The 110,844-nt window shown below is 72.5% G+C and carries 111 protein-coding genes, 3 tRNA genes and 2 pseudogenes (1 of these 116 only partly in view); 46 read left to right on the forward strand and 70 right to left on the reverse strand.

The genetic code is table 11. From position 1 onward, the window contains the following. The first annotated feature begins 618 nt into the window (after positions 1-618). Entirely contained in the window at positions 619-843 is a 225-nt protein-coding gene (locus ACWD5O_RS08880) for a hypothetical protein (protein WP_354964000.1), read from the forward strand. Between the two features lie 4 nt (positions 844-847). Here the strand turns inward: ACWD5O_RS08880 and ACWD5O_RS08885 are convergent, their stop codons facing one another. Next, positions 848-1,645 carry a carbon-nitrogen hydrolase family protein gene (locus ACWD5O_RS08885; protein WP_354963999.1) on the reverse strand — a complete coding sequence of 266 codons (798 nt, stop codon included), beginning with the start codon at positions 1,643-1,645 and terminating at the stop codon, positions 848-850. 38 nt (positions 1,646-1,683) lie between these two features. Next, positions 1,684-2,517 (reverse strand): EamA family transporter, encoded by an 834-nt coding sequence (locus ACWD5O_RS08890; protein ID WP_450084962.1) that lies wholly within the window; start codon positions 2,515-2,517, stop codon positions 1,684-1,686. 41 nt (positions 2,518-2,558) lie between these two features. Between ACWD5O_RS08890 and ACWD5O_RS08895 the strand changes: the two genes are divergently transcribed. Beyond that, positions 2,559-3,185: a helix-turn-helix domain-containing protein gene (locus tag ACWD5O_RS08895; RefSeq protein WP_354963997.1), complete on the forward strand. Its 627-nt coding sequence runs from the start codon at positions 2,559-2,561 to the stop codon at positions 3,183-3,185. A gap of 24 nt (positions 3,186-3,209) precedes the next feature. On the opposite strand, the gene clpX is transcribed toward ACWD5O_RS08895, so the two are convergent. The 5 genes from clpX to ACWD5O_RS08920 all read right to left on the reverse strand — a co-directional run bounded on the left by clpX (position 3,210) and on the right by ACWD5O_RS08920 (position 7,790). Continuing rightward, positions 3,210-4,505, reverse strand: a complete 1,296-nt coding sequence (gene clpX / locus ACWD5O_RS08900) for an ATP-dependent Clp protease ATP-binding subunit ClpX (RefSeq protein ID WP_450084963.1) — start codon at positions 4,503-4,505, stop codon at positions 3,210-3,212. Between the two features lie 210 nt (positions 4,506-4,715). Next, a complete protein-coding gene (locus ACWD5O_RS08905) occupies positions 4,716-5,378 on the reverse strand; it encodes an ATP-dependent Clp protease proteolytic subunit (RefSeq protein WP_121652300.1) in 663 nt (220 codons plus the stop codon). 10 nt (positions 5,379-5,388) lie between these two features. Next, complete coding sequence (locus ACWD5O_RS08910; protein ID WP_007464111.1) at positions 5,389-6,030, reverse strand: ATP-dependent Clp protease proteolytic subunit; 642 nt, start codon at positions 6,028-6,030, stop codon at positions 5,389-5,391. Positions 6,031-6,224: 194 nt separating this feature from the next. After that, entirely contained in the window at positions 6,225-7,571 is a 1,347-nt protein-coding gene (gene tig / locus ACWD5O_RS08915) for a trigger factor (RefSeq protein WP_450084964.1), read from the reverse strand. A 145-nt stretch (positions 7,572-7,716) separates the two neighbouring features. Continuing rightward, positions 7,717-7,790: transfer RNA gene (locus tag ACWD5O_RS08920), tRNA-Pro, on the reverse strand. 259 nt (positions 7,791-8,049) lie between these two features. Here ACWD5O_RS08920 and ACWD5O_RS08925 point away from each other — a divergent pair. Beyond that, positions 8,050-8,123: transfer RNA gene (locus ACWD5O_RS08925), tRNA-Gly, on the forward strand. A 72-nt stretch (positions 8,124-8,195) separates the two neighbouring features. On the opposite strand, the gene ACWD5O_RS08930 is transcribed toward ACWD5O_RS08925, so the two are convergent. Both ACWD5O_RS08930 and ACWD5O_RS08935 read right to left on the reverse strand, forming a co-directional pair. Further along, on the reverse strand, positions 8,196-9,038 hold the full coding sequence (locus ACWD5O_RS08930) for a hypothetical protein (RefSeq protein ID WP_450084965.1): 843 nt from the start codon (positions 9,036-9,038) through the stop codon (positions 8,196-8,198). Next, on the reverse strand, positions 9,035-9,544 hold the full coding sequence (locus tag ACWD5O_RS08935) for a SigE family RNA polymerase sigma factor (protein ID WP_450084966.1): 510 nt from the start codon (positions 9,542-9,544) through the stop codon (positions 9,035-9,037). Before ACWD5O_RS08935 ends, ACWD5O_RS08930 begins: the two co-directional genes overlap by 4 nt. A 203-nt stretch (positions 9,545-9,747) precedes the next feature. On the opposite strand from ACWD5O_RS08935, the gene ACWD5O_RS08940 reads away from it, so the two are divergent. Next, positions 9,748-11,895: a M14 family zinc carboxypeptidase gene (locus ACWD5O_RS08940; protein WP_450084967.1), complete on the forward strand. Its 2,148-nt coding sequence runs from the start codon at positions 9,748-9,750 to the stop codon at positions 11,893-11,895. A gap of 240 nt (positions 11,896-12,135) precedes the next feature. Here the strand turns inward: ACWD5O_RS08940 and ACWD5O_RS08945 are convergent, their stop codons facing one another. Beyond that, positions 12,136-12,681: a hypothetical protein gene (locus ACWD5O_RS08945; RefSeq protein ID WP_450084968.1), complete on the reverse strand. Its 546-nt coding sequence runs from the start codon at positions 12,679-12,681 to the stop codon at positions 12,136-12,138. A gap of 138 nt (positions 12,682-12,819) precedes the next feature. On the opposite strand from ACWD5O_RS08945, the gene ACWD5O_RS08950 reads away from it, so the two are divergent. Then, entirely contained in the window at positions 12,820-13,161 is a 342-nt protein-coding gene (locus ACWD5O_RS08950; protein ID WP_450084969.1) for a hypothetical protein, read from the forward strand. Positions 13,162-13,175: 14 nt separating this feature from the next. Here ACWD5O_RS08950 and ACWD5O_RS08955 read toward each other — a convergent pair whose 3' ends face one another. The 4 genes from ACWD5O_RS08955 to ACWD5O_RS08970 all read right to left on the reverse strand — a co-directional run bounded on the left by ACWD5O_RS08955 (position 13,176) and on the right by ACWD5O_RS08970 (position 16,428). Beyond that, complete coding sequence (locus ACWD5O_RS08955) at positions 13,176-13,643, reverse strand: ribose-5-phosphate isomerase (RefSeq protein WP_450084970.1); 468 nt, start codon at positions 13,641-13,643, stop codon at positions 13,176-13,178. 88 nt (positions 13,644-13,731) lie between these two features. Beyond that, positions 13,732-14,931 (reverse strand): DUF1015 family protein, encoded by a 1,200-nt coding sequence (locus tag ACWD5O_RS08960; RefSeq protein ID WP_354963988.1) that lies wholly within the window; start codon positions 14,929-14,931, stop codon positions 13,732-13,734. A gap of 89 nt (positions 14,932-15,020) precedes the next feature. Beyond that, positions 15,021-15,611 carry a hypothetical protein gene (locus ACWD5O_RS08965; RefSeq protein ID WP_450084971.1) on the reverse strand — a complete coding sequence of 197 codons (591 nt, stop codon included), beginning with the start codon at positions 15,609-15,611 and terminating at the stop codon, positions 15,021-15,023. Between the two features lie 193 nt (positions 15,612-15,804). Beyond that, positions 15,805-16,428 carry a mycothiol-dependent nitroreductase Rv2466c family protein gene (locus ACWD5O_RS08970; protein WP_450084972.1) on the reverse strand — a complete coding sequence of 208 codons (624 nt, stop codon included), beginning with the start codon at positions 16,426-16,428 and terminating at the stop codon, positions 15,805-15,807. A gap of 221 nt (positions 16,429-16,649) precedes the next feature. Between ACWD5O_RS08970 and pepN the strand changes: the two genes are divergently transcribed. Next, positions 16,650-19,199, forward strand: coding sequence for an aminopeptidase N (gene pepN, locus ACWD5O_RS08975; protein WP_450084973.1), 2,550 nt, complete (start codon positions 16,650-16,652; stop codon positions 19,197-19,199). A gap of 129 nt (positions 19,200-19,328) precedes the next feature. Here the strand turns inward: pepN and ACWD5O_RS08980 are convergent, their stop codons facing one another. The 14 genes from ACWD5O_RS08980 to ACWD5O_RS09045 all read right to left on the reverse strand — a co-directional run bounded on the left by ACWD5O_RS08980 (position 19,329) and on the right by ACWD5O_RS09045 (position 32,513). Beyond that, positions 19,329-19,736, reverse strand: a complete 408-nt coding sequence (locus tag ACWD5O_RS08980) for a DUF5130 family protein (protein WP_354963984.1) — start codon at positions 19,734-19,736, stop codon at positions 19,329-19,331. Further along, a complete protein-coding gene (gene ctaJ / locus ACWD5O_RS08985; protein WP_450084974.1) occupies positions 19,723-20,043 on the reverse strand; it encodes an aa3-type cytochrome oxidase subunit CtaJ in 321 nt (106 codons plus the stop codon). Before ctaJ ends, ACWD5O_RS08980 begins: the two co-directional genes overlap by 14 nt. Before the next feature lie 48 nt (positions 20,044-20,091). Next, positions 20,092-21,555 (reverse strand): amidase, encoded by a 1,464-nt coding sequence (locus ACWD5O_RS08990; RefSeq protein WP_450084975.1) that lies wholly within the window; start codon positions 21,553-21,555, stop codon positions 20,092-20,094. A 352-nt stretch (positions 21,556-21,907) separates the two neighbouring features. Further along, a complete protein-coding gene (locus tag ACWD5O_RS08995) occupies positions 21,908-22,909 on the reverse strand; it encodes an amidohydrolase family protein (RefSeq protein ID WP_450084976.1) in 1,002 nt (333 codons plus the stop codon). After that, positions 22,909-23,433: a 3-hydroxyanthranilate 3,4-dioxygenase gene (locus ACWD5O_RS09000; protein WP_354963982.1), complete on the reverse strand. Its 525-nt coding sequence runs from the start codon at positions 23,431-23,433 to the stop codon at positions 22,909-22,911. Before ACWD5O_RS09000 ends, ACWD5O_RS08995 begins: the two co-directional genes overlap by 1 nt. Further along, positions 23,430-23,858 carry a RidA family protein gene (locus tag ACWD5O_RS09005; RefSeq protein ID WP_354963981.1) on the reverse strand — a complete coding sequence of 143 codons (429 nt, stop codon included), beginning with the start codon at positions 23,856-23,858 and terminating at the stop codon, positions 23,430-23,432. The genes ACWD5O_RS09000 and ACWD5O_RS09005 overlap by 4 nt, the downstream gene beginning before the upstream one ends. Continuing rightward, on the reverse strand, positions 23,855-24,628 hold the full coding sequence (locus ACWD5O_RS09010; protein ID WP_354963980.1) for a 2-keto-4-pentenoate hydratase: 774 nt from the start codon (positions 24,626-24,628) through the stop codon (positions 23,855-23,857). Before ACWD5O_RS09010 ends, ACWD5O_RS09005 begins: the two co-directional genes overlap by 4 nt. Further along, positions 24,625-25,698, reverse strand: coding sequence for a 4-hydroxy-2-oxovalerate aldolase (gene dmpG / locus ACWD5O_RS09015; RefSeq protein ID WP_354963979.1), 1,074 nt, complete (start codon positions 25,696-25,698; stop codon positions 24,625-24,627). The genes ACWD5O_RS09010 and dmpG overlap by 4 nt, the downstream gene beginning before the upstream one ends. Next, complete coding sequence (locus ACWD5O_RS09020; RefSeq protein ID WP_450084977.1) at positions 25,695-26,624, reverse strand: acetaldehyde dehydrogenase (acetylating); 930 nt, start codon at positions 26,622-26,624, stop codon at positions 25,695-25,697. The genes dmpG and ACWD5O_RS09020 overlap by 4 nt, the downstream gene beginning before the upstream one ends. Further along, complete coding sequence (locus ACWD5O_RS09025) at positions 26,621-27,418, reverse strand: 2-keto-4-pentenoate hydratase (protein ID WP_354963977.1); 798 nt, start codon at positions 27,416-27,418, stop codon at positions 26,621-26,623. Before ACWD5O_RS09025 ends, ACWD5O_RS09020 begins: the two co-directional genes overlap by 4 nt. Before the next feature lie 22 nt (positions 27,419-27,440). Beyond that, positions 27,441-28,922 carry a 2-hydroxymuconic semialdehyde dehydrogenase gene (locus tag ACWD5O_RS09030; RefSeq protein WP_450085055.1) on the reverse strand — a complete coding sequence of 494 codons (1,482 nt, stop codon included), beginning with the start codon at positions 28,920-28,922 and terminating at the stop codon, positions 27,441-27,443. 23 nt (positions 28,923-28,945) lie between these two features. Next, the gene (locus ACWD5O_RS09035) at positions 28,946-30,283 is read right to left on the reverse strand and encodes an FAD-dependent oxidoreductase (RefSeq protein WP_354963976.1); all 1,338 of its coding nucleotides are present in this window, start codon (positions 30,281-30,283) and stop codon (positions 28,946-28,948) included. Next, on the reverse strand, positions 30,280-31,590 hold the full coding sequence (gene kynU / locus ACWD5O_RS09040) for a kynureninase (protein ID WP_354963975.1): 1,311 nt from the start codon (positions 31,588-31,590) through the stop codon (positions 30,280-30,282). Before kynU ends, ACWD5O_RS09035 begins: the two co-directional genes overlap by 4 nt. Before the next feature lie 20 nt (positions 31,591-31,610). Beyond that, positions 31,611-32,513 (reverse strand): tryptophan 2,3-dioxygenase, encoded by a 903-nt coding sequence (locus ACWD5O_RS09045; protein WP_354963974.1) that lies wholly within the window; start codon positions 32,511-32,513, stop codon positions 31,611-31,613. Between the two features lie 146 nt (positions 32,514-32,659). On the opposite strand from ACWD5O_RS09045, the gene ACWD5O_RS09050 reads away from it, so the two are divergent. The 3 genes from ACWD5O_RS09050 to ACWD5O_RS09060 all read left to right on the forward strand — a co-directional run bounded on the left by ACWD5O_RS09050 (position 32,660) and on the right by ACWD5O_RS09060 (position 34,603). After that, a complete protein-coding gene (locus ACWD5O_RS09050; RefSeq protein ID WP_354963973.1) occupies positions 32,660-33,124 on the forward strand; it encodes an Lrp/AsnC family transcriptional regulator in 465 nt (154 codons plus the stop codon). A 153-nt stretch (positions 33,125-33,277) separates the two neighbouring features. Continuing rightward, positions 33,278-33,751 carry a hypothetical protein gene (locus ACWD5O_RS09055; protein WP_387326240.1) on the forward strand — a complete coding sequence of 158 codons (474 nt, stop codon included), beginning with the start codon at positions 33,278-33,280 and terminating at the stop codon, positions 33,749-33,751. 12 nt (positions 33,752-33,763) lie between these two features. Next, on the forward strand, positions 33,764-34,603 hold the full coding sequence (locus ACWD5O_RS09060) for a class F sortase (RefSeq protein ID WP_450084978.1): 840 nt from the start codon (positions 33,764-33,766) through the stop codon (positions 34,601-34,603). A 185-nt stretch (positions 34,604-34,788) separates the two neighbouring features. Here ACWD5O_RS09060 and ACWD5O_RS09065 read toward each other — a convergent pair whose 3' ends face one another. Continuing rightward, entirely contained in the window at positions 34,789-35,325 is a 537-nt protein-coding gene (locus tag ACWD5O_RS09065; protein ID WP_074313833.1) for an HNH endonuclease, read from the reverse strand. Positions 35,326-35,674: 349 nt separating this feature from the next. Between ACWD5O_RS09065 and ACWD5O_RS09070 the strand changes: the two genes are divergently transcribed. From ACWD5O_RS09070 to ACWD5O_RS09105, 8 genes are all read left to right on the forward strand, one after another. Beyond that, the gene (locus ACWD5O_RS09070) at positions 35,675-36,034 is read left to right on the forward strand and encodes an ArsR/SmtB family transcription factor (RefSeq protein WP_450085056.1); all 360 of its coding nucleotides are present in this window, start codon (positions 35,675-35,677) and stop codon (positions 36,032-36,034) included. Continuing rightward, complete coding sequence (locus ACWD5O_RS09075) at positions 36,031-36,729, forward strand: cation diffusion facilitator family transporter (protein WP_450084979.1); 699 nt, start codon at positions 36,031-36,033, stop codon at positions 36,727-36,729. Before ACWD5O_RS09070 ends, ACWD5O_RS09075 begins: the two co-directional genes overlap by 4 nt. 194 nt (positions 36,730-36,923) lie before the next feature. Further along, positions 36,924-38,006 (forward strand): substrate-binding periplasmic protein, encoded by a 1,083-nt coding sequence (locus tag ACWD5O_RS09080; protein ID WP_450084980.1) that lies wholly within the window; start codon positions 36,924-36,926, stop codon positions 38,004-38,006. Further along, on the forward strand, positions 38,003-39,430 hold the full coding sequence (locus ACWD5O_RS09085) for a hypothetical protein (protein WP_450084981.1): 1,428 nt from the start codon (positions 38,003-38,005) through the stop codon (positions 39,428-39,430). Before ACWD5O_RS09080 ends, ACWD5O_RS09085 begins: the two co-directional genes overlap by 4 nt. Then, positions 39,430-40,620 carry an MFS transporter gene (locus tag ACWD5O_RS09090; RefSeq protein ID WP_450084982.1) on the forward strand — a complete coding sequence of 397 codons (1,191 nt, stop codon included), beginning with the start codon at positions 39,430-39,432 and terminating at the stop codon, positions 40,618-40,620. Before ACWD5O_RS09085 ends, ACWD5O_RS09090 begins: the two co-directional genes overlap by 1 nt. A gap of 64 nt (positions 40,621-40,684) precedes the next feature. Further along, complete coding sequence (locus tag ACWD5O_RS09095; RefSeq protein ID WP_450084983.1) at positions 40,685-41,743, forward strand: mechanosensitive ion channel family protein; 1,059 nt, start codon at positions 40,685-40,687, stop codon at positions 41,741-41,743. A 234-nt stretch (positions 41,744-41,977) separates the two neighbouring features. Then, positions 41,978-43,357: an MFS transporter gene (locus ACWD5O_RS09100; RefSeq protein WP_354963967.1), complete on the forward strand. Its 1,380-nt coding sequence runs from the start codon at positions 41,978-41,980 to the stop codon at positions 43,355-43,357. A gap of 96 nt (positions 43,358-43,453) precedes the next feature. Next, entirely contained in the window at positions 43,454-43,882 is a 429-nt protein-coding gene (locus ACWD5O_RS09105; RefSeq protein ID WP_354963966.1) for a globin, read from the forward strand. 33 nt (positions 43,883-43,915) lie between these two features. On the opposite strand, the gene ACWD5O_RS09110 is transcribed toward ACWD5O_RS09105, so the two are convergent. The 4 genes from ACWD5O_RS09110 to ettA all read right to left on the reverse strand — a co-directional run bounded on the left by ACWD5O_RS09110 (position 43,916) and on the right by ettA (position 47,501). After that, positions 43,916-44,500 carry a type III secretion system chaperone family protein gene (locus tag ACWD5O_RS09110; protein WP_354963965.1) on the reverse strand — a complete coding sequence of 195 codons (585 nt, stop codon included), beginning with the start codon at positions 44,498-44,500 and terminating at the stop codon, positions 43,916-43,918. Positions 44,501-44,631: 131 nt separating this feature from the next. Beyond that, on the reverse strand, positions 44,632-45,369 hold the full coding sequence (locus tag ACWD5O_RS09115) for a hypothetical protein (RefSeq protein WP_450084984.1): 738 nt from the start codon (positions 45,367-45,369) through the stop codon (positions 44,632-44,634). Next, the gene (locus ACWD5O_RS09120; protein ID WP_354963963.1) at positions 45,366-45,812 is read right to left on the reverse strand and encodes an acyl-CoA thioesterase; all 447 of its coding nucleotides are present in this window, start codon (positions 45,810-45,812) and stop codon (positions 45,366-45,368) included. Before ACWD5O_RS09120 ends, ACWD5O_RS09115 begins: the two co-directional genes overlap by 4 nt. A 12-nt stretch (positions 45,813-45,824) precedes the next feature. Beyond that, positions 45,825-47,501 (reverse strand): energy-dependent translational throttle protein EttA, encoded by a 1,677-nt coding sequence (gene ettA / locus ACWD5O_RS09125; protein ID WP_354964023.1) that lies wholly within the window; start codon positions 47,499-47,501, stop codon positions 45,825-45,827. Between the two features lie 318 nt (positions 47,502-47,819). On the opposite strand from ettA, the gene ACWD5O_RS09130 reads away from it, so the two are divergent. Both ACWD5O_RS09130 and otsB read left to right on the forward strand, forming a co-directional pair. Then, positions 47,820-49,220 carry an alpha,alpha-trehalose-phosphate synthase (UDP-forming) gene (locus ACWD5O_RS09130; RefSeq protein ID WP_074313851.1) on the forward strand — a complete coding sequence of 467 codons (1,401 nt, stop codon included), beginning with the start codon at positions 47,820-47,822 and terminating at the stop codon, positions 49,218-49,220. Positions 49,221-49,261: 41 nt separating this feature from the next. After that, on the forward strand, positions 49,262-51,823 hold the full coding sequence (otsB, locus tag ACWD5O_RS09135; RefSeq protein WP_354964022.1) for a trehalose-phosphatase: 2,562 nt from the start codon (positions 49,262-49,264) through the stop codon (positions 51,821-51,823). A 465-nt stretch (positions 51,824-52,288) separates the two neighbouring features. On the opposite strand, the gene cobA is transcribed toward otsB, so the two are convergent. The 3 genes from cobA to cobC all read right to left on the reverse strand — a co-directional run bounded on the left by cobA (position 52,289) and on the right by cobC (position 55,792). Then, complete coding sequence (gene cobA / locus ACWD5O_RS09140) at positions 52,289-53,518, reverse strand: uroporphyrinogen-III C-methyltransferase (protein WP_354963962.1); 1,230 nt, start codon at positions 53,516-53,518, stop codon at positions 52,289-52,291. A gap of 76 nt (positions 53,519-53,594) precedes the next feature. Next, positions 53,595-54,689: a nicotinate-nucleotide--dimethylbenzimidazole phosphoribosyltransferase gene (gene cobT / locus ACWD5O_RS09145; protein ID WP_354963961.1), complete on the reverse strand. Its 1,095-nt coding sequence runs from the start codon at positions 54,687-54,689 to the stop codon at positions 53,595-53,597. Continuing rightward, positions 54,689-55,792: an Rv2231c family pyridoxal phosphate-dependent protein CobC gene (gene cobC / locus ACWD5O_RS09150; RefSeq protein ID WP_354963960.1), complete on the reverse strand. Its 1,104-nt coding sequence runs from the start codon at positions 55,790-55,792 to the stop codon at positions 54,689-54,691. The genes cobT and cobC overlap by 1 nt, the downstream gene beginning before the upstream one ends. Before the next feature lie 121 nt (positions 55,793-55,913). Here cobC and ACWD5O_RS09155 point away from each other — a divergent pair, with 121 nt between their 5' ends. After that, positions 55,914-58,046: a transglycosylase domain-containing protein gene (locus ACWD5O_RS09155; RefSeq protein WP_354963959.1), complete on the forward strand. Its 2,133-nt coding sequence runs from the start codon at positions 55,914-55,916 to the stop codon at positions 58,044-58,046. Between the two features lie 10 nt (positions 58,047-58,056). Here the strand turns inward: ACWD5O_RS09155 and ACWD5O_RS09160 are convergent, their stop codons facing one another. Further along, a complete protein-coding gene (locus tag ACWD5O_RS09160) occupies positions 58,057-58,626 on the reverse strand; it encodes a GNAT family N-acetyltransferase (protein WP_089019337.1) in 570 nt (189 codons plus the stop codon). Beyond that, the gene (locus ACWD5O_RS09165; RefSeq protein ID WP_354963958.1) at positions 58,623-60,026 is read right to left on the reverse strand and encodes a cobyrinate a,c-diamide synthase; all 1,404 of its coding nucleotides are present in this window, start codon (positions 60,024-60,026) and stop codon (positions 58,623-58,625) included. The genes ACWD5O_RS09160 and ACWD5O_RS09165 overlap by 4 nt, the downstream gene beginning before the upstream one ends. Before the next feature lie 172 nt (positions 60,027-60,198). On the opposite strand from ACWD5O_RS09165, the gene ACWD5O_RS09170 reads away from it, so the two are divergent. Beyond that, a complete protein-coding gene (locus ACWD5O_RS09170) occupies positions 60,199-61,020 on the forward strand; it encodes an SURF1 family cytochrome oxidase biogenesis protein (protein ID WP_354963957.1) in 822 nt (273 codons plus the stop codon). A gap of 27 nt (positions 61,021-61,047) precedes the next feature. Here the strand turns inward: ACWD5O_RS09170 and ACWD5O_RS09175 are convergent, their stop codons facing one another. The 5 genes from ACWD5O_RS09175 to ACWD5O_RS09195 all read right to left on the reverse strand — a co-directional run bounded on the left by ACWD5O_RS09175 (position 61,048) and on the right by ACWD5O_RS09195 (position 66,270). After that, positions 61,048-62,640: an ATP-dependent DNA ligase gene (locus tag ACWD5O_RS09175; RefSeq protein WP_387326170.1), complete on the reverse strand. Its 1,593-nt coding sequence runs from the start codon at positions 62,638-62,640 to the stop codon at positions 61,048-61,050. Between the two features lie 84 nt (positions 62,641-62,724). Then, on the reverse strand, positions 62,725-62,931 hold the full coding sequence (locus tag ACWD5O_RS09180; RefSeq protein WP_354963955.1) for a hypothetical protein: 207 nt from the start codon (positions 62,929-62,931) through the stop codon (positions 62,725-62,727). Positions 62,932-63,008: 77 nt separating this feature from the next. Then, positions 63,009-64,361 carry a dipeptidase gene (locus ACWD5O_RS09185; RefSeq protein ID WP_387326231.1) on the reverse strand — a complete coding sequence of 451 codons (1,353 nt, stop codon included), beginning with the start codon at positions 64,359-64,361 and terminating at the stop codon, positions 63,009-63,011. A gap of 36 nt (positions 64,362-64,397) precedes the next feature. Beyond that, a complete protein-coding gene (locus ACWD5O_RS09190) occupies positions 64,398-65,540 on the reverse strand; it encodes a M48 family metallopeptidase (protein ID WP_450084985.1) in 1,143 nt (380 codons plus the stop codon). A gap of 106 nt (positions 65,541-65,646) precedes the next feature. Next, complete coding sequence (locus ACWD5O_RS09195) at positions 65,647-66,270, reverse strand: uridine kinase family protein (protein ID WP_450085057.1); 624 nt, start codon at positions 66,268-66,270, stop codon at positions 65,647-65,649. Positions 66,271-66,558: 288 nt separating this feature from the next. Here ACWD5O_RS09195 and ACWD5O_RS09200 point away from each other — a divergent pair, with 288 nt between their 5' ends. Then, complete coding sequence (locus ACWD5O_RS09200) at positions 66,559-66,960, forward strand: rhodanese-like domain-containing protein (RefSeq protein ID WP_354964019.1); 402 nt, start codon at positions 66,559-66,561, stop codon at positions 66,958-66,960. 159 nt (positions 66,961-67,119) lie between these two features. On the opposite strand, the gene ACWD5O_RS09205 is transcribed toward ACWD5O_RS09200, so the two are convergent. The 3 genes from ACWD5O_RS09205 to ACWD5O_RS09215 form a co-directional block, all read right to left on the reverse strand. Continuing rightward, positions 67,120-68,661 carry a cobyric acid synthase gene (locus tag ACWD5O_RS09205; protein ID WP_354963953.1) on the reverse strand — a complete coding sequence of 514 codons (1,542 nt, stop codon included), beginning with the start codon at positions 68,659-68,661 and terminating at the stop codon, positions 67,120-67,122. After that, the gene (locus ACWD5O_RS09210) at positions 68,658-69,722 is read right to left on the reverse strand and encodes a cobalamin biosynthesis protein (protein WP_354963952.1); all 1,065 of its coding nucleotides are present in this window, start codon (positions 69,720-69,722) and stop codon (positions 68,658-68,660) included. The genes ACWD5O_RS09205 and ACWD5O_RS09210 overlap by 4 nt, the downstream gene beginning before the upstream one ends. A 364-nt stretch (positions 69,723-70,086) precedes the next feature. Beyond that, a complete protein-coding gene (locus ACWD5O_RS09215; RefSeq protein WP_354963951.1) occupies positions 70,087-70,875 on the reverse strand; it encodes a single-stranded DNA-binding protein in 789 nt (262 codons plus the stop codon). Between the two features lie 305 nt (positions 70,876-71,180). Between ACWD5O_RS09215 and ACWD5O_RS09220 the strand changes: the two genes are divergently transcribed. Next, positions 71,181-71,621: an HPF/RaiA family ribosome-associated protein gene (locus ACWD5O_RS09220; RefSeq protein WP_387326159.1), complete on the forward strand. Its 441-nt coding sequence runs from the start codon at positions 71,181-71,183 to the stop codon at positions 71,619-71,621. Positions 71,622-71,724: 103 nt separating this feature from the next. After that, entirely contained in the window at positions 71,725-72,777 is a 1,053-nt protein-coding gene (locus ACWD5O_RS09225; RefSeq protein ID WP_450084986.1) for an alpha/beta hydrolase, read from the forward strand. A 46-nt stretch (positions 72,778-72,823) separates the two neighbouring features. On the opposite strand, the gene ACWD5O_RS09230 is transcribed toward ACWD5O_RS09225, so the two are convergent. Beyond that, positions 72,824-73,528 (reverse strand): hypothetical protein, encoded by a 705-nt coding sequence (locus ACWD5O_RS09230; protein WP_387326156.1) that lies wholly within the window; start codon positions 73,526-73,528, stop codon positions 72,824-72,826. A gap of 158 nt (positions 73,529-73,686) precedes the next feature. On the opposite strand from ACWD5O_RS09230, the gene ACWD5O_RS09235 reads away from it, so the two are divergent. Together ACWD5O_RS09235 and ACWD5O_RS09240 are read left to right on the forward strand one after the other, a co-directional pair. Then, a tRNA-Arg gene (locus ACWD5O_RS09235) sits at positions 73,687-73,759 on the forward strand. 312 nt (positions 73,760-74,071) lie between these two features. Then, positions 74,072-74,707 carry a hypothetical protein gene (locus ACWD5O_RS09240; RefSeq protein WP_450084987.1) on the forward strand — a complete coding sequence of 212 codons (636 nt, stop codon included), beginning with the start codon at positions 74,072-74,074 and terminating at the stop codon, positions 74,705-74,707. Between the two features lie 254 nt (positions 74,708-74,961). Here ACWD5O_RS09240 and ACWD5O_RS09245 read toward each other — a convergent pair whose 3' ends face one another. The 3 genes from ACWD5O_RS09245 to ACWD5O_RS09255 form a co-directional block, all read right to left on the reverse strand. Beyond that, a complete protein-coding gene (locus tag ACWD5O_RS09245) occupies positions 74,962-75,993 on the reverse strand; it encodes a VOC family protein (RefSeq protein ID WP_450084988.1) in 1,032 nt (343 codons plus the stop codon). An 81-nt stretch (positions 75,994-76,074) separates the two neighbouring features. Continuing rightward, a complete protein-coding gene (locus tag ACWD5O_RS09250) occupies positions 76,075-76,926 on the reverse strand; it encodes an MBL fold metallo-hydrolase (RefSeq protein WP_354963945.1) in 852 nt (283 codons plus the stop codon). Positions 76,927-77,023: 97 nt separating this feature from the next. After that, positions 77,024-78,049 carry a hypothetical protein gene (locus ACWD5O_RS09255; RefSeq protein ID WP_354963944.1) on the reverse strand — a complete coding sequence of 342 codons (1,026 nt, stop codon included), beginning with the start codon at positions 78,047-78,049 and terminating at the stop codon, positions 77,024-77,026. A 140-nt stretch (positions 78,050-78,189) separates the two neighbouring features. Here ACWD5O_RS09255 and ACWD5O_RS09260 point away from each other — a divergent pair, with 140 nt between their 5' ends. The 5 genes and pseudogenes from ACWD5O_RS09260 (at position 78,190) to ACWD5O_RS09280 (ending at position 82,576) form a co-directional block, all read left to right on the forward strand. Beyond that, on the forward strand, positions 78,190-78,585 hold the full coding sequence (locus tag ACWD5O_RS09260) for a VOC family protein (protein ID WP_450084989.1): 396 nt from the start codon (positions 78,190-78,192) through the stop codon (positions 78,583-78,585). A 118-nt stretch (positions 78,586-78,703) separates the two neighbouring features. Further along, positions 78,704-79,884: pseudogene (locus ACWD5O_RS09265) on the forward strand (sensor histidine kinase). A gap of 68 nt (positions 79,885-79,952) precedes the next feature. Continuing rightward, positions 79,953-81,095: a hypothetical protein gene (locus ACWD5O_RS09270; protein WP_450084990.1), complete on the forward strand. Its 1,143-nt coding sequence runs from the start codon at positions 79,953-79,955 to the stop codon at positions 81,093-81,095. Beyond that, positions 81,068-81,780 (forward strand): annotated as a pseudogene (locus ACWD5O_RS09275) (response regulator). The gene ACWD5O_RS09270 and the pseudogene ACWD5O_RS09275 overlap by 28 nt, the downstream one beginning before the upstream one ends. 73 nt (positions 81,781-81,853) lie before the next feature. After that, complete coding sequence (locus tag ACWD5O_RS09280) at positions 81,854-82,576, forward strand: hypothetical protein (RefSeq protein ID WP_450084991.1); 723 nt, start codon at positions 81,854-81,856, stop codon at positions 82,574-82,576. On the opposite strand, the gene ACWD5O_RS09285 is transcribed toward ACWD5O_RS09280, so the two are convergent. From ACWD5O_RS09285 to ACWD5O_RS09295, 3 genes are all read right to left on the reverse strand, one after another. After that, positions 82,458-83,438, reverse strand: coding sequence for a GlxA family transcriptional regulator (locus ACWD5O_RS09285; RefSeq protein WP_354963939.1), 981 nt, complete (start codon positions 83,436-83,438; stop codon positions 82,458-82,460). The two genes, ACWD5O_RS09280 and ACWD5O_RS09285, sit on opposite strands and share 119 nt — an antisense overlap. A 4-nt stretch (positions 83,439-83,442) precedes the next feature. Then, positions 83,443-84,051, reverse strand: coding sequence for an isochorismatase family protein (locus tag ACWD5O_RS09290; protein ID WP_354963938.1), 609 nt, complete (start codon positions 84,049-84,051; stop codon positions 83,443-83,445). A gap of 84 nt (positions 84,052-84,135) precedes the next feature. After that, complete coding sequence (locus ACWD5O_RS09295) at positions 84,136-84,888, reverse strand: lysophospholipid acyltransferase family protein (protein WP_354963937.1); 753 nt, start codon at positions 84,886-84,888, stop codon at positions 84,136-84,138. Positions 84,889-85,011: 123 nt separating this feature from the next. On the opposite strand from ACWD5O_RS09295, the gene ACWD5O_RS09300 reads away from it, so the two are divergent. After that, on the forward strand, positions 85,012-85,653 hold the full coding sequence (locus ACWD5O_RS09300; protein WP_354963936.1) for an alpha/beta hydrolase: 642 nt from the start codon (positions 85,012-85,014) through the stop codon (positions 85,651-85,653). A 55-nt stretch (positions 85,654-85,708) separates the two neighbouring features. Here ACWD5O_RS09300 and ACWD5O_RS09305 read toward each other — a convergent pair whose 3' ends face one another. Both ACWD5O_RS09305 and ACWD5O_RS09310 read right to left on the reverse strand, forming a co-directional pair. Then, positions 85,709-87,769, reverse strand: coding sequence for an amylo-alpha-1,6-glucosidase (locus tag ACWD5O_RS09305; RefSeq protein WP_354963935.1), 2,061 nt, complete (start codon positions 87,767-87,769; stop codon positions 85,709-85,711). Continuing rightward, the gene (locus tag ACWD5O_RS09310) at positions 87,769-88,140 is read right to left on the reverse strand and encodes an SCP2 sterol-binding domain-containing protein (protein WP_354963934.1); all 372 of its coding nucleotides are present in this window, start codon (positions 88,138-88,140) and stop codon (positions 87,769-87,771) included. The genes ACWD5O_RS09305 and ACWD5O_RS09310 overlap by 1 nt, the downstream gene beginning before the upstream one ends. A 428-nt stretch (positions 88,141-88,568) precedes the next feature. Here ACWD5O_RS09310 and ACWD5O_RS09315 point away from each other — a divergent pair, with 428 nt between their 5' ends. Next, positions 88,569-89,465 carry a DNA glycosylase AlkZ-like family protein gene (locus ACWD5O_RS09315; protein WP_450084992.1) on the forward strand — a complete coding sequence of 299 codons (897 nt, stop codon included), beginning with the start codon at positions 88,569-88,571 and terminating at the stop codon, positions 89,463-89,465. 76 nt (positions 89,466-89,541) lie between these two features. On the opposite strand, the gene ACWD5O_RS09320 is transcribed toward ACWD5O_RS09315, so the two are convergent. Beyond that, positions 89,542-89,958 carry a CBS domain-containing protein gene (locus tag ACWD5O_RS09320; protein WP_074313909.1) on the reverse strand — a complete coding sequence of 139 codons (417 nt, stop codon included), beginning with the start codon at positions 89,956-89,958 and terminating at the stop codon, positions 89,542-89,544. Between the two features lie 576 nt (positions 89,959-90,534). Between ACWD5O_RS09320 and ACWD5O_RS09325 the strand changes: the two genes are divergently transcribed. Next, on the forward strand, positions 90,535-91,113 hold the full coding sequence (locus tag ACWD5O_RS09325; RefSeq protein WP_387326135.1) for a nucleotidyltransferase family protein: 579 nt from the start codon (positions 90,535-90,537) through the stop codon (positions 91,111-91,113). A gap of 19 nt (positions 91,114-91,132) precedes the next feature. Here the strand turns inward: ACWD5O_RS09325 and ACWD5O_RS09330 are convergent, their stop codons facing one another. The 5 genes from ACWD5O_RS09330 to ACWD5O_RS09350 all read right to left on the reverse strand — a co-directional run bounded on the left by ACWD5O_RS09330 (position 91,133) and on the right by ACWD5O_RS09350 (position 95,819). Further along, positions 91,133-91,573, reverse strand: a complete 441-nt coding sequence (locus ACWD5O_RS09330) for a PPOX class F420-dependent oxidoreductase (protein ID WP_354963931.1) — start codon at positions 91,571-91,573, stop codon at positions 91,133-91,135. Between the two features lie 134 nt (positions 91,574-91,707). Beyond that, a complete protein-coding gene (locus ACWD5O_RS09335; RefSeq protein WP_354963930.1) occupies positions 91,708-92,733 on the reverse strand; it encodes an aspartate-semialdehyde dehydrogenase in 1,026 nt (341 codons plus the stop codon). A gap of 98 nt (positions 92,734-92,831) precedes the next feature. After that, entirely contained in the window at positions 92,832-94,175 is a 1,344-nt protein-coding gene (locus tag ACWD5O_RS09340; protein ID WP_354963929.1) for a M16 family metallopeptidase, read from the reverse strand. Next, positions 94,172-95,464, reverse strand: a complete 1,293-nt coding sequence (locus tag ACWD5O_RS09345; protein ID WP_354963928.1) for a M16 family metallopeptidase — start codon at positions 95,462-95,464, stop codon at positions 94,172-94,174. The genes ACWD5O_RS09340 and ACWD5O_RS09345 overlap by 4 nt, the downstream gene beginning before the upstream one ends. 139 nt (positions 95,465-95,603) lie before the next feature. Beyond that, complete coding sequence (locus tag ACWD5O_RS09350) at positions 95,604-95,819, reverse strand: hypothetical protein (RefSeq protein ID WP_354963927.1); 216 nt, start codon at positions 95,817-95,819, stop codon at positions 95,604-95,606. Positions 95,820-96,082: 263 nt separating this feature from the next. On the opposite strand from ACWD5O_RS09350, the gene ACWD5O_RS09355 reads away from it, so the two are divergent. The 3 genes from ACWD5O_RS09355 (at position 96,083) to ACWD5O_RS09365 (ending at position 97,979) form a co-directional block, all read left to right on the forward strand. Next, a complete protein-coding gene (locus ACWD5O_RS09355) occupies positions 96,083-97,177 on the forward strand; it encodes a 3-deoxy-7-phosphoheptulonate synthase (protein WP_354963926.1) in 1,095 nt (364 codons plus the stop codon). 303 nt (positions 97,178-97,480) lie between these two features. Further along, positions 97,481-97,714 carry a hypothetical protein gene (locus ACWD5O_RS09360; RefSeq protein ID WP_387326225.1) on the forward strand — a complete coding sequence of 78 codons (234 nt, stop codon included), beginning with the start codon at positions 97,481-97,483 and terminating at the stop codon, positions 97,712-97,714. A gap of 70 nt (positions 97,715-97,784) precedes the next feature. Further along, positions 97,785-97,979 (forward strand): hypothetical protein, encoded by a 195-nt coding sequence (locus tag ACWD5O_RS09365; RefSeq protein ID WP_354963924.1) that lies wholly within the window; start codon positions 97,785-97,787, stop codon positions 97,977-97,979. A 55-nt stretch (positions 97,980-98,034) separates the two neighbouring features. Here the strand turns inward: ACWD5O_RS09365 and ACWD5O_RS09370 are convergent, their stop codons facing one another. Genes ACWD5O_RS09370 through ACWD5O_RS09380 form a run of 3 tightly spaced genes read right to left on the reverse strand, consistent with a single transcriptional unit; the run spans position 98,035 to position 99,314 of the window. Then, positions 98,035-98,574, reverse strand: coding sequence for a DUF1360 domain-containing protein (locus ACWD5O_RS09370; RefSeq protein WP_354963923.1), 540 nt, complete (start codon positions 98,572-98,574; stop codon positions 98,035-98,037). A 60-nt stretch (positions 98,575-98,634) separates the two neighbouring features. Next, complete coding sequence (locus ACWD5O_RS09375; RefSeq protein ID WP_354963922.1) at positions 98,635-98,970, reverse strand: hypothetical protein; 336 nt, start codon at positions 98,968-98,970, stop codon at positions 98,635-98,637. After that, complete coding sequence (locus ACWD5O_RS09380) at positions 98,970-99,314, reverse strand: DUF6158 family protein (protein ID WP_354963921.1); 345 nt, start codon at positions 99,312-99,314, stop codon at positions 98,970-98,972. Before ACWD5O_RS09380 ends, ACWD5O_RS09375 begins: the two co-directional genes overlap by 1 nt. A 131-nt stretch (positions 99,315-99,445) precedes the next feature. On the opposite strand from ACWD5O_RS09380, the gene ACWD5O_RS09385 reads away from it, so the two are divergent. Together ACWD5O_RS09385 and ACWD5O_RS09390 are read left to right on the forward strand one after the other, a co-directional pair. Then, positions 99,446-99,880, forward strand: coding sequence for a hypothetical protein (locus ACWD5O_RS09385; protein ID WP_354963920.1), 435 nt, complete (start codon positions 99,446-99,448; stop codon positions 99,878-99,880). Positions 99,881-99,906: 26 nt separating this feature from the next. Beyond that, positions 99,907-100,233, forward strand: a complete 327-nt coding sequence (locus ACWD5O_RS09390; protein WP_354963919.1) for a DUF3817 domain-containing protein — start codon at positions 99,907-99,909, stop codon at positions 100,231-100,233. Between the two features lie 51 nt (positions 100,234-100,284). Here ACWD5O_RS09390 and ACWD5O_RS09395 read toward each other — a convergent pair whose 3' ends face one another. Further along, the gene (locus ACWD5O_RS09395) at positions 100,285-100,806 is read right to left on the reverse strand and encodes a DUF6232 family protein (RefSeq protein WP_354963918.1); all 522 of its coding nucleotides are present in this window, start codon (positions 100,804-100,806) and stop codon (positions 100,285-100,287) included. A 502-nt stretch (positions 100,807-101,308) separates the two neighbouring features. Here ACWD5O_RS09395 and ACWD5O_RS09400 point away from each other — a divergent pair. After that, complete coding sequence (locus tag ACWD5O_RS09400) at positions 101,309-102,283, forward strand: NlpC/P60 family protein (RefSeq protein ID WP_450084993.1); 975 nt, start codon at positions 101,309-101,311, stop codon at positions 102,281-102,283. Positions 102,284-102,355: 72 nt separating this feature from the next. On the opposite strand, the gene ACWD5O_RS09405 is transcribed toward ACWD5O_RS09400, so the two are convergent. The 3 genes from ACWD5O_RS09405 to ACWD5O_RS09415 all read right to left on the reverse strand — a co-directional run bounded on the left by ACWD5O_RS09405 (position 102,356) and on the right by ACWD5O_RS09415 (position 105,625). After that, positions 102,356-103,345: a sigma-70 family RNA polymerase sigma factor gene (locus ACWD5O_RS09405; protein ID WP_354963916.1), complete on the reverse strand. Its 990-nt coding sequence runs from the start codon at positions 103,343-103,345 to the stop codon at positions 102,356-102,358. A gap of 412 nt (positions 103,346-103,757) precedes the next feature. Further along, positions 103,758-104,714: an N-acetylmuramic acid 6-phosphate etherase gene (gene murQ / locus ACWD5O_RS09410; protein ID WP_354963915.1), complete on the reverse strand. Its 957-nt coding sequence runs from the start codon at positions 104,712-104,714 to the stop codon at positions 103,758-103,760. Then, on the reverse strand, positions 104,711-105,625 hold the full coding sequence (locus ACWD5O_RS09415) for a MurR/RpiR family transcriptional regulator (RefSeq protein ID WP_354963914.1): 915 nt from the start codon (positions 105,623-105,625) through the stop codon (positions 104,711-104,713). Before ACWD5O_RS09415 ends, murQ begins: the two co-directional genes overlap by 4 nt. 320 nt (positions 105,626-105,945) lie before the next feature. Here ACWD5O_RS09415 and ACWD5O_RS09420 point away from each other — a divergent pair, with 320 nt between their 5' ends. Beyond that, complete coding sequence (locus tag ACWD5O_RS09420) at positions 105,946-106,638, forward strand: SDR family NAD(P)-dependent oxidoreductase (RefSeq protein WP_450084994.1); 693 nt, start codon at positions 105,946-105,948, stop codon at positions 106,636-106,638. On the opposite strand, the gene ACWD5O_RS09425 is transcribed toward ACWD5O_RS09420, so the two are convergent. Next, entirely contained in the window at positions 106,623-107,375 is a 753-nt protein-coding gene (locus tag ACWD5O_RS09425; RefSeq protein ID WP_354963912.1) for a dTMP kinase, read from the reverse strand. The two genes, ACWD5O_RS09420 and ACWD5O_RS09425, sit on opposite strands and share 16 nt — an antisense overlap. A gap of 99 nt (positions 107,376-107,474) precedes the next feature. Between ACWD5O_RS09425 and ACWD5O_RS09430 the strand changes: the two genes are divergently transcribed. From ACWD5O_RS09430 to ACWD5O_RS09450, 5 genes are all read left to right on the forward strand, one after another. After that, positions 107,475-108,122 (forward strand): nucleotidyltransferase family protein, encoded by a 648-nt coding sequence (locus ACWD5O_RS09430; RefSeq protein WP_354963911.1) that lies wholly within the window; start codon positions 107,475-107,477, stop codon positions 108,120-108,122. Continuing rightward, the gene (locus ACWD5O_RS09435; protein ID WP_354963910.1) at positions 108,119-108,394 is read left to right on the forward strand and encodes a BON domain-containing protein; all 276 of its coding nucleotides are present in this window, start codon (positions 108,119-108,121) and stop codon (positions 108,392-108,394) included. Before ACWD5O_RS09430 ends, ACWD5O_RS09435 begins: the two co-directional genes overlap by 4 nt. A 10-nt stretch (positions 108,395-108,404) precedes the next feature. After that, a complete protein-coding gene (locus ACWD5O_RS09440) occupies positions 108,405-109,181 on the forward strand; it encodes a metallophosphoesterase family protein (RefSeq protein ID WP_354963909.1) in 777 nt (258 codons plus the stop codon). Further along, a complete protein-coding gene (locus ACWD5O_RS09445) occupies positions 109,172-109,315 on the forward strand; it encodes a GPGG-motif small membrane protein (RefSeq protein WP_007464364.1) in 144 nt (47 codons plus the stop codon). The genes ACWD5O_RS09440 and ACWD5O_RS09445 overlap by 10 nt, the downstream gene beginning before the upstream one ends. A gap of 220 nt (positions 109,316-109,535) precedes the next feature. Then, positions 109,536-110,030: a TspO/MBR family protein gene (locus ACWD5O_RS09450; protein ID WP_354963908.1), complete on the forward strand. Its 495-nt coding sequence runs from the start codon at positions 109,536-109,538 to the stop codon at positions 110,028-110,030. Positions 110,031-110,082: 52 nt separating this feature from the next. Here the strand turns inward: ACWD5O_RS09450 and ACWD5O_RS09455 are convergent, their stop codons facing one another. Beyond that, positions 110,083-110,844, reverse strand: the 3' portion of a protein-coding gene (locus ACWD5O_RS09455; RefSeq protein ID WP_354963907.1) for a M23 family metallopeptidase. Its footprint extends 12 nt past the window's final position; 762 of the gene's 774 nt are visible here — the last part of the coding sequence; its start codon lies off the right edge, out of view — the gene reads right to left on this strand; the stop codon is at positions 110,083-110,085.

Genomic DNA, 110,844 nt, shown 5'->3' on the forward strand with positions numbered 1-110,844 from the left:
CATCCTGACAACAAACAAATGTTGCCAAAGGAATCCCAACCAGCAATCCAAAAGGACCACCAGTCCGGGGTATAAATCATAATTGGCACTGGCTTTTCAAGCACCCTGTTGAGTTCTCAAAGAACAACCACACACCGATCAAAAGCCCCACTCGCTGGGACCCCGTTTCGGGGCAACCGCTCAAACTTACTTGGTCGAACTTTCGTTGTCAACCTCGTGTCCGAGGTGATCAACTTTTTGGTCCTGATCCACGACGACGCACGCCGTACCCGGCGGTCGTTACTGTCGTGGGAAGCCGCAGACCGGCCGATCACCGCTTCGCGGCTCTCCGCCCGGCTCCTGCCGGCTTCAGCACTCTACCCGGTCGGCTTCGCGTCTGCAACCCCGTTTCCGGAGTGATCCGCACCGCCCGATTTCTCAGTCTCGCTCGGCGTTCCCGCCACGAGCCTGGCGCCCGCTCTCGGCCGGTTTGTCCGGCCTCCCCCGTGCAGAGAGAAAGTTACGCGGACGGCCCGGAGAAGGCAAATCAGGGTTCATCACTGGTTGGTCGAAGGGGGCCGGCGGCGGTCCCCGCGTAGCCCGCGACGCGGAGCGCATCGGCGTGCCAGAGTGTCAGGCATGGATGAGTCCGGGCTCGGCGTCACGGTGCACGCCGAGGAGGCGCTGCTCGGCCTCCTCCTGCCGTTCTGGCAGTTGGTGATCGGCGCGGTCGTCCTGGTCGTCCTGGTGCTCTCGGTGGGGCGACTGGCCCGGAGGGGCCGATCCCGGATGACCACCGCTCTGCTGGTGACCGCCGCGGTCATCGCGGGCTTCACGGTGCTCGGCGTGCTGCTGGAGGGCTGAGGGCTCAGAGCCGGCGGTTGGCCAGGCTCGGCAGCTCGGCCCGGATCTGGACGAGCCGGTCGAGGTCGAGGTCGACGACGGACACCCCCGGGCCGTCCGGCAACTGGGTGAGGATCGTCCCCCACGGGTCGACCACCATGCTGCGCCCGAAACAGGTGCGGCCGGGCTCGTGGTCGCCGGTCTGGCCGGCGGCCGCGACGAAGCACTGGTTCTCGATCGCCCGCGCCCGCAGCAGGACCTCCCAGTGGTCCCGTCCGGTGTGCAGCATGAACGCCGCCGGGACCACCAGCAGGTGGGCGCCACCCTCGGTGGCCAGGCGCCGATACAGCTCCGGGAAGCGCAGGTCGTAACAGATGGACAGGCCCACCCGGAGCCCCTCGACGTCGACCACCACCGGCCGGTCGCCAGCGGCGACGCTCGCCGACTCCAGGTAGGAGACCCGGCCGGGTATCTCCACGTCGTACAGGTGGATCTTGCGGTAGCTCGCGGCCAGGCTGCCGGACCGGTCGAAGACCAGCGACGTGTTCCAGGTGTGCTCCGGGTCGGGGCCGGCCTCGTGGAACGAGCCGGCCACCACCCAGATGCCGAGTCGCCGGGCGATGCCGGCGAAGAAGCTGCCCACCTCGCCGTCCACCGGCTCCGGCTCGGGCAACCCGGCGGCGGGGCCCAGGTAGTCGACGTACTCCGGCAGGACCGCGAGGTCCGCGCCACCGGCGGCGGCACGTTCCAGCAGGACCTCCGCGGCTGCCAGGTTGGCTTTGCGGTCATCCCGGGCGTTCAGCTGGCAGACGGCGACGCGCATGGGCCAAGGGTACGGCCGAACGGGCTGCATCGGCAGCCTCAGATGCTGGCCAGCACCAGAGCCCCGGCGGCGAAGCCGAGCCCGGCGACCTGGACCGGTCGCAACTTCTCCCGATCGACGGCGAGCGCGAGCAGCACCGTGCTGGCCGGGTAGAGCGCGGCGATCGCCGCGACGATGCTCAGGTGACCGCGGGCGGCGGCGGCGAGGAAGAGCGCGTTCGCGGCACTGTCGAGCAGGCCGGCGACCGCGGCCCACACCAGTACGCGCCGCCCGAGCCGGAGCCGCACGCCGGTGCCGGCGGCCAGGGCGAGGCCGAACGCGATCGAGCTGGCCCGTACGGCCGCCACCGGCCACATGCCGGCCCCCTCGCCGGCCTGGCCGAGCAGCGTGAAGAAGACGCCGAAGAGCGCCCCGGCGCCCAGCGCCAGCCTTACCAGCCGCGCTGGGACGGCCCGGCGGCTGCCGCCCTCGCCCAGGCTGACCAGTGCGATCGCCAGCACGGCGAGGCCGGCGCCGATGAGCGCGGGGGCGCCGGGGAACGTCGAGGTGAACAGGCCGGCGACGATCGGCACTATCGCGGCGGTGATCGCGGTGACCGGCGCCACGACGGCCATCATCCCGCCGGCGAGAGCCCGGTAGAGCAGCATGACCCCGGCCGCGCCGGCCACCCCGGCGATCAGCCCCCAGGCGATGTCGCCCACGGTGGGGGACCCGGGCACGACCAGCACCAGGACGACCAGCAGCGGGACGCTGAGCAGTTGGGAAACCACCGTGACGGCGATCGGGTCGGCCCGGCGGGACGCCTTCCCGCCGGAGAAGTCGGCCGTGCCGAACGCGACCGCGGACACCGCTGCCAGGACAATGGGGAGCATGCGACAGTCGTATCACAATAATGACCGCATAGGATAGTTCAATGACCGAGATCGGAGCGGGCCGTGTAGGCGCGGTGACCGCCGCGGTGGCCCGACAGGTACGCGAGCTACGTGCCACGCGCGGCTGGTCCTTCGAGGAGCTGGCCGGACGGTCGGGGGTGAGCAAGGGGATGCTCGTGCAGATCGAGAGCGCGCGCACCAACCCGAGCGTCGGCACGCTCTGCCGGGTCGCCGACGCGTTCGGGGTCAACATCGCCCGCCTGCTGGAGCCCGACGAGGAACGGACCGTGAAGATCACCCCGGTCGCCGACGCGCCCGTGCTCTGGCAGGGCGAACGAGGCGGCACGGCCCACCTGCTCAGCGGGCTGGGCGAACCGGACCTGGTCGAGCTCTGGGACTGGCGGCTGGAACCCGGCGAGGCACACCGCTCCCCCGACCACCCGCGCGGCACCCGGGAGGTCCTCCACGTGCTGACCGGCGCGGTCGTCGTCCGGGTCGACGGGCAGGACCACCCCGTCCGGGCCGGCGAGACGATCGAGTTCCACGCCGACCGGGAACACGGCTATCGCAACGACACCGACGAACCGGCCCGACTGATGATGGTGACCGTCACCCCGTCGGGCGAGTGGGATCGACGGACCCGCTCACGCCGGCCGCGTCAGGACTGAGCGGCCGGCGCGACGCGAGGACGATCAGGCCGACTTCTCCTCGCGGTCCCGCCGGGCCCGACGGCCGGTGAACTCGCGGGGCACGATGGTCGGGTTGACGTTCTCCAGGACCACCTCGCGGGTGATCAGCACTCGGGCGGCGTCGGGGTTGCTCGGCACCTCGTACATCGCGGAGAGCAGAACCTCCTCGATGATGGCCCGCAGGCCGCGGGCGCCGGTGCCCCGCAGCATGGCCTGGTCGGCGATCGCCTCGAGCGCCGGCTCGTCGAACTCCAGCTCGACCCCGTCCAGCTCGAAGAGGCGCTGATATTGCCGGACCAGGGCGTTGCGCGGCTCGGTGAGGATCCGCACCAGGGCGCTGCGGTCCAGGCTGCGCACGTTGGTGATCACCGGCAGTCGGCCCACGAACTCGGGGATCAGCCCGAACTTGAGCATGTCCTCCGGCATGACCTGGCTGAAGATGTCATCGGTCGACCGGTCGGACACCGACCGGAGCCGGGCACCGAAGCCGGTGCCACCCTGCCCGGTGCGGGACTCGATGATCTGATCCAGACCGGCGAACGCGCCACCGCAGATGAACAGCACGTTGGTGGTGTCGATCTGGATGAACTCCTGGTGCGGGTGCTTGCGCCCGCCCTGCGGCGGCACGTTGGCCACCGTGCCTTCCAGCATCTTGAGCAGGGCCTGCTGCACACCCTCGCCGGAGACGTCCCGGGTGATCGACGGATTCTCCGACTTGCGGGCGATCTTGTCGACCTCGTCGATGTAGATGATGCCGGTCTCGGCGCGCTTGATGTCGTAGTCGGCGGCCTGGATCAGCTTGAGGAGGATGTTCTCCACGTCCTCGCCGACGTAACCCGCCTCGGTCAGCGCGGTGGCGTCGGCGATCGCGAACGGGACGTTCAACATCCGGGCCAGCGTCTGCGCCAGGTGGGTCTTGCCGCACCCGGTCGGGCCGAGCAGCAGGATGTTGGACTTGGCCAGCTCGACGGCGTCGCTGCCGGAGCCCGGCGCGCCGGGCGCCTCGGCCTGGATCCGCTTGTAGTGGTTGTAGACCGCGACGGCGAGCGCCTTCTTGGCCTGATCCTGCCCGACCACGTAGTTGTCGAGGAACTGGCAGATCTCCATCGGCTTGGGAAGCTCTTCCCACTTCACCTCGCCGGACTCGGCCAGCTCCTCTTCGATGATCTCGTTGCAGAGATCGATGCACTCGTCGCAGATGTAGACCCCGGGGCCCGCGATGAGCTTCTTCACCTGCTTCTGCGACTTGCCGCAGAAGGAGCATTTCAGTAGGTCGCCGCCGTCACCGATCCGTGCCACCTACGTTCTCCCTGCACTCATCGGCCGGAGACCCGGCCCTGACCCTGCGGACGCTGCGCGCCGTCCGGCTCCGTTCACCCCACCGGCCCAACCGGCGAAGCGGTACGGACCCGACGTTACCCGCTGGCGGGGCATTCTCCGACCCCCAAAACGGGTGTGTCAGAGGTCGGCCGGGAACGACGCCCCGGCCAACCTCTGACCCGGTACTGCTCAGCTGGCGGCGTTGGCCGCCAGCAGACCCTTCTTGCGGCTGGTCAGGATCGTGTCGACCAGCCCGTACTCCTTGGACTCCTCGGCCGTCATGATCTTGTCCCGGTCGATGTCCTTGCGGACCTGCTCGATCGGGCGGTTGCAGTGGCGGGAGAGCATGTCCTCCAGCTGGGTCCGCATCCGCAGGATCTCCCGGGCCTGGATCTCGATGTCCGAGCCCTGCCCGTAGCCGCCCTCGGTGGCCGGCTGGTGGATGATGATCCGCGAGTTCGGAAGCGCCATCCGCTTGCCCGGGGTGCCGGCTGACAGCAGGACCGCCGCCGCGCTGGCCGCCTGACCCAGGCAGACGGTGGAGATGTCCGGACGGACGTACTGCATGGTGTCGTAGATCGCCGTCATCGCGGTGAACGAGCCACCCGGCGAGTTGATGTACATGATGATGTCGCGGTCCGGGTCGGTGCCCTCGAGCGTCAGCAGCTGGGCCATCACGTCGTTGGCCGACGCGTCGTCCACCTGGACGCCGAGGAAGATGATCCGGTCCTCGAAGAGCTTGTTGTACGGGTTCGACTCCTTGACCCCGTACGACGTGCGCTCGACGAACGACGGAAGCACGTAACGGTTGTGCACGGCCGCGAACTGGGGCGGCAAGCTCAGATCGGTCATCGTCAGCTCCTCAGCTCAGGGTCCCGGCGCCATCCGGAACCTGAGCGGCCCCGATGATCACCTTGTCGATGAAGCCGTAGTCCATGGCCTCCTGGGCGGTGAACCAACGGTCCCGGTCCGAGTCCGCCTCGATCTGCGACTGGCTCTGGCCGGTGTGGTGCGCGACCCGCTCCTGGAACATCCGCTTCGTGTAGAGCATCTGCTCCGCCTGGATGGCGATGTCGGACGCCGTACCGCCCAGACCACCGGACGGCTGGTGCATCATGATCCGGGCGTGGGGCAGGGCGTACCGCTTGCCCTTGGTGCCCGCGCAGAGCAGCAGCTGGCCCATCGAGGCAGCCATGCCCATCGCCACGGTCGACACATCGTTGTCGATGAACTGCATGGTGTCGTAGATCGCCATGCCGGAGTAGACCGAGCCACCCGGCGAGTTGATCCACAGGTTGATGTCGCGGTCCGGGTCCTCCGCGGCGAGCAGCAGCAGCTGCGCGCAGATGCGGTTGGCGACCTGGTCGGTCACCTCACTGCCCAGGAAGATGATGCGTTCCTTGAGCAACCGGTTGTAGACCGAGTCGTCGAGGTTGCCAATGGAGTCGCCACCGCGCGCGTCAATCGCCCGGAGCGACTTCTTGGGGATGTGCATGTCGGTCATGGCAGCCCTTCGCTCTCCGTACCGTCTTTCCCGACACTAACCGCTGTGCGGGGCGGCAGAGTCCCGGTCGGGGCACTGTTCGCTCTCAGCGCAGCTGCGTCGGGCGTACCCGCGGCGCGGGCTTCCGGGCGTACCCCGGAAAGGATTCGGCCGCCGTCCACCGCACAGCGGCGGACGGCGGCCGCACCCGACGATCAGTGCTCGTGGTTGTGCTCCGCCTCGTTGGCGGCGCGCAGCGCGTCGAGGGTGACCTCGTTGCCGGCCGAGTCCTTGATCGTGATCCGCTCCATGACGGCCGCGAGCGCCTTGCCCCGCCGCACGTCACCGAAGACCGCACCGGCCGCGCCCGAGCGCACCAGCTGGTCGTAGTACTGCTGCGGGGCCATCCCGGCCCGCTGGGCCCGGTGCACGATCTCGTGGCCGAACTCGTCGTCGGAGACCTGCACGTCCTCGGCGTCGGCCAGGGTGTCCAGCAGCAGCTGCACCTTCACGCCCTCGGTCGCCGCCTCGGTCAGCTCGGCGTCGATCTGCTCCTCGGTCTTCTCCTCGGCGGCGAGGTACTCCTCCATGGAGGCGCCGATCCGCTCCAGCTGGTCGGCCATCGCCTGCTTGCGGCTGGCCACCTCCTCGCGGACGACACCCTCCGGCGCCGGCACCTCGGCGGCCTCGACCAGCTGCGCCAGGGCCTTGTCCCGAGCCGCGTAGATCTGCTCGACCTGCTTGCCCTGGGTGACCCGCCCACGCAGGTCGCCGCGGAGCTCCTCGATCGTGTCGAACTCGCTCGCCATCTGGGCGAACTCGTCGTTCAGCTCCGGCAGTTCCTTCTCCTTGACCGTGCGCACGGTCACCGCCACCTCGGCGTCCCGGCCGGCGAAGTCGCCGCCGACCAGCTGGGTGGTGAAGGTGGTGTTCTCGCCGGCGGCGAGACCGACCACGGCCTCGTCGAGGCCCGGCAGGAGCTGCTTGCTGCCCACCTCGTGGGAGATGTTGCTCGCCTGGCCGCCCGGCACGTCCTCGCCGTCGACGGTCGCGTTCAGGTCGATCTGGACGTAGTCGCCCTCGGCGGCGGCCCGCTCGACGGTCTTGAGGGTGGCGAACCGCTCCCGCAGGTTCTTCACCTGCTCGTCGATCTCGCTCTCGTCGATCTGCAGCTCGTCGACCGTCACCTCGATGGTCGACGCGTCGGGCAGGGTGATCTCGGGGCGGACGTCCACCTCGGCGGTGAAGTTCAGCGAGTCACCGTCGTTGAACTCGGTGATCTCGACCTCGGGGCGCCCCAGCGTCTTCAGGTCGTGCTCGCGTACCGCGGCGAGGATGTTGTCCGGGATCGCGTCCTGGACCGCCTCGTTGAGGACGGTGCCCCGGCCCACCCGCTGGTCGATCACCGCGGTCGGCACCTTGCCCCGGCGGAAGCCGGGAACCTGGACCTGCGAACCGATCTCCCGGTACGCCTTCTTGAGGCTCGGCTCGAGCTCGACGAACGGCACCTCGATGGCGAGCCGCACGCGCGTCGGGCTCAGAGTCTCGACGGTGCTCTTCACAGGCGTACTCCTTGACGGATCTCAGTTGAGTCTGGGCGTGATTCAGCCCATCGAGTGTAGGTGAGCCGGCCTGACGCTCCGGCATCGCCCGGGGACCGCGCGGAAAACTCGGCGGCACCCGCGGCGGCCCGGCCGCGGACGACAGTCGGGGTGGCGGGATTTGAACCCACGGCCCCTCGCTCCCAAAGCGAGTGCGCTACCAAGCTGCGCCACACCCCGTGGCGACGTGCAGTCTATGCCGTCGGCGCACCGCGGACCTGCCGGGGCCACCTCCCACCCGGACACATTCCCGGAAAACCCCTATCGCGCCCGCGTCAGCGGCGGGCGCTCCTGCTCCCTCGATCCCCGGCCCTCCCGCACGGCAAGGGGTGAGACGCGACGCCGGGACTTCGCGAAGCCGCAAGGCGGTGGCGCGGCTGCGCGTCCGGCACGGACATTGGGTACGCTGTCCGCGCGCCCCGTTTCGGCGGGGCTGAGCGCGGGCGTAGCTCAATGGTAGAGCTTCAGTCTTCCAAACTGACGGTGCGGGTTCGATTCCCGTCGCCCGCTCCACAAGACGAAGGCCCAGGTGGCCCGCACGATCGCGGCACCTGGGCCCCCGCCCGGCTAAGCCGGATCAGCTCGTCACTTCAGGTGAAACCGTTCGTCGACCGCGAGGGCCGCCAACTGCGGTACGGAGAACGGAAGCGCCTTCAACTCCGGCTGACTCTCGTCCAGCTGCGCGCCCTGCGCCACGTAGACCACCACGCCGTCCGGATGCCGGTATGCCGACCACTGGTCGAGCCGGTCGTCGCCGGTTGGTCGGGTGACGACGCCCACCTGCGCCGCCCCGACGGTCTCGACCTGGCATTCGCCCTGCATGCCCCAGAACCGGCGGGCCAGCGCACACGGTTCGGTCGGTAGCTGGTTGCCGGCGTCGTGCACCTCGACGATGACGCGCCCGGTCCCGTTGCCCTTGGCGACGGCGACCGAGGCCATGTAGCTCCACAGGTCGACGCCGTTCACCTTGTCCTCGAACTGTGCTTGCTGAGTTCGCAGTGTCCTCTGCTCGACGGGCTGGTTCGCCGGGTCCTCGGGTGCGGTGTAACCGGCGGGCACGACCGAGACGACCTCGGCGAGCAGCCGTACACCCTGGTCGTACTTCGACCCCGCCCGCGCGGTCCGGTCCTCCTGTGGGCGACCGTCCGGCCCGGTCGGCCACGCCTCCTTGGTGTCCGTCGCCGACGGGGCCGGTACGGCAGGCACGCCGCCTGCCGGCTGGTAGACCTCGCCGCCCGGTGTGGCCACGGCCGCGAAGCCGGCGGCTGCCAGCACCACGGCCGCCGATCCGGCACACACCTGGACGGCACGGCGGCGACGGAAGGCCCGGCGACCGGCTCCGAGTGCCGCCGCCGTACTCAATGGTGGTGGCGGGGTGGCATCCGCCATCTCGCTGCGCAGCGCGTCGCGCAGGTCTTCTCCGTTCATCGCTCCCCCATCTCGATCCCGCTGTGTGTGGGTGCCAGGAGGCCGCGCAGCGTGTCCAGCCCGCGCGCCGCCTGGCTCTTCACCGTCCCCGGAGAGCACTGCAGCAGCGCCGCGACGTCCTCGACCGACAGGTCCTCCCAGTAGCGGAGAACCAGCACGGCCCGCTGGCGTGGCGCCACGGAGGCCAGCGCCCGCAGCAGCACCAGACGGTTCTCCGGCGAGTCGGGCGGCACCGCCTGCTCGGCGTTGTCGCCGCCCACCCGTTCACGCCGCCACCAGCCGCGGCGCCGCTCGTCGAGGAACGTCCGGATCAGGATCTGCCGCACGTAGCTGTCGAGCACCTCGTGCCGGGCGACGCGGTGCCAGACCAGGTAGAGCTTCACGAAGGCGGTCTGGACCAGGTCCTCCGCCCGGTGCCAGTCGCCGCACAGCAGGTACGCGGTGCCGCGCATCGCGTCCGACCTCGCCGCGAAATAGTCGGCGAACGCCTTGTCGCGATCGCTCATCCAAGCCTCCGATCCCCGATTCGAGATAGTCACGCCGGGTCCGGTCCAGCGGGTTGCATCTCGGAACGGAGAACTCGCGCCGTCGCCTCCAGGTTCCGGTCGTCCAGGTCGCGGTCGCGGCGCTACCGGCCGCGCGCCTTGACATGTGTCGATCTATGGACTGGTGTAAGGACCAGACCCATTGACGTCCGTCAGGAGGGCACATGATCGTCCGACGACGGTGGACAGCTGCCGCCACCACAGCGATCCTGGTCAGCGCGGTGCTGTCCCATCCCGGCCCGGGCACCGCGGCACCCGCCGCCCCGGCCACACCGATCACCCTGACCGCCACCGAGACCGCCCTGGTCCGGGTGCAGCTGCGCGACCAGGCCCAGCTCGACCGCCTGGTCGCCACCGGCGCCGACCTGGCCAACCGACCCCGGGCCCGGGACGGGCGGATCCTCGCCGACCTGGTGCTGACCGGCGCCCAGCTCGCCGACCTGACCGCGCAGGGCGCGACCGCCGTGCAGATCGTGCAGCGCGCCGGGGACGGCAGCCGGCACCACGCCGAGAGCGTCCGCGCGGCTCAGGCCCGCACCGCCGCCGGGCTGCGCGCTCCGGCCGCCGGCCAGCGGACCACGGCCGCCGCCGCGGCCGTGGACACCCTCCAGGTGCAGCAGGCGTACTGGTGGACCACGAGCGGGCAGACGTTCCTGCAGGCGCAGGTCGCCACGACCGCCACCGACGACCCGGACGTGGAGATCACCGTCAGCTGGCGTACGGCGGACGGCGCCACCGGGTCGTTCCCGTTGTCCCGCTTCGAGGACTCCGGCGAGTACCAGTACCACTACGCGCTCCCCCAGCCGGTGCCGAACCGGCCGGTCCAGTTGACCGCCACCTCCAGCCTCGGCGGGGTCAGCCGGGCGGTCACACCGACTCTCTGGCCGAACGCGACCCCGCCGCCGCTGCCGGCCGGCTACCAGAAGGACTTCATCGACGCGTACCTGACGCCGGTGGACATCCAGGCGCGGATCAAGCGGCTGGCCCGCCAGTACCGGGGCCTGGTCAACGTGATCAACCTGCCGAACCGGACCCAGGGGTACCGGCGCAACGCCGTCGCGTACCTGGGCGACCCGGCGGTGTCCGCCGTGGTGGTCGAGTCGGTCCGCTTCGGTGACCAGGGCATGAACGGTGTGCAGGTGCGGACGGTCGACCCGGGCCGGCGGAACCGACCGCTGACCGTCAGCTACCGCGACCGTGTCCTCACGATCACGCTCGCCACCGACACCGCCGGCAAGACGGTGAGCACCACCGACGAGGTCGCGGCGGCGATCAACGCCCGCCAACCGAACCGGTTCCGGGCCACCGTCGAGGACGGCTCGGCCGGGCTGCCGATGTCGGTCGCCGGCCCGGCCCGGCTCGACGACGGGCTCCAGGGCACCGAGGTGCCGGCGAAGCCCTGGACGGTCCAGGCGCTGCGCCTCGGCGTGCACCGGGACGGCTCCCGGGTCGGGGTGCTGGCGTACTCCCAGGAACACGCCCGGGAGTGGGCCACGCCGCTGGTGACGCTGGAGTTCGCCGAGCGGATGCTGGCCAACGCCCGCACCGATCCGGCCACCCGCGAGCTGCTGGAGCAGGTCGACGTGTTCGTCATCCCGACGGTCAACCCGGACGGCGCGAACTACTCGTTCAACGACTACAACTTCCAGCGCAAGAACCTGGTCAACCACTGCACCGGGCCGACCCGGGACCCGCGGTACCGCACCTCGTGGGGCGTCGACGTCAACCGCAACTACACCGTCGGGTCCTACTTCGACGGCTACGTGGGCGCCAGCGCCAACTGCCTCTCGGGCAACTACGCGGGCACCGCGGAGCTGTCCGAGGCGGAGAGCAGCAACGTGATCGCGCTCGCCCAGGCCCACCCGAACATCAAGTTCGCGATGAACGTGCACTCCTACGGCGGGTACTTCATGTGGCCGCCGGGGGCGTACCGGGCGGACGGGCGGGTCACCCTGCCCCGGCCGTCGATCGACGAGTCGAAGATGTTCCTGGACAGCGCCCGCCGGATCGTCGGCGCCATCGCGCAGGAGCGCGGGACGGTCACCTGGCCGTCGCAGACCGGCCCGGTCGCCGACGTGCTCTACTCGGCCGCCGGCAACTCCGCCGACCAGCTCTACTACGAGCTGGGCATCTTCGCCTGGGACTTCGAGGTCGGCAACGACCGGTGGAACCCGACCACCGGCCAGTGGGAGGGCGTCGGCTTCCAGCCGCCGTTCGACGAGGCACACGGCGAGGCACAGGAGTACGCCGGCGGCCTGGTCGAGCTGGTCCGGGTGGCCCGCGACCACGCGGCCGCCCAGCCCGCCGGTTGACCTTGCGGCGGGGTCGCGTCCGGGTCCCGGGCGCGGCCCCGCGCGGACCGCTCTACGACCACGACGGGATGGTCGAGCAGGTCCCGCCGTCACGTCAGTCGGACCGGCCGGCCACGGATGAACCGTGGCCGGCCGGGTAAGCAGTGGCCTTGCCTGGTGGGGAGACGACCGGTGTCGCGGCGTGCCGCGACCGTACGCTCGGGCGGGCGGCGTTGGCCGGCCCGCCCGGGCGTACCCGGATCAGTTCGAGGAGATCCAGTTCCACGCCGAGACGACCCACTCGGTCTGCTGGAGCCAGGCCACGCCGAGGCCGGCGAGGAAGACCGCGGTCGCCAGGTGCGCGCCCCGCGCGCTGCACCGGACCCGCCCGAGCTGCCGCTCGAGCACCACCCTGCCGACCAGCCGGGCCAGCGCGAACAGACCGACCGCCACCAGCAGGCTCAGCACCAGCACCAGCAGCGGGCCGGTCAGGTCACCCTGGCCGGAGAGCGCCCAGATCCCCCAGCACACGAACGCGAAGAGCCCGGCCGCCGCGCTCCACTCGCCGCCGCGCCGCAGCTGCGCGAGACGCCAGCTCAGCGGCCGGCGCGGTTCCGGGCCGTCCGGCCAGCCGGTGCCGGTCGGGGCCTGCTCGACGGTCGGGAAGGGCTCGGTCCGCGGGTTGCGCGGCTGACCCACCGGAGCCACGCCCCGGCGGAACCCGTCCCGCTGCGGCGGCACCCCGACGCCGGCCTGCGGTGGCACCTCCACGGTCCGCTCCGCCCACGGCTGCGTCTGGTCTGCCATCTCGTCCTCCCCCTGACCGGCGACACCACCGCCGCCTGGATCCGAGGGTAGCCAGCCGGCAAATCGGTCGCCGAGCCCGTCCGGCGCGGGCCGGGACGACCGTGCCGAATCCCACACCGGACGGGGTACGGTCGGCTGATGGGCGACCCGGAGCGACGACGACGGCGGCTGCGCCACCACCCCGACTCCGAGCCGGCCGGGCAGGGCACCGACGGTCCGACGGCCAGCACCGCCGCTGTGCACGACGGCACCGATCCACCGCCCCGCCGGCGGGGCCCGGCCAACGACGAGCGCGACGGTGAGCGAGGCCTGCGCGGGCTGGTCGGCTCCGGCTCATCGCAGGTGGGGCTGAGCGCCGCGCTGCGGGCCCGGGACGGCGCCCGACCCACCGACGACGACCTCGCCGAGGCCGAGGCCCGGGTGGTGGTCGTCCGGCGCAACTGGGTGCCCCGCGAGGAGCTGCCCCGCCCGCCGCGCTGACCGCCCGGCCAGGGTCAGGGCAGGTCGGGCAGCTCCCGGGTCTCCTCGTACGCGGCCACCTGGGCGATCCGGCGGGCGTGCCGCTCGTTGCCGGAGAACGGGGTGTTCAGGAACGCCTCGACGATGGCGGTGGCCTCGTCCAGGGTGTGCTGGCGGGCGCCGACCGCGACCAGGTTCGCGTCGTTGTGCTGGCGGGCCAGCTGGGCGGTCTCGACGTTCCAGGCCAGCGCGGCGCGGACCCCGGCGACCTTGTTCGCGGCGATCTGCTCACCGTTGCCGGACCCGCCGATGACCACCCCGAGGCCGGTCTCGTCAGCCACCACCCGGTCGCCGGTGTGCAGGCAGAACGTCGGGTAGTCGTCGTCCGGGTCGTAGCTGTGCGGGCCGACGTCGACCACGTCGTACCCCTGCTTGGCCAGGTGGTTGGCGAGGTGCACCTTCAACTCGAAACCGGCGTGGTCGGATCCCAGGTAGACGCGCATACCGGGAAGTCTGTCAGGCCGCCGGCGGAGACGCCGCAGGGGCGGCGTCCCCGAGCCGGGTTCGTCACACGGCCGTGCGGCCGGTCGCTCAGCGGGGCAGTTCGGCGACCACCAGGCCGCCACGCGCCTTCGGGGTGAACCAGGTGCTCTTTCGCGGCATCTTCTCGCGGGCCAGGTTCACCGCGACGAAGTCCGCGACGGTCACCGGCGCGATCAGGATCGCCAGCTCGGCCCGCCCGGCGTCGACCTCCCCGGTGAGCCAGCTCGCCGGGTAGTCACCACCCACGTAGGTGATCCGCTTGTCGCCCGGGTCCAGGCCCAGCACGTCGCGCAGCAGCAGCCGCTCGACCAGGGCGTGGTCCAGGTTCTCCAGGCGATCGCCGGCGGTGCCGGGCAGGCGCACCGCGTACCCCTGGCCGGGAAGCCGGAGGTGGACGGTGCCGCCGGCCGCCGGGACCTCGACCGGGCCGTCGATCGGCTCGATCTCGGCTCCCGCCGCGCGCAGCCGGTCCAGCAGCTCGTCCGGCGTGGTGGTCAGCTCGCTGACCAGCCGGTTGTACGGCTGGATGGCCACCGAGGCGGGCGTGGTCACCACGGCCAGGAAGCGCGGCAGCCCACCGGTCTGGGCGGCCAGGCTGCGGTGGTTGCCGTCGGCGACGACCAGGTCCCCGCCGCCCGCGAGGCCGGTCAGCTCGTCCTGCTCCGGGCCGGGGCCGAGCAGCCAGATGGCGTGGGTGCGCCCCGCCTGGTCGGTGTCCGCCGCGGCGGGCGCGCCGGCCGCCTCGGTCGCCGCCGCGAGCGCGGCGTGCAGCTCGTCACCGCGCCCCGTCTGGAGCAGGAGTACGGGTGAGAGCAGGTGACCGAGCGACTCGGCCAGCGCCACCCGCTCACGCACCTTGGCGATGAAGACGTCCTCGTTGCGGATGACCAGGCCGGGCTCGTCGGCCCGGGTGGAGATCTGGTCGGTGTCCACCATCGCGAACAGCCCGTACGCCGGCTCGTCGTCCGGCGCGCTGATCCGGTAGAGCACCACCACCTGCTCGGCGGGGGTGTAGCTGCCGTCGGCCTTCGCCTCGGCGAGTCGGGCCACCGCGTCCGGCAGCGCGTCGAGGAAGGACTTCCCCTTACTCTCCGGCGCCCGGTGCGGCATCTCGATGCCGAGGGCACTGTGCGGGTTCGCCTCGATGATCGCGGTGATCTCCGCGTCGTCGGCGAACTCGTCGTAGTTCTGCGCGCCGGTGCCGCCGGTGGTGATCCAGGCCCGGGCGATCGGATGTACGACCGTCATGTCCGCTGACGCTACCGGCGACGACGTCGCCGGTAGCGGGGACCCGCGCGGCGTCCACCAGATGAAAGCACCGGGCCGGGGCGCGGCGGTCAGCCGGCCCGGCCGGATGCGCCCCGACGGTGCCGGCCGGCGACGGCGGACCCGCCGTTGCCCCGCCGGCCGGTCGCGGCGGGTCCGGTGGTCGCGTTGCGGCGCGGCGCGGCGGGCGGCCCCGGCACGGGACGCGGCTCGTGCGGCGGCGCCGGGACGGGTCGCGGGTTCAGCGGCGGCGTCGGCACCGGACGCGGGGCGGCGGGTGCCGGCGGAGGCGGCGCGGGTTCGGCCGGCGCGGCCGCCGACAGCGGGGCCGGCGCGTCCGCCGACGGTACGGCCGCCGACAGCGGGGCCGGCGTGGGCGCCGACGGTACGGGAGCCGCCTGGACGGCCAGCGCGGGGATCCCGAGCGGCTCCGAGCGATCCGCCGGCGTGCTGTCGGCGGACGGGGTCAGGCGGGAGGTGACCGGGACCCGGGCCACGCCGACCACGATGGGCGGGGCGAGCAGGTCCACCAGGTGGGCGGGAAGGTCGGGACGAACCACCGGCCAGCGGGAGTCGTCGACCGACCAGTAGGCCGCGCCGGGAGTCTCGATCACCCCCTGCCGGGTCAGTTGATCGTCACCGGACGCACGGTGCTTGGCCATCGGGATTGCCTCCACGAGCTGCGGGGTGCGGCCCTGCGGGTCGCTGCGGCGGACACCGAGGGAAACGAGGCCGCCCGTCCACCGGTGACGCCGTGACCGTTCCCGGCCCCCGGAGGCACCCGGCGTCCGACGCGACGCGCCCCCGCCCGGGCAACCGACGGTGTCCGGAACGGGGGCGCGTGGTGGTCGTGGATCAGTCGAAGATCGGGCCCTGCTCGCGGGTGCGCTTGAGCTCGTAGAAGCCCGGGGTGCCGGCGACCAGCAGTACGCCGTCCCAGAGCCGGCCGGCAGCCTCCCCCTTCGGTGCGGGCGTGATCACCGGGCCGAAGAACGCGACCTGGCCACCGTCCGGGCCGGGTGCGTGGATCACCGGGGTGCCCACGTCCTGCCCGACCGGCCGCATACCGGCCTCGTGGCTGGCCCGCAGCGCCGCGTCGTGCTCGGTGCCGCCGGCCACCTCGGCCAACGACGGGTCCAGGCCGGCATCGGTCAGCGCGGCGGCGAACAGCTCCGGCCCGAGCTGCTCCTTGCCGAGGTGGATCCGGGTGCCCAGCGCCGTGTAGAGCTTGCGGACGGCATCCGAGCCGTAGCGCTCCTCCACGGCGATGCAGACCCGTACCGGACCCCAGCCGGTCTTCATCAGCTCCTGGTACTGCTCGGGCAGGTCCCGGCCCTCGTTGAGCACCGACAGGCTCATCACGTGGAAACGGATGTCCACGTCCCGGACCTGCTCGACCTCCAGCAGCCAGCGGGAGGTGATCCACGCCCACGGGCAGATCGGATCGAACCACATGTCCACGGCGACACGTTCGGTCACGGTGAGGTCCCTTCGCGACAGGTGGCGCCGGCGATCCGGCGTCTCCACGAATCTTCACCCCGGCCCGCGTCGGCTGGCACCCGAATCAGAGCGTGACCTCGGCCACCGGCGGCTGGCGGTACGTGGAAGACTCGGATCCGGACCGGCCGCCACGAGCGGTCGGCGGACGGGCGCCGCCGGGCGTACGGCGAGACGTGGGATGGAGACGAACAGTGCCGGGAGTGCGCAACCTGACGCAGGTGGAGGCGACCGAGCGGGCCCGCCTGCTCGACGTTACGGGGTACGACATCAGTCTGGACCTGTCGACGGCCGTGCTGGCGGCGGACGGCCGCACGTTCCGGTCGACGACCGAGGTCCGGTTCCGCTGTGCCGAGCCGGGCGCGAGCACGTTCATCGAGGTGGCCGCCGACGCGGTGCGTTCCGCCACCTTGAACAGCGCTCCGGTCGACCTGTCCGACTGGTCGGCCGAGAAGGGCCTGACCCTGTCCGGGCTGGACAGCGAGAACACCCTGGTGGTCGACGCCGACTTCGGCTATTCCAACAGCGGTCAGGGGCTGCACCGCACGGTCGACCCGGTGGACGGCGAGACGTACCTCTACAGCCAGTTCGAAACGGCCGACGCGCAGCGGGTCTTCGCCTGCTTCGACCAGCCGGACCTGAAGAGCGTGTACACCTGGCACGCCACCGTGCCGGCGCACTGGCGGGCGGTGTCCAACATGCCGGTGCAGCGCGAGGAGCCGGCGGGTGAGGGGCTCAAGACGCTGCACTTCACCGAGTCGCCCCGGATGAGCACCTACATCACGGCGATGTGCGCCGGGCCGTACCACGAGGTGCGCGACACCCACGACGGCATCGACCTGGGCGCGTTCTGCCGGGCGTCGATGGCGCCCTACCTCGACACGGACGACCTGTTCCTGATCACCAAGCAGGGCTTCGACTTCTTCCACGAGAAGTTCGGGGTGCGCTACCCGCTGCCGAAGTACGACCAGCTCTGGGTGCCCGACTTCAACGCCGGCGCGATGGAGAACTTCGGCTGCGTGACGCACGCCGAGTCGCACTACCTGTTCCGCTCGCAGGTCACCGACTTCGAGTACGAGCAGCGCGCCAACACGATCCTGCACGAGATGGCCCACATGTGGTTCGGCGACCTGGTCACCATGCGCTGGTGGAACGACCTGTGGCTGAACGAGTCGTTCGCCGAGTGGGCCAGCCACTGGTGCAACACCAACGCCACCCGCTTCACCGAGGCGTGGACGACGTTCCTGTCCATCCGGAAGAACTGGGGCTACCGGCAGGACCAGCTCTCCTCCACCCACCCGGTCTACACCGAGATGCCGGACATGGAGGCCGTGGAGGTCAACTTCGACGGCATCACCTACGCCAAGGGCGCGAGCGTGCTCAAGCAGCTCGTCGCGTACGTGGGTGAGGAGCCGTTCGTGGCCGGGCTGCGGGCATACTTCGGCAAGCACGCCTGGGGCAACGCCACCTTCGACGACCTGCTCACCGAGCTGGAGGCGGCCTCGGGCCGGGAGCTGCGCAAGTTCGCCGCGCAGTGGCTGGAGACCGCGCAGGTCAACACGCTGCGCCCGGAGGTGACGATCGGCGCGGACGGCACGTACCAGCAGGTCGTCGTCCGGCAGGAGGCGCCGGCCGCGTACCCGACGATGCGGACGCACCGGATCGGCGTGGGCCTGTACGACCTGACCGACGGGCGGCTGGTCCGCCGCGAGCGGCACGAGGTGGACGTGACCGGCGAGCGCACCGACCTCGCCGAGCTGCGCGGCGTCCGGGCGGCCGACGTGCTGCTGCTCAACGACGACGACCTGAGCTACACCAAGCTGCGCCTCGACGACCGGTCGATGGCCACGGTGGTGCAGCACATCGGTGGCTTCGAGTCGTCGCTGGCCCGGGCGTTGTGCTGGACCGCGGCGTGGGACATGACCCGCGACGCGGAGCTGGCGGCCCGCGACTACGTGGCGCTGGTGGTCAGCGGGCTGCCCGCCGAGACCGACATCAACCTGGTCACCGCCACCCTGCGCCAGGCGACCACCACCCTCACGTTGTACGCCGACCCCGCCTGGGCGCCGACCGGCTGGGCCGAGCTGGCCCGCACCGCGAGGGACGCGCTCGCGGCGGCCGACGCGGGCAGCGGCTTCCAGCTGGCCTGGGCCCGGGCGTACGCCTCGGCGGCCCGCTCCGAGGAGGACCTGGCCACCCTGCGCGGCTGGATGGACGGCTCCGGCGCGCCGGCCGGGCTGACCGTGGACACCGAGCTGCGGTGGACGGTGCTCGGCGCGCTGGTGGCCAACGGCGCGGCGGGCGCCGCCGAGGTCGAGGCGGAGCTGGCCGGTGACCGCACCGCCAGTGGCGAGCGGGAGGCCGCGTACGCGCACGCGCTGGTGCCGACCGCGGAGAACAAGACCGCCGTGTGGGCGCTGCTGACCGGCCCGGACGCGCTGCCCAACTGGCGGCACCGGGCGCTGTTGCAGGGCTTCGCCCACCCGGCGCAGGTGGAGCTGGTCGCCCCGTACCGGGAGCGGTACTTCGCGGCGGTCGGCCAGGTGTGGGCCACCCGGGACAGCGAGCCGGCGCAGGAGTTCGCCCAGCTGGCGTACCCGACCTACCTGGTGGAGGACGACACGGTGGCGGCCACCGACGCGTGGCTGGCCGGCGACGGGCACCCCGGCCCGCTGCGCCGGCTGGTCGCCGAGGGCCGCGACGGCGTCGTGCGGGCGCTCAAGGCCCGAGCGAAGGACGCCCAGGGCGCCTGATAGGCCGTATCCGACCGAGGGGTCGGCGTGGGCGGCAGCCCGCGCCGGCCCCTCGGCGTGAAACCAGCCCGCACAGAGCGAAGCCCGGCCCGCTGAAAGCGGACCGGGCTTTCTCGTATGAGGAAGGGCTCAGCCCTTGCCGGCGTGGCTGGCGAGCTGGTCGAGGCCGTTGATGATGCCGCCGGCCAGGTCGCCCCCGCTGAACGCGCCGACCATGGAGAGCGCGGCCAGCTTGGCGTACGTGTCGGGGATGCGCTTGCGGGAGTGCCGTCCGGTGACGATCTCCAGCTGCCGCTGGTTGGGCGACACCGCGATCAGCACCGACTTGTCGGGGTTGGCGAGCTGGCGGTGCAGCCGCTGGGCGTGCTCCCGGACCGGCTCGTCGAGGCCGCCGACGAAGACCGAGAAGACCAGGCCGGTGCCCTGGTCGGCCAGGCGTAGCGCCTCGTCGATGCGCAGCAACTGACGGGTCGAGAACGGCCCGTCCAGCACCTCGGGCGGATTTACCGTCCCGGCCTGCTCCTCACCAACGGTCACTTGCGCCTCCGGTTCCACCGGCCGGCGCCTCGACGCTGGCCTGCTCAAGCTTGTGGCTGGTCAGCGCGGGCGCCTGCGCGCCCGCCGCCAGCGCGGTGCCGGCCGAGTCGGCCAGCTGCTCCGGGCGGCCAAGGAACCAGACCGGAGTGAAGTCGAAGGGCCGGCCCGGCCGGTAGCGCTTGGAGCCACCACCACCGCCGGTACCACCGCCGCGGCCGCCGGCGTACGCCAGGCCGGCGATCACCAGCACTGCGGCCGCCGGGATGCCGACGAAGACCAGCAACGTCTCGGTAACAGACAATCCCAACGCCCCCAGGCGGAAGAAGGACCTCGAACAACCGGGTCGGATGAACGATCATGATGGCGATCGGCCGACTCCGTCGCCATTCACGTTAGCGGAGTCGACGGCCCGCCAGATTGCGGGGTGCCGATCCCATTGGTCACTCCAGTTCTCCAGTTGCGCAGCGGCCGCGATCAGCCGCGCGTCGTCGCCGTATCGGCCGGTGAGCAGCACCCCGACGGGCAGGCCGTCGGTGGTCGTGCCCAGCGGCAGGGACACGGAGGGATCACCGGTGACGTTGAAAATGGCGCAGTAGGGCGAAAACCGGCGTTGCCGGTCGAAATCGGCCGCCGGGTCGCCGTCCGCGGTGAACCAGCCGACGGGTGCCTGCGGTGTGGCCAGGGTGGGGCAGAGCAGCAGATCGCAGCCTGCGGTGCGGCGGGCGCCCAGGCGTACCTGGGCCTGCAACTCGCCGAGGGTGGCGGCCAGGGCGCCGGCGGAGACCTCAGCACCCCGGGCCCGCAGCAGCCGGGTCAGCGGCAGCAGCTCCGACTCCCGCTGCGGTGGCACCGGGGCCAGCGCCAGCACGTACCAGATGACTTCGAACAGCGGCCACGCCTCCGGCCCGAGCGGCGCCGGCACCTCGACCACCTCGTGGCCGGCGGCGGTGAGCAGCGCGGCCGCCCGGTCCACGGCGGCCACGCAGTCGGGGTGCACCGGCTCGTCGGCGAGCATCGGGGTGGTGAACCGGCCGATCCGCAGCCGGCCGGGCTCGGCCCGGCGGGCGACGGCCAGGTAGCCGCCGGGCGGCGCGGCCGGCGGCAGGTAGGGCTCACCGGGCACCGGCACGGCCATGACGTCGAGCAGTGCGGCGACGTCGGTGACGGTCCGGCCGAGCGGCCCGCTGGTGGGCAGGCCGAAAGCGCCGGAGCCGAGCGGCCCGCCGGAGACCAGGCCGCGGCTGGGCTTGTAGCCGACCAGGCCGCAGAGCGACGCCGGGATGCGCAGCGAGCCGCCGCCGTCGGAGCCCTGGGCGACCGGGACCAGCCCGGCCGCGACCGCCGCCGCCGCGCCGCCGCTGGAGCCGCCCGCGGTGTACGCGAGCTGCCACGGATTGCGGGCCGGCGGCGCGACCCGGCCCTCCGAGTAGAGCGAGCAGCCCAGCTCGGAGGTGGTCGTCTTGCCCAGGCTCACCAGCCCGGCGGCCTTGATGAACCGGACCACGTCGGCGTCGACCGGCGGGACGAAGTCGACGAAGGCAGCCGACCCGAAGGTGGTGCGGACCCCGGCGGTGAGAGTCAGGTCCTTGATCGCGGTCGGTACGCCGTGCAGCGGGCCACGTCCCTCGGCGGGCACGGCGTCCGCCGCGCGGGCGGCCTCCCGGGCCAGTTCCGGCGTGACCGTGACGAACGCGCCAACGGTGTCGCCGATCGCCGCCACCCGGCGCAGGTGGTGCTCGACCAGCTCCCCGCTGGACAGCTCGCCGCGCGCCACGGCGGCGGCCTGCTCCAACGCGGTCAGGTCGTGCATGTCGGCCATGCCGTCATCCTGCCGGCCGCCGGCCTCCGGTGCACCCGTCACGCGCCGACGATCGGCAACCGGCCGCCGCCGCTCTCGCCGCCGCGCCCTTGGTCGCCGTACAGCCGCTCGTCGCGGGTGCCCGCCCGATTCACGCTCGATTGCTCCGCCGCTGCCGCCGGACCGCCGACAGTCCCTGAGACCGCCTTTGCTCTGCTTCAACGCACGCAACAGGGAGCGTCCGATATCTGGACGGTCGGTGTTGCGTGGAGTGAAGCAGAGCAAAGGCTGTCGAGGGGGTGGGTAAGGCCGCCACCGTCGTTGGGAAGACCGCCACCGCGGAGGGCGAGCCAGCAAGCAAGGGCGACCGCGCTCAGCCGTGCAGGAAGCGCAGGGCGTTGGTGGCGAGGAGCTTGTCGCGCTGCTCGGCGGTGAGGAAGTCGGCCGCGCGGACCACCGCGCCGGCCGGCCGCTCGCCCAACGGGTACGGATAGTCGCTGCCGACCAGCACGCGGTCCTCTCCCATGGTGTCGACCAGCAGGCGCAGCGCGGGCGGCGCGAAGACCACCGAGTCGACGCTGAACCGGTCGACGTAGCTGCTCGGCGGAGCTGCCGACGCGCCACGGACCAGGTCGCCACGGCGGTGCCAGGCGTTGTCGGCGCGGCCGAGCCAGAACGGGAAGCTGCCGCCGCCGTGCGCGAAGCAGAGCCGCAACGTCTCCGGCACCCGGTCGAAGACGCCGCCCAGGATCATCGCCAACACCGACAGGTGCGTCTCGGTGGGCATCCCGGTGAGCCAGCGGGCCATCCACCGGTCCAGGCGGGGGCCGCCCGGCATGTCCCACGGATGGACGAAGACCGGCGCCCCCACCTCAGCGCAGTGCTGGAGGAAGGTGACCACGCCGGCGTCGTCCAGGTCCCGGTCGCCGACGTGGTTGCCGATCTCCACGCCGACGTGCCCGGCGGCCAGGCAGCGGTCCAGTTCGGCGCAGGCGGCGTCCGGGTCCTGCAACGGCACCTGGCAGAACGGCACCAACCGGTCGCCGCCGCCCGCGGTGACCTCCAGGGTCAGGTCGTTGAAGATCCGGGCGACCTTCACGGCCTGATCGGCGGGGCGGTCGTAGCTGAAGAAGACCGGTGTCGGCGAGACGACCTGCACGGCCACGCCGTCCGCGTCCATGTCGGCCAGTCGGCTCGCCGCATCCCAACACTCGGCGCCGACCGGCCGGAACTCCGACTCCCCCACCATGATCATCGCGGCCCGCTCGGAGTCGACCCGCAGCCAGGGCCAGCCGGACCCGCCGCACGCGGCGCCGAGGTCCGGCCATCCCTTCGGTACGACGTGCGTGTGCACGTCGACCACGCCTGCGGGCATCAGCCCTTGCCCGGGTGCAGCGTGCCGCAGTTGGCGCAGGTACGCGCGGCCTCATCGGCGTAGAACGCCTGGAACACCGGCGGCAGATCGGCGGCGATGTCCCGGACCTGCAACTCGACCTCGTGCACCTTGTGCCCGCACTCCGGGCAGTACCACTGGAACGTCTCCAGCGTGCCCTCCTCGCGGACCCGCTCGACCACGACACCGATCGAACCGGCCTCCGGCCGCTGCGGCGAGTGCGGGGTGTTCCGCGGCAGCATCCACATCTGCCCCTCGCGCACGTGCACCGTGCGCGGCCCCTCGGGGCTCATGAGGTTGATGTGCATGTTGCCCTTGACCTGGTAGAAGAACTCCTCGTACGGGTCCACGTGGAAGTCGGTGCGCTGGTTGGGCCCGCCCACCACCATCACGATGAAGTCGTCCCCGCCGGGGAACATCTCCTTGTTGCCGACCGGCGGCTTCAACAGGTGCTGGTTGTCCGCGATCCATCCCGGAAAACTGAACGGCTCGGCGATCTCACTCACGACTGACCTCCCGAGGGAAGAAGGGCCACGGCCTGAATCTCGATGAGCAGGTGCGGGTGGGGCAACTGGTGCACCGCCACCGTCGTGCGGGTCGGCCCGGACGCGTCGAAGAACTCCGCCCACACCTCGTTGTAACCACCGAAGTCGTTCATGCTGACCAGGTACGACGTCACCTGGACGAGGTCGGCCAGGTCGGCGCCGACCGAGCGCAGCAGATCCCGGACGTTCTCGACGACCGCGCGCGTCTGCACCCGGATGTCGAGGTTCGTCGTCCCGAACTCGTCCACCTCGACACCGGCGAACGAGTTGTCCGCCCGCCGGGACGACGTACCGGAGACGAAGACGAACCCGCCCGCGACCTTGACGTGCGGAAACGCCCCCCGCGGTGTGGCCTTTCCGGCCACCACCCGCGCCCCGCCGCTCATGCCGACGCCTTCAACGACGCCGTGCCGAGCTTCTCCACCACGGCCCGCACGTGCGCACCCGGACGCAGCGGCACCGCGGCGGTGGCGGCGCCGGCCAGGAAGACCCACCCGGACTGCAGGCGCACGCCGTGCCGGCCGGCCAGCCGGATGCCCTCGTCGAGCGCCCGACGCGGATCGCCGAGGATCGCCGCCGTCGAGCCGACCTGAACGACCCGCCCGTCGACCTCCAGCAACACGCCGAGGTTGTCCAACCCGTCCGGCACCGGCGACCACGGCCCGATGACGAACGCCGCGGCCGAGGTGTTGTCTGCGATCACGTCCGGCAGGGAGAACCGGAAGTCGGCGTACCGGGAGTCGATCAGCTCGATCGCCGGGGCGACCGCGCGGACCGCCGAGGCGAAGTCGCCGACCTGCTCGCCCGGCTCGGGCAGCCGGTCCAGCAGGAACGCCACCTCCGGCTCGACCCGGGGGTGGATGTACGCGGCCGGGTCGACGACGCCGCCGTCGGGCACCCGCATCGCGTCGGTGAGCCGCCCCCAGATCACCTCGTCCACGCCGACCTGCGCCATCTTCGCCTTGCTGGTCAGACCCATCTTCAGCCCGACCAGCCGCTCACCCCGGTCCAGTCGGCGCTGCACCAGCGCCGCCTGCACGCCGTACGCGCTCGGCACGTCCAGCCCCACCTCCGCGGCGAGCTGTGGAATGGCGGTGGCGGTGTCCGCCGCCGCGCCGAGTTTCGCCGCGACGCCCACGGTGTCCACGCCGATCATTGCGCCACCTTCTTCTCGCGCTGACCCACCAGGTCCAGCGCCACGTCCACGATCATGTCCTCCTGGCCGCCGACCATCCGTCGCCGTCCCAGCTCGACCAGGATCGAACGGACGTCGACGCCGTACTTCGCCGAGGCCCGTTCGGCGTGCCGCAGGAAGCTGGAGTAGACCCCGGCGTACCCCAGGGAGAGCGTCTCCCGGTCCACCTGGACCGGCCGGTCCTGCAGCGGACGGACCAGGTCGTCGGCGGCGTCCATCAGCGCGAACACGTCGCAGCCGTGCCGCCAGCCGTGCAGCTCGGCGACCGCGACGAAGACCTCCAGCGGGGCGTTGCCGGCGCCGGCGCCCATCCCGGCCAGTGAGGCGTCCACCCGCACGGTCCGACCGTGCGCCGCGTCGGCGTCGGCCGGGGCGGACCCGGTGACCCGGCCGTGCTCGACGGCGAGCACGCTGTTGGCCACCCCGAGGGACAGGTTGTGGTGGGCGTGGATGCCGATCTGCGTCTCCGGCTCCAGCACCTGCCGGTACGCGTCGACGCGCTGCGCCACGTCGGACATCAGCAGCCGGCCACCCGAGTCGGTGACGTAGACGCAGTGCGCGCCGTACGACTCCATCAGCTTGGCCTGCCCGGCCAGCCCGGCCGGGTCGTTCATGTGCGACATCATCAGGAACCCGGCCACGTCCATGCCGTTCTCCCGCGCCCAGGAGATGTGCTGGGCGGAGATGTCGGCCTCCGTGCAGTGGGTTGCGATGCGGACGCTGGTCACCCCGAGGGCCTTCGCCGCCTTCAGGTCGGCGATGGTGCCGATGCCCGGCAGCAGCAGGGTCGTCAGCTTCGCCGTGGTCAGCACCTCGGCGGCAGCGGAGATCCACTCGGCGTCGCTGGCCGCGCCGTGGCCGTAGTTGACGCTGGAGCCGGCGAGCCCGTCGCCGTGCGCCACCTCGATAGCGGCCACCCCGGCGGCGTCCAGCGCGGCGGCGATGGCGCGCACCTGGTCGACCGTGTACCGGTGGGCAATGGCGTGCATGCCGTCGCGCAGCGTCACGTCCTGGATGTACAGGGCCGTCATCGGGCGATCACCGCACGCAGCGCGACCAGCCGCTCCGCGGTACGCAGCGCGGCGGAGGTCATGATGTCCAGATTGCCGGCGTACGCCGGCAGGTAGTGCCCGGCGCCGGAGACCTCCAGGAAGACCGACACCTGCAGGGCGGTGAGCTGACGCCCGAGCGTCGGCAGGTACGCCTCCACCCGGTCGAACTGCACGTCCTGCTTGAGGCGGTAGCCGGGGACGTACTCCTGCACGGTCGCCACCATGTCGGCCACCGCGGCGGCGATGGCGGCGGTGTCGGCGTCGGCGTCCGGGCAGAGGCAGTAGACGGTGTCGCGCATCAGCAGCGGCGGGTCCGCCGGGTTCAGCACGATGATCGCCTTGCCCCGTTCGGCGCCGCCGACCACCTCGATGGCCCGGGCCGTCGTCTCGGTGAACTCGTCGATGTTGGCCCGGGTGCCCGGCCCGGCCGAGCGGGACGCGATCGACGCGACGATCTCCCCGTACGCCACCGGGGTGACCCGGCGCACCGCGGCGACGATCGGCACGGTCGCCTGCCCGCCGCAGGTCACCATGTTCACGTTCGGCTCGTGCAGGTGCTCGTCGAGGTTGACCGGCGGCACCACGTACGGGCCGAGCGCGGCGGGGGTCAGGTCGACCACCGTGCGGCCGTGCGCGCGCAGCACCTCGTCGTGTCGCCGGTGCGCGCCGGCCGACGTGGCGTCGAAGACCAGCTCGACGTCGGCGAACTCCGGCATCGCGACCAGCCCGTCCACGCCCTCGGCGGTGGTGGCCACGCCGAGCCGGCGGGCCCGTGCCAGGCCGTCGGAGGCCGGATCGATGCCGGCCATCGCCACCATCCGCAGCTGGCTGCTGAGCCGCAGCACCTTGATCATCAGGTCGGTGCCGATGTTTCCGGAACCGAGCACCGCCACACCGGTCGTCACTGACCACCCTCCTTGCTGAAACACGTCCGCACCGAGCCCAGCCCGGAGATCCGCGCCTCGTACGCGGCCCCCGGAGTGACCGGAACCATCGGGCCGAGGGCCCCGGAGAGCACCACGTCCCCGGCGCGCAGCGGGTCACCCGCGCGAGCCAGCGTGCCGGCCAGCCAGTGCAGGGCGTGCAGCGGGTTGCCCAGGCAGGCCGCGCCGGCGCCCACCGAGACCGGCTCACCGGCGTGCTCCAGCACCATCCCGCAGAGCCGCAGGTCGAGGTCGGCGAGCCGGCGCGGCGTGGTGCCGAGCACGAAGAGCCCGCTGGAGGCGTTGTCGGCGACCGTGTCCACGATGGAGATGTCCCAGGCGGCGATCCGTGAGTCGACGATCTCGATCGCCGGCAGCACGTGGTCGACGGCGCGGACCAGGTCGACCGTGGTGATCCGCGGCTCCGGTAGATCCTTGCCGAGCACGAACGCGACCTCCGCCTCGACCCGCGGCTGGAGCAGCCGGTCGATGGCCACCTCGGCGCCGTCGGCGACGGCCATCGCGTCGGTCAGCATGCCGAAGTCCGGTTGGAAGACCCCGAAGCTCTCCTGCACCGCCCGGGAGGTAAGCCCGATCTTCGCGCCGACCCGGCGCTCGCCCTGACCCTGCCAGGCCCGCGCCTGGAGCTGCTGCACGCGGTACGCCGACTCGACGTCGCCCTCCGTCAGCAGCCGGCCGCGCAGGGGTGGGCACGGCTTTCCGGTGGTGCGGGCCTCGGCCAGCTCCCGGTTGGCGGCCTCGATGTCAGCTTTCATGCCCGCTCCTCGCTGCGGTGGCTCACGACAGGTCCACGCAGACGTTGGTGAGTTCGGAGTAGAAGTTCAACGAGTGCACGCCACCCTCGCGGCCGATGCCGGACGCCTTCACCCCGCCGAACGGGGTACGCAGGTCGCGCAGGAACCAGGTGTTGACCCAGACAATGCCGGCGTCCAGCCGGGCACCGGCCCGGTGCGCACGGCCCACGTCCCGGGTCCACACCGTCGCCGCCAGCCCGTACTCGGTGCCGTTGGCCAGCGCGTACGCCTCGTCCTCGGTGTCGAACGGCGCGACGTGCACCACCGGGCCGAAGATCTCCTCGCGGTTGGTGCGGGCGTCCGCGCCGAGCCCGGTGAGCACCGTCGGCTGCACGTACGACCCGCCGTCGCGAGCGTCACCGAAGGTGGGCGTGCCGCCGCCGGTCAGCACCTTCGCGCCCTCGGCGCGGGCCAGCTCGTAGTGGCCGAGCACCTTGGCCCGGTGCTGATGGGAGATCAGCGGCATGGTGGCCGTCGCCTCGTCGGCCGGCCAGCCGTACGCCAGCTCGCCGGCCCGCTTCGCCAGCCGGGCGGTGAACTCCTCGAAGATCGGACGCTGGACGTAGATGCGCTCGGTGCAGAGGCAGACCTGCCCGCCGTTGGTGAAGCTGGAGCGCACCGAGCCGGCCACCGCAGCGTCCAGGTCGGCGTCGGCGAAGACCAGGCCGGCGTTCTTGCCGCCCAGCTCGAAGCTCACCGCCTTCACCCCGTCGGCGGCGGCTCGCATGATCGCGCCGCCGGTGGCCGACTCACCGGTGAAGGTGATCGCGTCCACCCCGGGGTGGCGGGTGAGGAACTCGCCGGCCGAGTCGGGCCCGAACCCGTGCACCAGGTTGAACACCCCGGCCGGTACGCCGGCGGCGGCCATCACCTCGGCGAGCACCGTCGCCGAGGCCGGCGTCTCCTCGCTGGGCTTGATCACCACGGCGTTGCCGCAGGCCAGCGCGGGGGCGACCTTCCAGGTGAGCAGCAGCAGCGGCAGGTTCCACGGCACGATCACCGCGACCACGCCGACCGGCTTGCGGACCGCGTAGTTGAGCGCCCGACCGCCGGTCGGCGTGACCGTGGTGAACGACTCGGTGGGCGCGGTCGCCACGATCTCCGCGAACGCCCGGAAGTTCGCCGCGCCCCGAGGGATGTCCAGCGTGCGGGCCTGGGCGATGGACTTGCCGGTGTCGGCGACCTCGGCGGTGACCAGGTCGTCGAAGCGGCGTTTCAGCTCGTCGGCGACCCGGCGCAGCACCTCGGCGCGCTCGCGTTCGCCCATCCGGCCCCACGGCCCGCGCAGCGCGGCCCGGGCGGCGGCCACCGCGTCGTCCACGGTGGACTTCGACGCCTCGGCCACCTCGAAGACCTGCTCGCCGGTCACCGGGCTCATTTTGGTGAACGTCGGCCCTCCGTCGACGAACTCGCCGGCCACGAAGTTGCGCAGCCGCGGTGGCCCGGCTGGCGCCCGGCCGTCCATCAGTCGGGGATCCCAGCTGCCAGTCATGCGCGCCTCCCTCGGCTGAGCGCCGCGCCGATCGCACCGACCAGCAGCAACGCGGCGCCGCCGGCGAGCACGCCGAGCGCCCGGTGCTGCCGGCGGACCCGACGGCGAACCTCGGCGTACGGGGTGGTGGAGAAGGACACCAGCTCGTACTGGGAAACGTACCGGCCGGGCAGCGCCCGTTCCAGTGCGTGCTCCACCCGCCGACCGAGCTGGAAGACCGGTGAGGCGACCTTGTCCCGCATCTCCACGAAGTTGGTCAACGCCATCCTCGCGATGGCCTCGGCGTTCTCCTGCCGCCGCCGCTGGAACAGGGGCAGCGCCGCCGCCCAGTCGTCGGCGCACTCGTCGAGACAGCGGTCCAGCTCCACCACGTCCTCGAAGGCGCAGTTGGCGCCCTGGCCGTAGAACGGCACGATGGCGTGCGCGGCGTCGCCGAGCAGGCCGACCGTGCCGTTGACCTGCCAGGGTGTGCAGCGGACCGTGCCGAGCACGCCCACCGGGTTGTGCTGGTAGTCGTCCACCAGGCCCGGCGCCAGCGGGATCACGTCCGGGTAGTGCTGGGCGAAGTGCCGCTCGATCGCGGCCGGGCTGTCCAGCGAGGCGAAGCTGCCTGCGCCCTGGTTGGGCCAGAACAGCGTGCAGGTGAAGGAGCGGTCCGGGTTGGGCAGGGCGATCATCATCGAGGTGCCGCGCGGCCAGATGTGCAGCGCGTCCGGATCCAGCGCGAAATCCCCGCCCAGTGGCGGCAGGGTCAGCTCCTTGTAGCCGTAGTCGAGGAGATCCACGCTCTCGCTCAGCAGCCCGTGCGCCAGCAGCTGCCCGCGTACCGCCGAGCCCGCGCCGTCGGCTCCAAGCACCACCGACGCCTTGGCGGTGACCGGGCCCTGCGGGGTGTCGAAGGTCAGGCCGCCGTCGGTCGGGTCGAGCCCGACCAGCCGGTGATCGAAGACGATCCGTACGCCGGGCAGCTCGGCGGCCGCGTCCAGCAGGGCGTTGTTCAGCGCACCCCGGCTGATCGAGTTGATCGCCCGGTCACCGGCCGCGCTGTACGACTGGAACTGCGGCTCCCCCTCGACCGGGTGGATCATCCGGCCGCGCATCGGCAGGGCGTCGGTCATCACCTGCTCGTCGAGGCCGATCCGGCGCAGCGCGTCCAGCCCGCGCTCGGAGAGCGCCAGGTTGATGGAGCGGCCCCGCTCCGCCGTGCCGGCGCGCGGGTCCGGCCGGCGCTCGTAGAGCGCCACCGGGTAGCCGCGCCGGGCCAGGAAGCAGGCGGCCAGGCAGCCAGCCAGTCCGGCGCCGATGATCGCGATCTCGTCGCGCTGGGAAGTCATGAGGACACCTGCCCAACCGTCGCGGCGAGCGCTGCGGCGGCCCGCCAACAGTCGTGATACGTGGAGTAGAGCGGCACCGGGGCGAACCGGACCACGTCCGGCTCCCGGGCGTCCGCGATCACGCCGTGTTCGTGCCGCAGGCGCTTGGTCAGCTCGGCGGCGCTACCGGCGCCGATCCGCACCGAGAGCTGGCAGCCCCGCCGGGCGGGGTCGCGCGGGGTGATGACGCGCAGCGGCCGGTCGGCGGTGACCTCGTCGAGCAGTTGCTCCAGCCAACCGGTGAGCCGCAGGCTGCGGACGCGCAACGCCGGCATGCCGACCGCGTCGAACAGCTCCAGCGAGGTGCGCACCGGGCCCATCGCGAAGATCGGCGGGTTGGAGATCTGCCAGGCCTCCACGGTGGCCGGTGGCCGGGACACCGGCGTCATCTCGAACCGGGTGGCCGCCGCGGTGCTCCACCACCCCTCGAAGCGGGGCAGGTCGGGGTCGCCGAGGTGCCGCTCGTGCACGAAGACACCGGCCAGCGCGCCCGGCCCCGAGTTCAGGTACTTGTAGGAGCACCAGGCGGCGAAGTCGACGTCCCAGTCGTGCAGGGCCAGCGGCACATTGCCGACCGCGTGCGCCAGGTCCCAACCGACCACCGCGCCGGCCGCCCGGCCGGCGGCCGTGATCGCCGGGATGTCGAGCAGCTCGCCGGTCAGGTAGTTGACCCCGCCGAGCAGCACCAGCGCCACCCGGTCACCCTCGGCGGCCAGGTATCCGGTCACGTCCTCGGTGCGCAGGGCGTCCTCGCCGGGGCGCGGGCGCAGCCGGACCACGGTCTCGTCCGGGTCCAGGCCGTGGAACCGCGCCTGGCTGCGCACCGCGTAGCTGTCCGAGGGGAACGCGGCGTCCTCGATGACGATGCGGGTGCGGGCGCCGGCCGGGCGGTAGAAGCTGACCATCAGCAGGTGCAGGTTGACCGTGAGCGAGTTCATCACCACGGTCTCCGCGGGCCGGGCGCCGACCAGTCGGGCCGCCGGCGCCGTCAACAGCTCGTGGTACGGCAGCCAGGCCCGCTCCGCCTCCAGGTGCCCCTCGACGCCGAGCCGCTGCCAGGCGTCCAGATCGGCGAGGAGTTCGTCACGGGTGGCCCGGGGCTGCAGTCCGAGCGAGTTGCCGGCGAGGTACGCCGACTCGGCGTGGCTGCCGCCGTCGGCCGGCGGCACGTGGAACAGGTGCCGGTGGCCCGGGTCGGCGTCGTCCAGGCGGCGGGCCTCCGCTTCGCCAGCGGCGAAGCCCAGTGGCTCGGTTTGAGGGGTGTGCACAGGGGTGTCTCGCTCTCCGGTCACATCGCGGTGCGGGCCGACCACAGCTCCGGGAAGACCACCCGGGCCATGCTGCGCTGCAACCACGCCAGTCCGGCGGAGCCGCCGCTGCCGACCTTGGCGCCCATTGTCCGCTGCACCGCCTTGACGTGGTTCCACCGCCAGTCGCCGAACTCCTCGGCGACCCCGCTCAACGCCTCGCCGAGCAGCCGCAGGTGGTTGTCCGGGCCGGCGTCGGCGTAGATCCGCACCCAGGCCGCCTCGACCGACGGCTGCGGGTCGTGCTCGACCGCCACGTCCCGGTCGAGCAGGTCGGCGGGGAGGTCGAAGCCGTGCCGGGCGAGCAGCGCGAGCACGTCGTCCCAGAGGCTCGGGCTGGCCAGGGCGGCGCTGAGCTCGGCGTACACCTCGGTCTGCCGGCGGAACGGCCGGATCAGCGCCGGATCGCGCAGCCCGAGCAGGAACTCCAGCTGCCGGTACATCGCCGACTGGAAGCCGGAGCCCTCGCCGAGCAGGTTGCGGAACCGGTTGAAGTCGGCCGGCGTCATCCAGCGCAGACCCTGCCAGGCGGCATTCAGCCCCTCCAGGTGCAGCGTGGCGCGGCGCAGCGGGGCCAGCGCGTCCCAGACCCGGTCGGCGCGCAGCAGTCGCTGGGTCTCCCGCAGCTCGTGGCAGGTCAGCCCGAAGTACAGCTCCATGATCTGGCTGACCACCAGGAAGGACATCTCACCCGGGTCGGTGCTGAGCGGGTGCTGCAACTGGTGCAGGGCGCTCGCCTGCACGTACGCGTCGTACGGCACCAGCTCGGCGAACTCCAACGTCGGCTCGCCGCCGTTGCGCGCGGCGCGGGCGGCCCGCTGCCGCGGGGTCACCGGTCGCACCGTGGCGGCGCGGTTCGGCGCCCGCCGCTCCGTCTGATCCACCATTGGTCTCCCTCCCCCGGACTGCCGACGTCATGATCTCGCGGTCAGATCGGCCTGCGGAATGCCGGATCAACGGCTTCCGCCGCGTTCTCCTGGTGAAACAAAGGCAGCTAGGCGAATTGAGTTCACGAAAGTAAGGTCTGAGCGTGGACGACATGGACTGGGCGCTGCTGCGTGAGTTGCAGGCCGACGCGCGGCTCTCCTTCAGCGAGTTGTCCCGGCGGGTGCACCTGTCCCCACCTGCGGTCGCCGAACGGGTCCGCCGGCTGGAGGAGGCCGGGGTGATCACCGGCTACCACGCCCACGTCGACCTGACCCGGGCCGGTCGCACCGTGGTCGCCCTGATCCGGATGTCCTGCTACGGCGCGCGGTGCATCCTGCACGATCCCGCGGTCGCCGGCTGGCCGGAGATCCTGGAGATCCACCGGATCACCGGGGACGCGTGCAGCATGCTCAAGGTGGCGGCCGGTTCGATCGGCGAGTTCGAGGCGGTCATCGACCGACTCGCCCCGTACGGTCAGCCGTCGAGCACGATGGTCCTGTCCTCCCCGCTGGACTGGCAGCCGATCACCCCGCTCCCGTCCGCCGGCACCACCTCACGCCACCGCTGACCCCACCCGCACCCTGCCCTCCTGCGGGTTTGCCCCCTGGCCAGCGGGAAATCAGCGCGGTGCCCAGGGGAGGGTTCCGGCGGTCGTCGCCGGGAGGGGGAAATCATGCAGGGTCTTCGCACGATCAACCGCGCGCTCTCGGCCGCCCTGACACTGGTCGGGCTGGTCGGGGCATTCGTCCTGATGTCGGTCTCGCCGGCACGCGCCGGTGAGAACACCTTCATCGAGGTGACGCCGAACAGCGTCCAGGCCGGCAGCCGGGTCAATATCCGGGCGAGCTGCGACAACAACAACAATGAGCAGGCCAACGTGCACTCCGACGCGTTCGGGAACGTGATGCTCAGACCGGACAAGGGGTTCCTGACCGGCGAGGTGACCGTCCCGGGCGACAAACAGCCCGGTGACTACCCGGTCGACCTGCGCTGCCAGAACGGCCAGACGGCCTCGACCATGCTGACCGTGCTGAACATGGCCTCACCCAGCAAGGGGCCGGCGACCGGGGGCGGCGGCACGGCCGGCGGTCACGGCACCGGATCGCTGCTGGTACTCGGCGGGGTGGCGCTCGTGGCCACCGCGATCGTGCTCGGCATGGCCGGGAACCGGCGCCGGACCGGAGCCGGCTCCTGAGCCGGATCAACCATGAGCCGCAGAACCGCGCGTGCGCGGCCGGACCACGGTGCCCGCAGCCGGGCCGGGGCAACGCTCCGCGCCTCCGGCCGGCTGCTGGCCCGCGCCTCCGGCCGGCTGCGCCGGGTCGCGGGGCAGGCGGTGTCGGCCAGCGTAGCCACCACCGACCCGGCGACCCGCCCGCTGCCGCCACACCGTCCGGCCGGGTCGCCGCCGGCCCGGTGGCGGTTGGGCACCGGACCGGGAGTGCCGGTGCTGGCCGTCGCCGCGCTGATGGTGCTGATCGTGGCGATGCTCGGCGTCGAGCAGGTGACCGGGATCAGCATGCTGCCCGACCGGCTCAGCGCCGGTCTGCGGCCGCCGCCGAAGAAGTTTCCGGTACTGCCCGCCAGCCGCCCGACGGGTCTGGCCATCCGCACGCTGGACCTGCAGGCGCCGGTGCATGACGTGGGCATCGCCCCGGACGGCACCATCGCCGTGCCGGACGCGGCCCGCGCCCAGGAGGCCGGCTGGTACGACCAGGGCCCCGCACCCGGCCAGTACGGCCCGGCGGTGATCGTCGGGCACGTGGACACCACCAGCGGGCCGGCGGTCTTCCACCAGCTGCGGGAGTTGCGTTCCGGCGACCAGGTCGAGGTCACCCGCTCGGACGGCAGGATCGCCGTCTTCGAGGTCGACTCGGTGGAGCGGTTCGACAAGGGCCGGCTGCCGGTGGACGAGGTGTACGGCGACTTCAGCCGCCCGAGCCTCCGGCTGATCACCTGCGGCGGCCGCTGGGTCGGCGGCGAGACCGGCTACTCGGACAACGTGGTGGTGTTCGCCTCGTTGGTCAAGTCGCGTGAGGGTGGCTGAGGTTGGGGTTGTTGCGGGAGCCCGACCCGCTCCGGGCGGTCAGGCTTGATCCCTGCGCGGGTCGGGCTCCCGCAAACCCTCGCGCCGGCCATTGCCGCCTTGAGCCGCCGGGCTCAGGGGTGGCTTCAGCCCCGGTTGCGGCGTCGGGTCAGGCGGCGGTGTTTGGGTCAGCGGGCGGCTCTGGGTCAGGCTGCGGCTTCGGGCTCGCGCAGGTCGAGCCAGTCGGCCCAGCGCGGGTCGGGGGCGCGGTGCCCGAGCACCCGCCAGGCGGTGCCCTTTGGCGCGGCCGGCAGGGCGTGCAGCCGCCAACCCAGCTCGGCGGGGGTCTTGTCGCCCTTGGTGTGGTTGCACCGCGCGCACGCGGCGACCACGTTCTCCCAGGCGTGTCGACCGCCCCGGCTCCGCGGGAAGACGTGGTCGATGGTCTCCGCCGGGCCTCGGCAGTAGGCGCACCGCCACCCGTCCCGGGCGAAGATCGCCCGGCGGGAGAGCCCGACGTGGGTGCGGTACGGGACGCGGACGAAGCGGGTCAACCGGACGACCGATGGCACTGGGAGCGCGTCCCGCGCGCTGTGCAGGATGCCGTCACCGTCGGCGACGCAGACCGCCTTGGCGGAGAGAACGAGGATCGCGGCTCGACGCACCGACACGACACACAGCGGCTCGTAGGTGGCGTTGAGGACCAACGCGCCGGAGCCCACCGTGGGTCGTATGTCAGGCATCGCGCTCACCCTCCCGGTTCAGCGGCAGCTGGGCGCCGCCGCCGACCGGAGTGGGGCACGACGACCCACACGGTCGACGCCGGTCCGATCACCGACGTCCGTTGCGCCAATAGTCCCTGATCGGACCCCGGATTGCACGTACTAATCCCTCTTGGGGTATGAGGATCATCCGCATCCGGGCGGATCGCCGTCCCGGCCTGGGAGAACTCTGCCGTTGCCTGACACTCGTTGCCAGCCCTTGTCGGTCTCACTTGTGCCGGATCTGTGCCCGATGATCTTCGATCCCACCCCTTCCTGGAATCGCACCGGCATCTTCCTGTTCATCGCTCAATCTGGCTATCATCGCGCTATGGCGATTGATTGCACTCCTGGCCTGGCTCCGGCCGTGGCGCTGTTCCGGTCTCTCGGGGATCCGGCCCGGCTTGCGATTCTGCGCCGAATCGCGTCCAGCGAGGCTCGGGTGGTCGACCTGACTGGCGAGCTGGGGTTGGCGCAGTCGACGGTGTCAAAGCACTTGGCGTGTCTGCGTGACTGTGGCCTGATCGACTACCGGGTGGAGGGTCGCCAGTCGTTCTACGCCCTCACCCGGCCTGAGCTGCTGGATCTGCTGCGCTCGGCGGAACAGGTCCTCGCTGCCACCGGCGAGGCCGTAGCTCTGTGCCCGGTCTACGGGACTCCGGCCGACTCCACCTTGGGAGTGAGCGCGTGAGTGCGTCGCTGCTGACTCCGGAGCGTCGGGCGGTGCTGTCCCGACGCAGCCTTTGGCTGGCCTATGCGACCGCCGGTTACAACCTGCTTGAGGGCCTCGTCGCGATCGCCGCTGGCGCGGCGGCCTCCTCCACAGCCCTGATCGGCTTCGGCCTGGACTCCTTCGTCGAGGTGTCCAGCGCAGCAGTCGTGATCTGGCAGTTCCGCTCTCGGGTGCCCGAGGACAGGGAACGACTGGCGCTGCGGCTCATCGGCGCATCGTTCTTCGCCCTGGCAGCCTGGGTCACCTTCGACGCCGTCCGCTCATTGCTGTCCGGGGGAGACGCTGACGCCAGCCGGGTCGGCATCGGCCTTGCCGTCGCGTCGCTGCTCGTGATGCCGTTGCTCGTTCGGGCCAAACGTCGCACCGGCAGGGAACTCGGCTCGGCAACAGTCATGGCCGACTCGACACAGACGATGCTGTGCACCTATCTGTCTGCGGTGCTGCTCATCGGCCTGGTCCTCAACGCCGCTTGGGGTTGGTCATGGGCCGACCCGATCGCGGCACTCGTGATCGCCGGGGTGGCAATTAAGGAAGGAATCGAGGCATGGCGGGGTGAGCACTGCGACGAATGCACACCCCTGCCTGTCGTCGATACCGCTACCGACCAAGCCTCAGGCTGCGGCAATGGCTGCTGCGCCGACCGCACGGTGTAGCCCTCTCTTCTGGTAAGCGGATCACCCGCACCGGGGCCGATTCGTACCCTTCTGGGGTCTGTGGTGTCCATGGCGCTCGGTGGCGGCGCCGAGGGCGTGGCATGTCCAAGGTCCACTCGGGGCTCGTCGCGGTGTGGACCACGCTCCGGTCGGCGGTGCTCGGGTATGGATCGGCCCGGATAAGATCGCCGGTCGTGACCCCGAACTCGCGCCGACTGTCCGCCCTACTGCGGCCGCTTCGGAGCTGGGCGCCGGCGCTGGTCCTGTTGGGGGCGGTGGTCGCGGCCGCGGGGGTCGTGGCCGTCGGACTGCGCGGTTCCCCCGCAGCACCGTCCCGGGCCGTACTGGTCTCCAGCGGTGCGTGGGCACCGTTCGTGGGTCCCGATCTGCCCGGCGGCGGCCCGGTCACGGAGCTGGTCGTCGAATTGCTCAGCCGGTCCGGATACTCCCCCGAGGTCAGGTACACGTCCTGGCCCCTGGCCGAGGAGACGGTTTCCTCCGGAGCCTCCATCGGGGCGTTTCCGCTGGTGGCCAGCGAGTCACGGCGTACCAAGTTCCTCCTCTCCGACCCACTGATCGACTTCGAGTACGTGCTGTTCTACAACCGCCGCAACGGCGAGCCGAAGGTCTCGTCCGCCGGCGACCTCGGTGCGTTACGAGTGGGCGGCATCGCCGGGTACGACTACTGGGACGAACTGGAGTCGGCGGTTCCCGAATTCGTGGAGTTCGAATCGGCCCTGGAGGGTTTCCAGGCGCTCGCCGACGGCCGGATCGACCTGCTCGCCGAGGGGCTGCTCCCCGGTCAGGCGGTGCTTGCCGACCCGTCCTTCGCCGGTGACGCCGGGGACTTCGGTCACCTCCAGGGCGACAACCGGCTGGTGCATTCGGTGCAGGGCCTGCACTTCATGATGGCGGACACCAACGAAACCGCCTCGGTGATGGCGAAGCTCAACGGAGTGCTCACGAAGATGCGTCAGAGCCAGGAGTACGAGGACATCATCGCCGGGCTCGAACCGTCCGCGTTCGACGAGGTGACCCTGACTCCGGTCGCTCCGTCAGGTCTGGTGGAACTCCTCGACCAGGAAGGCAAGCCGGTTCTGCTCGCTCCGAAGGGCACCAGGGCGCGAGTGCTGGCCTGGCCCGAGGCGTTCGTCGGAACCGGCGGCCCGCCGTCGGCAAAGGTCCTCGTCAAGGTGAAGGTCACCAACGGTCCCGCGCAGGGCCGGGTGCTGCACGTCGATGCCCGTGCCCTGCTGCTCGATCCGGGGACGGAATGATCCAGCTACGGATCCTGGCCCCGGTCGCGGTGGACTACTACGCCGTGCCTGGTGCGTCTCTGCGCGATCCTCATGGGTACGCGCGGTTCTGGGCCGACCAGCAGCGGGCGGTGGACGAGCTGCTGGCGGGGCTGGCGCCGGGCCCGGTGGCTGATGTGCCCCGGCGTCCCCCGTCCGTCGTGCTGGAACACACCCGGGCCACACGTTCGTTGAACCTCTACCGCACCATCGACGACCATGCGATCGAGCGGACGACGCACGTCCTCACCGGCACGCTGCACCCTGAGCACCTGCCGGGAGTGTTCGGCGGCGTCACCACCGCTCCGCATGTCGGGGTCGTCGAGATCAGCTTCCGGCTGTACGACCACGGCCTGATGTTGCTGGAGATGCTGGCCGACGTTGATCCGCGGCCCGCCGAGCACACCGAGGGCCCGGCGAGCCGCCTCGACGAACTCCAGGCCCGAGCGGTGGCGATGGGTGAGCGGGCAGCGCGGGAGATCGTCGCGCGGTACCTGGATCCGCTGCTGCGCCTGCTGCGTGCGGCCGACCGGGACAACCGGATCCTGGTCGCGGCGACCCCCGAGGGCGACCCGTTGACGGCGGAGTTCGGCGAGCCGCTCTGGGTCACCCGCAGCCTCGTACTCGACCCGGCCGAACCGGGAGCCGACGCGGTGACCCGGCACTGGATCAAAGACGTGGTGATCGCCGACGACGTCCGCGACCCGGCGGACCGGCTGCTCGACGGCGACCTGGAGCACCTGGTCCGCTGGCTGAACTACATCTTCCTGGACCGCACCGGGGTCGGCGGCCGGATGCTGCCCGGTGACCCGTTCCGCGACCAGTGGGACGCCCTGCGCTACGCGCAGGTGTTCTACGGCGCGCTGGATCGGATCGACGCCCGGCTGTCGAAGATCCTCGCGGATTCGGCGGCGGCCGATTCCCGCTGGGAACTGGAGCAGCTGAAGGGGAACCTGTTGGGGCTGAGTCAGCGCGCGGAGCTGATCATCATGGAGCGCCAGGACCTGTCGAAGTACCTCAAGCGCGCGGTACGGGCGGAGATGGACGCCATCCTCAGGTTCTGGGACTACGAGAGCTTGCTGGCACAGCCGGTCCGGTTCAAGATCGAGGTCTGCGACCGCCGCCTGGCCGAACTCGCCACACGGCGCACGGCCCGTTCGGCGATGTTCACCGACCTCATCCTGCTGGGCATCGGCGTGACGTCGATCCTGGGTACGGCGCTCGCGGTGACCGAGTTCGGGCGATCGATGACCAACGACCCGGGCATGGCCGTCTACGACCTGGGACGCTCGTCGATCATGGCTTGGATCGCCGGGCAGCCCGCGGACGCCGTCCTGATCACGTCCGGCATGGTGTCGCTGCTGTTGGTGATCATGTATCTGTTCTTCCGTCGCGACCGGACCTGATGCGAACAGCCCTGCGCAGCCGCCCGATCCGGACGCTGGCGATCACCCAGTTCCTGCTCGAAGTGCAGTTCTGGTTTCCGATCTGGCTGATCTACCTGCTCGATCTGGGCTTCCCTCTGACAACGGCGGTACTCGCCGACGGAGCGTTCCGGATCGTCTCGGTGATCTGCGAGTTCCCGGTGGGGCTGGTCGCCGATCGGATCGGGCGGCGGGCCACCTATCTGGCGCTGGCCGGTGCGACGGTGCTGACCTTCGCCGTCATCACGCAGATCCGGTCCGTGCAGGTGCTGTTCGGAGCGTGGGTGCTCTGGGGTGTGCTGTGGGCGTTGTCGTCCGGCGCCGCCAGCACCTACCTGTACGAGCTGTGCGCCCAGGACGCTCTCGACATCGACCCGGCCAGGGCGATCGGGCTGGTACGGGCGGTCGGCAACGTGTCCGTCCTCGTCTCGCTGCTGGCCGCGGGCTACCTGTACGACGTGGACCACCGGCTCCCGTTCGCCGTCACCGCCGTACTGGCCGCGGTCGCGTTCCTGCTCGCGTTCACGCTGCCGGAGATCGCCGGCTCACGGGTGGTCGCCACGGTCTCCTCGGTGCTGGCGGACATCCGGGGCGCGGCAGCCGACCCCCGCGTACGTCGGGCCGTGCGGCTGGGCGCGCTGCTGCTGCTGTTCGGCTGGAGCGCCCGCATCCTCTTCCAGCCGCTCGCGCTGCATCTGGGCCTGTCCGCGCAGGTCACCGGATGGATGTACGGGGTGTTCGCGGCCGCCTCGGCGCTCGGTGGGCTGGTCGCCGGATACGTCCGCCCGGCGCATCGCGCGGGTGCGCTGAGCGCCGCGTTCCTCCTCATCCTCGCCGCGCTGGTGGCGACCAACCAGATGGACCGGCTCGGCCCGTTCCTCTTCCTGCCGATGATGGGATTCGGATACACCCTCGGCCTGACGGTGCTGGAGGTCTTCACCAACGAGGTCACCCCGCGAGCGGTACGCGCCACGATCTTCGGGGTGATCGCCTGTGTCGGTGGTGTCGGCATCGCCGTGGCCCGCCCCGGTCTCGGGATGCTGGCGGAACGGCACTCCACGACCTTCGCGTTCGGGATCTGGGCCGGCGTGGGCGTGCTGCTGATCGGCCTGGCGGTGCCGGGAATCCGCCGGATCCGGGTGGCCGCCGCCCACCCGACACCCGACCGCTGAGCGAGCAGGTCTTCCCCTCGGCAGATCACCCGGCCGGTGGGTCGCCGATGGTCGCGCCGACCCGTTGCGGTACGAAGACAGGGTGAGTGCCGCCAGCGTGACGCCCCTTGCCCTGTCCACCGCCCCGTCGGTGAGCTGTCAGGGCAGTTCCTCCTGCGAGTTCCTGTACCGAATGACCCACTCGGCGTGGTTCGCCGAGGGCAGCTACTGGATCCTGCTCAAGCCGCTCCGGGTGCTGCTGATCGTGGCGCTGGCGATGGTCGCCCGCTGGGCGCTGCACCGGACGATCAACCGGTTGGTTCGGACCACCACCGACGGCGCGGTGCCGACGATGCTGCGGCCGCTGCGCGAACGGGTGCCCACCGCCGCGGTCAACCCGACCGAGTTCGTGCCGGAGCGGCGTCGGCAGCGGGCCGAGGCGATCGGCTCGGTGCTGCGCAGCCTGACCACCGCGTTCGTCTTCGGCATCGCGCTGCTGATGATCCTGCGCGAGTTCAGCTTTGACCTGGCTCCGCTGCTGGCCAGCGCCGGGATCGCCGGCGTCGCGCTGGGCTTCGGCGCGCAGAGCCTGGTCAAGGATCTGATCGCCGGGTTGTTCATGCTGATCGAAGACCAGTACGGCGTGGGTGACACCGTCGACCTGGGCGAGGCGACCGGTGTGGTCGAGTCGGTCGGGCTGCGGGTCACCACGGTGCGCGACGGTCGCGGCGTGCTCTGGTACATCCGCAACGGCGAGATCGTCCGGGTGGGCAACAAGAGCCAGGGGTGGGCCCTGGTGGTGGTGGACCTCCCGATCGGTTTCAGCGGCACCGAGGAGGCGACCGCCGTGTTGCGGACCGCGGCCGCCTCGGTGGCGGTGGACCCGGAGCTGTCGCCGGAGATCGTGGAGGCGCCGGAGGTGCTGGGCGTCGAACAGATGACGGTGGACGGCGCGGTGATCCGGACGGTGGTGAAGACGACCGCCGACGGGCAGTTCGCGGTGGGCCGGGAGCTGCGCCAGCGGCTGGCGGAGGCGCTGGAGAACTCGGGGATCACCGCACAAATCGCCTCCTCGCGCATTTATCCCGGTCTACCGAACCGGCCGTTGGCCGACGGCGAGACTGGTCAGGGCGGTGCGACCTGACCCGGCGGGCACTGTCCGCGAATCCAGGGGTCGCGGGCCACCCGGCCCCTCAGGTATCGTCCGTTCGTTCAGTCGGGGATGCGACGAACGATCCGTTCGCGCTAGCTAGTTGTCAGACGATCGGGCAGAATCCGGAGCACGCGTTCCCGCCGGAGCGTGATCACATCCTCGCTGATCCGTAGATCTGACGAGTGTTCCCGGCCGGGCTGCCACGAGCGGTCTCTCCGGGGGCCGATGGAGGCGACGGTGCCCGACGAGCGACCTTCCGTGGAAGGCCCGGCCACTTTCCGCGAGGTGTTCGACCAACGCGAGTTCCGGGCCGTCTTCACGGCCGGCGCCCTCTCCTGGGTGGGTGACTACGTCGCCAAGGCCGCCGTCACCCTGCTCGTCTACCAGCAGACCAAATCCGTCGCGCTCTCCGCCGCCGCCTTCGCGGTCAGCTACCTGCCCTGGCTGCTCGGTGGGCCTCTGCTCGCCGCGCTGGCCGAGCGGCACCCGTACCGGCGGGTGATGGTGGCGTGTGACGTGATCCGGATGGCGCTGATGCTGCTCATCGCCATCCCGAACCTGCCCGTCCCGGCCGTGCTGCTGCTGATCTTCGCCGCCACGCTGGCCAACCCGCCCAGCCAGGCGGCGAAGTCCGCCCTGATACCGCAGATCCTCGCCGGGGACCGGCTGGTCGTCGGGTTGTCGCTGAACAGCAGCATCGGGCAGGCCGCCCAGGTCGTCGGCTACCTCGTCGGCGCCGCCGTCGCCGCGATCGACCCGGCCCTCGCGCTGCTGATCAACGCGGTGACCTTCGCCGTCTCGGCGCTGATCGTCCGGCTGGGCGTCCGCGACCGGGCCCCACTGATGACCACCGCGCACCGCAGCCACCTGCTCCGCGAGACCGCCCAGGGGTTCCAGATCGTGTTCGGCACACCGGTGCTGCGGGCCATCGCGGTGCTGGTCTTCAGCGCGATGCTCTTCTCGATCGTTCCGGAGGGGCTGGCCGCGGCCTGGGCCAACCAGGACACCGGCGGCGACCTGGACGCGGGCGTGGCGCAGGCGGTGATCATGGTGGCCAACCCGGTCGGTTTCATCCTCGGCGGGCTGCTGGTGAGCCGACTGTTCGGCCCGGCCCGGCGGCTGGCCCTGATGCGGCCGCTGGCCGTGTTCGCCCCACTGGTCCTCGTGCCGGCGCTGTTCGACCCACCGCCGCTGGTGGTGGCTCTGCTCGCGGCCCTCTGCGGGTTCGCGGTCGCCGGCATGCTGCCGATGGCGAACGGGCTGTTCGTCCAGGCGCTGCCCGCCATCTTCCGGGCCCGCGCATTCGGCGTCATGGCCACCGGCGTGCAGGTCATCCAGGGTGTGGCGGTGCTGGTCACCGGGCTGCTCGCCGACCGGTTCGACATTCCGCTGGTGGTCGGTGTGTGGAGCGCCGCCGGGGTGCTGCTGATGATGGTGGCCGCGCTGCGGTGGCCGGACAAGCAGACCGTGGACGGGACGATCGCGGCGGCGACCGCGGCCAACGCCGAGTCACATGGCCCGGACAGCCCGAGCGCCGGCGGCACGGGGGCGGCGGCCCCCGAGCCGCGGACCGGCGACGGCCGCCGCCGGCACGCGGTCACCTGAGCCGGTCCCTGCCGGCGCCGACGGGAGCGGGCGGCGTGACCCGACGCACGGCGTCCGGGTCGGACTGGCGCGGGCCACACCTGGCAGGATGGAACGGTGAACCCCGCAGGCGAATCCGACCGACCCGGTGCATCGACAACCCTCTTCGAGGCGGTCGGCGGCGAGCCGACCTTCCGCAAGCTGGTGGCCGAGTTCTACGCCGGCGTCGCCACCGATCCCCTGCTCCGGCCCATGTACCCGGAGGAGGACCTGGGCCCGGCGGCGGACCGGATGACCCTGTTCCTGATGCAGTACTGGGGCGGCCCGAACACGTACTCCGCCCAGCGGGGGCACCCGCGGCTGCGGATGCGGCACGCGCCGTTCCGCATCGGCCTGGCCGAGCGGGACGCCTGGCTGCGGCACATGCGCCGCGCCGTGGACCGGCTCGACCTGGAGCCGGAGATCGCCGGCGCGCTCTGGGACTACCTGGAGCGGGCCGCGCACTTCATGGTCAACGCCGTGGACGAAGCGGCCGACGGCGCCTGACGGGCCCGTCACGGCGCCCGCCCGGCGGCAGCCTCAGAGCAGCGCGCCCTCGTCGTGCAGCCAGTCCACGAAGCTGGTGGCCACCGCGGCGCCGCAGTCGAGCATCTCGACCAGCAGCGCGTCGTGGGTGCCGGCAGCGAGCGGCACCTGCAGCTCGGCGTAGATCGGCAGCTGCCCGCGCTCGGTCGGGTCACCGATGTACGCCTTGCAGAACCGACGGGTGTGGTTCCACTCGTTGACCACCCGGTAGGCCCGGTCGGCCCAGTCCGGCGGCACCGTGGCGTGCGGACGGGCCCGCATCACCAGAATCTCGTCCTCCGGCCCCTCGAGGGTGACCAGCACGGCGTGCCGCTCCCACATGGCCAGCAGGTTGCCGTCACCGTCGGCCAGATATCGCACGTCGAGCAGATCGAGTGCGTCACACACGCGACGCAGGCTCACCGCCTCGACGGTGGCCGGCATCTCGGTCAGCACGGGCCGCTCGTTTCCCGGACAGTCGTCCCCCGGCTGCCGAGGGCTGGGCGGCCCGACCCGGACCGCGCTCTCGACTGTGATCCCCCTTCGGGCTTCCGGATCGCCGCCCTCAGCGGGACCCGGGCGCCATGACCACCACGGCATCGCTCGCGCACCTCACTCCCCAGCGGATCCAGCCGCCTACGGTGCGTTGGATCCGAGGATGGACGGTACCCGGACAGCCGAGTTGAAGCACCCCCCCAACGACCGCCCCAGCCCAGAAGAATGACCAGGGGTCATCCGTTCGGACGAGTCGCCAGGGGTGTGACGGCGAGATCCGTGGCCTTCTGCAACCAGGCCGCTCCGTATGGTCCCACCAGGCCGACCCAACGGCCGGCCACCCGCACCTGGACGGCGGCACCCGCGGGGGCGCCCGCCGGGCGGTCAGCCGTGCCCAGGAAGCCCATCCGCGTCAGCCCCTGCACCAGTCGCTGCGGCACCTCCACCGGCGGACCGGGCGGGTCGTCCGGAGTGACCAGCACGGCCACGTGGTCGAGCAGCGCGTCACGCAGCGCGCGTTGGCCCACCGCGCGACCGGCCACGCCGTGCTCACTCGCGGCGCGCAGGGTGCCGGCCGCCGCGCCCGCGATCCGCCACAGCTCGGCGGCGGGCAGCGCCTCCACCGGTTGGCTGCGGGCCGGCGGCAACGGCCACCGCCACTGCGCGTCCCGGCGGGCCGGCAGGGCCGCGCCCCCACGCTCCAGCTCCGCCAGCAGCTCCGGAGCCGCCACGGTGACGTCCGTGGACGCGCCGTCGGCCGGGCCGCCGTCCACCGTCCGGACCACCAGCACCTGCCACGGCAGCCGGGCCCAAAGGGCGACCCGGGCGGCGGCACCGGCCGGCCGCAGCCGGACCGGCGCCACCGGATCCAGCCGGACCAGCCGGGCCAGGAAGGCACCCGCGTCGGCCACCCCGGTGAGGCCGTGCCCGGGCGGCGCCGCCCGGTCCGGCCCAGCCGTGTCCGGCCGGGTCACGCAGCGCCGCCCTGCGGGGCGTAGGTGAGCAGGAACTCGCGCTCCTCGGCGCTGATCCGCCGGGGCACCTGGCGGGTCAGGTCGAACGGCACCAGCACCGAGCGGGCCCGGCTGGCCAGCACCTCGCCGTCGTACAGCTCGTAGGCGACGGTGAACCGGGAGGCCCGGATCTCCTCCACCCACAGCTCGATCCGGACGGTGGGTGCGGCCTCCGCGGTGGCCCGACCCAGCGCGTAGTCGACCGGGCGCAGGTAGTCGACCTCGTGCCGGCGGATCACCACCCCGTCGGCGAACGAGCCGACCCCCCAGGCCCGGCCGCCGGCGAACATCAACGCCACCCGCGCCTCCTCGTACAGGGTGAGGAAGCGCGAGTTGTTGACGTGGCCGTACGCGTCCAGGTCGGACCAGCGCAGTGTGCAGTGGTAGACGAACCGGTCAGACACCTTGTCGGCCGATCAGTCGCGGGTCAGCTTGCGGTAGGTCACCCGGTGCGGCCGGGCGGCCTCCGCGCCGAGGCGGTCGATCTTGTTCTTCTCGTACGCCTCGAAGTTGCCCTCGAACCAGAACCACTTCGCCGGGTTCTGGTCGTCGCCCTCCCAGGCCAGGATGTGCGTGGCGACCCGGTCCAGGAACATCCGGTCGTGGGAGATGACCACGGCGCAGCCGGGGAACTCCAGCAGCGCGTTCTCCAGGCTGGAGAGCGTCTCCACGTCCAGGTCGTTCGTCGGCTCGTCGAGCAGGATGACGTTGCCGCCGATCTTGAGCGTCAGCGCCAGGTTGAGCCGGTTACGCTCGCCACCGGAGAGCACCTTGGTCGGCTTCTGCTGGTCCGGTCCCTTGAAGCCGAACGCGGCGATGTACGCCCGCGACGGCATCTCGACCTTGCCGACCATCAGGTAGTCCAGCCCGTCGGAGACGACCTCCCAGACGGTCTTGTCGCCGTCGAGGCCCTGCCGGTTCTGGTCGACGTACGACAGCGAGACGGTGGGACCGACCCGGACGTCGCCGCCGGTCGGCTCCTCCAACCCGACGATGGTCTTGAACAGCGTGGTCTTGCCGACACCGTTCGGGCCGATGATGCCGACGATGCCGTTGCGGGGCAGCGAGAACGACAGGTTGTCGATCAGCAGCCGATCGCCGAAGCCCTTGCTGAGACTCTGCGCCTCGATGACCGTGCTGCCCAGGCGCGGGCCCGGCGGGATCTGGATCTCCTCGAAGTCCAGCTTCCGGGTCTTCTCCGCCTCGGTGGCCATCTCGTCGTACCGGTCCAGGCGTGCCTTGGATTTGGTCTGCCGGGCCTTGGCGTTGGAGCGGACCCACTCCAGCTCCTCGGTGAGGCGCTTCTTCATCTTGGCGTCGCGGCGACCCTCGACGGCCAGCCGGGCGGCCTTCTTCTCCAGGTACGTGGAGTAGTTGCCCTCGTACGGGTAGGTGCGGCCGCGGTCCAGCTCCAGGATCCAGTTGGCCACGTTGTCGAGGAAGTACCGGTCGTGCGTGATCGCCATGACGGTGCCGGCGTACTTGGCCAGGTGCTGCTCCAGCCAGGAGACGCTCTCCGCGTCCAGGTGGTTCGTGGGCTCGTCGAGCAGCAGCAGGTCGGGCGCCTCCAGCAGCAGCTTGCAGAGCGCGACGCGGCGGCGCTCACCACCGGAGAGCTGGGTCACGTCGGCGTCCGGCGGCGGGCAGCGCAGGGCGTCCATGGCCAGTTCGAGCTTGGAGTCGACGTCCCAGGCGTCGAGGTGGTCCAGCTCCTCCTGGAGCTTGCCCATCTTCTCCATCAGCTCGTCGGAGTAGTCGGTCGCCATCTGCTCGGCGATCTTGTTGAACCGCTCCAGCTTGGCCTTGGTCTCGGCGACCGCCTCCTCGACGTTGCCGAGCACGGTCTTGGCGTCGTTGAGCGGAGGCTCCTGGGCGAGCATTCCGACGGTGTAGCCGGGCATCAGCCGGGCCTCGCCGTTGCTCGGCTTGTCCAACCCTGCCATGATCTTGAGGAGGCTGGACTTACCGGCGCCGTTCGGGCCGAGCACACCGATCTTGGCCCCCGGCAGGAAGCTCAACGTCACGTTGTCGAGCACGACCTTGTCGCCGTGCGCCTTGCGCGCCTTTTCCAGGACGTAGATGTACTGGGCCACGGTGCGGGCTACCTCCGTCGGTTGCTGTCGCATGATCGGCGGCGCGGCGCGGGCTGCGACCTCCGCCCGCCGCCACCGGCCGGGAGCCGGCCACGCGCACGCCATCGTCAATCCTGACAGGTACGGCCCGCTTCGCCCACATCACCCCGCCCCAGGAGTACGTCGTGCCGCTCACCGAGCCACCCTGTCAACAAGATCACGATTCCGATTCAGCCCACGCTGAGCGGGTACGGAACTCCGGCACGGGGCAACAGACGCCGCAGCTACGCTCAGTACGCTCATCGCGGTGGACCCGTCAGCACCCGGAGGTGGCCGATCGTGACCGTCCGTAGCTCCTTTGTCGTAGTGGCGAACCGCCTGCCGGTCGACGAGGTGAGCACACCCGAGGGACGGCAGTGGCGACGCAGCCCCGGCGGGCTCGTCACCGCGCTGCATCCCGTGCTCGCCGAGCACCAGGGCACCTGGGTCGGCTGGGCCGGCGGCACCGGCGCCGCCCCCGAGCCGTTCGACCTGGAGGGCATCCGGCTGCATCCGGTCCCGTTGAGCGCCGAAGAGTTGGAGCGCTACTACGAGGGCCAGTCCAACGCGACGATCTGGCCGCTCTATCACGACGCGGTGGAGACGCCGGCCTACAAGCGCCGCTGGCGGGAGGCGTACCGCCTGGTCAACGCCCGGTTCGCGGAGGCCGCGGCGGACGTCGCGGCCGAGGGCGCGACGGTCTGGGTGCAGGACTACCAGCTCCAGCTGGTCCCGGCGATGCTCCGGGAGCTGCGGCCGGACCTGCGGATCGGCTTCTTCCTGCACATCCCGTTCCCGCCGATCGAGCTGTTCATGCAGATGCCGTTCCGCACCGAGATCCTTCGCGGCCTGCTCGGCGCCGACCTGGTCGGCTTCCAGCAGCGGCTGGCCGCGCAGAACTTCGTCCGGCTGGCCCGGCACCTGCTCGGGCTCCGCTACGAGGGGCAGATGATCCAGGTCGACGGCCGGCAGGTGAAGGCGGGCGCCTTCCCCATCTCGATCGACACCCAGGAGATGGAACGGATGGCCGCCGACCCGGCGGTGCAGGCCCGTGCCAAGCAGATTCGGGCCGAGCTGGGCGACCCGAAGACGATAATCCTGGGCGTGGACCGGCTGGATTACACCAAGGGCATCGAGCTGCGGCTGAAGGCTTTTCGCGAGCTGCTGGCTGACGGAAAGTTGACAGTCCCGGACGCGGTTATGGTGCAGGTGGCCACGCCGAGCCGGGAACGCGTCGAGCACTACCAGGCGCTTCGGGTCAAGGTGGAGCGCGAAGTCGGTCGGATTAATGGTGAATTCGGCAGGGTCGGCGTGCCGGCGGTGCACTACCTGCATCAGTCGTACAGTCGCAGTGAACTGGCCGCGATGTACGTCGCTGCCGACGTCATGATGGTGACCCCGCTGCGAGACGGAATGAATCTGGTGGCCAAGGAGTACGTCGCATCGCGCGCCGACCAGGGTGGCGCGCTCGTGCTCAGTGAGTTCGCCGGCGCCGCCACCGAGCTGCGCCAGGCCTTTTTGTGTAACCCGCACGACCCGGACGCGGTCAAGGACGCCCTGCTCCGGGCCGTGCACGTGGAGAAAACCGAGGCACGCCGCCGGATGCGGACAATGCAACGTCACCTGCGTACCCACGACGTGGGGCACTGGGCCAAGTCTTTCCTCTCCGAGCTTGGAGTTTCCGAGGCGGAGGCCGCGTGAACACGTCCGTCAACGACGGAGCGGCGACCGCCACCGGGGTGATGGACCCCGAGCTGCGCTCCGCCATCGGCCGGATCGCCCGGGTCCCCCAGCTCCTGATCGCCTGCGACTACGACGGCACACTGGCGCCGATCGTGGAGGACCCGAGCACGGCCGTACCGCTGCCCGAGTCGGTGGCCGCGATCCGCGCGCTCGCCGCGCTGCCGCAGACCACCGTGGCGGTGATCTCCGGCCGGGCGCTGCGCGACCTGGCCGCGCTCTCCCGGCTGCCCAGCGAGGTGCACCTCGTCGGCAGCCACGGCTCCGAGTTCGACATCGGCTTCGTCGAGCGGCTCTCCCCCGAGCTGGTCGCCGTGCGCACCCGGGTGCGGAACGCGCTACGCGAGATCGCCGCCGAGCATCCCGGCATCCGCCTGGAGCGCAAGCCGGCCAGCGTCGCCGTGCACACCCGGGGGGTCGCTCCGCAGGTCGCCGCCGCTGCCATCGAGGCGGTACGCAACGGGCCGGCCACCTTCGACGGCGTCACGGTCACCCAGGGCAAGGAGGTCATCGAGCTCTCCGTGGTGGCCACCCACAAGGGCACCGCGATCGACCAGCTGCGGACCCAGCTCGCGGCCAGCGCCGTGCTCTTCATCGGTGACGACGTGACCGACGAGAACGCGTTCGGCAACCTGCACGGCCCGGACCTCGGCATCAAGATCGGTCCCGGGGACACCCAGGCCGGCTACCGGGTGGCCGAGCCGCTCGAAGCGGCCCGCGCGCTCGGGCTGCTGCTGGAGACCCGCCGGCACTGGCTGTTCGGCGAGCGGGCGGTGCCGATCGAGCGGCACTCCATGCTGGCCAACGGCCGCACCGTCGCGCTGCTCACCCCCGATGCCAAGGTCAGCTGGCTGTGTCACCCCAAGCCGGACTCGGCGGCGATCTTCGCCGACCTGGTCGGTGGCAGCCCGGCCGGCCACTTCAGCATCGTCCCGGAACGCGGCGGCATCCCGCTGGGCCAGCGCTACCGCTCCGGCACGATGACCGTGGAGACCCGGTGGTCCGGGCTCACCGTCACCGACTGGCTGGACAAGCCGGCCCGGGAGACCACCCCGGACGGCCCCGCGGTGATCACCGGCGACTCGACCCTGATCCGGGTGCTCACCGGCAGCGGCCGGGTTCGGGTGGAGTTCGCGCCGCGCCCCGAGTTCGGTCAGGTCGCCGTCCAGTTGCAGCCGCTCGGCGACGGCCTGCTGGTGCTCGGCTCCAACGAGCCGATCGCGCTCTACTCCCCGGGGGTGGAGTGGCAGGTCAACAATGACGGCGGCTACGAGACCGCCAAGGCGGTCGTCGACCTCTCCGCCGCCGGCGGGCAGGTCGTGCTGGAGCTGCGCTTCGCCACGCACAGCCTGGAGCACCACCGGGTGCCGATCCACGACCGGCAGGCCGCGGCCGAGCAGCCGTGGAAGGACTGGGTCGCCTCGCTGCGGCTGCCGTCCACCGCCCGCGACCTGGTCGCCCGCAGCGCGCTCACCCTGCGCGGGCTGTGCCACGAGGCGACCGGTTCGATCCTCGCCGCGGCGACCACCTCGCTCCCCGAGGAGCTGGGCGGCGTCCGCAACTGGGACTACCGCTACTGCTGGCTCCGCGACGCGGCGCTGACCGCCCGCGCGTTGGTCGACCTGGGTTCCATCGAGGAGGCCGAGGGGCTGCTGCGCTGGGTGGACGGCTGCATCGAACGCACCGGCGGCCACCCGGAGCGGTTGCACCCGCTCTACACCATCGACGGCTACGAGCTGGGCGCCGAGGCGGTCATCGACACCCTGCCCGGGTATGCCGGCTCCCGACCGGTCCGGGTCGGCAACCTCGCCAACCACCAGCTCCAGCTGGACGTCTTCGGCCCGATCTCCGACCTGATCGCGGCCGTCGCCGATGCCCGCGGCTCGGTCCGCGAGGACGAGTGGCGGGTGCTGGAGAACATGGTCGAGGCGGTCCGCCGCCGCTGGCACGAGCCCGACCACGGCATCTGGGAGGCCCGGCTCCCACCCCGGCACCACGTCTTCTCCAAGGTGATGTGCTGGATGACCGTCGACCGGGCGCTGCACGTGATGCGCCAGCACGGCGGCGAGGACCGGCCCGACTGGAAGGAACTCCGCGACCGGATCGCCGCCAACGTGCTGGAGCACGGCTGGCACGAGGAGGTCGAGGCGTACAGCGTCGCGTACGGCGACGAGGACATGGACGCCTCGTCGCTCTGGATCGGGCTGTCCGGCCTGCTTCCAGGCGACGACCCGCGCTTCCTGTCCACGGTGCTCCGGATCGAGGCGGACCTGCGCAGCGGCCCGGTCGTCTACCGCTACCACTGGGACGACGGCCTGCCGGGCCGCGAGGGCGGCTTCCACATCTGCACGGCGTGGCTGATCGAGGCGTACCTGCGCACCGGCCGCCGCACCGACGCCGAGGAGCTGTTCGCGCAGATGGTGCTCACCGCCGGCCCGACCGGGCTGCTCCCCGAGCAGTACGACCCGCTCGCCGAGCGCGGGCTGGGCAACCACCCGCAGGCGTACAGCCACCTCGGTCTGATCCGCTGCGCCCTGCTGCTGGACAACATGCTCAAGCAGTAGCCGATCGCCAGTTCAACGGCGGGCCGGAGCTTCACCGCTCCGGCCCGCCGTCTGTCCAGGGGCAGCGACCGGGGGGTGGCGCCTGCCGGGGGTCGGTGCCGCCGGCCCGGAGTCGGTGCCTCCGGCCGAGGAGCGTTGCCGGCGGGCCCGGGGTCGGCGCTGGCGACCGACGACCGGCGCCGCCGACCGAGGAGCGGGGACTACTCGCAAGCCCTTTGCTCTGCTTCAACCAACGCAACAGAGATGGCCTCTGGGTGTTGCGCCGGTTGAAGCAGAGCAAAGGAGGGCAGGAGGGTCCGCCGCCGGTGCCGCGCCGCTCGTTCCCGCCACCGCACGGCGAGGCACCGTGCACCGCGCGCCGCGGCATCGCACGGCCAAAGCACCGCACGGCCAAAGCACCGCCCACCGAGGCACCGCACGCCGGGAGCACCGCCCGCCGGAGCCCCGCATCGAGGCCGGCTGACGTCAGGTGTCCAGCGCGTGCACCACGTCGCCCACCACGACGACCGCGGGCGGGCGCAGGTCGGCGGTGAGCAGGTCGCCGGCCACCGCGCCGAGCGTCGACCGCAGCACCCGCTGGGCGCCTGTCGTGGCCTCCTGGACGATGGCGGCTGGCGTCTGCGGCGACCGGCCGTGTGCGATCAGAGTGGCCGTGATGGCGGCGAGGTTCTTCAACCCCATGAGGATCACCAGGGTGCCTCGCAACCCGGCGAGCGCCTCCCAGCGCACCAGCGAGGCCGGTGAGTCGGGCGCGACGTGCCCGGAGACCACGGTGAACTCGTGCGCCACCGCCCGGTGGGTGACCGGGATATTGGCGGCGGCGGGGGCGGCTATCGAGCTGGTCACTCCGGGGACCACGGTCACCGGTACGCCGGCCGCCGCGCACGCCAACAGCTCCTCGCCGCCCCGGCCGAAGACGTACGGGTCACCGCCCTTGAGCCGGACCACCAGGGCGCCGGACCGGGCACGGTCCACCAGGATCCGGTTGATCTCCTCCTGGGCCCGGGACGGTCCGTAGGGGATCTTCGAGGCATCCACCAGCTCGACGTCGGCGCGTAGCTCGTCCAGGAGCAGCCCGGGCACCAACCGGTCGGCGACCACCACGTCCGCCTCGGTCAGCAGCCGCCAACCCTTCACGGTGATCAGCTCGGGGTCGCCCGGACCCGCCCCGACTAGCGCCACCCGCCCGCCCGCGTCAGGAAGGGACCCTTCCACTACCGCAGGTGTTAGCAGGGGGCCCTTCCTTGCGCTCAGGAGGTCGCGGATGGCGTCCCGGACGGTCATCGCGCGGCGCGGGTCGCCGCCGCCGAGCACCGCCACGGTGACCGGGCCGTGCCGGGTCACCGCCGGGGTCCAGGCGGTGGCCGCCAGGCGGTCGTCGGCCCGGACGCAGAAGATCCGGCGCTCGGCGGCGACGGCGCTCACCGAGGCAGCCGCGACCGGGTCGTCGATGGCCACCTGGACCAGCCACGCCCCGTCCAGGTCAGCCGGCTCGAACCGGCGGGGCACCCAGCGCAGCCGGTTTGCGTCCGCCCGGGCGCGCAGCGCCGGGGTCAGCTCCGGTGCCACCAGCAGGACGTCCCCGCCGGCGTCCAGCAGCGCCGGGACACGTCGGGTGGCGACGGCGCCACCGCCCACCACGACCACCCGCCGCCCGTCGAGCCGCAGGCCGAGGGGGTACGGGTTGGTGCTCACGCCGCCTCCTCGCCCCGCCGGGCGGCGATGCCGGGCACCGCACCGCCGAGCCGGATCGTCCGCTCGCCGGGTCTGCTCACTTCTCCGCCACGCCCGCCGAGTCGAAGGTGGCCACCTCGTGCAGCACCCGAACCGCGCCGGTGACCACCGGCAGCGCCAGCAGCGCTCCGGTGCCCTCCCCGAGGCGCAGCCCCAGGTCGATCAGCGGGTCGAGGCCGAGGTGGCGCAGCGCCACCGTCGCGCCCGGCTCGGCCGAGCGGTGGCCGGCGACCATGGCGCTGACCGCGTCCGGGGCGAACGCGGCGGCGGCGAGGGCGGCGGAGACCGCGATCACCCCGTCCAGCAGCACCGGTGTGCGGCGCGCCGCGGCGCCCAGGATCAGCCCGGCCAGGGCGGCGTGCTCCAGGCCGCCGACGGCGGCCAGCACACCCAGCGGGTCGGCCGGGTCGGGCGCGTGCCGGGCCAGCGCGGCCCGCACCACGGCCACCTTGCGGGCGTACGTCGGGTCGTCGACCCCGGTTCCTCGGCCGGTGGCGTCGAGCGGGTCGGCGCCGGTGAAGGCGGCGATCAGCGCAGCGGCCGGCGTGGTGTTGCCGATGCCCATGTCGCCGGTGAGCAGGATGGCCGCCCCAGCGTCGATCAACTCGTCGGCGATCCGGATGCCGGTCTGCACCGCCGCCCTCGCCTCGTCCCGGGTGAGCGCGGCGGTCACCGCGAGATCCCGGGTGCCCCGGCGAACGCACGCGGCGACCAGCCGGGGCGTGGACGGGTCGAGGACGACCGGGCCGGATGCCTCAGCGGCCGGCTGAGCGGGCAGCGGCGTGGCCACGCCGACGTCGACCACGGTGACCGAGGCGCCCGCCTGCCGGGCGAAAGCGTTGACCACCGCACCGCCGGCCAGGAAGTTGCCGATCATCTGCCCGGTGACCTCCTGCGGCCACGGAGTCACCCCCTGGGCGTGCACCCCGTGGTCCCCCGCGAAGATCGCCACCGCGGCCGGCTCGGGCAGGGGCGGCGGGCAGGCACCGGCCAGGCCGGCGAGGCGTACTGACAGCTCCTCCAGCGCGCCCAGGGAGCCGGCCGGCTTGGTGAGCCGGCCGTGCAGCGCACGGGCGTCGGCCATCGCCGACTCGTCCGGCGGTTGGATCGCCGCGATCGTGGTCTCCAGCATCATGCCTCCATGGTCTCGCGCAGCACCTCGATGAACGCATCGGTGGTGGATCGGTCGCGCACCGCCACCCGCAGCCAGTCCGGGCCGAGCCCAGGGAACGTGTCACCCCGGCGTACCGCCCAGCCACGCTCGCGCAAAGTCGCCCGGACGCGGGTCGCTCCGGGCAGGTGCAGCAGCACGAACGCGCTGGCCGGGCGGCCGACGACGCGTACACCGGGCAGGTCGGCCAGGCGGGCGGTCAGGTGGTCGCGGTCGGCGGCGAGGTCGGCGGCGATCGCGCGTTCGGCCTGGACCGCGACGGGGGTGGCGCAGGCCGACGCGGCGGCCAGCGCCGGTGTGGAGACCGCCCAGAGCGGCTGGACGGCGGCCAGCCGGGACAGCAGCTCCGGTGCGCCGAGCAGGTAGCCGATGCGCAGGCCGGCCAGGCCCCAGGTCTTGGTGAGGCTGCGCAGCACGAGCAGCCCGGGCAGGTCGCGCCGCTCGGCCAGCGACTCCGGTTCGCCGGGTCGCCCGGGTACGGCGGTGGTGTCGGCGAACGCCTCGTCGACCACCAGGATCCGACCCGGTCGGGCCAGCGCGGCCAGGGTGCGCGCCGGGTGCAGCACCGAGGTCGGGTTCGTCGGGTTGCCGATCATCACCAGGTCGGCGTCGGCGGGCACCCGGTCCGGGTCGAGCCGGAAGTCGTCGGCGGCGTCCAGCAGCACCCGCTCCACCGGGTGCCCGGCGGCTCGCAGCGCCGCCTCCGGCTCGGTGAACTGGGGGTGCACCACGACCGGCCGGCGGACACCGCGCAGCGCCTGGGCGATCAGCACGAACCCCTCGGCGGCGCCGGCGGTGAGCAGTACCTCGTCCGGGTGACGCCGGTGCCGGGCGGCGACCGCGGCTCGGGCCGGTGCCGGGTCCGGATATCGGCCCAGGTCGCTGAGGGTGGCGGTGATCGGGTCGGCCAGCCAGTCCGGCAGCGGTGCCTGGCGGACGTTGACGGCGAGGTCGACCAGGCCGGCACCGACCTCCACGTCGCCGTGGTGTCCCAGGTCCGGCTCGGGAACTGCGGCCGGTCCGGTCCCGGCGACCGGTGCCACTCCGCTCGGCTGATCACGCATGTCCGCGATCCTGCCGGGAAGGTCGCCGATGGAACAGCTGATCTCCGCGTAAGCCGCGTCACCACCCGCCGGTTTATGAGTTCTTCTCATGTACGAATCGGAAATGTCATAACTTGGCCACGTGAGCAACCGACCCCTTGCTGCCGCTGGTCGACTCGTCCCTCTCCTCCGCGCCGGGCTGATCGCCGGCATCGTGATCGCCGCCGCCGCGTACCCGCTGGTCGCCCTCACCGGGCTCGGCGCGAAGGCCACCGCGCACGCCGTGGAGCAGAAGACCAGGCTGCTGACCACCGCCCTGCCCGCCGAGACCTCGTACCTCTACGCCCCGGACGGCAAGACCGTGCTGACCATGTTCTACGAGGAGTACCGGCAGTACACCAAGCTGTCGGACATGTCGCCGAACATCCAGCAGGCGATCGTCGCCGCCGAGGACTCCCGCTTCTACCAGCACCACGGCGTCGACCCGAAGGGCGTGGCCCGGGCCTTCGTGGCCAACACCCGCTCCAGCGGCGTCTCCCAGGGCGCCTCCACTCTGACCATGCAGTACGTCCGGATGGCCCTGCGGGACAGCGCGACCACCCCCAAGGAGGTCCAGGAGGCCACCCAGCAGACCAGCCTGCGCAAGGTCAAGGAGATGCGGATGGCGCTGGACCTGGAGAAGGAGATGAGCAAGGAGCAGATCCTGGAGCGCTACCTGAACTCGGCGTACTTCGGGCACCGGGCGTACGGCATCTACGCGGCCAGCGAGATCTTCTTCTCCAAGACCCCGAAGGACCTCACCCCCGTCGAGGCGGCCACCCTCGCCGGGCTGGTCAAGTCGCCGTCGGAGTACGACCCGGCCGACTCCGACCAGAAGGAGGCCACCGGGCGGCGCAACTACGTCCTGGACCGGATGAGCCAACTCGGCTACCTCTCCCCCGACTCGGCCGCCGCCGCGAAGACCGAACCGATCCGGCTGAAGCTGACCAGCCCGCCGAACGACTGCGCCGCGGTGTCGGAGAAGTACAACAGTTGGGGCTTCGCCTGCGACTACCTGAAGAACTGGTGGAGCGCGCAGCCCGCGTTCGGGGCGAACCGGCTGGAACGGATGGACAAGCTGCGCCGAGGCGGCTACCGGATCGTGCTCAGCATCGACCCGAAGATCCAGGAGGCGGCGGAGAAGAACGTCGGCAGCAAGGAGAGCACCGGCAGCCCGTTCGCCAACGGCATCGTCGTCTCCGAGCCCGGCACCGGACGGGTCAAGGCGATGGCGGTGAACCGGGCGTACTCGCTGGACCTGAGCGAGAATCCGCTGAGCTCCAACCCGGAGGCCGGGCCGAAAGTGAAGGCGAACTATCCGAACACGGTGGCACCCCTGCTCGGCGGCGGTGACCTGCCGGGCTACCAGGCGGGATCGACGTTCAAGATGTTCCCGATGCTGGCCGCGCTCAACGACGGGATGCCGCTGTCCACCGAGATCAACTCTCCGTACCGCTACCAGTCGCGGGTCTACGACGGCTGGGCCCCATCCAACGCCAGCGGCGCCATGACCGGCCGGCAGACCATGTGGTCCGGGTTCGGCAAGTCGGTGAACACGTTCTTCGTGCAGCTGGAGGAGAAGATCGGGGCGGAGAAGGGGGTCCGCCTCGCCGAGCAGCTCGGGCTTCGCTGGCGGACCGACGTGGACCGGGACCACGCCTCCCCTACCAAGGCGAACAAATGGGGTGCGTTCACCCTGGGTGTCTCCGACGCCACCCCGCTGGAGATGGCGAACGCGTACGCCGCCATCGCCGCCGACGGCCGGTACTGCGAGGCGATCCCGGTGCAGGCGATCATGAACCGGGACGGCACGCCGACCACGTACGCCACCGCCAGCGGCATCCACCGCGAGGTCGCCAAGCCGCGCTGCCGGCAGGTGGTCAGCGCGGACGCCGCCCGGGCGGCCACCGACGCCGCCCGCTGCCCGACCGGGGACACCCCGGCACGCGGGGGCTGCGGCGGCTGGTCCACCGCCGACAGCGTCCGGGGTACGGTCGGGCGCCCCGTGGCCGGCAAGACCGGTACCACCGACAGCACCCGGTCCGCCTGGTTCGTCGGCTACACCCCGGAGTTGGCCGCGGCGAGCTTCATCTCCGACCCGGACAACCCGTTCAACGCGGTGGGCGACGGGCAGTCCCAGATCCCGATCGCGGCGGTCGCGGAGACCCTGCGCGACGGACTGAAGGGCCAACCGACCCGCCAGTTCACCGCGCCCTCGGACGCCATCGTCGGGTGACCGGCACGGGTCAGCGCAGGTCGGCGGCGACGAACGACCAGAGTTCGAGGTCCACCCGGCCGCCGCGGACGAACCCGGCGTTGCGTAGCAGGCCCTCGTAACTGAAGCCGGCCTTCTCGGCGACGCGGCGGGAGGCCAGGTTGCCGGGGGCCACGCGCAGCTCGACCCGCTGGAAGCCGTGCTCCAGGATCAGCGCGATGGCCACCGCGTCCACGGCCTCGGCCGCCAGGCCGAACCCGCGCGCGTGCGGCGCCATCGCGTAGGAGATCTCGGTGGCCCGGGCGCCCCAGTCGGTGCGCCGGGTCCACAGCGAGCCCACCACCTGGCCGTCCTCCCGGCGGAGCACCGCCCAGTGGTCCCCGTCGCCGCTGTCGCGCCGCTGCCGTGCCAGGTCGGTGCACCATGCGTGCCCGTCGATCGGGCCGGAGTCGTCGGCCAGCGGCAGCCAGCGCCGGGTCAGCTTGTCGGCGAAGATCTCCCCGACCGCCGCCGCGTCGGCCGCGGTGTGCCGCCGCACCTCGGTGCGCGGGGTGGAGACGGTCAGCGCCGGGAAGCGGCGCACCGCCACCTGACCGATCACGCCGGCACCCCGCCGGGTTCCACGGGCACCGCCTCGGCCGCCGGGTCGGCTGCCGCCGCCGCGACCAGCCGGGCGGCGGTCGCCGGGTGGCCGGCCCAGTGCAGGGTGAGCTGCGAGGCGTGCACGTTGCGCCAGACGAAGCCCTCCGGCGTGCCGCCGTCCCAGCTCCACGCCGGGCGTTGACCGGATCGCGGGGTGAGCACCGCCCGGTGCTCCTTGTGCCCGACCAGCACCGTGCCGCTCGCGGCGACCACGCTGTCGGTCTGGGCGGTGGCCTCGCGGTAGCCCACCACCAGGCCGTCCCGGCTGACGCCGACCGCGTCCAACACCCCGCACATCGGCAGGCCGTCCAGCTCCCGGGCCAGCCAGAGCAGGCCGGTGCCCTCGGCGACCACCGGACGCCCGGTGCGCGCCAGCTCGGCCACGGCGATGCAGAGCCGCCGGTTGGCGGACAGCTGCTCGGCGTACGCCTCGGGCAGCGCGCCGCCGACGACCAGCGCACGGGTGCCGGCCGGCAGCGCCTCGTCGCGCAGCGGATCGAGCGTGACCACCTCGGCGCCGGCGGCCCGCAGCAGCTCGGCGGTCTCCGGATGGCTGAAGCTGCTGCCCGGCCCGCCGGCGAGCGCCACCAGCGGGCGGTCCGCCGGGACCGTCACCGGACCGAGCGCCTCCTCCGGCGACCACGCCGAGGCGGGCAGCGGCGGAGCGGAGCGGGCCAGCCCGAGCAGCCGTTCCAGGTCGACCGTGGCGGCGACGGCCTCGCCCAGCCGGCGGACCGCGCGGGCGGCGTCGGCGGACCCGCCGACCACCGGAACCACGCCGTGCCGGCGCGACGGCAGCACCGCCGGCAGGTCCTGCCGGCGCAACGCGCCGTAGACCGGCACGTTCACGTCATCCAGCGCCTCGCGCAGCATCCCCTCGTGCCGCGAGGACGCCACCCGGTTGAGGATCACCCCGCCGAGCCAGAGCTGCTCGTCGTACGAGCGGAAACCGTGCACCAGGGCGGCCACCGACTGACCCATCGCGGCCACGTCGACCACGAGCACCACGGGGCTGCGCAGCGCGGCGGCCGCGGCGGCGGTGGACTCCTGTTCCGGGCGGCCGCCGACCGAGTCGTACAGGCCCATGCTGCCCTGCACCACGGCGAGCCCCGCGCCCTCGGCGCCGTGCGCGACCAGCGGAGCGAGCCGGTCGACGCCGACCAGCCGGGGATCGATCGACCGGCCCGGCCGACCGGAGGCGAGACCGAGGTAGGCGGCGTCGACGTGATCCGGGCCGAGCTTGAACCCGGCGACGTCGACACCCCGCTCGGCGAGGGCGGCGAGCAGCCCGATAGCCAGCGCGTTCTTGCCGTGCCCGGAGGACGGCGCGCTGAGCACCAGGCGCGGCACGACGGTCATCATCGACTCCTCGCGGGGGCGGCGGGTACGCGACGGCGGACCGGTTGGACCGATCCGTCCGCGTGACGATACCCGCCCCGCCCGACACGCGAGCACCGCCGATCGGGGCCGGTTGGGCCGTCGCGGCCCGGTCCAGGTCAGTGGCGTCGGTCATACGGGTAGCCTCGTTGCCGTGTACCGGTTCCTGCTGAGCCCACGCTGGCTGGGCGCTCTCGCCCTGACCCTGGTCGCCGCCGCGGTCATGGTCCTGCTCGGCAACTGGCAGCTGGACCGCTACCGGGGGCGCACCGAGGTCAACGAGCGGATCGACGCCGGCCTGCGGATGGCCCCGGCTCCGCTGGCCGAGGCGCTGCGCGCTCCCGCCGGCGGCCCGGGAACGGTCGGCCCGGCCCCCGCCGAGGACAAGGTGTGGACCCGGGTCACCGTCAGCGGCCGGTACGACCCGACGAACACCGTCCTGGTCCGTGGCCGGACGGTGGACAGCCGGGTCGGCTTCGAGGTGCTCACCCCGCTGGTGCTCGCCGACGGCACGGCGCTGCTGGTGGACCGGGGTTGGGTCCCGCCGGCGCCGGGTGGGGCGATGGCCCAGCCGACGGTGCCCGCCGCGCCGACCGGTGACGTGAAGGTGGTCGGCCGGGTGCACGAGACCGAGAGCGGCGCCGGCGCGGTGAACCGCCGCGACGGACGGCTGGAGACCCGACGGGTCGGGGTGTCCCGGCTGGCCCGCGAACTGCCCTACCCGGTGTACGGCGCCTACCTGCTGCTGGACGAGCAGACTCCGGCGGCCGACCCGGTGTTCAAGGCGGTGCCGGTCGGGCACACCAACAACTGGCAGAACTTCGGCTACGTCGTGCAGTGGTGGCTCTTCGCCGTGATGGCCCTGTTCGGCTACGGCTGGGTGGCCCGCCGGGAGGCCCGCCGGGCCGCCGGCATCGGCACCACGTCAGCCCCGTTGGACCGGGCCGCCGAGCCGACGCCGAGCGCGTCCGCCTGACCGCCTGACCTCGGCCGGTGCGGCCGGTCAGCCGGTGGGACGGCCGGCGTGGATGGCGCGGACCGCGTCGATGGTGTCCGCCTCGGCGGCGGACTTGTCGTCGCGATACCGCACCACGCGGGCGAACCGCAGCGCCATCCCGCCCGGATAGCGCGAACTCGTCTGCACCCCGTCGAAGGCGATCTCCACCACCTGCTCGGGGCGGACCCGGACCACCCAGTCGCCGCGCTCCACCGCGAGGTCGAGGAAGCGCTCGGTCTGCCAGCGCAGCAGCTCGTCGGTGAGCCCCTTGAACGTCTTGCCGAGCATCACGAAGTCGCCGGTGCGCGGGTCCCGCGCGCCGAGGTGCAGGTTGGACAACCAACCCTGCCGCCGGCCGCTGCCCCACTCGACGGCGAGCACCACCAGGTCGAGGGTGTGCCGGGGTTTGACCTTGACCCAGGCCGCGCCGCGCCGACCGGCGTCGTAGGGCGCGTCCGGCGCCTTGACCACCACGCCCTCCTGGCCGGCGTCGATGGCGGCGGCGAACGCCGCACCCGCCTGCTCCGGGTTGTCAACCTCCAGCCGCCCGACCAGCAGCGACGCGTCCACCGCGCCGGCGAGCGCCGCCCACCGCTCCCGGCCGGGCAGGTCGATCAGATCCTGGCCGTCGAGGTGCAGCAGGTCGAAGAAGTACGGCGTCAGCACGGTCTCGCCGGCGCTGGCGGCGGCCGCGAGCACCGCCGGGGCGACCGGTGTGCGCCCCGTGGTGCTGGGTGTGGTGCGCCGGGCGGCCCGGCTGGACGTCTGCTGGAACGGCAGGGGGCGGCCGGTCTCGTCCAGGCCGATCGCCTCGCCGTCGAGCACCAACTCCCGGCCGGGCAGGGCGCGGACCGCAGCGACCACCTCGGGCACCCGGGTGGTGATCTCGTCGAGGCTGCGGGTGAAGACGGCGATGTCGGCGCCGGAGCGGTGCACCTGGATGCGGATGCCGTCGAGCTTCACGTCGACCACCGCCGGCGCGCCGGTCGCGGCCAGCGCCTCATCGACCGAGGGGGCGCTCTGGGCGAGCATCGGCGCCAGCGGACGGCCGACCCGCAGGCCGAACCCGGCCAGCTCGGCGGCGCCTCCGGCCATGGCGGCCACCGCCACCGCGCGCAGGTCACCGGCGAGCAGCAGGGCTCGACGGACCACCGCCACCGGCACCTCGGCCGCCCGGGCCACCGCGTCGGCGAGCAGCCCGGCCTGGGCGCCCTGCCGCAGCTCACCGCTGAACAGGTTGGTGAGCAGCCGCTGCTCCTCGGCCGTCGCCGCCGCGTAGAGGGCCCCGAGCAGCGCACGGCGTCGTGCCTGCGAGCCCGCGCCGTGCACCGCGGCGATCTGCTCGATGGCCGCGTCGACGGCGGCCACGGTCAACGTCGGCTCGGCGGCCGGCGGCGGCAGGTCACGCAGGCTCGCATAACCCACGCCGGTCTGCCGCTGACGCAGCTCACCGGCGAGATAGCCGGCGCCGGGCTCCACCTCGGCCGGGTCGAGACGGCGCAGCGCGTCGGCGAGCAACTCCACCTTGGCGCGCCGGCCGCTGGTGGCGCCGACGGCGGCGGACGTGGCTGCCAGGTCGAGGAACCGCACGAGCCTCATCCTGCCAGTCGCCCCCGACACCGCCCGGGCATTGCCATGCCCGGGCGGTGTCGGCAGGGTGCCGCCGCCCACGTGGACGGCGGATCAGGCGGAGACGGGTTCCTCGATGCGCAGCCCCCGGGCGCGGACCTCGCCGGCGACCCGGGAGAGCACCGAGTCGAGGGCGACCAGGGCGGTGGAGAGCTCACCGAGCTGTTCTTTGAGCGTGTCCTCGGACCACGCGGAGACGTCGACGTCCCCCAGCGCGCTGACAGCGGCCCCCAACCGGGCCATCACCTCGTTCGTACTCATGTTCGAAAGGCTATAACAGCCCCGCGCCCGACACACCGCAAACTCCCAGATCAGACCGGAAGTTACGGTTCCGACACCTAACTCCCGTTCGTGCCCGCCGCGGCCACCTTGCCCAACAGCAGCGCCTCGGCCAGGCAGACCCGGGCGAACTCCCCGAGGTGCAGGCTCTCGTTCGGGCCGTGCGCGCGGGCGTGCGGGTCCTCCACACCGGTGACCAGGATCGCCGCCTTGGGGAACATCTCCTGGAAGGTGGCGATGAACGGGATCGACCCGCCGACGCCGATGTCCACCGGATCGGTGCCGTCCCAGGCCTCCCGGAACGCCGAGCGGGCGGCGTCGAACATCGGCCCGGACGCGTCGATCACGCAGGGGTCGCCGTCGTGCTCGAAGGAGACCGTCACCTGCGCGCCCCACGGCGCGTGCTTCTCCAGGTGCGCGCGCACCGCCGCGTACGCCCGCTTGGGGTCGTCGCCCGGGGCGAGGCGGATGCTCAGCTTCGCCTTCGCAGACGGGACCAGGGCGTTCGGCGCCTCGCCGGTGGACGGCGCGTCGATGCCGAGCACCGCCAGCGCGGGCTTGGTCCAGAGCCGGTCGGTGATCCGGCCGCTGCCGATGAACTGCACGCCCTCGGCCAGCCCGGCCTCGCCCCGGATCCGGTCCTCCGGGTAGTCGACGGTGGCGCCCTCGCGGCCGATGAGCCCGTCCACCGCCACGTCACCGGCGTCGTCGTGCAGGGTGGCCAGCAGCCGGACCAGCGCGGTGAGCGCGTCCGGGACGGCACCGCCGAACATGCCGCTGTGCACCGCGTGGTCCAGCGTGCGGACCTCGACGAAGCAGTTGACGATGCCGCGCAGCGAGGTGGTCAGCGCCGGTACGCCGATGTCCCAGTTGCCGGAGTCGGCGATCACGATGACGTCCGAGGCGATCTCGTCGCGGTGCTCGTCCAGCAACCGCTCCAGCGAGTCGGAGCCGTACTCCTCCTCGCCCTCGATGAAGAGGACCACGCCGACCGGCAGCGCGTCACCGTACGCGCGCAGCGCCGCGATGTGCGCCATGATACCGGCCTTGTCGTCGGCCGCGCCGCGACCGTAGAGCCGGCCGTCCCGCTCGACCGGTTCGAACGGGTCGGACTCCCACAGCGACCGGTCGCCGACCGGCTGCACGTCGTGGTGGGCGTAGAGCAGCACGGTGGGCGCACCGGCCGGGGCGGCACGGCGGCCGATCACCGCGGGCTGCCCGCCGGAACGCACGATGTCGACGTCCAGGCCACACCCGCGCAGCAGTTCGGCGACCGCCTCGGCGGAGCGCTCCACGTGTGAGTGGTCGAAGCCCTCGAAGGCGATGCCGGGGATGCGGACGAGTCGTTCCAGGTCGGCCCGGACACCGGGCATCTCCCGCTCGACGGCGGCCCGCACCTGGGACTCGGACATGATCGGTGTGGTCATGACCGGCATCGTATGCCGGCCTTACCCGGGCGTGCCGGCCGAGCCCGTACTGTCACCGGCTCCCGGGCCGGCACCCGCCGTCGCGCCGGGCGCGGTCCGGCCCGCGCGGTGCGCGCGGCCGGCGGCCTCGGTGGCGGCGTCCATCCAGGAACGGGCCCGGCCCGCGGTGCCGCCCACCCACTCACCGACGTCGCTGGCGCCGTCGCCGAGCCGACGCAGCAGCCCGACCAGCGGGTCGGTGGACCGGCTGAACTCCTCCCGGTACGACTCGGCCGCCGCCTTGATCTCCTCCGAGACGCTGGTCGAGCCGTCGTCGTCGCGGCGCGGGTAGTCCCCGGCCAGCACCCGCCCGTACGCCCCGGAGTCGATCCACTGCCGCAGCTGGGCGGCGCGCGCCACCGGCACCGGGTGCGTGCTCCACGCGGTCATCCGGATCTTGTGCAGGCTGTCCCGCAGGTCGCCGCCACCGGCGTACTCGGCCGCCTGCTCCAGGAAGGCGGTGGTGTCGATCTGGGACAGGTCGCCGCCACCGGCGAGCTTCATCAGCAGCCGCAGGGCGGCCGCCGGGTCCTCCCCGGCGAGCAGACCGGCCCGGTCGGCGGAGAGCTCCGCCTTGCGCCACCACTCCAGCATCGCCGCGATGATCGCGCGCAGCGCGAACGCGCCGACCGGCAACCAGCTCAGGTTTGCCGCCCAGCGGGTGAGGATCATGAGCATCGTCTTGTAGACGGCGTGCCCGCTGCCGACGTGCCCCAGCTCGTGGCCGAGCAGGCAACGCAGCTCGTCCTCGTCGAGCTCCTGCACGCAGGCGGAGTTCAGCACGATGAACGGCCGGTCCAGGCCGACCGCCTCGGCGCCCAGCCAGGGCGACTGCGTCACGTACAGCTCAGGCAGCTCGGCGACGTCGAGCGCCGCGGCGGCCTCGGTGTAGCGCTGCCAGACCGCCGGGTACTGCCGGTGGTCGACCCGGATGCCCGAGGCCAGCACGGAGAGCCGGAAGCCGCGCTCGTTCCACATGCCGAAGAACGCCCGCACCACGTCGTCGAAACCCCGCAGCTCACGCAGCGCGACCAGGGCGCCCCGGTCGGCCGGGTGCTCCCAGGCCCGCGAGCTGATGCCGGTGAGGGTGATGCGGCGCCGCGCGGGCGAATCCGCTGCCGACATGATGAGTCCCCCGTTCGCCGCGCCCTGAGCCTTCTCGGATCGTGCCGTGGCCGATGGCAGCCTCCTCGCATCGTGCCGCAGCCGGTGGCACACGTCCATGCCCCGCTCAGCGGATGCGCACGTAGTACCGGTCCGCGTCGTGCGGCAACCTCGGCGCGCCGTCGACCACCAGGTCGACCCCGGTTGCCGTGTGGTCGGCGACGAAGTGCGCACGTTCCCCGTCGTGCCAGCGACGCAGCTCGGGCAGGATCTCCGGCCCGTCGCGCTCGACCGCGCGGGCCAGCCGCAACGAGGCGGGCGCGGTGACGAAGGCGGCCAGGGTCACCTCCGGCCGGACAACCGCGCGTGCCGCGCTGACCCCCTCCAGGATCAGCACCGGCGCGACCGGCACCGGGACCGGGCGGGGCAGGAAGCATCGCCGCACCCAGCTGTAACGCCGGTAGGAGCCGGGCCGCCCCGCACGCAGCGGATCCAGCACCCACTCATCGAGCCGGGGCCAGAAGGTGAGTTGGTCGTCCCAGCCGTCGAGCAGGTCGTCGGTGTGCACCACCGGCGGCCGGGCACCGCCGGGAAGCGCCGCCAGGGCGTCCGCGAGGTGCACGGCGAACCGGCTCTTGCCCGCGCCGCTCGGCCCGTCGACCGCGACCAGCCGGGTCCGCCCCAACCGCGCCGGGCCCGCGACAACCCGGCGCGCCAGCATGGAGTACGCCTCGACGACCGCCACCGGCAGCACCCCGTCCACGCCGCTCCCCGTCACCCCGCTCCCAGTCACCCCGCCAAGTCCACACGATCGACTTGCGATCACGGAAACCGGGGTATCCCACCGACAGGGACACCACGACTTCAAGGAAGCCGAGTCGATCGTGCCTGATCGAGGTGGCCGCAACTCGTCCGGCTGACCGCCACGACCGGGCACCGTCACGTCCGAGGGATTTGGGGCGACGACGGGTGATGCGCGGCCCGTTCGCCGCCCGACGCGCACCCGAATCGGCATGATCGGGTGGTGCTCCGAGACGTGATGAGCCCCGGCATCGACGCCCTGCTCGAACAGGCGCGCGCCGGGCTGCACCGACTGACTCCGCAGCAGACCGTCGAGGCGGTCCGCTGCGGCGCGCTGCTGGTCGACACCCGTACCGAGATGCAGCGCCGCGACCAGGGCGACCTGCCCGGGGCGGTCGTCATCGACCGGACGGTGCTGGAGTGGCGACTCGATCCGGCCAGCGAATGGCGGATTCCGGAGGCCACCGGCTACGACCGGGAAATCGTGCTGGTGTGCCGGGAGGGCTACAGCTCCAGCCTGGCCGCCGCCAGCCTGCAGACGCTCGGGCTGCGCCGGGCCACCGACATGATCGGCGGCGTCGACGCGTGGCTCACCGCCGGCCTTCCCACCACCGACCGCCCCGCCGACGTCCGGCACTGACGCCGACGCCGGTCCGGGGACGCGGTGGCCGAACGGGCGGCGTCGCCGGTCCGGGGACGCGGTGGCCGAACGGGCGGCGTCGCCGGTCCGGGGACGCGGTGGCCGAACGGGCGGCGTCGCCGGTCCGGGGAGCGGTGACCGAGCCGGCGGCGTCGCCGGTCAGGCCGGTGGCGGACCGGGTGGGATGAAGGGCAGGCCGGCGGGCGGGCCGGTCTCGATGAGGCGCCAGAGGGCGTCGGTGTCCAGATGTTCCTCCACCAGGTCGCCGAGCAGGTCGAGCGAGCGTTCCCGGGCGGCCGCGAAGCTGGTGTCGAGTGCGACCCGGAACCCGGTGCGCCCGGCCATCCGGGCCGCCTCGGTGAGGAAGCGGCGGCGGAAGCCGTCCGACTCGAACGCCCCATGCCAGTGCGTGCCGTGCACCACGCCGAGCACCGCGCCCTCGCCGGCACCGTCGCTCCCGGTCAGCAGCGGGGCCAGGGTCGGATCGGTGTGCGAGACGTACCCGTGGTGGATCTCGTAGCCGTGGACCGGCAGGTCGCCGTGGGCGGTGCCCACCGACTGCCGGACGGTCTTGCGCGGATCGAAGGTGATCTCGATGGGCAGCAGGCCGAGGCCTGGCACGCTGCCCTGGCGGCTCTCCACCGGATCGTGGATCGCGCGCCCGAGCATCTGGAAGCCGCCGCAGAGACCCAGCAGTGGCTTGCCGGCCGCCGCGTGGGCCAGGACCGCGTCGGCGAGGCCGGTCTCGCGTAGCCAGGCGAGGTCCGCCACGGTCGACTTGGACCCGGGCAGGACGACCAGGTCGGCGGCGGCCAGCTCGGCTGGTTCGACGGTGAGGCGTACGCGGACGCCCGGCTCGGTGGCCAGCGCCTCCACGTCGGTGGCGTTGCTGATCCGGGGCAGCCGGACGACGGCCACGTCCAGCCACTCGGTGCCGTGCGGGGCGGCCGGGCGGCCGAGCACCCGACCGTAGGCGAGCGAGTCCTCGGCGTCGAGCCAGAGGTCGAGTGCCCAGGGCAGCACCCCGTACGTGGGGCGGCCGGTGACGTGGCGCAGCATGTCCAGCCCCGGCTGGAGCAGGCCGAGGTCGCCCCGGAACTTGTTGATCACGAAGCCGGCGATCAGCGCCTGGTCGGCCGGGTCGAGCAGGGCCACGGTGCCGAACATCGAGGCGAAGACGCCGCCCCGGTCGATGTCGCCGACCACGATGGTGGGCAGGTTGGCGTGCCGGGCCAACCCCATGTTGACGTAGTCCCCGGCCCGCAGGTTGATCTCGGCGGGGCTGCCGGCGCCCTCGCAGATCACCACGTCGTACGCGGCCCGCAGCTCGGCCAGCGCCGCGTACGCGGTCTCGGCGAGCCGGGGACGCAGGTGCCGGAAGGTGCCGGCGGTGATCGTGTCGACCGCCTCGCCGAGCAGCACGACCTGGCTGGCCAGGTCACTGCCCGGCTTGAGCAGCACCGGGTTGAAGCGCAGGTCGGGGGCGATGCCGCAGGCGGCGGCCTGCATGGCCTGGGCCCGGCCGATCTCGCCGCCACGCCCGTCCGGCCCGACCACCACCGCCGAGTTGTTCGACATGTTCTGCGCCTTGAACGGCGCCACCTTCACGCCTTGCCGGTGCAGCCAGCGGCAGATGCCGGCGGTCAGCACACTCTTGCCGGCGTCGGACGTGGTGCCGGCGACCAGCAGCCCGCCGCTCACCGCCCGCTCCCCCGCCCCGACACGACGGCTCGCGGCCCGCGCCGGGCACCAGCACCGGCCAGCCCGCGTCGCCCGACGGCGGCGCTCCACCCGCGTCGCCCGACGGCGGCGGCCAGACGCCCGACGGTCAACGGGTACGCGGCGGCCAGCCCGAGGGCGGCCAGGCCGACCGCGCCGGAGATCCGGGCAGCACGCCTGAGGTGCCGCGCCTCGGGGCGGGGACCGTCGCCCAGGAAGGGGCGCACCTCGGAGCGCCCGAAGTAGACGTTGCGGCCGCCGAGGCGGACCCCCAGCGCGCCGGCCATCGCCGCCTCGCACTGACCGGCGTTGGGGCTCGGGTGGTCGTTGCGGTCGCGCCGCCACACCCGCCATGCGCGTTCCCGGTCGCCGTTCGCGACCGGCGCGACGGCGATGGTGAGCAGCCCGGTCAGCCGGGACGGCACCAGGTTGAGCAGGTCGTCGAGCCGGGCGGCGGGGGTGCCGAACCGCGCGTAGCGCGCCGACCGGTGCCCGACCATCGCGTCGAGGGTGTTGGCCGCGCGGTAGCCCAGCAGCCCGGGCAGGCCGGCGACCGCGCCCCAGACCAGAGGGGCGACCACCGCGTCGGAGGTGTTCTCCGCGACCGACTCGACGGTGGCCCGGGCCAGTTCCGACTCGCCCAGAGTCGACGGGTCCCGACCGCAGAGGTGACCGAGGCGTCGCCGGGCGGCGGGCAGGTCGCCGTCGCGCAGCGCCCCACCCATGGTGGTGGCCTCGTGCCGCAGGGTGCGACCGCCCAGCACGGTCCAGGTGCCGGCGGCGACGAGCACCGCCCGGGTCACCGGCCGGTGCCGGGTGGCTGCCGCAGCGGCCGCCCCGAGCAGCACCGGCCCACCAACGGCCAGCGCGGTGAACACCGCCCCGGCCGTCCGGTCCGGTCGGTAGAGCCGCCGCTCCAGCGCGCCGGCGACCTGCCCGAAGCCGGCCACCGGGTGCCACCGGCGTGGGTCGCCGAGCAGCCTGTCCAGCGCGTACCCGGCCAGCAGCCCCACCGCGTTCGCCACCGGCGCTGTCCGTCGCACGCGCACCACCTCCGGCCGGCCAGCCTAGACGAGCGTCCCGTGAACCAACCTGGCCCGGCACGCCCCGGCCCACCCCGTCCAGGCTGCTCGCCGCGCCGGGCAGCGGGGCGGTGGCAGGTGCGGCAGAGGCCGGAAGCAGGGCGGCGCTGGGTGTGGAGGGCCGGGCCAGGGGCGTCACGCGGGGTGACGACGCCGGTCGCGTCGCCACCCCGCCCCCGTTCGTGACATGTCGCGGAGCACCCGCCGGGAGCGGGTGGTGGGCGCGGAGGTCGCGGCACCGGTGCTGCCCGCACACCGCTCGCGCCGCCGCCTGGCCGCCACCCGGGCCGTCGTCCACGACAGCCGGGATGGCCGAGCCGAGGGGTCAGACCGGTTGCGGGACCCGCCCCCGGCCACGCCGTCCCCGGCCGGACGGCGTGGGCTCCGGCCGGCCCTCGTCCGGCACCGGCCCCAACTCGTCGTCCGGCCGGTCGTCGTCCGGCCGGTCGTCGTCCGACTGGTCGTCGTCAGCCCCGAGAGGGAACGCCAACTCGTCGTCGTCGAGCCCAGCCGGGCCGTCGGTGTCGCCGCCCTGCGCGCCGCCGACGCTGAGGGAAGCGTCGTCGACCGGGCCGGCCGCGCTGAACGGGCCGGGACGCAGCGCGCCGAAGTCGGACAGCTCGAAGTCGTCGTCGAGCGGGCGGTCGTCGGGCAGGACGGGCGTCTGCCCGGCCGGGACCGGCTCGGTGGGCTCGCCGTGCACCCGGCTCTCCGCCTCCGCGTCCTCCGTCGTGCTGGTGGTCATGCTCGGGCGGTTGCGCAGGAACCGCGCCCGACCCCGGGACAGGTCGTGGCCGACGGCGACGGCCTCCAGCTCGTAAAGGGTGCGGTGGTTGCCGGCGTCGTCGGTCCAGTCGCGGGTGTAGAGCCGGCCGCAGACCACCACCGGGTCGCCGACCATCACCGAGGCGGCCACCCCCTCGGCGAGCTTGCGCCAACAGTTGACGCGGACCCGGAGCGAGTTCCCGTCGACCCAGCGGCCGCTGTCCCGGTCGAGCCGGCGGGCGGTGGAGGCGACCTTGAAGTTGGCCACCAGGGTGTTGCTCTGGGTGGTACGCCGCCACTCGGGCGTGGTCAGCACATTGCCGACAATTGTCACGTAGGTGTCGAACATCGTCCCTCCAGGGGGATCGGGGGCCTGCCAGCGCGAGTCGACTCGACACCGAGCCTCGACGCGGCGGACGGTCCTCGCCAGCACCCCACCCCCGACCTGTGGACAACGACGCCACCTGTGGACAACGCCCTGATCAGGCCCGGATGTGGTACGGCCGACCCACCCGGACGGGCGTCAGCGGTTTCCGGGTCCGACCAACCTGGGTATGGACTTGATCAAGCACCACCGACAGCTCCACGTCGACGAGAGGTCAGCGCCATGATGATCACCACGATCGGCTCCGCAACCGCTTGCGAGGCGCGGCGATGAGCGCCGTGACGAACCCGGCCACCGTGGCCGAGTGCCTGCGGGTGGGCGCCGGGTTCTCGCAGGGCGACCGCGCCTGGATCGCCGAGCAGTTCGCCACCCTCGACGCCCGGCTGGCCGGCTTCCACGCCGACGCCACCGAGCTGGAGGTGTCGGTGAAGGACCGCGAGGCGCGGGGGCAGAAGGTCACCCTGGAGTGCTGGATCGCCGGCCGGCAGAAGATCGTCACCACCTCCGGCGAGGAGGACCTGCACGCCGCGCTCAACGACGTCCGCGACGACCTGCGCCGGCGGCTCAACGACGCCAAGACCCGCCAGGAGCCTCGGCACAACAAGCACCTGCGCGACGTCAGCCAGCCGCGGGATCAGGTCGACCCGGCCGAGGAGCCCGAGGCGCTGCCCGCCGGCGACCCGAGCCGCGCCGACGCGGAAACCGTCTGACGCGTACTCCCGCATGCCCCGGCCGGCCGGCTGGCACGGCCGGTCGGGGCGGCCGGATCCCGGGGACTACCGCCGGGTAGCTTGGCGGCGTAGCGTCGCGAACGTGGAACCGGACGTGTTGGGGCCGCCGTACGAGCGGCAGACGATCGACCTGGGCACCGACGACGAGGGCGCGGTCGTCGCGACCCTGGTCCGGCGGCGGGCCGAGCGCCCCACCGGGCGGGCCGTGCTCTACGTGCACGGCTTCGTCGACTACTTCTTCCAGACCCACCTGGCCGACTCCTTCGCCGAGCGGGGCTGGGACTTCTACGCCCTCGACCTGCGCAAGTACGGTCGCAGCCTGCTCCCGCACCAGACCCCGAACTTCTGCCAGGACATCAGCGACTACTTCCCTGAGCTGGACGCCGCCGCCGAGATCATCCGCACCGACGACGAGCACGACACCCTGCTGGCGATGGGCCACTCCACCGGCGGCCTGATCACCTCGCTCTGGGCGGACGCCCGCCGCGACGCCGGCACCGTCGACGGCCTGGTGCTCAACAGCCCCTTCTTCGACCTGAACGCCCCCTGGGCGGTGCGCAGACCCCTCGCGGCCGCCGTCTCCCGGCTGGGCCGCCGGGCGCCGCACCGCATCGTGCCGTTCGGGCTGGGCACGGTGTACGGCGAGAGCCTCCACACCGACCACCGGGGCGAGTGGACCTACGACCTGGCGTGGAAGCCGCTGGCCGGGTTCCCGGTCCGGGCCGGCTGGCTGAACGCGATCCGCACCGGCCAACGCCGGCTGCGCGCCGGGCTGGACATCCAGGTGCCGGTGCTGCTGGCCTGCTCGACCCGCTCGTTCCGGGGCACCAAGTGGCACGACAGCGCCACGCTGGCCGACGCCGTGCTGGACGTGGAGCACATGGTGCGGTATGCGCCCCGCCTCGGCCGGCACGTCACCCTGGCCCGCTTCGACGGCGGGCTGCACGACCTCACGCTCTCCGGCCCCGCCGTACGCCGAAAGGTCTTCGACGAGGTCGGCCGGTGGGCCGAGACGTTCCTCGCCGCTGGCCCCACCGCCCCGGCCGACGACGTGGCGACCGACGACGCTGCCCAGCTGCCGGAAAGCCGGCGTCCCGCGTCCGATCCGGCAGGTGCGGCGACGGCGGGCGGCTGACCCGGCCGGGCCACGGCTCGCCGCGCCACCCGCCGAGTGGCGTGTCTCAGTCGCCGGGTGTCGCCGGAAGAACGGCCCGGATCCGGTCGAAGGTCGCCACCGGGTGAGCGCCGACGCCGGGCAGCACCAGGCCCAGGCAGTACAGCGACACCTCCCCGACCGGGTCCGCCTGCACAATGAAGACCGGCGCCCCGACGTACCCCGGCGGCAGTTCAGTGGTGATCCGCACGGCGTCCCCGTCGCGGACCACCCGCTCGATGGCCACCTCCAGTGGCCGCGACCCGTCCTCGCGTACCCCATGGGCCAGCACGAAAGCGGAACTGGCGTCGGCGCCGAGGCGGGCGACCACCTCGGGCCCGGCGGCGATCCCGGCGGGCACCGGCTGCACCCGCCACCGCCAGCCGCCGTCACCGGCGTACCGGTGCAGCCCGCCGGTGGGCAGCACCGCGACGCCGTCCCCCGGGAAGCGCGCCCAGCCAAGCCTCATCTCGGCGTCCGCGACGGCGTCCGGCGCGACCCCGGCCGGCTCGGTGACGCTCGCCCGCAGGCCCAACTCCCCATCCGGCGTGCCGGTCAGGTCGGCCGCCGTCAGCAGCGACTCCCCCACCGGGTCGTCGGTGCCCTGGAAAAAGAACGCGGTGCCGAAGCGCTGGCCGGTGGCGTCCGACGACCGGTACGGCAGGATGGCACGGCCCACGATCTGGCACAGCTCGTAGGCGACGTCGTTCTCGGCGTCGGGGTCCAGCAGCACCAGCCGAGGGTACGGGCCTGCGGCGGGTCGGTCCGTGGGAACCCGGATGCCAGTCAACCGGCCTCCGTGAGACCCTGCTCGGCAACGTGGACGCGGGCACCCTTTTCCCCGCCGGCCGGCGGGTCGGCGGTACCCTCTGGGCGCGACACCCACGCCGCGCGCCCGTAGCTCAGCGGATAGAGCAGGGGACTTCTAATCCCAAGGCCGCAGGTTCGAATCCTGCCGGGCGCACCCACCCCGCCGCAGATGATGCGGTTACCCAAGGTCTAGTTCAATCCGATTTCCAAGCTGTCCGTGCGACAGGGCGACGATGACCGCTGAGGGGCCGTCACCGGGCCGTCAAGGGCCGACCAATAGCGACCAACGGCGACCAGCAACGCCCGAAGAAACAGCGGGCCATTCCTGGCTGCAAAGACGTTGACGGAGATCATTTTGCCGACTAGCTTGACCACGCTATGACGTCTTGAGAATTCGGGGGCTTGAATGTTAATTGGATCAACCTCGGGCACGCGCAAGCGTTCTACTCGCCGTGGGCTCGTTGCGATGACCGCGTCGCTGGTGCTGTTGGCCGTCGGTTCGATGCTGCTGGCGCCCCCCGCGTCCGCGGCCGTCACGGGTTCGGTCAAGACGAAGGCTCCCCTCCAGCCGACGATCAGCTTCCCGAACGGGGACAGCGTGGTCGAAGGCGGCCAGCTCGCCATCAGGTTCGACGCGAACGGTGACACCTCGGTGACCAGCTACAGGTACAGCGTCGGTGACACCAACCTGGGCAGCGTGGTCCGGTCGGGGCGTGATGGTGCCGCCACTGTGACGATCGACGTCGGCAACGTGAGCGGTGAGCGTCCGGTGTACGCGGTGGCGGTCGACCGCCGGGGCCGGCTCAGTCCCCTGACGCAGGGATCCTTCACGGTGTCCGTCATGTGGAGCCTCAGGGGCCAGGCGATCGACACGACCACCTGGCTGCCGGTGGTGGAGGCGACGATCCGGCTGGAGCCGGTCGGGATCGAGGCTGTCACTGGCCCTGACGGCGGCTATCAGTTCGCCGTCGACCCGGGCCTCTACACGCTCACAGGCACCTACGCCGGCCCGCCCAGCCCCTCGGGCAGCAGCCAGCAGTTGGAGGTTGACGGTCAGGGACTGTGGTTCGACCTGTACCTGTCGCCGGATTCCGGGAACTGATGACCACTACCCATCGCGATTAGATGGGCTCGCTCGATGGCCCCGGCGCTCAACGCCGGGGCCATCGTCTCGAAGGTCTACTGCCTGCCGACCGAGGAATCCGCCTGGCGCCGGCTTAAACACCGGCCTTCCTCTCAACCTCCCGCACGAAATTTCGCGCGGCCCGATACCAAGGTGCGTTGCCTGCCTGCCCGTCCATGTGCCTGGCCCTACCGAGCGGATGCGACAAGGCACCCCCACTGCCGCGGATTTGATTAGGTCGGGGCGCCCGGCCAGCCGATTCCGTCGAGGAATTCGTCCACGGCGACCACGACCCGGCTGAGCACCGCGATCGAGTCCGTCAGCGGACCCGGTACGTACATCCCGTGATCCGCTTCGGGCACCTCCAGCACGTGGGGTGACAGCCGGCGAGCGGCGTCACCGTCCCACAGCTTGTCGGCCGTGCCACCGACGAGGAGAAACGGTGCGGTCGCCCGGCTCAGGGCGTCAACCACCCATGGCAGGGTGAGTACGGGCGTGATCCACACCGCGGGCAGGGACCGCTTGGCGGCGATGGCCGCCGCGTTGGTGCCGAGCGACTTGGCGATCAGCAGCGGGCGACCGCTGACGCTGTCGATCAGCGGAGTGATTTGACCGCGCACCCAGCCTTCTATCTCCGGCGCGTCCGGCCGTGCTGGCTCCTCGGACCACGAGTGTCGGTGCACCGTCGCACCGCGCTGTTCGGCGACATCGCCGGCATACATCAGGAGAGGCGCACCAGGTCCGAACGTACGGCCGGGGATCACGACTGCGTCAGCCACGCCGCCAACGCTACCCAGGACGGTGCTGGCGCGTGGCTCTGGAGCGACCCTCCACGCTGCGGCTGCGGCCACGCAGAACTCGTTGCCTTCCGGGTCGGCCATCACCACGTGGTGGCCGTCGACTTCCTCCAGGACACTCCCGCCCGCCTTCACCAGGCGTTTCGACTCCGCCTTGATCCGCGCCCACTGCTCGTCGGGGCTTCCGTGGCCGGGCAGCCGGATGTCGATGTGGAGCCGGTTTTTCGCCGTCTTGGGCTCGGGAACGTTGAGGATGGAGAGGCGGGGGCCGACGCCATCCGGATCGCACAGCCACGCACCATCATCCGCCAGGTCATCCTCCGGCAGGTCGAACTGCGCGAGCCACTCCTCACGGGTGGTGAAGGGCGCGGGTGGCGGCTCGTCGACGTAGCCCACGGCCGTCTTCCAGAACGCGGCGAGCACCCGGGCGTCGGTGGACTCGAGCGTCAGATCAATGCTGGCTGCCATGCCGGGAGGGTAGGTCGCACCTCTGACTTCCACCCGAGGCGCTATCGCGCGGTCTCGCTGGCGGCCCCGCGATGGTGCCGGTCACCTGGGTTCGCTCTTGAGCGCGTGGGCGGATTTCCAGGCCACGGCGCGGTTGATCCGGTCCGGGTAGCGCTCGATGATCGCGTCGTACAACTCCTCGGCGCTCTCCGTCCGCTCCGCGGCTGCCTGGACCTCCCGCAGGTAGCTGGCGGTCTCCTCGACGTTGTGCGGGTCGTCGTCGGCGCCGTCGGGTTTGTGGCCGGCGATCACCACGCACGGCCGCAATGAGTTGACAATGGTGAGCGCGTCGAGCCAGGCCCCGATCCCGCCGTGGCCGGCCTCGCCGAGATACAGGTGGACGTCGTTGTAGACCACGTCGCCGGCCACGACGAGACCACGCGACGGTACGTGCAGCACGCTCGTGCCGTTGGTGTCGGTGCGGCCGGTCTCGACCGCCACCAACCGCTCCCCCTCAAGGTCGATGTTGTTGTCCTCCAGCGGCTCGGCGATCGGTGGACGCTCGGCGATCTGCTCGGGGAAACCCTTGCGCCAGACATCGTTGAGCCACCGCTCCCCCAACTGATCGTGCATCTTGTCCACCACGCTCACGGGTGCCACCATCCGCGCCCGGGGAAAGCGCTCCAGCACGGCGGCCGCCCCGAAGAAGTGGTCGCCGTGGGCGTGGGTGATGTAGATCGTCGTGAGGTTTTTGCCGCTCGCCGCGACCCAGTCGGCCAGGGCCCGGCCCTCGTCGAGGGTGAGCAACGCGTCGACCAGGACGGCGTCGCGGTCTCCGTAGATCAGCGTGGAGCTGGTAGGCGACCACATCTCGCGGCCCTCGCCCGGCGGCAGGTCCGTCGACACGACCGGCTTGGCCGGGGCGACATAGGTTGACCAGGCCAACGAACCCACGACTGCTCCTCACCCCACCGGCGCGCTCCCCGTCCCAGTCCAGCAGACCGCAACGCCACTCCGGGCGAGATCACGGAAAGAGCCAACAAAGGCCTGCTCAGCCCAGCAGCTCGGTCAGCGTGACGTCGCCCTGCCCGAGCTGTGCCCCGCCGGTGGCCGGCACGACCAGGATGCGTCGGCAGCCGTCCAGTTCCACGTACCGGTCGGGTCCACCGGTGCCGTCCAGCGGGCGCAGCACCGCGAATCGCGACGCCGGGGTGACGCACGTCGTCGCCGGTCCGGCGGTGGCCAGTGCGCGGAGCACCGCCGCCTGCCGCTCGGGCGTCAGCGGCCCGCCGTACGCGAACTCACCCGCCGGCTTGCCGCCGCCCCGCTCCGACGCGGGCACCTGGTAGACGCAGAGGCGCAGCGGCTCCACGGCCGGGACCGTCGCCGGCGCGGGCCATCCGGGGCGTCCCGTCGTGGTCTCCACCCACACCATGTCCGCCCACCGCCGCGCGCAGCCGGCGGCCTCGGCCGCCGGGGATCCGACCCGCCCGACGGTACGGCTGTCCACCGTGGTCAGCCGCAGCCCGTCGAGCGCCGCGCGCACCTCCACGCGGGCCTTGCCGCAGACGTCCCTCGGCAGGTACGGGCGCAGCCAGCGACCTCGCTCGTCGAGCAGGGCCAGCCAGGGCGGGACGACCATGTCGGCTGTGCAGACGATCTTCCCGTCCGTTCGCCGGTCCGGCAGGCGCAGCGCGGCGACCAGCGCGGCGATGTCGTCGGCACGCCGCTCGGTGGCCACCTGCTCCGCACCGCCGCCGGGGCGCGGCCGTATCTCCCGGCCGCAGAGCACTGCGGCGACCGGTGTGAACGCGGGGTCGATCCGTCCGATCGCCGGATCGTCCCCGGGCGGCACCGGCTCATCCCCGTCCGGCGCCGGAAGCACGACACCGGCGCCGGCCCATGGTGCCGCCTCGGCGCAGGAGGTCCACTTCCCGACGATCCGGGCCGGGCCGGGATCGTCCCCCGGACCCGGCCCGGCGTCCCGGACCGCGTAGCCGACCACCGCCACGCCGACCAGCGCCACGCCGAGCAGCGCCACCGCCAGTACCGTCCCGCCCGAGCGCATCCGGCTCACCACCTCTCCGCCGAGTGATGGGACGGGCGGGAACCGTGCCCGGTTCCGCAGCGGGCACCGAGGCCGGCGCTGGACGGGTGCAGCTCACATCCGCCGAACGCCGATCGGGGTTGCCGTCCGACCGCCGGCATGATGACCCGATGGCACATCTGGGACTGGTCGCGTTGCTGGTACGGGAGTACGACGAGGCGATCGACTTCTACGTCGGCGGCCTCGGCTTCGAGCTGGTGGAGGACACCCCACGTCCGGACGGCTCGCGATGGGTGGTGGTCCGCCCGCCGGGCGCCCGGGAGACGGCACTGCTGCTGGCCCGGCCGAGCAGCGCCGAGCAGCGGGCCCGGATCGGCGACCAGACCGGCGGTCGGGTCGGCCTGTTCCTGTACACCGAGGACTTCGCCCGGGACCACGCCCGGATGGTCGCGGCCGGGGTGCGGTTCCTGGAGGAGCCGCGGCACGAGGCGTACGGCTCGGTCGCGGTCTTCGCCGACCTCTACGGCAACCGCTGGGACCTGCTCCAGCCGCGCAGCACGGAGTGACACATCGGCGACACACCGGGCACAATGGGTGATTGCTTGCCATCGACCATGCTATTCTCCGATGTCGATCTCCGCCGCGCGGACCCGGACCGGGTCGTTGTCGGAAGGACACTTCCCGATGCCGGCCGTTGCCACCCCGACCGCGTCGCCACCTGCGCTGGACAATCCGGCCGGCGGCGCGTTCAGCCTCATCTTCACCACGTTGCCGGCGCTGCTGCGGCTCACCTGCGGGCTGGTCGGCGCGGTGGTGGCGCTGTCGGTACGTACCCCGCCGGTCGAGCCCGCCCTGCTCCTGCCCGGCGTGGCCGTGCTGACCGGCTGGTCGCTCTGGTACGCCGGCCGCGCGATGCGCCACGGCATCACCCCGACCCTGGTCGCCGGTGACGTCGCGGTGACAACCGTGGCCTGCCTGCTCATCCCCCGCCTGGTGGCGCCCGGGGTGCTGCCCGGCGAGGGCAGCTGGATCGCGGTGCTGGCCAGCACCACGGTGATCAACGCGCAGGCCACCGCTCCGGCACGCTGGTCGGTCCCGGCCGGGCTGCTGGTCACCGCCGCGTACGCGATGGGGGCGCACGGGGCCGGCAATCCCGCCGAGGCCCGGGCGCACGCGGCCACCCTGCTGGTGCAGACCGCCTGCACGGCGATGATGACGTCGGTGATGCGCCACCGGATCGGGCGGGCGGACCGGGCGTTCGCCGAGCACCAGCGGCTGACCCGGGACGCGTTGATCGCCCGGGCCGCCCGGGAGGCCGAGCGGCGGCAGAACCGCGACCTGCACGACACGGTCCTCGGCACGTTGACCATGGTGGGGCTCGGCGCGGTGCCCGGGCCATCCGCCGCGTTGCGCGAGCGGTGCGCGGCCGACCTGCGTACCCTCGTCGCGCTGACCGACGCCGGCCCGGTGCCCGGTGACGGCCCGGTGCCCCTGGACGGGCGGCTGCGGACGGTGCCCGACCGACTGCCCGAGCTGCGGGTGGGCCTCTGGAGCTGGCGTCGTGCGCGGTGCCCGCCGGTGTGGCCGACGCGATCACCGAGAGCGCCTACGCGGCGCTGTCCAACGTGGTCCGGCACGCGCCGGGCGCACACGTCACGCTGCGGATGACCCGGGACGCGATCGCCGTCGTGGTCGAGGTGACCGACGACGGCCCCGGCTTCGACCCGGCCGGTGTCCCCCCACACCGGTACGGGCTGCGAGAGTCGATCCGCGGCCGGATGGCGGCGGTCGGCGGGCGGGCCGAGGTCCGCTCCGCCCCCGGCGCGGGCACCACGATCCGGCTGGAGTGGCCCGGTGTCGGCTGACCCTCGGCGCCTCGACGGACCGCACCGCGGCGCCCGGGGCCACGGATCCGCAGCCGGGTCGGGCCAGCGTGCCAGCGCCCCGGGGCCCGGCACCCAAGGCGGTGCTCGCCGCGCCGGCGGCCGTGGCGCACGCCTCCGACCGGGGTGCCCGGATTGTCTCCGTCGCGATAGCGCTGGCCTGGCACATCGCGATCGGTCTGCCCGCGGTGCTGGGCGCCCGCGCGGACTTCGCCGCGCCGGCGGTGGTGCTCGGCGGCTGGCTGCTGGTCGCCGGGGCCGGGGTGGTGGCCGGGGTACGGCTGCTGCGCGGGGCGCCGCTGCCGCCGTGGCCTTTCGCCGCGCTGCTGCTCGCCGTCGACGCGGCGGTCTTCGCGGCGGTTGGTGAACAACACCTGTTCGCCGCCGCCAACTGGGTGTGGAGCACCCTCGGCTGGTTCTTCCTGCTGGCGATGTGGGGCCGGCGGGTCACCGGGCTCGTCGCGCTGCTGACCACGCACGCGGTGATCGCCCTGGTCGCCGTGCTCGGGCACGGCCACGATCCGGCCGACCTGGCCCGCTACACGATGTACGTCTACGGCACCTTCTCGCTGCCGGTGGCGGTCTTCGTGGGAGGCGCGACGATCGTCGGCCTGGCCCGCGAACGGGCCGCCTCGGCGGCCGCCATGCACGCGATGGCCGCGGAACGGGACGCCGCCGAACAGGGCCTGCGGGAACGTCGGGACCGGCTCGCCCTGGTCGGCGTGGCGGCCGGGCGGGTGCTCGGGGAACTGGCCGACGGGCAGGCCGATCCGGACGACCCGGAGGTGCAGCGCCGGTGCGTGCTGGCCGCGGCCCGGCTGCGCCGCCTGATCGCCGAATCCGACGACGTGCCCGACCCGCTGCTGCACGAGCTGCGCGCCGCCGCCGACCTGGCCGAACGCAACGGGCTGCCGATCGACCTGGTCACCATCGGCAACCCGCCACCGCTGCCGGTGGAGATCCGCCGCCGGCTCGCCGACCCGCTCACCGGCATCCTCGCCGACGCCCGGGGCTGGGCCCGACTGACCGTCGTCTCCGGCCCGGACGATGTCGTGGTCAGCCTGGTCACACCCGACCGGGAGGGGCCGGACGCGACCGGCCCGCCGCCCGGGGAGCACGACGACGGGCCGGTGCAGCACCTCTACGAACGGGACGGGGACATCAGATGGGCGCAGACCCGGTGGCGGAGATGACCGGCGACCGGACGGTCGGGGTGGCGATCGTCGACGACCACCCGGTGGTTGTCGAGGGCGTCCGCGTTTGGCTCGCCAGCGAGCCCAGGCTGACCGTGCTGTCCACCGGGGACGACCCGGACGAGGTGTTGCGGGCGGCGCCGGACGCCGACGTGGTCCTGCTCGACCTGCGACTGCACGGCCGGATGGCGCTGGACAAGCTGGCCGAGCTGAGCGCCACCGGGCGGCGGGTGGTGGTCTACTCCGAGCACACCGACCCGGAGACGATGCTGGCCGCGTTGGACGCCGGAGCGGTGGCGTTCCTGGCCAAGCACGAGGGCCGCGAGCACTGCGTGGCGACCGTGTTGGCCGCGGCGAGCGACCGCCCGTACGTGCCGCCCGCGCTGGCCGGCGCGATGGTCGGCGACCCGCGGCCGGACCGGCCGATGCTGTCCGACAAGGAGCGCGAGGCGCTGCTGCTCTGGTTCCAGTCGATGTCCAAGGCGTCGGTGGCCCGTCGGATGCGGATCAGCGAACACACGGTGAAGCAGTACGTCGACCGTGCGCGGATCAAGTACACCCGAGCGGGCGGCCGGCCGCCACAAAGGCGGCGCTGCTCGCCCGGGCGATCGAGGACGGCCTCGTCCGCCCGGAGGAGATCGGCATCTACCGGTCACAGGCGACGCACGACCGGCCGACCCCCTAACGGGCGTCATGACACGGCCCCCCCGGATCCGCGAGGCTCAACGCACACCAAGCTGACCCGGGAGGTCGTGACGATGCACGCCGACGCGTCCCCCTTCTTCATCGGTCCCCACCGGTTCGACGCGCCGGATGATGATGCGGGGCCGATCCTCGACCGCCGCTACGCCCTGCGACCGGTGCCCGGTGAGAAGGTGCTCGGCCGGTACCGGTTGCTGATCGCGGGTTACCTGCTCGGGCCGACCGAGGCGCGGCGCGGCTGGCGGCTCCCGGGGCCGGTGTCGGTGACCGTCACCGACCAACGGATCTGCTGGGTGGGCACCGGGGCGCAACTGTCCCTGGTCGCCGACGAGACGCCCCCGCGCCGAGCGGCGGGTCGACCGGCCGGCCTGATGAGCGGGCAGATCCGCTGGCGGTGGCCGTCCCGGTTGGAGCTGCCGCCGGCCGGCCCGGACGGGCCCGAGCAGCTGCTGATCGTCTGCGACGCGCTGCGCACCATCCAACAGCCGGCGCTGGCCCTCGGCGGAGCCGCCGGGGAGGTCGCCGCGCTGGCCCGGCAGGTCCGCCGGGCGGTGGCGATGTTCCGGCTCACCCGCCCGCAGCTGGTCGACCTCTCCACGCAGGAGCGCGACGTGCTGCTGCTGCGGGCCGGCCCCGCGCTGCTCGCCGGGGACTCCCGGGTCACCCTGCCCGGCTCGCTGCCGGTGGAGTTCCGATCCCGGGACGACTACTACCGCTCAGGGCCGGAGCCGACCCGGTGGAGCGGGCTCGCAGGCGGCGCAGCATCCGGGCGTCAGTGAAACCGACGGTCCGCGCCGCGGCCTCCACCGTCGCGCCGTGCCCGATCAGGTGCTCGGCGCGTTCCACCCGCAGCAGCTGCTGGTAGCCGAGCGGAGTGAGCCCGGTGGTCGCGCGGAACAGCCGGGTCAGCGTCCGCTCGGCCACGCCTCCGGAGGCGGCCAGCTCGGCCAGCGGCAGCGTCTCTGCGTACCGGCTGTCGATCATGTCCTGCACCTGGTGCACCGCGTCGGAGAGGTGCGAGCGGTGTCGCATCATCGCGCTGGCCTGCTGCTCGTGCCCGTTGCGCCGCGCGTAGACGACCAGCGTGCGGGCGATCCGGGCGGCGACCGCCGGGCCGTGCCGGGTGGCCACCAGGTGCAACGCCACGTCGATGCCGCTGGCGATGCCCGCCGAGGTGACCACCCGGTCGTCGACCACGTACAGCACGTCGCGGGCCACCCGCGCCGCCGGATGCCGACGGGCGAGGTCGTCCTGCACCTCGTGGTGGGTGGTGCAGCGCCGGCCGTCGAGCAGCCCGGCCCGGCCGAGGGCGTACGCGCCGGCGCAGACGCTCGCCACGGTGCCGCCGGCGGCGTGGTGATCGGCCAACCGGCGCAGGTCGACGGGCGAGACCGGCCCCTGCGGCCCGTGCGCCGCGGGCCGCCAGCCCGGCACCAGCACCAGGTCCTCCGGGGTCAGCTCGGGCCACCGGGTGTCGGCGACCAGCGGTACGCCCTGCACGGTGGGCACCTGCTCCCGCTCGGCGACGTAGTGCAGCCGATAGTCGTAGCCGAGGTCGGCGGCGCTGGAGAAGACCTGAGCCGGCCCGGCGAGGTCCAGCAGGTGCAACTGCGGGACCAGCAGGAAGACGACCCGGGTCACTGAGTCAGCCCCGGGCGCCGGCGTAGGTCGCGCCGATCAGCTCGTCCACCGTCCGGATGGTGGCGAAGCGGCCGGCCAGCGCGTACTCGGTGCGGGTGACGATCTCCTCGTTGCTCAGGGTGCGCGGGTCGGCGAGGATCTCCTCGACCGTGGCGGTCTCCGGCAGGTCCCGGTGCGGAATGGGGAAGGTCAGCGTGGCGTCGGTGACGAAGGTCATCCGGTAGCCGAGGTCGGCGCCGACCCGGGTGGTGGTCTCGACGCACTGCTCGGTGCGGATGCCGCAGACGGTGAGGTCGTGCACGCCTGCCACGGTGAGCAGTTGCTGGAGGTTGGTGGTGGTGAACGCGTTGTGCGCGGTCTTGACCAACGTCGGCTCACCCTCGACCGGGACCAGCCCGTCGATCAGCCGCACGTGCCCGAGGGCCGGGTCGAAGACCCCGCCCGTGCCGGGCTCCGAGTGCAGGACCCAGACCACCAGATCGCCGCGCTCGCGGGCGGCGGCGACCAGCCGGTCGACCTGCCGGACCAGGTCGGGGTTGGAGCCGTACGCCCAGATGGGGCGCTGACGGAAGGACTCCTGGGCGTCGATCACGACGAGTGCTGCTCTGCTCATGGCTCCGATCCTGACCGCAGGACCGCCCCGACGGCAGACACCATCATGCCCGGATGCGGAACGATCCGGCCACGCCCGAAGTCGTCAGGCGCTGGGGGTGCGGTGCTCGGCGGCGGCGTCCAGGGCGGCGGCCTCCTCCGGGGTCGGCGCGCTGCCGCCCAGGTGCGCCGGCAGCCACCAGGTGTCGTCCGGGCCGGCCGGCGCGTCCGGGTACTCCCGCTGCGCCCGGTCGACGAGCGCGCTGAGGCGGGTCGTCAACTCGGCGGCGAGCACGTTCGGGTCCGGGAAATCCACCGGGTCGATCGGCTCGCCGATCAGGATGCTGATCGGCGTGTGCCGGCGGGTGAGGGTGCGCGGGCGTCCCTTCGTCCAGAGGCGCTGGGTGCCCCACAGCGCGACCGGCAGCACCGGCACCTTCGCCGACCGGGCCATCCGGACGGTGCCGCTCTTGAGCTCCTTGACCGTGAACGACTGGCTGATCGTCGCCTCCGGGAAGACGCCGACGACCTCGCCGCGCTTGAGCGCGGCCACGGCGGCGCGGAACGAGGCGGCACCGGCCTGCCGGTCCACCGGGATGTGCCGCATCCCGCGCATCAGCGGGCCGGAGATCTTGTGTGCGAAGACCGACTCCTTGGCCATGAACCGGACGAGGCGACCCGACGCGTTCGCACCCAGCCCGGCGAAGATGAAGTCGAGGTAGCTGACGTGGTTGCTGGCCACCACCGCCCCGCCGGTGCGGGGTACGTGGTGGGCGCCCTCAATCGTGATCCTCAGGTCGAGGACCCGGAACATCGTCTTGGCGGCGGCGATAACGGGCGGGTACACGAGCTCCGGCATTGGCAGAATCTACCCTGCCCCACTGAGGGGCGCCTGGGTGGCGACCGGCCGGGACGGTGGTGTTCGTTCTGCCCTCGGCGGATCCCCTTGGCCGCGCGTCGGACCTGGTCGCAGGATGGCGGGATGACGGAACGAGCGGTGCTGCTCTGGATCCATGGCGGTGGCTGGCGCGGGCGGGCGAGCGAGGACGGCGCGGCTCTGGCCGTGCACGGGCTGCGGGTGGTGCAGGCCAGCTACCGGCTGGTGCACGAGGCGCACTGGCCGGCCCAGTTGGCCGACGTACGCGAGGAGGCCCGTCGCGCCCGCGACGACGGCCGGCCGCTGCTGGTGGGAGGCGACTCGGCCGGGGCCACGCTCGCCCTTCAGGCGGGTCTGCGCGGCATCGACCGTCCGGACGACGTGGCCGGGGTGCTGGCGTACTGGCCGGCCGTGGACCCGCTCGACCCCGAATGGATACGGCTGCGCGCCGGCAACGATCCGTGGGTCGACCTGCTCGGCCACCAGCCCGCCACCGGCGACCCGGCCACCGTCGACGCCACCGTCGGCACCCACGTCGGCAACCGGGTGCCGGTGCTGCTCGTGCACGGCACAGCCGATCGTTCGGTCCCGGTGAGCCAGACCGTCCGGTTCACCGGTGCGTTGCTCGCCGCCGGGCACCCGGTGCACAGCTGGGTGACACACGGTGGCCACGCGCTCGAACTGGACCGGCCGGACCTGCGGGCGGTGGCCGCCACCTTCCTGGACACCGTGCTGCCGCCCGGCTGACCGCACCGACCGCCCGGGCCGGCCCCGATGCGCGGGCCGGCCCGGGAGCGGTGGGTCAGTCGGAGAGCTCGTGGAGGTCGATTCGGCCCCGGGCGAACGCGTCCACCCGCCCCCAGCGGCCCGGGATGTCCAGCACCTCGATGCGGCCCATTCCCCTCGGCAGCCGTGGATCGACCGCCAGGTGACCCTCGTGTGGCTCCAGACCGAGCATGGTGCGCAGCAGCAGCAGCGGCGTACCGGTCGACCACGCCTGCGGGCTGCACGCCGTCGGGTACTCCACCGGGAACTTCGTCAGCTCCCGCGGGTAGCCGCCGAACGCCTCCGGCAACCGCCCGTCGAAGTAGGTCGCCGCGTCCAGGATGCCGCTGGCGATCGTGGCAGCCTCCTCGGCGAAGCCGTACCGACGCAGACCCCAGGCGATGAAGGAGTTGTCGAACGGCCAGATCGTGCCGTTGTGGTAGCCGATCGGGTTGTACCGTGCCTCCCCCTCGGCCAGCGTCCGCACCCCCCACCCGGTGAAGAGGCGCGGCCCCACCAGGTGCTGCGCGAGCTTCTCCGCCCGGTCGGGATCGACAATCCCGCTCCACAGCAGGTGGCCGATGTTCGAGCTGAGGACGTCGCACTGGCGGCCGTCCGGGTCCACGGCCAGCGCGTAGTACTCGCCGTCGGCCACCCAGAAGTCCCGGTTGAACCGCTCCTTCAGCGCCGCCGCCTCCCGCTCCAACTGGTCGGCGAACTCCGGGTCACCCCAGAACTCCCGCGCCAGCCGGGCCGCGCGGATCTTCGCGTCGTACGCGTACCCCTGCACCTCGCAGGTGGCCCGGGGGAACGGCGGCAGGGTGCCGTTGGAGTAGGAGATCGAGTCCCAGGAGTCCTTCCAGCACTGGTTCTCCAGGCCGGTGTCGGTGTTGCGCCGCTCGTACCAGATGTAGCCGTTGCCGACCAGGTCGGCGTAGCCGTCGATCCATCTCAGCGCCGCCCGGGACTCCTGCTCCAACTCCTTGACCAGCGCGACGTCCCCGGTCCACCGCTCGTACTCGTCGAGCAGCACGACGAACAGCGGCGTCGCGTCCACGGAGCCGTAGTACGGCGAGTGTGGCTGCTCCTCGAAGGCGGCGGTCTCGCCGTAGCGCATCTCGTGCAGGATCCTCCCGGGGTCCTCGTCGCGGAAGTCGTCGAACCGGCTGCCCTGGAGAGCGGCCAGGATCCGCAGGGTCGTCTTCGACAGTTGCGGGGTGAACGGCAGCGTCTGCAGGCAGGTGAGAATGCTGTCCCGGCCGAACATGGTCATGAACCAAGGCAGGCCGGCGGCCGGCAGGGTGGCGCCGCCGAGCGACAACGGCGAGAAGCGCAGCGCCGCCAGGTCGATCAGGCTGCGCTGGTACGTGCTGGAGATCCGGCCGTGCTCACTGTTGACCTTGGGCGCGCCCGCGATCCACTGCTCCAGGTCGTGCTGGAGGGCGAGCCGCTCGCCGCCGTGCACCCGCAGCCCGATCCGCAGGTCCCGGTCGCCGGGCCCGACCGCGTGTGTCTGGACGTCGATCGCGGTGTTCCACTGCTCGCTCGGTTCCAGGTGGACGGTGTACGCGAACCCCTTGCTGTCGTAGCGGGCCGGCACGGACGAGGAGATGATTGTTTCCCGCCGGAAGTTGCCCCGGCGGTAGCCCAACCGCATCCGGTCCGCCTCGACCTCGGTGTAGATCTCGCCCTTCTTGTTCAGGATCTCGTCCTTGACCTGGAAGAGGTCGGCGAAGTCCGACGCCGCCTCCATCCGGATCTCCAGGTCCACCGGCTTCTCGTCGTGGTTGAGGATGGTGATCTGCTCCCGGAAGCTGCCGCCGACCGCCCGCTCCCGGATGATCGACAACTTCGCGTCGATGTAGTGCGTGGCCATCCCCGGCACCAGGAAGAACCGCGATTCGAAGTACTGGAGGTCGTCGAAGGAGAGCGAGTTGAGCCGCTCGCCGTTCACGGTCAGCACCCAGGTGGACAGGAACCGGGTGTCGATGGAGAACAGCCCCGTCGGCTCGCTCGGTGTCGCCTCGATGTCGCCGGTGTCCTCGCAGACGACGAAGGTGTTGCCGTCCAGGATCCGGATCGTGTTGCTCTGTCCCATCAGTGCACCTCCCCGGCGAATCGGTGGCGCGGCCCGACCGAGTCCGGGGAACCCGGGAAGATCCGCTCCACCTGCACCACCAGGCGGGCGTCACCCACCACCGTCATGTCCCCCCGCAACAGGGCGGCCAGGCCGTGCTCGCGGCCCGTGGCGATGTCGTCGAAGAGGGCCGGGCTGGTCCCGATGACCGTGTCGGCCTCCCGGTCCTCCTGACTCACGTTCAGCCTGCCGTGGTCGATACTCAGCAGCCAGTGCCGGGTCTGCGCCCCCTCGTGCAGGTCGATGCGCAGTGTCCCGGAGGTCTTCGCCAGCCGGGGCTCGTACCCCCGCCGGTCAAGCTCCTCGAAGAACCTCGTGGTCGCGTCCACCATCGGGTCCACTCCTCCCCCAGTTGCGCCCGCCCGGGATCCCCGCCGCGCTCGCGTGGCGCGCAGGACCGGCGTTGCACGTCCCCGCACGGGTCCCCGCCGGTTCTCCGGTCAACCTCGCCCGGATCGGGTGAGCCGCCGGGAGGTGTCGGACCGGCGGGGTAGCGTGCCGGGCAGAACGGTGGAAGCGCTGGGACGTCCGTGACGGAGGGGCTCATGACGGGGCAGGCGCCGCGGGTCGACCGGCGGCAGGTCCTCGCGTACCGAATCGCGGCCCAGCAGCTCGACCGCTCCGGCGGCAGGCGTCCCGGCGACCTGGCGGTGCTGTCCCTGGGCGTTCAGGACACGCCGTACGGCTCGGCTCGGCCCGGCAGGCGCTGGCGGCGCGCGGCGCGACCGAGCCGGACGACCGGCTGGAGCTGGTGTGGTCGATGCGCGGGGCACCGCACCTGCACCGGCGTGCCGAGCTGCCGGCCCTGGCTGCGGCGCTCTGGCCGCTCAGCGACGCCGACGCCACCCGCCGGATCCCCGGGCAGATCGGTGCGGGGGCCAAGCTCGGGCTGGCTGCGTTCCGGGCCACCGCCGAGGCTTTCCAGGCGGTGGTCACCACCGAGCTGGAGCGCGGCGTGGTCAGCCGGGCGGTCTCCGAGCGGGTGCCCGCCGAGCTGACCTACGACTGCCGGGCGTGCCAGGCGCGGCACATCTCGGGGTCGGTGTTTCAGCAGGCCGGGCTCGCCGGCGGGGTGCGCCTGGTGGTCGCCGGCCGGGCCGCCCGGCTCGCCCCGCTGCCCGACTGGTCCGGCCCACCCGCCGCCGCGGCGCACACCGCCGAGCTGGTCACGACCTACCTGCGACTGCTCGGCCCGGCCGCCCCGGCCGACGCGGCCGGCTTCCTCGGCACCGCCGCCGCGGAGCTGCGCCGGGTCTGGCCGGCCGGCCTGGTTGAGGTGCTGGTCGACGGCCGGGCCGTGTGGCTGCCGGCCGAGGCGCTCGACGCGTTGACCGGGGCCCCGGCGCCCCGCCTGGTGCGGCTGCTGCCACCGGGAGACCCCTTCCTCGCCGGCCGCGACCGTGACCTGCTGGTGCCCGCGAAGGAGCACCAGCGGCAGCTGTGGCGGGCGATCGGCAATCCGGGTGCGCTGCTGTTGGATGGCGAGATCGCCGGCACCTGGCGGGCGCGGCAGGCTGGAAAGGGGCGGCTGGAGCTGACCGTCAGCCCGTTCTCGGCGCTGCCCGCCCGGGTCCGGCGGGAGGTCGACGCCGAGGCGGCCACGGTCGCCGCCGCTCGCGCCGCCGCCGATGTGCAGGTCCGGGTCGAGCCCACCTGACCGGGTGGCGTGCGCCGGCCAGCGCAACGCCGGCCCTCCCCGGAGGGAGAGCCGGCGCGCGCCCGCGGCGGACGGGTCAGTTGTTCGGATCGTCGGCGCTGATGTCCGCCAGCACCGACTGCGGTTCGCGCTCGACCGCGAGGTCGCCCATCGAGACGAGGCCGACCAGGCGCCCGTCGTCGATCACCGGCAACCGGCGTACGGCGTAGGTGCGCATCAGATCCGCGGCGGCAACGGCGTCGTCGTACTGGCTCACCGTGACCACATCGCGGGTGGTGATCTGGTTCAGCCGGGTCGAGCCCGGGTCCATGTTCTCCGCGACACCCCGGACCGTGATGTCCCGGTCCGTGACGATCCCGACCACGCTGTCGCCGTCGGTCACCACCACGTCACCGATCGCGCTGTCCCGCATCTCCTGCGCGGCCGCGATGAGTGTGTCGTTGCCGTCCATCGTCACCAACCGGGTCGTCATGAACTCTCCGACCGTTGTCATGGTGCTCCCCTCTCGGTGTCGGCACGGCCCGTCTACCCGCCGTCCGGGGCGGGGTAACGCGTGCTACCCGCCGGGCAACGGTCCCGACGCGGCCGGCGCGGCGCGACCCAGCTCAGCGCGCTTGATCGAACTCGACTTCCTGGAGGTCGGGCTATCCGGGTGGCCGGGACAGCCCGACTTCCGGGAAGTTGAGTCGATCCCTACGCGCGGCACGGCGGGCCCCACACGGTCCCGGTAGGTGGACGCGGCCCGGTGCGCCCTTCTCGGGGGCGGTCGCTGTTGTGAGCGATATACCTGTGAGGCATAAATATGCCTCTGAGGTATACCGCTCGCTGACCACCTCGCCTCCGCGGTGGTCGACTCGATGTCAGCGATGTCGTAGTGTCCCGGGCCTCCGGATGGCCCGGTATCGGCGATACCGAGATGATCCGGCGAGGCAGCAGCCCGGCGGGGCGGGGCGGCGCGGGGCGGGGCGGCGCGGGGCGAGGCGAGGCGGCGGCCAGTTGCGCGCCATACCGGCGCGACCCCGACGGCGGGGCGGCGGGGCCGCGCTTCGCTGCCTACGGTGGGCGGGTGATGACGGGCGAGCATGAGCTGCGCGCACTGGTCGCCGGCAGCGGATGGCTGACCCGCGCACTGGTCGTGGTGCGTGACTCCGGCCTGCCGGACGCCTGGATCGGCGCGGGCGCCCTGCGCGACCTCGTCTGGGGTGAGCGGTACGGCGACGGGTTCGACCCGGCGACGGTCCGGGACGTGGACGTGGTGTTCTTCGACCCGATCGAGCTGAGCCGGGAGGCCGACGACCGGGCGACTGCCCGTCTGACGGCGGCCTGGCCCGAGCCGCCCTGGCAGGCCCGCAACCAGGCGGCGGTGCACACCTGGTACGCGGCGAAGTTCGGCGGCGCCCCGATCGCTCCGTATCGCAGCGTGGCCGAGGCGGTCGCCACCTGGCCGGAGTACGCCACCGCCGTGGCGGTCCGGCTGGACCGGGCCGACAGGTTGGTCGTCTGCGCCCCGTACGGCCTGACCGATCTTCTGGGCGGGGTGTGGCGGCACAATCCCGCCCGGGTGGACATCGCGCGGTCCCGCCAGCGGCTGGCCCGGCACCGGCCGGCGCAGCGCTGGCCCGGCGTGACCGTGATCGACCCGGGCTGACCGGGGAGTGGACGGCCCGTCAGCCGCGGGGCGGCATGCCGTAGATGCGCTCGACGTGCAGGCGCAGCACCAGCCGCCCCTCGGCGACCATGGCCTGGCGGTAGTCGTCCCAGTCCGGGTGTTCGCCGCGTAGCGACCGGTAGAGCCCCACCAGTTCCTCGACGGTGGCGTCGCCCGGTTCGGTGGCCGGCGGGGTCAGCTCGGCGCGGCCCTCGACCACCGCGTACGCCCAGCCGTCCTCGCTGCCCACGTGGAAGCTGGCTCGCGGGTCGCGGCGCAGGTTGGCGGTCTTGGCCCGACCGTCGGTGACGGAAACCCGGATCAGCCCCGCCTCGCGGTCGAAGGAGTAGATCACAGTGGACAGCTGGGGCCGCCCGTCCCGCTTGATCGTCGCGAGCACGCCCATCGAGCGGCCGCCGATCAGGTCGGTCAACGCCTGCTGGGTCCGGTCATCCGGCACGGCATCCTCCAGGTGGCAGAGTCGGCTTCGTCCATCCAAGCACGACCGGAGGGCTGCCGTGCCCGCCGAGCCACGGCCCACGCACACCGAGGCCCCCGCCGGAAGCCGGCGGGGGCATGACGTAACGGCGACGGTCAGCGACGCTCGGCGGCGACCAACTCGGCGATCTGCACGGCGTTGAGCGCGGCGCCCTTGCGGAGGTTGTCGTTGGAGCAGAACAGCGCGAGGCCGTACTCGACGGTCTCGTCGGCGCGGATCCGGCCCACGTAGGTTGGGTCCTGCCCGGCCGCCTGCAACGGCGTCGGCACGGCGGTCAACGCGACCCCGGGCGCGCTTTCGAGCAGTTCGTGGGTCCGCTGCGGGGTGAGCGGCCGGGCGAACCGGGCGTTGATCTGGAGCGAGTGGCCCGTGAAGACCGGCACCCGGACGCACGTGCCGGAGACCTTCAGGTCGGGGATCTCCAGGATCTTGCGGCTCTCGTTGCGGAGCTTCTGCTCCTCGTCGGTCTCGAACGAGCCGTCGTCGACGATCGAGCCGGCCAGCGGGAGCACGTTGAAGGCGATCGGCTCGGCGAACGAGCGCGGCGCGGGGAACTCCACGGCCGACCCGTCGAAGGCGAGCCCCGAGGCGTGCTCGGCGACCTTGCGGACCTGCTCGTCCAGCTCGGCGACGCCGGCCAGCCCCGCGCCGGAGACCGCCTGGTAGGTCGAGACCACCAGACCGACCAGACCGGCTTCGGCGTGCAGCGGACGCAGCACCGGCATCGCGGCCATCGTGGTGCAGTTGGGGTTGGCGATGATGCCCTTCGGCCGATCGGCGGCGGCGTGCGGGTTGACCTCGGCGACCACCAGCGGCACCAGGGGGTCCATCCGGAACGCCGAGGAGTTGTCGATCACCACGGCGCCGGCCTCGGCGACCCGGGGGGCCAGCTCGAGCGAGGTGCCCTTACCGGCCGAGAAGAGCACGACGTCCAGCCCGGAGTAGTCCGCGGTCGCGGCGTCCTCGACGGTCACCTCGCCGTCTCGCCACGGCAGCGTACGCCCGGCGGACCGCGCCGAGGCGAACAACCGCACCTGCTCCGCCGGGAACTCCCGCTCCGCCAGCACCCGCCGCATCACGCCACCGACCTGGCCGGTGGCCCCCACAATGCCGATCCTCATGCCCGCGAGGCTACCCAGCTCGCCCCCACAACCGGGAGCCCTTTCCCACCCCCCGGGTCCCGCATCACACCCACCCGCACCCTCACTCCCACCTGCGGTCAGAGGTGGGTGATCATCTCGCCCAGGGCGGCGGCGGTGAGATCGTCCCGGATGAGGGCGGCGTCGCCCTCGATGACCAGGGTCAACGCGTCCGGGTGCAGGTGGGTCGCGGCAGCCGCGGAGACCTGGTCCACGTCGGCGGCGAGCAACTTCTCGCGCAGCCGGGCGTGGTAGTCGTCCGGCAGGTCGTGCACCACCAGCGTGGTCAGCGCGGAGGCGATCGCCCGGGGGCTCTGCAACTCGACCGAGAGCTGCCCGGCCCGCCAGGAGCGGGCCACCGCCAGCTCGTCCTCGGTCACCCCACCGACCTGGGTACGGGTGATCTCCCCCACCGCCTCGACCAGGGCCGGCGCGGTCACCGCAGTCTGCACCCCGGAGCTGACCGCGAACCGGCCGAACCGGCGGGACGAGGCGAAGTCACCCCGAATGCCGTACGTGTAGCCGTGCACCTCGCGGATCAGGTGGTTGAGCCGGGAGGTGAACGCCCCGCCGAGGACCGTGCCGGCGAGCGTCATCGGCACATGGTCGGGATGCGCCCGGTGCGGCGCCGGGTGGCCCAGCCGCAGCGTGGACTGCACCGAGCCCGGACGGTCCACCAGGATGATCCGCCGCCCGGTGCGCACCGGCACCTCGATCGGGCCGCCCCGGTCGGCCGGGCCCCCGCCGGTGCCGGCGAACACCGCGGCGGCCAGCGCGTCCAGGTCGATCCGGTCCAGGTCACCGGCGACGACCAGGGTGCCCGGCCGCAGGAACCACTCGGAGTGGAAGACGGTCACGTCCTCGACGTCCAGCCCGGCCACCGACTCCGGGTCGCCGTACATCGGGCGCCCCCACCGGTTCTGCGCGCCGAACAGGTCGGCGCGCAACGCGGCGTCGGCGCGCGGGCCCGGGTTCGCCCAGTCCATCCGCAGCGCGTTGGCCTCGTCGTCGCGGACCCGCCGGACGTCGGCCGGGTCGAGTCGGGGCGTCCGCACGGCCTCGGCGAGCAGCTGCACCGCGGCGGTCAACCGGTCGACCGGCACCTGGACGCTGACCTGGAACGAGTCCCAGTCCAGCCCGGTCACCAGCTCGGTGCCGAGCGCCTCGATGGCCAGCGCGTACGCGGTCGCGTCCCGCTGTGCGGTGCCCTCCTCCAATGCCTTGGCCAGCACCCCGCCCAGCCCCTCCTTGCCGGTCGGCTCCCGACCGGCGCCGGCGTCGAGCAGCAGCAGCGCCACGGCGAGGTTCTGCCCGGGCAGGTGCGCGGCGACCACCTGACCACCGGCCACGGCGCGGCGAACCACCGGCGGGAACCGGTACGGGCGGGCGGCGCCCGGGCCGGGACGGTCGACGATCAGCGTCATGCGGTCTCCTCGGGCAGGTAGGTCAGGGTCGCCCGGTCGGCCGCGCCGAGCACGTCGACGGCCGCCTCGGCGATCTGCTCGGCGGTCACCGCGAGCCAGGCGGGCAGCCGGTCGGCGGCCCGGGCCGGGTCACCGAACTGGGTGGCGTACCGGCCGAGCGTGTCCGCGCGGCCGTCCACTGTCGACATCTGACGCCACCACGCGGTGCTCAGCAACGCCTTGGCGCGGTCCAGCTCGGCCGCGGTCACCGGCACGGTGGCCAGCTCGTCGACGACCGCGGTCAGCCCCTCGGCCAGCCGCTCGGCGCTGACTCCGGGGCGGGCGGTGGCGGTGGCGATAAGCGGCGCCGGGGCGTGCGCCAGGTCCACCCCGTACGCGCCGACCAGGTCCGGCTGGGCGATCCGCTCACCGTCGGCGAGACGCTGGTAGAGCCGGCTGCCACGACCACTGCCGAGCACGGTGGCGAGCACGGTGAGCACGTCGTACCCCGGGCTGCCGAACGGGTAGCCGCGGTGCGCGACGTACACGCGGGGGGCCGGCACGTCGGCGGTCACCTTCTCCACGGCCGGCCGCCCGGTCGCCGGGACGGTCCGACCGTCCGGGGCCTGCGGGATGTCGTCGCGCGCGGGCAGCGCGCCGAAGTACTTGTCAGCCAGCGCGAACACCTCGGTGGCCTCGGCGTCGCCGACCACGGTGAGCACGGCGTTGTTCGGCGCGTAGTACGTCTGGTGGAACGCCTGGAAGGTGGCGAGGTCGGCGGCGTTGAGGTCGGCCATCGAGCCGATCGTCGCGTGATGGTACGGGTGACCCGGCGGGTAGAGCAGCGGCAGCAGCCGCAGCCAGGCGTCGCCGTACGGGACGTTCTCGTAGCGCTGCCGGCGCTCGTTCTTCACCACGTCACGCTGGTTGTCCAGGGTCTCCTGGGTGAGCGCGGGGACCAGGCCGCCCATCCGGTCGGCCTCCAGCCAGAGCGCCAGCTCCAGGTGCTCGGCCGGGACCGTCTCGAAGTAGTTGGTCCGGTCCGGGTTGGTGGTGGCGTTGAGCGAACCACCGGAGCCCTGGATCAGCTTCATGTGCTCGGTCTTCGCCACGTTCACCGAGCCCTCGAACATCAGGTGCTCGAAGAGGTGGGCGAAGCCGGTCTGCCCAGCCGGCTCGTGCCGGGAGCCGACGTCGTACCAGAGGTTGACGGCCACCGCCGGGGCGGTGCGGTCCTCGCTCACCACCACGCGCAGGCCGTTGTCCAGTCGGGACGTCTCAATGGGCCAGGGGTAACCGCTGTCGGGCATGGCACGACGCTATCCGATCTCGCGGGCGGAAAGGTGACGTGCGGTCGGTCGGCGAGCGGGCCGGGGTTGCGGCCGGCCCGCTGGCCTGGCTGCGGGAGCAGACCTACCGGGGCTCACGCCGGGGGCGCGGAGCGAGCGTTCAGTCCGGCGGCTCGGACGCGACCACCGTCTGATCCGAGGTGCGGCGCTCCAGCACGGTGTCGGGCGCAGCGTTCTGGTCCTCCTCGCGGATGTCCGACTCGGTGAGGATGGCGTCGGCCTGCGCCTCCGGGTCGTCGCTGCCGACCGCCGCCTCCTCGGGCAGGAGGTGCGCGCGGGACTCCACCCGGTCCTGGTCGCTCTGCTCGTCAGTCATGGCACCCCTGTTACCCCGACCCCGGCCCCGGCACGCGGTGTTCCGCCGCTTGGTTGTGCGGGTCCCGCTCTCCGTCGGGTACGCTGACGTCGTGACGCTTTCGTATCGATGGTTTAGGCAGCCGGCTCGCACGCCGGTGACTTCACCATGATCTGACGTCACCACGTACCGAGCCGGCTGGGCAGGAGCTGTCGCTCCTGCCCTTTTGCGTACGAGCAGCCGGCTCGTCCCGGGCACCGGCCCCGGGCACGGTCGGCGGAAGGATGCCCACCGTGACGACCCCGGAGACCGATCGGGTCAGCGATCAGCGGATCGACCGTGTCGTGCCGCTGACCACGCCCGCGCTGCTGCACCACGAGCTGCCCCTGGACGCCCCGCTCGCCTCGGCCGTGCTGACCGGCCGACGCGCGGTGGGTCGGGTCCTGGACCGCGAGGACGACCGCCTGCTGGTGGTGGTCGGCCCGTGCTCGGTGCACGACCCGGCTGCGGCCCTCGACTACGCGCAGCGGCTGCGGACCGCCGCCGACCGGCTCGCCGACGACCTGCTGATCGTCATGCGGGTCTACTTCGAAAAGCCGCGTTCCACGGTGGGCTGGAAGGGGCTGATCAACGACCCGGGGCTGGACGGCAGCGGGGACGTCAACACCGGCCTGCGGCGGGCCCGGGCGCTGCTGCTCGACGTACTGCGCCTCGGGCTGCCGGTGGGCTGCGAGTTCCTCGACCCGATCACGCCGCAGTACATCGCCGACACGGTGGCCTGGGGCGCGATCGGTGCCCGCACGGTGGAGAGCCAGGTGCACCGGCAGCTCGCCTCCGGCCTGTCCATGCCGATCGGCATGAAGAACCGCCCGGACGGCAGCATCGGCACCGCCGTGGACGCGATCCGCGCGGCCGGCGTTCCGCACGTCTTCCCCGGCATCGACTTCTCCGGCACCCCGGCGATCATGCACACCCGGGGTAACACCGACGGGCACCTGGTGCTGCGTGGCGGGGGCGGCCGGCCCAACTACGACGCGGAGTCGGTGGCCGGTGCGCTGGACCTGCTCCGCGCGGCCGGGCTGCCGGAGCGTCTGGTGATCGACGCCAGCCACGCCAACAGCGGCAAGGACCACCGCAACCAGCCGCTGGTCGCCGCGGACGTGGCCGCCCAACTGGCCGACGGCCAGCGCGGGATCACCGGCGTGATGCTGGAGTCGTTCCTGCTGCCCGGCCGGCAGGACCTCGACCCCACCCGGGAGCTGGTGTACGGCCGCTCGGTCACCGACGCCTGCCTCGGCTGGGACGACACCGCCGAGGTGCTCGACCACCTGGCCACCGCCGTCCGGGCCCGCCGGGCCACCCTGCCGACCCCCGCCTGACCCACCAGGGGGCTGTGACGACGGACACGGCGGTGGACGGAACAGTTCCGGGGGTCGGCCCGTTGACTGAGGTGTCGGTGTGTCCAGTGTCCCCGGGCCTCACCCAAATAGCCTTCGCGGAATACCGTCCGGCTGGAGCCGCGTAGTGCCACTCGCCGAGAGGCGACCTGCACACCGACACCAGCGCCGCCCCCGGCCACCCGGCCGGGGGCGGCGCTGTCTGTACGCCCGCCGGGGCCAGCCACAAGCCCGCCGGGGGTCAGCCACTGCGGCGTGACGTTTGACCGATTCCGGCCCGGGTAGCTGATCGGCGTGACCGACGACGCATCCGTGGCCGGCGAACCGGACACCGAGGCCCTCGACGACCTGCTCGACGACATGTACCGGGGTCAGGAGCGGGTCACCCAGGCGGACATCTACCGCCGGGCGGTGGCCGCCGACCTCCCGGCGGACCTGCTCGCCCGGATCGACTCGCTGCCCGAGGGCGAGTACGCGGTGGACGAGGTCAGCGACCTGCTGGGCGGCTCCGTCGGGTGAGCGCGCCCGCCGCATCGCATCCCGGGCCGAGCGCGCCCGGTTCGCCGACCACCTCAGAGGAGACACCCACATGACGCACCACGAGGACCACGACGAGAAGGTGCCGGCGCTCGGCGAACCGCCAAAGGGCAGGGACACCACGCCCGAGCCGGACTTCGCCAACGAACACGACCGGACCGCCGTGGACCGGGACATCATCACCGGGGCGGACGAGGACGAACGGGAGCCGGAGTCCCCGCACGGCTGGTCCGGCATGCAGCGCTGACGCGTACGCGAGCGGGGGCCGGCATCCGTCGGCCCCCGCTTCGTTCGTCCGCGAATCAATCGTCGTCGTGGCCGCCCTCGGCGGCCTGCTGTGCGCTCGCGTACGCCATCTGCAGGAAGTCGGACGCGGCGACCGCGGTGAGCGCGGTGGCCACCAGCCGGGTCAGCCGGGGCGCGAGGACCAGCCCGCCGGTCAGCCCGGTGGCCACCCAGACGGCCAGACAGAACGGGCAGCTCAGCAGCTCCCCGATGGCGTGCCGGGTGGAGCTGCCCGAGTCACGGACCTGTTCCATCACCTCGCCGCTGCCGATCGGGCGGTCGTAGCGGGTGAACGGTGCCCGCAGCGGGCTGGTCACCGCGTCCTTGGACAGCAGCCGGCTCAGCTTGTGCGTGGCGATGGAGAGCAGCACCACGTCGGCCGGGGCGGGCCGCTCGGGCACCGGCCGCCCGGTCACCCGGACCAGGCCGGCGATGGCACCGGTCACCCCCGCGTAGGTGCCCATCGCCACCAGGTAGCCGCCGAGCGGGCGGTGCTCGTGCGGCGCGTACGCCCGACGCAGCCGGGCCGCCTTCTGTCGCAGGCCAATGCCGGTCACCCGACCTCCTCACATGTCGTGGTGGTGCGGGAGCAGTCCTCCCGCGTGGCCGGTGACGTCTCAGCCGGCCTGGAGGTTGTCGGCGACCTCGCGTACCAGGTTGCTCAGCGCCTCGTCGGCCAACTGGTCCGGGGCCGCCCCACCCGAGCCGTCGGCCAGGTCGAGCTGGATCCGCGCCCCGCCGGCGTCCGCCGGCTCCACCTTGATCTCCGCGGACCAGTCGGTGTCGCCGCCGCCCCAGCGGGCCCGCAGTTCCTCGCTGCTGATCTCCGTCGCTGGGCTGCCGTCGCCGCGCAACGGCTCCGGCAGCCACGCCGAAGCCCGGGCCGGGTCGGTGGCCGTGTTGAAGACCACCTCGGGCGGCGCCGACATGCCCCGCACAGCACGCGCCGCCATCAGGCGTCCCGCAGGCGGCTCGGGTCCACCTCCCGGCCCGGGTGGCGGGCCAGGTACTCGGTCTCCAGCTCCGCCGTGCGCCGCAGGTGGTTGGCGAGCGCGGAGTCCGCCGCGTGCCGGAGGGTGTCCAGACGAGTGCGGTGCAGGCTGTGCATCTCGCGGATCAGATCCTCGTCGCTCAGCTCCGTCGGGTCGACGCCGAGCTCGTCGCCTTCGAGTTCCGCGCCAGCGCTCGCCGGGTCGGCGAGGTGGTCGCCGCCCCACTCCGGCACCCGCTGCTCGGGGCTCATGTCCCTGCTGCCACTGGACGGAAAGCCGTCCTCGCGTACCGATCCGGTCATCATCGCCCCCCTGGTCTCGTTTGGGCTGGCGTCTAGACGGATGCCCACACCGGGTGTCGCCAAACCATGCCCCGCCGTACGACAACTACGACACGGTGTCGGAGATCCGCCCGGTCCCCGGTACCCTCGACGCCATGAGGTGGCTCTGGACCCCGGCGTGGATCGCGCGTCACGTGGCCATGGTCGTGCTGGTCGTGGGCTTCCTCGGGCTGGGCTGGTGGCAGGTCAGCCGGGCCACCGCCGGCAACAGCATCAGTTGGGGGTACGCGGTCGAGTGGCCGGTCTTCGCCGGCTTCGTGGTCTACGTGTGGTGGCGTGAGGTGCGCCTGGCCCGCCGGAGGACGGCGGCCGCCGTTGAACCGCCCGCCGACCCCGCCGACGCACCGGTCGACGAGGCGGCGCCGACCGTGACCACCGGGTCCCGTCCGGCGGTACGCCGACCGGTGCGGGTCGCCCGGGTCCCCGCCGGAGGCGAGGCTCCCGACGACTCGGACCTGGCCGCCTACAACGACTACCTGTCATGGTTGAACGCCAATCCGGGCGCCCGGCCCGGTGACTATCCCGGCTGAGCCGGGGCTCGGAAGGACGGACGAAGGTGGGCGCAGCCCTTACCCGGTACCGCGTGATCGCCTGGATCGTGGGCGTGGCGCTGATCCTGCTGGTCGTGATCGGCATGCCGCTGAAGTACGTGTTCGACAACCCGGTCGTGGTGGAGACGGTGGGGCAGGCGCACGGCTTCTTGTACATGGTCTACCTGCTGGCCGCGTTCGACCTGAGCCGTCGGGTCGGGTGGCCGCTGAAGCGGATGCTGCTGGTGATGCTGGCCGGTACCGTGCCGTTCGTCTCGTTCTACGCCGAGCGCCGGGTCACCGGGTGGCTGGCTCGCCCCACGGAGCGTACGCCGGAGCCGGTCGCCAGCTGAGCGGCCGATCGTCGGCACCCCCGGCGCGGCCCGTGTCGGGGACGGCGCGGGTCAGCGGTTGGGTCGCCACGGGTCCGCGGAGGCGAGCGGATCCGCCCAGCCGCCGTACCGGTTCACTTCCCGGGCTCGCAGCAGCGCCCGGGTGACCTGGCCGAACTGCCGCTCGTCGTCGGCGCTGAACAGAAGCACCTCCGCGCCCCGGTGCCACCCCCACAGCTCGTGCGGGGGCGGCCGCCAGCGATCGCCGACCAGAGCCAGCGCCGCCGGCAGCAGGAACACCGCCCCGAGGATGAGGTACGCCTCCGCGGTCAGCCGTTGCAGGCCGCCGGTGAAGCCGAGCAGCAGCCCGACGCCACCGAGCATGGCGGCGGTGATCGCGACCGCCCGGACGGCGATCCGGTCGTGCGGACCCCGGGTAGTGCGCAGGTGGGTCAAATCGGCGATCCGGTAACTGGTCCGGCCGACGGTGAACCGGTCGACGGTCACGATGATGCCGGGCCGCGCGTACAGCAGGGTGGACCTGGCACCGGGCACCGTTCGCTGCGGTCGCGTCGTCGCGCCTTCACGATTCACGGTTCCTCCCGTGGGGCGGTTCGCCGGGCTGGCCCGCAGGTCACAGGCATCGCTGCCTGTCGACGGGATTGCCGGCTCCGGTGTTCATTGTGTTGCGGCACCGCCAGCCCTCCGGCCCAATTACCGGCTTCCGACAGCTCGCCCGACCGGCGGACATCGTCGAGAAACAGCATCCATTTCAGGTTTTATCGGTTATGGAGCGCAGGTATCCGGCGGCATACGCCCGGAACGACGAAGACCATAAAGCCGTCATTTAGTGACAAGAAGGACGTGTTGACCGGCTCGCGGAGCGTCAGCAGCCCCGATGAAGTCACTGGGCGCAGGGGCACCAGCCCGCCACAATGCCAACATTCGCCCCGATTTCAACTGCGGACGACAGCCGCCCCGGGTTAGGTTGAGCGAGCCGGTCCGGCCCAGCGCCGTCCACCCGGATGGCCCCGGTCGGTGTCGCCGAGGGCGTCAGCAGCCCCGTCGGCGGCCGTGGGAGAGGGGCCTTCAGCTCTTGTCATCCCTGAAAAACCTGCTGCGCACCATGGCGCTCGCCGGCATGTCGGCCGCGTTGATCGCCCCGTCGGCGGCGGCACACGCCGAGCCGTCCCCCGCCGACCTGACCCGCCGGATCGAGACGTCCTCGGCCGAGTTGGAGCGGGTCGTCGAGTCGTACAACAAGCTCACCGAGGAGATCAAGACCAACAAGACCTCGGCGGCCCGATTACAGGCCCGCATCGGCCCACTGGAACAGCAGGCCGAGCAGAGCCGGGCGGACGTCGCCGAGCTGGCCAACACCGCCTACAAGAGCGGCGAGCTGCGCACCGCGGACGCGCTGCTGCGTTCCGGCGGCTCGGCCGCGCTGCTGGATCGGCTCGGAGCGCTCGATCAGCTCACCCGTCAGCGCCAGGAACGCATCTCCGGCTTCACCGCCAGCCAGGAACGGCTGCTCGACGAGAAGCGCCGCCTGGACGCCACGCTGACCCGGCAGGCCGCGCAGGCCCACCATCTGGCGACGGCCAAAAAGCAGATCGAGAGAGACCTGACCAAGCTGTACGAGCTGCGCCGGCAGGCGTACGGGGCGCCCACCGAGCGACCCGCGCCCAAGCCGGCGGCCGAGGCCGCGAACGTTCCCGCTGTCGCCGGTGCGGCCGGCACCGCGGTGCGCTACGCCTACGGCGCGTTGGGCAAGCCGTACGTCTGGGCGGCCGACGGGCCGAACGGCTACGACTGCTCCGGGCTGACCTCCGCCGCCTGGCGGGCGGCCGGGAAGTCGCTGCCGCACAACACCCGGATGCAGTGGGGGGCGGTCGCCCACATCGGTCGGAGTGACCTGCGCCCGGGAGACCTGGTGTTCTACCGAGGGCTCGGGCACGTCGCCCTCTACGTGGGCGGCAACCAGGTGATCGACGCACCGAGCGCCGGCCGCAACGTGCTCAAGCGGGGCATGAACATGATGCCCATCCAGGGCTACGGCCGGGTCCGCTAGCCACGCCCGGATACGGCGAACGGCCGGCGTCCCCCTATCGGACGCCGGCCGTTCGCCGTTATTACTACCAGGTCAGGCTGCCTGCAGCCCCTCCGCGCGGGCCAGCTCACGGAGCCGGCCGAGGGCTTGGATCTCCAGCTGCCGGATCCGCTCGCGGGACAGCGAGAACCGGGACGCGACCTCGGTGAGCGAGTGCTCACGGCCGTCCTCCAGCCCGTAGCGGGCCCGCATAATGCCGGCCGACCGGTCGTCCAGGTGGTTGAGCAGCCCCTCGATGCGCTGCCGCTCCAGCCCGGAGAGGACGATGTCCTCCGGCGACGGGGCGTCCGTGTCGGCGACCAGGTCGCCGAGCTTGGTGTCGCCGTCGTCGCCGATGGGGGTGTCCAGCGAGACGGTGTCCTGCGACCAGCGGCGCAGCTCGTTCACCCGCTCGACGGTGACGCCGAGCGACGCCGCGATCTGCTCCGGCTCCGGGTCGCTGCCCAGCTCACGGGTGAGCTGGCGCGCCACGTTGCGCATCCGGTTAACGTCCTCCACCAGGTGCACCGGCAGTCGGACGGTGCGCTCCTGCTGGGCGATGGCCCGGCTGATCGCCTGGCGGATCCACCAGGTGGCGTAGGTGGAGAACTTGTAGCCACGCTCGTAGTCGAACTTCTCAACCGCCCGGACCAGACCCGTGTTGCCCTCCTGGATCAGATCCAGCATGGGCATGCCCGAGCGCACGTAACGGCGGGCGATCGACACGACCAGTCGCAGGTTGGCGCGAATGAAGAGGTCCTTCGCGTGCTCACCCTCGACGACCAGTCGCTCCAGGTCGGCCCGGTCGACGCCATCGGGGACGCGGTCCTCACCGAGCAGGTGCTCGGCGTAGAGGCCGGCCTCGATCGCCTTGGAGAGATCGACCTCCCGGGCGGCGTCCAGCAGTGGCGTCCGGGAGATCTCGTGCAGGTAGACGCCGACGAGGTCGCGCTCCTCGGCGACCTGATCGGTTCGCATGCCGATGTTCTTGTCCACGTTGCCCACGGTCCCCTCGCTCGCGCCGGTTGCCCGGTTCCTTGCCATCCCCACGTCCGTCAGCCCCCCGGTAACTTCCGCTGTGCCCACCGGTGCTGACACCTACACAACAGATGAGACGTGTCGGGGATTCCATGTACTGAGTCGAAAGTGTCACGAATGCCTGAGTAGTTGCTGAGAGCACGGTCCATGTTTGCTGTCAGCACCCCGTCGGGTGGCTCGCCGCTGGGCACCACGTACGGGTCGGCGGATCGACGAATCCCCGAACGCCCGTACCAATGGCAACACCGCCCGCCGCGGGGGCACAGCGACCCGGGTCACCACTGCGCTGCGATCCTGGTCACTGCCAAATACGCACCGGTGGACCGGTCGGTTCATCCACGAGGGTGTTATTACCCCCCGCCAAGATGAACAATCCGGAGCCTCGTTCGCTTCCCGCCGGCGACCCGGGCGGGTGGAGTCAGGTGGCGAGCAGGGCGAGGGCGCCGCGAACCTGGTCGGCGGAGCGGGCCAGCGCGGCCCGCGCGGCGGCGACCTCGGCGCCGGAGACCAGCGAGACCAGGGCGGTCTTCAGATCGCCGTCGGCCTCGTTGAGGGCCCGCCGGGAGACCTCCTCCGAGCAGCCGGTGGCCTCGACCAGGATCGAGATCATCCGCCCGCGGAGCTTCGCGTTCGTCGCCACCATGTCGATCATGAGGTTCGAGTAGACCCGACCCAGTCGCACCATGACGGCGGTCGAGAACGTGTTGAGCACCAACTTCTGTGCGGTGCCCGCCTTCATCCGGGTCGACCCGGTGACGACCTCCGGTCCGGTGTCCACCCCGATGAACACGTCGACCGACCGGGCCGCCTCCGCCTCCGGATTGGCGCAGAGCAGCACCGTCGAGGCGCCCTTGGCGCGGGACGCGGCGAGCGCCCCGAGGACGTACGGGGTGCGTCCGCTGGCGGCGAGACCGACCACCAGGTCACCGGCGCGCACACATCCGGCCGCATCGACCGCGCCGCCCCGCTCGTCGTCCTCGGCGTCCTCCACGGCACGCCACATGGCGTCCGGACCGCCGGCGAGGTGGGAGCAGAACCAGTGCCGGGGCGAGTTGAAGGTGGGGGCCAGCTCGGCGGCGTCGAGCACGCCCAGCCGGCCGGAGGTGCCGGCCCCGAAATAGTGCACCCGGTGGCCGCCGCGCAGCGCCGCGACCGCCAGGTCGACCGTGGCGGCGATCTCGTCGAGCACCGCGGCGACGGCCGCCGGCACCCGCCGGTCGGCCTCGTTGATGACGGTGAGCACGTCCCGGGTCGACATCAGGTCGAGGTCGGCGCTGAGCGGGTTGCGCCGCTCGGTGGGGGCGCCCACCCGGACGATCGGGCGGGCGGGCGGTGCTGGCATGTCCTCGTCCGGCTCCACCGCACCGGCCGTCATCCTCGCCTCCGGTTCGCACCCACCCGGTGCGACAGGACGGCCTCGGCGGTCGCCTCGAGGGCCTTGCGCGCCCGGGACCGGTTGCGGGCGGCCACGCCGACGAACAGGCAGTCGACCACGGTGAGTTGGGCCAACCGGCTGGCCGTCGCGCCGGAGCGGTAGGTGGTCTCCCGGGCGGCGGTGGTCAGCACGAAGTCGGCCACGTCGGTGATCGGCGAGCGCGGGAAGTTGGTCAGCGCCACGGTGACGGCGCCCCGCGTCCGGGCCTGCTCCAGCACCTCGATCACGTCGGAGGTGGTGCCGGTGTGCGAGATGCCGACCGCCACGTCGCCCCGGCCGAGCAGCGCGGCCGAGGTCAGGGCGGTGTGCACGTCCGGGAAGTAGAAGGCGATCCGGCCGATGCGGTGCAGCTTCTGCTGAAAGTCGGAGGCGACGAACCCGCTGGCGCCGGCGCCGTAGATGTCGATCCGGCCGGCGTTGGCGATCGCCTCGACCACCTGCTCACAGATGGCGGGGTCGAGCTGCTCGGCAGTCTCCTCGACCGCGCGGGCGTCGTTGAACGCGATGGTGGCGATGATCTGGGCGAGGTCGGCGCCGGGCGGGATGTCACCGCCGACGACCCGGGCGTCCGGCGGTTCGACCCGGCGGGCGGCCTCGGCGGCGAGCCGGATGCGCAGCTGCGGGTAACCGTCCATGCCCACCGAGCGGCAGAACCGGATGACCGTCGCTTCAGACGTCTCGGCTGCGGTGGCGAGGTCGGTGATCGTCCGGCGGGCGGCGGCAGCCGGGTCGGAGACGACCAACCGGGCGACCCGCTGCTCAGCGGGCGACAGCGACGGCAGCAGCCCGCTGATGTGGACGATCAGCCCACCGGGCTCGTGACTCGCAGAAATCTTCGGACTCTTCGCCACGGATGAAACTTACTTTCACGAGGCGTGAGCGTCAACCATGACTCCACGTGTTGGGGAAAGTACCGCCGATCGGGCGAGCCCGTCAGGCCAAGCGTGCCACCGGCGGGACCGCGCCACCTCCCCCGCCGGGCCGGGTCAACCTGCCGGACGGCTCCGGGCTCGCGGAAAACCGGGTCCGGCCAGACCGTACGGCGTCCCCGACCAGCCACACCGGGCAGGGCTCCCCCGCCGACGCGTCGACCCGAGCCGACCGGACGGCGTGGACCCGGCGGAGCGGTTCGGGGCGGTGGAGAGGCCGGGGCGGCGCTAGCGTGTGCTGCATGGCGGAGCGCAGTGTGCTGATCACCGGAGGCACGGGCGGGCTCGGCGGGGCGGTCACCACCGCCTTTCGGACGGCCGGCTGGCGGGTGGTCGTACCGGAGCGGGGTGCTCGGCCCCGGTCGGAGCCAGCGGCCGACGGGCTGGTCCGGCTCGTCGCGGACCTGACCGATCCGGCCGGCGCGGCACGGGCCGTCGAGGCGGCCGTCGGCGAACCGGCCGCGCCGCTGCGAGCGGTGGTCAACCTGGTCGGCGGTTACGCCAGCGGCGGGCTGGTGCATGAGACGCCGGTCGAGGAGTTCGAGCGGATGCTCACCGCCAACCTGCGGCCGACCTACCTGGTCACCCGGGCCGCGCTGCCCCACCTGGTGGCGGCCGGTGGCGGCGCGGTGGTCTGCGTCTCGGCCCGCGCGGCGGTCGCCCCGTTCCCCGGCGCGGCCGGCTATGTGACGGCCAAGGCCGCGGTGCTCGCCTTCGCCAACGCGGTCGCGGTCGAGTACCGGTCCCGCAACGTGCGCTGCAACACCGTGCTGCCCAGCGTCATCGACACCCCGGCGAACCGTGCCGCTCAGCTCGACGCCGACCACTCCCGCTGGGTGACCCCGGCCGAGATCGCCCCTGTGATCCACTTCCTCGCTTCGGCGGAGTCCGCGCCGACCAGCGGCGCCACCGTCCCGGTCTACGGGCGGGCCTGAGCCACCAGCGGCCCGATGGCCCCGTGGCCGGTCCGCTCCCCCGCCGCCGGCACGTCGGACGGCGGCGGTTCGGCGGACGGACGGCCCGGGTCGGGTCGGACGGACGGCGGCAGCCAGGTCGCCAGGTGCGCCTGGATCTGCTCGGTCACCTCCTCGGCCGGGCGGCCCGCGTCCACCAGGACGAAGGTCGGATACTCGGGCAGGGCGCGGTAGGCGGTGTCGGCGGCGGTCAGCCAGCCCATCGTCTCGTGGTCGGTGCCCCGCTGCTCGATCCGCCGGTACGCCTCAGCCGGGTCGACGGCGAGCAGGAAGGTCACCTGCGGCGTCGGAAAGAACCGGTAGCCGGCCCGGGCCAGCCGCTCCCAGCGGTGCCCGCCGTGCGCGCGGATGCTGGCGTACTGGCAGGCCGAGTAGCGGTCCATCACCGCCGTCCGGCCGGTGAGCAGGCAACTGAGCAGGGCGGCGGCGATGGCGAGCCAGCGCAGCACGGATTCCACCGCCAGCACGCCGTCGCGCCCGACGAGTCGCTGGGCGTCGGGGCGGCCCAGCCGGTGGGCGAGCCGGCCGAGCCAGCGACGCCCGCTGGCGTTGCGGCGGTAGGTGGCCGGGCGGCCGGCGGCGGTCAACGCGGCGGCCAGCCGGTGCGCCTGTGTGGTCTTGCCCGAACCGTCGATGCCGATCAGGGCCACGGTGCGCAACCGGGTCCTGCCGCGTCGCGTCCCCGATGATCTGGCCACCCTCGACAGGTTATCCGACCTGAGCTCCAGCTGCGCAGTTTGTGGTACTTGATCCCTGTTCGAACCCGCCCGCGACCGGCCCAGGTGTGGACGACCGGAATGCCGGGTACGGGAGTTCGAATCCAACCGCCTGTCCACCAACACGACCGACGGGAGAACCAGATGGCTGAGCGCGGGGACGAGAGTCTGGTGCACACCCTGAAGAAGGTCGCCGCCGTGCTCAAGCAGTCCGAGATCCCGTTCGCGCTGGGCGGCAGCTTCGCCGTCTACGCCCACGGTGGTCACTCCAGCGATCACGACGTCGATTTCCTGATCCGGGAGGCCGACGTCGAGGGAGCGCTGGAGGCCCTGGTGGCCGCCGGCTTCGTCGCCGAGCGTCCACCGGAGGACTGGCTGGTGAAGGTCTTCGACGACGGGCGGATGGTCGATCTGATCCACCGGCCGATCGAGACGCCGGTGACCGAGGAGACGTTCGCCGACACGGTCGTCCGGCCGGTGGACGCGATTCACATGCCGGTCCTGTCCGCCACCCAGCTGATGGTGCACAAGCTCCTCAGCTTCTCCCAGCACTACTGCGACTTCGCCCGTGGCCTGCCGCTGGCCCGGTCGCTGCGGGAGCAGATCGACTGGGAACGGGTACGCAAGGAGACGCAGCACTCGCCGTACGCCGAGGCGTTCCTGGTGCTGTTGGACCGGCTCGAGGTGGTGCCGGAAACCGGCACCCCGGCAGGAGAGGGGACACCGTGACCCACCATCGCGACAGCGGCGGCGGACCACCCGACGAGTACGTCGAGGCCGAGATCCACCGGCTGCTCGCCGAGGATCCCGCCGTCGCCGAACAGGGAATCACCGTGGTCCGGAGGGAGCGCGCCCTCGTGCTCTACGGCGAGGTGGAGAGCCCGCACCGGCGTGCGGAGATCCTGCGTCGGGTGGCCGAGCGCTTCCCGGACGTGCCGATCACCAGCGACATCGGGGTGATCCGCACTCAGGCGCCCACGCAGATCGAGCAACTGCCCTGAGGGAGGCTTCATGGTGATCCGGATCGCCGCCGTGGGCGACGTGCATCTGGACGAGGACGTGGTCGGCCGGTTCCGCCCGGCGTTGGAGGAGCTGCCGGACTGCGCCGACGTGCTCCTGCTGACCGGGGACCTGACCCGGCACGGCACCGAGTCGGAGGCGCGCTGCGTGGCGCAGGAGTTCGGCGGGCTGGCCGTGCCGGTGGTGACCGTGCTGGGCAACCACGACCATCAGTGTGACCAGGTGCCGCAGGTGGTCAAGGTGCTCGAGGACGCGGGTATCACCGTGCTGGAGGGCAACGGCGTGGTGCTGGACTGCGCGGGCGGCCGGCTCGGCATCGCCGGTGTCAAGGGCTTCGGCGGCGGATTCGCCGGGCGGTGTGCGAGCGACTTCGGCGAGCCGGAGATGAAGGCGTTCGTCCGCACCACCGTTGACAGCGCGGACCGCCTCGGTACGGCGCTGCGCTCCCTCGACTGCGACATGCTGGTGGCGCTCACCCACTACTCACCGGTGCCGGACACGCTGGCCGGCGAGCCTCTGGAGATCTACCCGTTCCTCGGCTCGTACCAGCTCGGGCAGGCGATCGACTCGGCGCCCACCGCGCTGGCCCTGCACGGGCACGCGCACGCCGGCACCGAGCGCGGCACCACTCCCGGTGGGGTGCGGGTACGTAACGTCGCGCACCCGGTGATCAAGCAGGCCTACAGCGTCTTCCATGTCGGCGATCAACCCGACACCGACCAGGTTTCCCCGATCGGACGCTCGGGTAGTCAGTGGTCATGGAGCTGATTCTCTGGATTCTCGCAGTCGTACTCGTGGTCGCCGGCATCCTCGCGCTGTTCCGCCGGCAGATCCTGTGGGGCATCGTCCTCATCGTCGTCGGGCTGTTGGTCGGCCCGGGTGGTGTCAGCATCTTCAATTGACGTTCGCACCTCGTAACACCGGGACCCGCCGGGGTCGCCGTGGCCGGAGCTCCGTCCTCCCGACAGGAGCACCGGACGTGGCGATCCCGGCGCTTTGCTGTGTGACATCCGCGGGCCGGACCGCCCGAAGGGCTGCCCAGACCGTACGAAAGCGGACCCGGACCGTACGGCCCGGGCCCCGCAGCGGTTTGACCGCCGACAGGACGGAAACATCTCGACCATGGAGACATCCCAGGACGTGCCGCCGACCACCGGCCGACGGTCCCGCTGGGCGCTCGCCTGCTTCGCGGCGGCAGTCTTCGTCGCGGCCGCGATCGGCGGGCTGGGCGTGCGGGGCACCACCGACGAGTACGCCGGCCTGCGGCAACCCGACTGGGCGCCGCCCTCGTGGCTGTTCGGCCCGGTCTGGACGGTGCTGTACGCGCTGATCGCGGTGGCCGGCTGGCTGGTCTGGCGCCGGGTCGGCTTCGGGCCGGCGCTCTGGGCGTGGACCGCCCAGTTGGTGCTCAACGCGATCTGGACCCCGCTGTTCTTCGGCGCGGGGCAGTACGGGCTGGCGTTCGCCGAGATCGTGGCGATGTGGCTGGCGATCGGGCTCACCGTCGCGCTGTCCGCCCGGGTCTCCCGGGTCGCGGCGGCGCTGCTGCTGCCCTACTGGGCCTGGGTCACCTTCGCCGCCGCCCTGAACCTGTCGATCTGGCGGCTGAACTCCTGACCGACGGTTCCCCGGCGGCGCCGCCCGCCGGAGACCGTCGTCGTTCAACCCCTCAGCAGCGGGGCACGCCGGGGATGTAGCCGTCGTGACCGGTGTACACGTACGCGTCGGCGATGAAGCGGCCGGAGCCGATCCGGTCCCAGATCGAGCTGGTGCCGTAGGTGCCGGTGACCGTGGTGCCGCTGGTCTGGCAGGCGATGGTCACCCGGGTGCCGTCGGCGACGGTCCCGACGGAGGCGTACCCCGTGCCCGGGCCGGAGCGGACGGTCAGCGGGGTGCCGCTGGTGTCGACCGTGCCGTTGCCGCTGCCCGAGCCGCACCCGTTGTCGCTGGTGTAGCTCCTGGTGCCCCAGTACAGGCCGAGGGTGCCGTTGAACCGCACCTGGATGTCGCTGCCGTTGAGGCGCTGCTCGTAGTGCAGGTGCGGGCCGGTGGAGCCGCCGGTGCTGCCGACCCAGCCGAGCACCTTGCCGTAGCCGACCGTCTGGCCGACCGACACGTTGAAGCCGTTGAGGTGGGCGTAGTACGTGCTGTAACCGCCACCGTGGTTGATCCGGACGTACTTGCCGTAGCTGGTGCCGCCGAGGTCGGTCACGCGGTCGACGGTGCCGGGGGCGCTGGCCACCACCGGGTCGCCGAGGTCGTCGGTGCGGTTGAAGTCGACGGCGTTCGCCGGGCTGTGGTTCGACCGGGTCTGCCCGGACCAGGACTGGCCGCACGGGAACGGCACCTTGAAGGTCGGCGCGGCCAGCGCCGGGCTGGCCGGGGCCAGGACTCCCCCGACGAGCAGGCCCGTCACCAGCAGGCTGATCCA

This window comes from Micromonospora sp. NPDC005161 (assembly GCF_053599855.1).

Excerpts from the sequence above, each read along its gene's own strand:
- ACWD5O_RS09010 (WP_354963980.1), bottom strand. The coding sequence starts at position 24,628 with ATGATCGGCGTGGACACCGTGGGCGTCGCGGCGAAACTCGGCGCGGCG.
- ACWD5O_RS09310 (WP_354963934.1), bottom strand. The coding sequence starts at position 88,140 with ATGGTGGACGCGACCACGAGGTTCTTCGAGGAGCTTGACCGGCGGGGG.
- ACWD5O_RS09110 (WP_354963965.1), bottom strand. The coding sequence starts at position 44,500 with ATGCCGTGGTGGTCATGGCGCCCGGGTCCCGCTGAGGGCGGCGATCCG.
- ACWD5O_RS09305 (WP_354963935.1), bottom strand. The coding sequence starts at position 87,769 with ATGGGACAGAGCAACACGATCCGGATCCTGGACGGCAACACCTTCGTC.
- ACWD5O_RS09335 (WP_354963930.1), bottom strand. The coding sequence starts at position 92,733 with ATGAGGATCGGCATTGTGGGGGCCACCGGCCAGGTCGGTGGCGTGATG.
- ACWD5O_RS09200 (WP_354964019.1), top strand. The coding sequence starts at position 66,559 with ATGAGCCCCGGCATCGACGCCCTGCTCGAACAGGCGCGCGCCGGGCTG.
- ACWD5O_RS08955 (WP_450084970.1), bottom strand. The coding sequence starts at position 13,643 with ATGCGCGTCTACCTGGGATCCGACCACGCCGGTTTCGAGTTGAAGGTG.
- ACWD5O_RS09350 (WP_354963927.1), bottom strand. The coding sequence starts at position 95,819 with ATGACTGACGAGCAGAGCGACCAGGACCGGGTGGAGTCCCGCGCGCAC.
- ACWD5O_RS09060 (WP_450084978.1), top strand. The coding sequence starts at position 33,764 with ATGAGCCGCAGAACCGCGCGTGCGCGGCCGGACCACGGTGCCCGCAGC.
- ACWD5O_RS09385 (WP_354963920.1), top strand. The coding sequence starts at position 99,446 with ATGAGGTGGCTCTGGACCCCGGCGTGGATCGCGCGTCACGTGGCCATG.
- ACWD5O_RS09375 (WP_354963922.1), bottom strand. The coding sequence starts at position 98,970 with ATGGCGGCGCGTGCTGTGCGGGGCATGTCGGCGCCGCCCGAGGTGGTC.
- ACWD5O_RS08995 (WP_450084976.1), bottom strand. The coding sequence starts at position 22,909 with ATGCCCGCAGGCGTGGTCGACGTGCACACGCACGTCGTACCGAAGGGA.
- ACWD5O_RS09420 (WP_450084994.1), top strand. The coding sequence starts at position 105,946 with ATGGCGGAGCGCAGTGTGCTGATCACCGGAGGCACGGGCGGGCTCGGC.
- ACWD5O_RS09445 (WP_007464364.1), top strand. The coding sequence starts at position 109,172 with ATGGAGCTGATTCTCTGGATTCTCGCAGTCGTACTCGTGGTCGCCGGC.
- ACWD5O_RS09315 (WP_450084992.1), top strand. The coding sequence starts at position 88,569 with ATGCGCGGGGCACCGCACCTGCACCGGCGTGCCGAGCTGCCGGCCCTG.
- ACWD5O_RS08930 (WP_450084965.1), bottom strand. The coding sequence starts at position 9,038 with ATGAACGGAGAAGACCTGCGCGACGCGCTGCGCAGCGAGATGGCGGAT.
- ACWD5O_RS08945 (WP_450084968.1), bottom strand. The coding sequence starts at position 12,681 with ATGGCAGACCAGACGCAGCCGTGGGCGGAGCGGACCGTGGAGGTGCCA.
- ACWD5O_RS08880 (WP_354964000.1), top strand. The coding sequence starts at position 619 with ATGGATGAGTCCGGGCTCGGCGTCACGGTGCACGCCGAGGAGGCGCTG.
- ACWD5O_RS09245 (WP_450084988.1), bottom strand. The coding sequence starts at position 75,993 with ATGGCAGCCAGCATTGATCTGACGCTCGAGTCCACCGACGCCCGGGTG.
- ACWD5O_RS09290 (WP_354963938.1), bottom strand. The coding sequence starts at position 84,051 with ATGAGCAGAGCAGCACTCGTCGTGATCGACGCCCAGGAGTCCTTCCGT.
- ACWD5O_RS08910 (WP_007464111.1), bottom strand. The coding sequence starts at position 6,030 with ATGACCGACATGCACATCCCCAAGAAGTCGCTCCGGGCGATTGACGCG.
- ACWD5O_RS08965 (WP_450084971.1), bottom strand. The coding sequence starts at position 15,611 with ATGGCCAAGCACCGTGCGTCCGGTGACGATCAACTGACCCGGCAGGGG.
- ACWD5O_RS08895 (WP_354963997.1), top strand. The coding sequence starts at position 2,559 with ATGACCGAGATCGGAGCGGGCCGTGTAGGCGCGGTGACCGCCGCGGTG.
- ACWD5O_RS09380 (WP_354963921.1), bottom strand. The coding sequence starts at position 99,314 with ATGATGACCGGATCGGTACGCGAGGACGGCTTTCCGTCCAGTGGCAGC.
- ACWD5O_RS09190 (WP_450084985.1), bottom strand. The coding sequence starts at position 65,540 with ATGTCGGCAGCGGATTCGCCCGCGCGGCGCCGCATCACCCTCACCGGC.
- ACWD5O_RS09300 (WP_354963936.1), top strand. The coding sequence starts at position 85,012 with ATGACGGAACGAGCGGTGCTGCTCTGGATCCATGGCGGTGGCTGGCGC.
- ACWD5O_RS09340 (WP_354963929.1), bottom strand. The coding sequence starts at position 94,175 with ATGACGCTGATCGTCGACCGTCCCGGCCCGGGCGCCGCCCGCCCGTAC.
- ACWD5O_RS09320 (WP_074313909.1), bottom strand. The coding sequence starts at position 89,958 with ATGACAACGGTCGGAGAGTTCATGACGACCCGGTTGGTGACGATGGAC.
- ACWD5O_RS09430 (WP_354963911.1), top strand. The coding sequence starts at position 107,475 with ATGCCGGGTACGGGAGTTCGAATCCAACCGCCTGTCCACCAACACGAC.
- murQ (WP_354963915.1), bottom strand. The coding sequence starts at position 104,714 with ATGACGGCCGGTGCGGTGGAGCCGGACGAGGACATGCCAGCACCGCCC.
- ACWD5O_RS09240 (WP_450084987.1), top strand. The coding sequence starts at position 74,072 with ATGACCGCGTCGCTGGTGCTGTTGGCCGTCGGTTCGATGCTGCTGGCG.
- ACWD5O_RS09325 (WP_387326135.1), top strand. The coding sequence starts at position 90,535 with ATGACGGGCGAGCATGAGCTGCGCGCACTGGTCGCCGGCAGCGGATGG.
- ACWD5O_RS09280 (WP_450084991.1), top strand. The coding sequence starts at position 81,854 with ATGCACGCCGACGCGTCCCCCTTCTTCATCGGTCCCCACCGGTTCGAC.
- ACWD5O_RS09440 (WP_354963909.1), top strand. The coding sequence starts at position 108,405 with ATGGTGATCCGGATCGCCGCCGTGGGCGACGTGCATCTGGACGAGGAC.
- ACWD5O_RS08890 (WP_450084962.1), bottom strand. The coding sequence starts at position 2,517 with ATGCTCCCCATTGTCCTGGCAGCGGTGTCCGCGGTCGCGTTCGGCACG.
- ACWD5O_RS09175 (WP_387326170.1), bottom strand. The coding sequence starts at position 62,640 with ATGAGGCTCGTGCGGTTCCTCGACCTGGCAGCCACGTCCGCCGCCGTC.
- ACWD5O_RS09070 (WP_450085056.1), top strand. The coding sequence starts at position 35,675 with ATGGCGATTGATTGCACTCCTGGCCTGGCTCCGGCCGTGGCGCTGTTC.
- cobT (WP_354963961.1), bottom strand. The coding sequence starts at position 54,689 with ATGCTGGAGACCACGATCGCGGCGATCCAACCGCCGGACGAGTCGGCG.
- ACWD5O_RS09100 (WP_354963967.1), top strand. The coding sequence starts at position 41,978 with ATGGAGGCGACGGTGCCCGACGAGCGACCTTCCGTGGAAGGCCCGGCC.
- ACWD5O_RS09345 (WP_354963928.1), bottom strand. The coding sequence starts at position 95,464 with ATGCCCGACAGCGGTTACCCCTGGCCCATTGAGACGTCCCGACTGGAC.
- ACWD5O_RS09295 (WP_354963937.1), bottom strand. The coding sequence starts at position 84,888 with ATGCCGGAGCTCGTGTACCCGCCCGTTATCGCCGCCGCCAAGACGATG.
- ACWD5O_RS09450 (WP_354963908.1), top strand. The coding sequence starts at position 109,536 with ATGGAGACATCCCAGGACGTGCCGCCGACCACCGGCCGACGGTCCCGC.
- ACWD5O_RS08960 (WP_354963988.1), bottom strand. The coding sequence starts at position 14,931 with ATGACGGTCGTACATCCGATCGCCCGGGCCTGGATCACCACCGGCGGC.
- ACWD5O_RS08885 (WP_354963999.1), bottom strand. The coding sequence starts at position 1,645 with ATGCGCGTCGCCGTCTGCCAGCTGAACGCCCGGGATGACCGCAAAGCC.
- ACWD5O_RS09260 (WP_450084989.1), top strand. The coding sequence starts at position 78,190 with ATGGCACATCTGGGACTGGTCGCGTTGCTGGTACGGGAGTACGACGAG.
- ACWD5O_RS08990 (WP_450084975.1), bottom strand. The coding sequence starts at position 21,555 with ATGGCCGACATGCACGACCTGACCGCGTTGGAGCAGGCCGCCGCCGTG.
- ACWD5O_RS09180 (WP_354963955.1), bottom strand. The coding sequence starts at position 62,931 with ATGAGTACGAACGAGGTGATGGCCCGGTTGGGGGCCGCTGTCAGCGCG.
- ACWD5O_RS08905 (WP_121652300.1), bottom strand. The coding sequence starts at position 5,378 with ATGACCGATCTGAGCTTGCCGCCCCAGTTCGCGGCCGTGCACAACCGT.
- ACWD5O_RS08935 (WP_450084966.1), bottom strand. The coding sequence starts at position 9,544 with ATGAGCGATCGCGACAAGGCGTTCGCCGACTATTTCGCGGCGAGGTCG.
- ACWD5O_RS09355 (WP_354963926.1), top strand. The coding sequence starts at position 96,083 with ATGCCCACCGTGACGACCCCGGAGACCGATCGGGTCAGCGATCAGCGG.
- ACWD5O_RS09215 (WP_354963951.1), bottom strand. The coding sequence starts at position 70,875 with ATGTTCGACACCTACGTGACAATTGTCGGCAATGTGCTGACCACGCCC.
- ACWD5O_RS09085 (WP_450084981.1), top strand. The coding sequence starts at position 38,003 with ATGATCCAGCTACGGATCCTGGCCCCGGTCGCGGTGGACTACTACGCC.
- otsB (WP_354964022.1), top strand. The coding sequence starts at position 49,262 with ATGGACCCCGAGCTGCGCTCCGCCATCGGCCGGATCGCCCGGGTCCCC.
- ACWD5O_RS09405 (WP_354963916.1), bottom strand. The coding sequence starts at position 103,345 with ATGGCAAGGAACCGGGCAACCGGCGCGAGCGAGGGGACCGTGGGCAAC.
- dmpG (WP_354963979.1), bottom strand. The coding sequence starts at position 25,698 with ATGACGGCCCTGTACATCCAGGACGTGACGCTGCGCGACGGCATGCAC.
- ACWD5O_RS09005 (WP_354963981.1), bottom strand. The coding sequence starts at position 23,858 with ATGAGCGGCGGGGCGCGGGTGGTGGCCGGAAAGGCCACACCGCGGGGG.
- ACWD5O_RS09025 (WP_354963977.1), bottom strand. The coding sequence starts at position 27,418 with ATGAAAGCTGACATCGAGGCCGCCAACCGGGAGCTGGCCGAGGCCCGC.
- ACWD5O_RS08950 (WP_450084969.1), top strand. The coding sequence starts at position 12,820 with ATGGGCGACCCGGAGCGACGACGACGGCGGCTGCGCCACCACCCCGAC.
- ACWD5O_RS09220 (WP_387326159.1), top strand. The coding sequence starts at position 71,181 with ATGAGCGCCGTGACGAACCCGGCCACCGTGGCCGAGTGCCTGCGGGTG.
- ACWD5O_RS09165 (WP_354963958.1), bottom strand. The coding sequence starts at position 60,026 with ATGACCGTCGTGCCGCGCCTGGTGCTCAGCGCGCCGTCCTCCGGGCAC.
- ACWD5O_RS09365 (WP_354963924.1), top strand. The coding sequence starts at position 97,785 with ATGACGCACCACGAGGACCACGACGAGAAGGTGCCGGCGCTCGGCGAA.
- ACWD5O_RS09030 (WP_450085055.1), bottom strand. The coding sequence starts at position 28,922 with ATGGACGGCCGGGCGCCAGCCGGGCCACCGCGGCTGCGCAACTTCGTG.
- cobC (WP_354963960.1), bottom strand. The coding sequence starts at position 55,792 with ATGCGTGATCAGCCGAGCGGAGTGGCACCGGTCGCCGGGACCGGACCG.
- ACWD5O_RS09065 (WP_074313833.1), bottom strand. The coding sequence starts at position 35,325 with ATGCCTGACATACGACCCACGGTGGGCTCCGGCGCGTTGGTCCTCAAC.
- ACWD5O_RS09035 (WP_354963976.1), bottom strand. The coding sequence starts at position 30,283 with ATGACTTCCCAGCGCGACGAGATCGCGATCATCGGCGCCGGACTGGCT.
- ACWD5O_RS09185 (WP_387326231.1), bottom strand. The coding sequence starts at position 64,361 with ATGTCCGAGTCCCAGGTGCGGGCCGCCGTCGAGCGGGAGATGCCCGGT.
- ACWD5O_RS09090 (WP_450084982.1), top strand. The coding sequence starts at position 39,430 with ATGCGAACAGCCCTGCGCAGCCGCCCGATCCGGACGCTGGCGATCACC.
- ACWD5O_RS08940 (WP_450084967.1), top strand. The coding sequence starts at position 9,748 with ATGATCGTCCGACGACGGTGGACAGCTGCCGCCACCACAGCGATCCTG.